Below are 81,058 nucleotides of genomic sequence, written 5' to 3'. Positions count from 1 at the left end.
TTGAGCCGGTTGAACAGGTTGGTGACGCCGATCATCAGCACGATCGCGGCCAACTGCTTCTCGTCGAAATGGGTGGCGGCCCTGTCCCAGACCTCGTCGCTCACCGCGTCGGCACGGTCGGCCAACCGCGTCGCGGCCTCGGCCAGCGCGAGCGCCGCCCGCTCCTCCTCGGTGAAGTACGGGGTCTCCCGCCAGGCGACGACCGTGGCCAGCCGCTCCTCGCTCACTCCGGCCTTACGAGCGGTCTTGGCGCCGGCGTCGATGCAGGCACTGCAGCCGTTGATCTGGCTGACCCGCAGATGCACCAGCTCCAGCGTCTGACCGTCCACCCCGCCGGCGTGCACGGCCTTGAAGAGCTCCTGAATGGGCTGCATCGCGTTGGGCAGGATCACGGCCGGGTTCTGCATACGGGACTGCATCGTGGTTCTCCTCTTTCGGATCGACGCCCCGTCCCTCGGGACGTGTCTCTATAACAGCCGGACGGGCTCGCCATGACGATGGCGGTGGGACACCGTGGGACAGCCGAAACGGCGTTGGCCTGCGGCGATTCATCCCGATAGGTTTCTTCTGCGACGGGACAGAGAAAGGCAGGACGCGGTGGTTGTGCAACAGCGGATGACGAAGGCGGCCCCCCAAGACGAACTGGCCGCCCGGCTGCGCCTGCTCCAGGAGTTGTCCGGGCGCGGCGTGCGGGCCCTCGCGCGGGACACGGGCCTCAGCTCGTCGTCGCTGTCGCGCTACCTCAGCGGCCAGTCGGTGCCGCCCTGGCCCGTGGTGATCGAACTCTGCCGCCTCGTCAAGCGTGACCCCCGCCCGCTGCGCTCCGTGTGGGAACGGGCGACGAACCCCCTGCCGGCGCCCCCGAAGACGAGCCGCCAGGTCCAGCCCCCGTCGCCGCCCGCCGGCGCCCCACGCCCGCCCCGCAACGATCTGCCGCGCGACGTGCCCGACTTCACCGGACGTGAGGCCCAGCTCGCCGCCGTCCTCGCCGCGGTGGACAGCAGCCGGGTGGTCGCCGTCGACGGCATGGCGGGCGTCGGCAAGACCTGCCTGGCGGTGCACGCCGCGCACCAGCTCGCCGCCGAATACCCGGACGCCCAGCTCTATCTGGACCTGCACGGGTTCACCGACGGGCGGGAACCGCTCGATCCCGAGCCCGCGCTGCGGACACTGCTCGCCGCGCTCGACGTCCCGTCAGAAAAGATCCCGCAGGTGGGTGGTGTCGAGCCGCTGGCCGCCTGCTGGCGGTCGGAACTGGCCGGCCGGCGGGCCGTCGTGGTCCTCGACAATGCCGCCGGCGCTGACCAGGTCCGCCTGCTGCTGCCCGGCGCAGGCCCCTCCGTCGCCCTGATCACCAGCCGCAACCGGCTGCTGGGACTGGAGGAGGTGCCCCCGGTGTCGCTGGACGTGCTGACCCCGAAGGAGAGTGCGGAACTGCTGGCCCGCGCCAGCGGCGATCCCAGCGGCCCCGACGGCCGGCTGGCCCGTGACCCGGAGTCCGTGGCCGAGGTGCTGCGGTTGTGCAGCCATCTGCCGCTGGCCCTGCGGCTGGCCGGGGCCCGGTTGCGGCACCGGCCGGGCTGGACCGTGGGCATCCTCGTCGAGCGTATGGCGGAGGGCACCAGCGAGTTCGACACCGCGTTCGCCATGTCCGTACGGCAGCTGGACCGGGCCCAGCGCCGGCTGTTCCGGTTGCTTGGCCTGCTGTCCGGGTCGTCCTTCGACGAGTACGTGGCGGCGGCACTGGCGGACGTGCCGCTGCGCAGCGCCCGGGCGATGCTGGAGGACCTGCTCGACGCGCACCTCGTCCAGCAGCCTTCGGCGGGTCGCTACACGCTGCACGACCTGGTGCACCAGCACGCGCGCCGAGCCACCGCGGAGCAGGATTCTCCGGCGGAGCGGGAGCAGGCGCTGGGCCGGGTGCTCGACTATTACGTGCACGCGGCGGCCGCCGCCGACGCCGCGATGCCGTACGTGTCCGGCAGCCGCGCGGCCTCCGTGGGCCGGGCCCCCGCCGAGCTGCCGCGGTTCACCGGCAAGCATGCGGCCCTCGGCTGGTTCGTCACGGAGTACACGAACCTGATGGGCGCCTTCGAGGTGGCGATCGCCACCGGAGCCGACACGCACGCGTGCGAGCTGCCGCGCTACATGCGGGCGTTCTTCGCACGGCGTTGCGGCACGACGCACCTCAACGTCATCTTCGAGCGGTCGCTGGCGGCCGCACAGCGCCTGGGCGATCCGCGGCAACTGGCCGAGGCGCACAGCGACCTGGGCTTCGCCCGCTATAACGCGGGCCGGATGGCGGAGGCCGACGCCGCGTACGAGGCGGCGGCACCGCTGGTATCCCAGTCCGGGGACACCCGTTCCGAGGCGGATCTGATCATGCGCCGCGGCTACCTGAGGTGGGACGAGGGCTACGTCGAGGAGCCACTCGACCTCTTCCGGCTGGCGGGGAAGCTGTACGCGGACGCCGACTGCCCGATGGGCGCGGCCCATGCGACCGCCTACGAGGCTTGGGCGATGCTGCAGCTGGGACACCGCGAGGAGGCGGCTCGGCTGGCCCGCGAAGTGCTGGGCATCACGCACGCCGACCCCGCCTGGCCGGCCGTACTGACCGCCCGGATCACCCTTGGCATGGCCATCGCCCACGAGCGACCCGACGAGGCCGCAGAGCACCTGCACCAAGCCCTGGAACTCGCCCGCGAGGACGGCCACAAACACAACGAGGCGTGGTGTCTCAACTGCCTGGGCGTCGCCCTGCGCCAGATGGGCCGCTACGAGGAGGCGCTGGCCAGCCACCGTCAGGCGTTCACACTCCTGGACGAGTTGTTCGAGGAACACTGGAAGATTCACTTCCTCAACGGCTACGGCGAGACCTGCCGACTGGCCGGCCTGCCCGACGAGGCCCTGCGCCTGCACCGTCAGGCGCTCGAACTGGCCCCGAAGGTGGGCTACCGGCACGAGGAGGCACTCGCCCACGAGGGGATCGCGGCCGTACTCGACGAGACGGACCCGGCCGCCGCCGCCGAGCACCGCGCGGCGGGACAGACCATCCGACAGGAACTCACACCCGTGAGCCTGACGTAACTGGTCGCTCCCGCGAATCATGTCTGGTCTGCCTTGTAGTCGCCCGCGGCGAATCGTGACGTCCGCCCTGCGAGCGAACGCCTACTCAACTCGCTCGCGGGTGCCTCGGACAACGCCATGGTCATCAGGGTGGAGGCGGCCTCCATGCCGCCCCAGTCGTGCTCGTCGTGCTCGTCGTGCTCGTCGGAAGCGGCAGTTCCGCGAATACCACCTTGCCGTTCCTGCGACCGTTCGCGTCGTAGGGGCGGCGATAACCCCAGTGGCGTGAAAGTGCTGCCACGATGCCGAGGCCACGTCCGCTTTCGGCGTCGAATTGCGCGCCCTCGGCCGACGGTTGAGGCAGGCGTGGATCGGAATCCCACACCTCGACGAAAAGAGCCCGCCGCGTATCAACGAGGAAGAGCCGGATCAGCGTGGAGTGATCGAGCAGTTCGCCCCATCGCACCCCGTCATGCGACCCCCGCTCGGGCCCGACGGCGTTGACGGCGTTGGTGACCAGCTCGGAGACGACCAGCTCGGCGTCGGCTACGAAATCATCGTCTCGGTAACCCCAGCCGGTGAGTGTCGCCTTGCAGTAGGCCCGACCGATCCTTACGGCATTCGGCAGCGCGACCAGAGTCAACTGTTCGGCACGAGGTATGAGCATAATGTCGCGGCTCAATTTCAGACTGTCGCACACAATCAACACTCCATTCGCTATGCGCGGAATGTCCGACTGGCACGCGCATTATCGATACCGCCGTATCTAATTCAGTCGGCACGCGACCAGATTGCCTGTAACAATGCGCTCAGCGGAGTGAGTACGGCGTGACCATAGGTGACCAGTGTTGACGCAGGATTGGTCACATCGTCACCTTGCTGCACATCGCGAGTTCAACCCGTCACACTCGCTTTTGGAGGAAGGCATGAGTCGAGATGGTGCGGCAGGCACGACGGCGGAAGCCTGTTTCGCGGCCGAGTTGTCCAGGTCACGACGGGACGCGGGCCTCTCCCAAGCCGCCCTCGGGACCCGCATCGGATGCCACCGGACCCTCATCTCGCACATCGAACGCGGCGGGAAGCGCCCCCAGCGCGTCATCGCCGAAGCCCTCGACGCGACTTTCGGGTTAACCCATAAACGCCATTTCGTCGGAATGTACGAGCGTATTCTGCGCGATCTGGGAAGTCGCGGCTGGTTCCTCCGGTGGCTGGAGGTGGAACCCCAGGCATCCTTCCTCCGCTTCTGGGATCCGCTGCTCGTGCCGGGAATCGTGCAAACAGAGGCGTACGCGAGGGCGATCTACCAGCAGGAACCGACTGTTCCCGCGACCGAGGTGGACCGCGCGGTCGGCATACGAATCGCACGTCGGTCAATTTTGGAGCGAGACACGCCGCCTCGGATGTGGATCATGATGGACGAGACCGTTCTCCATCGACCTATCGGCGGACGCGAAGTGCTTGCCGGACAGCTCAGATTTCTACGAGAGATCGCCGATCATCCAAGCGTGACCATACAGATCGTGCCCATAGACGCAGGGTGCGCTCCCGGCCTGCTGAGCGCCTTCGCGTTGGCCCGGCTTCCCGATGATGTCCAGATAGCCACAATTCAGTCATCCGGCGATGGAGTGGTTACTGGAGAGCCCACCTTACTGTCACGACTTACGCTCCGATGTGACACTATTCGCGACGACGCCTACTCGCAGAGCGAGTCATTGCGACTGATCGAGAGAGTGACGAAGCAATGGACGAAGTAAGTCTGGAAGGTGCCATCTGGCACAAGGCCAAGGCCAGCGGCGGCAACGGCGGAGAGTGCGTGGAGGTCGCCCGTAACCTGCCCGGCGTCGTCGCGGTCCGTGACAGCAAGAACCCAGCCGGTCCAGTCCTGCAATTCACCCCCGGCGAGTGGGCCGCCTTCCTCGCCGGAGCCAAGAGCGGCGAGTTCGGCTAGCAACCCGAATACCATCAAAACCGACCTGCTGAGCCTGAAGCTTGGCAGGACCTCCACTACTCTCGGTCCAACCTGCCAATGCAACGGATGGACGATCACCTGTACCTCGGCACCGAAGCCGGCACGGCCCTGGGCCGCCTCCCCCTTGGCTGAGCATGTGCCGGTCGAGACCACTCGGCGAGCGTGCGCGCTGACTGGCGGCCAGGGTTTGACCTTGACCTTAGGTCAGGGTGCACGCTGACCTGGTGCCCAACTTCAACTCCACACGGACCGGCATGCTGCCGGTCGACGACACTGCACTGGCCGTGACCGACACCGGTGGGCCCGGCCCTTGCGTGATCTACCTCAATGGCCAGTTCGCCAGTCAGGCGTACTGGCGGCGCGTCATCACCGATCTCGGCAGCGAGTACCGGCACATCACCTATGACATGCGGGCCCGCGGCCGATCGAAGCGTTCGGCCGCGGCCGCTTCGTTCGAGACGCACGTCCGTGACATCGACGCCGTCCTTGCGGCCAGGGGCGTGGACCGGGCGATTGTGGTCGGCTGGTCCTACGGCGCGGCGGTCGCGGTGCACTGGGCCGGCCGGAATCCGGACCGCGCCCTGGGGGTGGTGCCCGTGGACGGCGCCTACCCGCACGACTACCCCGACGCTCCCCCGGAACGGGTCCGGCAGTTCTGGCGCCGGATGCGCTTGCTGCTGCCAGTGCTCTCCACGATGGGCATGGCCGCGAAGATGTCCGCCGAGCAGCATGCCCAGAGCAACATCGAGCTCATCGAGATCAGCGCCGCCCTCGGCCCGATCCTGGACGGGGTGACCGTCCCGGTCCGGTACGTGGTCGCCACGGGCGCCAACCTCGGAGGCGGCCATGATGAAATGGAAAGCGCGCGCGCCACCCTCACCCCGGTGCTCGCCCGCAACCCCAACGTCAAGGTGAGCGCGAAGGTCGCCAGCAACCACAGCAAGATCGTGCGCAAGGACTTCCGCGCGATCGCAGACGCGGTTCGCGAGCTCGCCGGCACCCCACGATCACGAGGTCGGCAGAGCAGATGACGGACGGCGTGACGATCGGCCAGGCGGCGGCATTCGCCGGCGTCACGGTGAAAACCATTCGGCACTACCACCAGCACAGGCTGATCGACGAACCCCGGCGCGACAGCTCCGGCTACCGACGCTACGGATCGGCCGACCTGCTGCGACTGGTCCAGATCCGGACGCTGGCCGCCGCCGGCGTACCGCTGGCCGAGATCGGGGCGATACTCGACGCCGATCTTGACCGCTTCGCCGACGCACTCGTCGACGTCGAACGGCGCCTCACCGACCGGATCGACGATCTGATCGCGCGGCGTGGGACGCTGCGCCGACTCGCCACCGGCGACCGGGCCCTGCTGCCCGATCGCGCTCTCGCCCTCCTGGACAGGGCCCCCGATCTCGGCTTCACCCCAGACGACGTGACGATGGCCCGGGAGGGCCTGGTGCTGATCAAAGCCCTGGTGCCGGAGGGCTTCGACGACTACATCTCCCGGATCGAGCGCGGCCTCGACGACCCTCGGTACATGTCCTTGATCAAGCGCATGTGGCGTGCCGCCGAGTGGGAGCCGGACGACCCCCGCATCGACGAACTCGCCACGGCCATCGCCGACCACTTCCTCGCCCATCCCGCACTGCTGCCCATCCCGGCCGGACTCCAGGCCCGCACCGACAGTGCGATCCGGTACAGCCTGCTCACCCACCACGGACAAGAGCAGAAGCCGGCCTGGACCCGACTGACCGCGTTGATCGAAGCGCGTCTGCGCTCGGCCGGCATCGACATCGCGGACCAGACTCCCATTGCCTGAGCCCTGAAATCGCACCCCCCAGCTTCCACCGCGTAGGTCGGGCCCACCCCGACCTCCTGAGCCAGGGGCACTCTGGCGGCCCACGGCGCAGCTGTTGGCTTTCGGGTCCATGCCAGCGGCTTCTTCCTGGTCATCCGCCGGGTCATGAGCGTGATCCAAGCAACGGTCAGGTGTGTTTCGCTGTGCGTGGGGCGCTCAGACGCAGGGTGCGTGACAGCAAGAACCCAGCCGGTCCAGTCCTGCGGTTCACCCACGGCGAGTGGGCCGCCTTCCTCGACGGAGCCAAGAGCGGCGAGTTCGGTTAGTCAGCACTCCAGCCTGTCTGCCCGACCTGTTACGCCGCTGATCATGCACGCGCGAGCGGGGCGGGTCAGTCCTTGATCGCTCCGCCCAGGCCGGCGATGAGTCTGCGTTGGACGGCGATGAAGAAGATGAGCACCGGGATGGTCATCAGGGTGGAGGCGGCCATGATGCCGCCCCAGTCGTTCTCGTCGGGTTTGAAGAAGACGAGGAGGGCGGCCGGCAGGGTCTGGTTGTCCTTGGCGGAGATGATGAAGGTGCGGGCGAAGATGAAGTCGTTCCAGGCGGTGATGAAGGAGAAGACGCTGGTGGCGACGAGACCGGGGGCCACCAGGGGGAAGATCACGCGCCACAGGATGGTCGCCCGGCCGGCGCCGTCGATCATGGCGGCCTCCTCCAGCGCCTCGGGGACGGCGGCGACGAAGCCGCGCATCATCCAGATGGCGAACGGGAGCGAGAAGGCGAGGTGGACCAGGACGAGGGCGCCGAGGGTGTTGAGTCCCACGCCCGGCACCGCCGTACCCAGGTCGCGGATCAGGAAGAACAGCGGGATGGTGAGCGCCTCGACCGGGACCATCTGGGCGACCAGGAACATGATCAGGACCGTGGTGCGGAACCTGAAGGTGAAGCGGGTGACGGCGACGGCGGCGAGGAAGGCGACCAGGGCCGAGAGAACGACGACGGTCAGCGCGACGAACAGGCTGTTGAGGAAGTAGCGGCTGAAGTTCTCACCGGTGAGGACCCGCTGGAAGTGCTCGAAGGTGGGGGCCAGGGTCCACGGGCGCGCGTCGAGCGACTGGATCTCGCCCGCCGGTTTCAGCGCGGACAGGACCATCCAGTAGATCGGGAAGAAGGTGACGAAGGCGGTGACCACCGCCACGACGTCGGCGACCGGTCGCCTCACAGCTTCTCTCCCGTCCGGTGCAGCGCTCGGATGTAGAACAGGGTGACGACGAGCAGGATGAGGGTCATGACGACGCCGATCGCCGACCCGAGTCCGTACTCGGAGGAGCCGAACGCGGTCTGGTAGGCGTAGACGTTGAGGACGGAGTTCTGGCCCGCGATGCCGCCGCCGTTCGTCATCACGTAGATCTGGGTGAAGATCTTGAAGTCCCAGATGATCGACTGGATGACGACGATCGTGATCAGCGGCCGGAGCATCGGCACGATGATCCGCCAGAACGACTGCCACTCCGAGGCCCCGTCGAGGGCGGCCGCCTCGCGCACCGAGACCGGAATCGCCTGGATCCCCGCGAACAGCATCACCATGACCAGCGGGAACGAGTGCCAGACGACGGTCGCGCCGACCACCCCGAAGGTGACCCACCGGTCGTAGAACCAGTTGAAACCGTCGATCCCGAGCACCTGGTTGACCAGCCCGAGGTCGGCGTCGAACAGGAACATCCAGACCGTCGAGCCGGTCATCGCGGGCGCGGCCCAGGCGGCCATCGCCGCCAGCGACAGCAGCAGCCGGGGCCAGTGCCCGGCTCGGGTGAGCACCACGGCGAGCGCCGCGCCGACGGCCAGCGTGACGATCACCAGGACGGCGGCGAAGACCACGGTCTGGCCCAGGATCGACCAGAAGCGCGGATCGCCGAACAGCGTCGCGTAGTTGCCGAAGCCGATGAAGGTGGTCGGTTCGCCCCCGCTGACCTGGGCCTGCCGGTAGTCGAAGACCGACAGCAGGCCCAGCATGTAGATCGGGTAGCCGAACAGCGGCGCGAGCACGGCCACGGTGGGCAGGAGGTAGAGCCAAGGGGTTCGGGTGCGGCCCGCCTGCGTCATGACCGTCCGAACGCGGCGTTCACCGCCGTGGCCGCCTCGGTGGTGGCCTCCTCGACGGTCGACCGTCCGGTGGCGATCTTCTGCAGCATGGTCGGGATGACCTTCTGATTGTCGATCTTCACCCAGGCCGGGTCGATCGGCACGAACCTGGTGCCCGCCGCGACGGTGTCGAGGAACGGCTTGAGGAACGGCTCCTCGGCGGCGAGCGCGTCACGGGCGGAGGTGAGCGTCGGCAGGTTGCCCATCGCCTCGAACATCTTGGTCTGGTACGTCTTGCCGCTGAGGAGCTGGACGAACTTGACCGCGAGCGACCGGTGCGCACTGCTCTTCAGCACGCCCAGGTTGTTGCCGCCGGCGAACGCGGGGGCGATCGAGTCCTTCGCGGCCCCGGGCAGCGGCACGACCGCGTACTTCCCGGCGGCGGGGCCGGCGTCCACGGCGGACCGGCTGAAGTTGCCGAGGATGCCCATGGCCGCCTTGCCGCCCGCGAACAGCTCGACGGTCTTGCCGCCGGTCAGCGAGGCACAGGTCTGCGGCGGGCAGTTGTCGTCCTTCAGCAGGTCGGTGTAAGCCTGCACGCCCTTGCGCGACTCGGGGCTGTCCAGCTTCTCGATGTCGCCGCCGGCGTCCCAGACGAGGGGCAGCGCGCCGAAGGTGTACTCCCCGCCGACCGCTATGCCGTACATGTCGGGCTTCTTGGCTCGGATCTGGCGGGCAGTGCTGGTCAGTTCCTCGATGGAGGCGGGCGGCTTGAGGCCGAGTTCGTCGAAGACGTCGGTGCGGTAGTAGAGCGCGCGGATGCCGATGAACCAGGGCACGCCGTACAGCTTGCCGTCGACGGTGGCGGAGCCGAGCAGGTCGGCGCCGAGGTCCGCGCCCTCGGGCCACGCCCGCACGTCGGCGGTGAGGTCGGCGAAGCCACCGGCGGCGGCGTACTCGGCGAGGTCGGTGTTGCCGTACTCGGCGACGTCGGGCGCGCTGGCCGGGTCGTTGAAGGCGCCCTTGAACTTCTCGTGCCTGGCCGGGGTCGTCGGGATGTAGGACACCTCGACCTCGACGCCCGAGTTGGCGGCCGTGAACTCCTTGACCGCCTCGGCGACGACCTTCTCCTTCGGCGCCCGGTTCGGCTCCTCGTAGAGCCACACCCGCAGCGTCCCCGACTTCTCGTCACCCCCGCCGGCCTGCGGCGCGGTGGACGGCGCGCACGCCGCCAGCGCCAGTACGGCCAGGCCCGCGGCTGCCCAGTTAAGAATCTTCACTATTACCTCCAATGGGGGCAGACCCTAAGAGGGCTTCACCGGCTCGGGAAGGACCGGGGTGACTTGTTGTGCAGTGCAGAACGATGTGGTGCAGAAGCCGCCTGGTGCCCGTAGCCGCCGTAACGTCGAAAGGCAGCCATGGACGAACCCCCCAAGGCGCGCAACCAGTCGGCTTCGCTGCGGCGTGCGCTCGCCGTACTGGAGCATGTGCGCGATCACTCAGGCCACGGCCTCTCCCTCACCCGGCTCGCCGAGGCGGTCGGCCTGTCCAAGAGCACGGTGCTCCGGCTCACCGTGCCGCTGATCGAGGCGAACCTGCTGACCAGGGACAGGAAGAGCGGCGCGTACCGGCTCGGGCTCGGCGCCCTGCACCTCGGCCAGGCGTACCTGACGCGGCTCGACCTGCGGACGGTCGCCGCCGAGGAGGCGCACCGCCTGATGTCCGAGGTCCGCGAGACCGTGCACCTGGTGCTGTACGACCCGCCGCACATCGTCTACATCGACAAGGTGGAGAACGCGACGAATGTCAGGATGGCGTCGCGGATCGGCAGCCGGGCGCCCATCCACTGCACGGCCGTCGGCAAGGCGATCCTGGCGTGGCAGCCCGAGGAGGTCGTCGAGGAGGTGGTGGCGGCCGGGCTGCCGAGCGTCACCCGGCACACGATCACCGACGCGGCCGGCCTGCGCACCGAACTGGGCCGGATCAGGCAACGCGGCTACGCCGTCGACGACCGCGAGAACGAGCCGGAGGTGCGCTGTGTGGGCGCGCCCATCTTCAACCACGCGGAGACCGTGACGGCCGCCATCTCCGTCTCGGGCCTCACCTCCCGGATCACCGCCGCCCGGGTGCGCACCCTGGGCCCCCAGGTCGCCGAAACGGCACGGCGCATCTCCAGGAAACTGGGCTCCACCAAGCGCCCGCCTGAGGGTTAGTCGCGGTTGTCGTAGGCTTCGCGGGCTTCGAGCATCGCGGAGAAGTTGTCGGCGGCCCAGGCACGGCAGGCGGCGATGGGGGCGAAGAGGGTACGGCCCAGCTCGGTCAGCTCGTACTCGACCCGGGGCGGGATCTCGGCGTAGGCGGTCCGGGTGACCATGCCGTCGCGTTCGAGCGCGCGGAGGGTCTGGGTCAGGACCTTCGGCGTGACACCCCTGATCGGCACCTGGAGCTCGGAGAACCGTCTGGGACCCTCGTCCAGGCAGACGATCACCTGGGCCGACCACTTGTCACCGATCCGGATCGGCATGGCGCTGGACGGGCAGGCGGGGTCGAACATCTCGGGATCGAGTGGCTTGGTCACTTTCCAAAAGGTATCTAGCTACCTTTGAAGTAACAAGTATCTTCTGGATAGCTTCCTCGTCAGTGACCCCCAACGAGACGAGGGACAAGCGATGAGAGCTGCCAGGGTCCACGAGTTCGGCCCGCCCGAGGTGCTCCGGGTGGACGAGGTGCCCGACGCCGAACCGGCGCCGGGCGAGCTGCTGGTCCGGGTGACCGCCGCCGGGATCAGCTTCGCGGAGATCCAGATGAGGGCCGGGCTGATCCCGGGCTACACACCTCCGCTTCCCTACACGCCGGGCTTCGAGGTGGCGGGCACGGTGGTCGCCGCGGGCCGGGACGCCGACGCGGGGCTGGTCGGCAGCCGGGTGCTGGGGATGTCGGTCGCCGGCGGCGGTTACGCGGAGCTGGTCGCGCTGCCCGCCGTACGGGCCGTTCCCGCCGGGCTGAACGATCACCAGGCCGTCGCGCTGCTGGGCCAGGGCTCGGCGGCGGTGGGGGTGATCGAGACCGCGGCGATCCAGCCGGGCGAGGTCGTGCTGGTCGAGGCCGCCGCCGGCGGGGTGGGCAGCCTGCTGGTCCAGCTCGCCAAACGGGCGGGGGCCAGGGTGATCGCCGTCGCCGGCGGCGAGCGGAAGCTGACCGTCGCCGAGCGGCTCGGCGCGGACGTGGCGATCGACTACCTCCTGCCCGACTGGGGCGACCGGGTCAGGGAGGCCGCCGGCGGCGGCGTCCACGTGGTGCTCGAAACGGTCGGCGGCGCGGTGTCCGGCACCGCCTTCGACCTCCTCGCCGTCGGCGGCCGAATGATCGTCTACGGTACGGCCGGCGGCACCCCGCCCCGGTTCGAACCGGCCGACGTCCTCAACCGAGGGCTGACCGTGCGCGGCTTCGCCTCGGTGCTGCTGCCGCCCGAGGAGAGCGCCCGGCTGCTGGAGACGGCCCTGGAACTGGCCGTCTCCGGCGAGCTCACACCGTTGATCGGCGCGACCCACCCGCTGGAGGAGGCCGCCGCCGCGCACCGGGCGTTCGAGGAGCGGACCGCCATCGGGAAGACGGTTCTGCTCCCCGCCCAGAAGTGACGGGCCTGGATTTCGAGGCACTGGAAAGCAGCCTTCCGGTCCGCGTGAAAGCACCTCCCGTGCTTATTTCGAGACACCCGAAAAGCAAGCCTCGGGCGGCAATGAATTCGACCGCCAAGGTGTCGCGAGACACCCCGGAAAGCACGTTCCGACTCTTACAGCAAGGACTCGATGAGATGGGCCGCGGTCTGGGCGGGCGGAGCGGCCTCCAGCCCGGCTGCGAAGGCGACCGCGGCCGATCGGTAGACCGGCGACCCGACCACGGTGTCAACGGCCTCGCGCAGGGTCTGAGCGGTGAGCGAGCCCGGGTCGAGCGCGACGCCCAACCGTAACTCGGCACAGCGCCGCGCGATGTAGCCCTGATCGTTGACGAGTGGAAGGAGGACCAGCGGAAGTCCTCTGCGCAGTGCCCGGGACACGGTCCCCCAGCCCGCGTGGGTCACCACGGCCGAGCACCGGTCGAACACCTCGTCGTGGTCGGCCGGCTCGATCAGCCGCACGTTGGGCGGGGGGACGGGCAGCGAGGCCGGATCGGTGCCGGTCGGGAGGAACACGACGACCTCGGTCTCGGTGCCGCCGAACGCCTCGATGACGACTCGGATGTAGTGGTCCTGGGCCGGGCCGCCGGCGCGGAGCGTGCCGCGCGGGGCGCTGCTGGTGGTGACGGCGATGGTCTGACCGCCCCGCGCGAGGCCCCCGCGCGGGGCTCCGACCAGCGGCCCGGTCAGCGCGACGGGGCTGGGGAAGTCGACCGGCCCGGCGAAGCCCGGTGTCGCCGGGATGAGGTGCAGGTACGGCGAGGTGAGCGCGAGGAGGCTCTCCCGCATGCCCTCCACCTCGAAACACGGTCGCAGCGACTCCTCGATGAAGATCTTGCCCGCGTCGAGCACCGGGACCGGACTGCACGACAGCGACGCCCAGGGCAGTCCCGCGCGTTCGGCCGCCATTCCGCCGCCCGGCATGAACACGTCGCTGACCAGAAGGTCGGCGTTGCTCATCCGAAGCGCCTCCCCGATGTCGAGCGCCATGTCGGCCACCGAGCCGAAGAACAGGTGCCGGAACATGGCTCCCGCGTCGCCGCTGCGCACCACGTGGCCGGGGACCGGTCCGCCGGTGCTCCAGCGAGCGGGGTTGACCACGTCGGCGCCGATGCCGGTCAGCGGGCGCGCGTGCCGCGCCTCGACGAACACCGTGACCCTGTGCCCGCGCTCGACGAGGCAGCGCGCGAGCACAGCCATCGGAAACGTATGCCCTCGCTGCCCGAAGGGGACGAGTAATAAGCCGGCCATGCCGGACTCACCCGGCCACGGTGGAGGCCGACTCCACCTGTTCACGGACTCCATTGGCGTCGTCGTCACGGTGTGATCGCGCGATGGTGTCACCCGGCCGGAAAGCCGTTTCAGGCATGGCGGTGCGAACGATCTGATCCCCCGCGAAGGGCCTCGCCGCGTCGAACGCGTACGGCATGCCGCCTGCCTCCTCCTGGCACCGGTGGCCCAGGTTCATCCCATGCCGGTCGCCGGCCCCGGGGAACCGGCTGACCTCCCACTTGGCAAGCGAGAACGCCACGAAGACCTCGCGCGCCCCGCCCTGGCGCGGCACTTCGAGCGGGTGCTCGAAGACCGCCTTCTCGACCCCGCGCGTCACCCCGTCCGCGACGACCTCGTGGCATGCGATCGGGACCAGCGCGCTGGCCGCCCGACACTGCCACAAGCGAGTCCTCGTCCCGGCCCACCGCCGGGGTCTCTACCGTTCCGCCCATGTGACTTCTCCGTGCCGCCGGGCTTCACCGCTCTAGCCAAGAACTCACCAAACCATAAAGGTTTCGCCTAGCTACCCGCTCAAACACCACGCAAACCATTGTCCTAACAATTCGACGGGCCCGAAAGAATCGCCGGCTTGGCGCGCCCAGGCGGTCCCACGGCACTACTGCCAGGTAGGCCTGCGAATCGGTCCGATCCTCCCCGAAGGCCGGCGGGCCCGGCCCGGCGAACGCGTCGGAAGATATTGACATGTCGGATTCTTCCGACGTAACGTCTGCTCGTGCCGAACGATGACGTGTTCCTCGCCCTGGCGAACCCGGTGCGCCGCCGGTTACTCGAACTCCTGGCGGACGGCCCGCAGACCGCGGGCGGTCTGGCGGGCAAGTTCGAGCTGAGTCGTCCGGCCGTCGCCGAACATCTCCAGGTGCTGCGCCGTAACGGGCTCGTCCGTGACGAACCCATCGGCCGCGAGCGCTACTACCACCTGACGCCCGAGCCGCTCGCCGACGTCGGCGACTGGCTCCATCCCTTCGAGCGCTTCTGGCGCGACCGCCTGCGGATTCTTACCGACCTCATCGAGGAGGACCCCGTGCACGACACCGAAACCGCCACGATCTCCGTCGACCAGTTCATCGCCGCGCCCCCGGCGAAGGTCTGGCGCGCGCTGACCACCCCCGAACTGCACGCCCGCTGGTGGGCGCCCGGCGACATCGCCGCCACCCTCGGGCACCGCTTCCACCTGGAGATGCCCGGCTGGGGGTCGATTGGGTGCGAGGTCACCGAGGTCGAGCCGGAGCGCCGCTTCGTCTACACCTTCAACGAGAACTGGAAGCTGACCTGGCGCCTGGTGCCCGAAGGCGGCGGCACCCGGCTGTTCCTCGACCACTCCGGCTTCGACCTCGACGACCACCGGGGCCGGGACGCCTTCGCCCGGATGGGCCCCGGCTGGCGCGACACCGTCCTACCCCGGCTCGCCGGGCTGGTCCCGCAGCTCCCCGACTGAACGGGGGTCGGGGAAGTTCGGACCGAAAACCGCCTTCAAGTCTCGGTCGCTCCTGGTGCGGGCGCCGGAGACTGGGCCTGCCGGTGCCGGCGTGCACGCTGCTTGGTGGCCTCCCGCGCCCGCTGCGCCCGGCAATCGTCGGGTCCGCCGTTGCGGGCGACCTCCCGCATGATGGTCGAGCCGGGCCGCCCGAGACGCCGGCCGATCTCGGTGAACCCGAGCCCCTCGGCCAGCCCCGCAGCGATGTGCTGACGGTCCTCATCGGTGAGTCTGTGGTCTTGGGACTATCCGGCCGGAATTAAACGATAAGCCTCCGCCACAGGTCAGGCAGGCTTGCGAAGGGGAGTCGCCAAGGCTTGGCATGCTGCCGGATCGGCGGGCTCGAGCGGCGCTGTGGCCTCGACGAGAGTGTCCAGCGCATCGCGCGCGGTCAGGAGTTCGGCCACCGCGCGACAGTTCCGACGCTGTCAGGACCTCGCCGGGGTGCGCGGCCGCGGCGGGCCGTACGAGAGCAGTCGAAGAACCCGCGGGCCCGCGGGATGACGGCTCATCCCAGATCTGCGAGATCCACGGCATCGGCCATCGCACGGTACCCCGCATCGCTGGGGTGCAGATGGTCGCCGCTGTCGAAGGCGGGGTCGAGCTGATCCTCATCAGCGGGCGAGGCCAGCGCACGGTCGAAGTCGGCCACCGCGTCGTACTCGCCGTTTGTGCGGATCCACGCGTTGACCTCCTCGCGCTTGGCCTCGCTGAGCGGCGTGTAGTACCGCGAGCCCTTCATGGGCGGGATCGTCCCGCCGATGACACGCAGGCCCTTGGCATGGGCCCGGCGGATCACCTCGCGGTGCGCGGCGATCATCTCGGCCGCCGAGACTTCGGTATACGGTGCGGCCATGGGCTGACGCGCCACGCTCATGCCGATGTCGTTGACGCCCAGGAGGACGATTAGCGTGCTCACGCCGGGACTGCCGAGGATGTCACGATCGAACCGGGCGGTGGCCCTGTCGCCGAGCCAGGCGGAGTCGACGGTCAGCCGGTTGCCGCTGATGCCCTGGTTGAGTACGGCGCGCGGCCGGCGGGCGGCCACCAGCCGTTCGGCCAGCTCGTCGGGGTAGCGGTTGTCGACGCCGGGGGTGGAGCCGTAACCGTCGGTGAGCGAGTCTCCGAACAGCGCCACGCCGTCGCGGCCGCGTGCGGCGCCCAGGACGTCGACGCCGGACAGGTAGTACCAGGACACGCTGGATTCGGTGAAAGCCGACGAGCCCTGGTCGGCCACGTGGTTGCCCTCAGCGCGGAAGCTCGCGGCCATCGCCTGAGCGTGGTACGTCGCCGGTCCCGTCGGCTTAGCGAAGTGCAACGTGACCGTGAGTCGTTCCAGTGCCGAGACCGGCAACGCCACCGGGTCGCTGACCAGCTCCGCGCCGGCCGGGATGGTGAACTGCGCCGCGCGCCGGTACGTCAGGCGCCGCAGCGATCCCTTCTTCACGGCGGCACCGGCGAAGCTGCGGGCCACGGTGGCGGCGCTGACCGACAGCGGAGCGGTGCCGTACACGTTGGTCAGCCGGATCCGGACGGCAGCGCCGCCAACGGTGGTCCGCGCCACCTGCCGGAGGGTCTGGCCCGCGAAGCCCTGCTCGGACCAGTTGGGGGTGAAGTTGGCGCCCGGGCGCTGGGGGGCGGCTGCCCAGGCGGCTTTCCAGCCGCGCCCCGACTCCGCCGAGGCGGGCTGCTGGGCGGCCAGTGTCGTGGCGAGGACCAGCGCCACGAGGATCCTGATGAAGCGCACTAGTGATCTCCTCGCTGAGGTCGAACGGTGAGGGTGATGATCAAAACGAAGGCGACGAAGGCCGTAAGCGTGCGGACGACGTTGAACGTCTCCCACCGCTGCAGGATCTCGGCATGGTCAGCCGGGGCGGTGCCGACGGCCCACACCTTTATCTGTCCGTTGATCGGCACGTTGCCGAACCGGGTGATCAGGAACGAGAGCACGGCCAGCACACTCGCCACTCCGGCCAGGTAACGCCGCGTGAGCAGGGCCAGGGCCAGCGAGCTCAGCGCGGCCAGCGCCATGATGGTCTGCATGACGGGGCCGTTCATCCGCATCAGAGCGGAATGGAAGGTCAGCCGCACGTCGAGCGGCACCGCGTTGAACGTGGTCGCGACGTTGACGGCGCCGTAGCCGAAGGCACCCGCGAGCAGGCCGGTCGACAGCAGGGCCAGTGCGGTGACGAGACGGATCGCCCTGTCCGAGGCTCTCATGCGGCCGCAGCGCTCTCGATCGCGGCGAGCATCCGCGCCCGCTGGTCTGTGGAGATGACGCGGCCGCGGGCCACCACGGTGTGGATGCGGGTGGTGTGGCGGATGTCAGCCAGCGGATCGGCGTCCAAAACCACCAGATCGGCGGCCTTGCCGGGCGCGACCGTGCCGATCGAGTCGTCCAGCCCGAGCAGCCGCGCCGGTTCCAGGGTCGCGGCACGCAGCGCGCGCAGCGGCGACAGACCTGAGCGCACCAAGTTGACCAGTTCGTCGTGCAGACTGAATCCGGGCACGACGAACGGCACGTCGCCGCCGTCCGTTCCCGCGACCACCGGCACCCCGGCCCTCTCCATCTCGTTCACGAAGGCCTTGCGGCGCTCGAACAGTGCATATCGCTGCGCGGCGACCTCCGGCGTGCGGTTCGCCTTGATGATGTTGTCCAGCGCCCAGCGCCAGCCGTCGGCCAGCTCGGCAGGCACATACTTGAGCCGCCCGTCGTCCAGCACCTCCTCGGGCCGGTCCAGCACCTGGTAAGCCGTCAAAGTCGGCACGACCCTGGTCCGGTTGCGCGCCAGCGTGGCGAAGACCGACGCCGCCTTACCGGTGCTGTAGCCGGCGACCGCCTCCCACTCGAGCCGGTGGATCTCCTGCATCCAGCTGACGTAGTCGCTGCGCGCGAACTCCAGGCCGGCGATCTGGGAGCGCAGCTTCCGCTCCCGCGTGGAAGTGGCGTACCAGGTGGAGTAGAGATGCTCGATGCTCCGCTGGCCGAGGCTGCTGGCCGTGGTCAACGCGACCCCGTCGGGGCAGTGCCCGGCCATCGGCAGCCGGTGCCGGCGCGCCTCCTCGGCTACCACGCGGTACAGCTCGGGGGAGAGCCTGGAGTACACCTTGACGAAGTCCGCGCCCTCCCGCTTCGCCTGGCGGACCGCTTCGCGGGCTTGGGCCTCGGTCGCGACCTCGACGAACGCCGACGGGTCGCCGATGGTCGGCGCACCATCGATGATCCGGCTGCCGATGACCGAGCGCGGCCCGAGCAGATCGCCCCGGTCGATCCGCTCGCGCCACTCGTGCAGCAGTGGGGTGCCGGACATTTCGCGGACGGTGGTGACGCCGTTGACGAGGTACAGCGGCGGGGAGATGCGCTGGTCGGGGATGCTGTGCACGTGTGCGTCGCACAAGCCCGGAATGACGAACTTGCCGGGCAGGTCGATGATCTGCGTGCCCTCTGGAATTTCGGGGCGCGGTCCCACCGAGACGATCTGCTGTCCACGGATGAGCACGGTTCTGTTGCGCCGGGGCGGGCCTCCGGTGACGTCGACAACGGTCACTCCAGTGAGCGCGATCCAGCGCGCCTCAGATGCCGCCTCCGACGCCGATGCGGATGCGGATGCGGATGCGGCTTGACCCGTGCCCGCTGTGGTCCCGGCCATCACCATGAGCGCTCCTGCCTTCAGCGCGTCACGCCTCTTCATTAAGTCTGACATGGCGTCAAACATAGTGAAGGTGGCTAAGATTGACAACATGTCTGAGATAGCACCCGCCAGACGCCGACGCCGCCGCGCCGACGCCGACCGCAGCGCCAGCGAGATCCTCAGGGCGACCAAAGAGGTACTCGCCGAGCAGCCGCACGCGAGCGTCGAAGAGATCGCCGCCGCAGCCGGAGTGAGCCGCCAGACCGTCTACGCCCACTTCAAAACCAGGGAGGCGCTCATCAGCGCGGTGCTCGACGACATCACCGCGGAGGCAGCGGCCCAGATGGACGCAGCTCAGCTGGACCGCGAACCCGCCGTGGACGCGCTCCTGCGCCTGCTCGACATCAGCTGGCGCACCCTTCAGCGCTATCCGCTCCTCCTGACCGTCTCCACCCCCGCTACCCCCGACGCCGCCGACGCCGAGCGGCACGAGCCGGTCTTCGACCACCTCGAACGGATTCTCAGCCGCGGCAGGCAGTCCGGCGAATTCGCCTCCAGCCTTCCCACGCCCTGGCTCGTCACCGCCGTCGCCACCCTCGGCCACGCCGCCGGAGACGAAGTACGAGCAGGACGGATGACACCCCAGCAGGCCAGCGACGCCCTGGCCACCAGCGCCCTGCTGCTCTGCGGGGCCAACTGATCATCCCGCCCGAATGGATGGGCGAGCCAGGCCGCTGCGGCGGCCCCATGGTTATAGCCTCCATCCTCGCCACCCCCATCGACATAGGCATATCCAAGTGCAACATGCGATATAGCAGGGGGTGTACGTTATATCGGTGGGTACGATCGGGCGAGTCCGTCAAGTGACCGAGGGCATCATCCCGCCCGACGCGGCCGGATGAGCGCCGTGGCCAAGGGAGTCGCGTGAAGGCCGGTCGCGTCGCCGTCCTGCTGGCCCACGCCGCGATCACACAGGTGCTCACGTTCGTGCTCCGGCCCACCATGTCGTACCGGGCGCTGGAGCTCGACGTCCCACCGGCGTGGCTCGGCGTGCTGGGCGCGAGCTTCGCGGTGGCGCCGCTGCTGCTGGCCGTACCGGCCGGGCAGGCGGTGGACCGGCTGGGTGAGCGGCGGGTGGCGTTGAGCGGCGCCGTGCTGCTGACGCTGTCCAGCGTCGCCTTCCTGCTGGCCGGAGGGAGCATCGCGGGGTTGCTCGCCGCCAGCGTGCTGCTCGGCATCGGGCACCTGTGCTGTGTCGTGGGGCAACAGGCGCTGGTGGCCAACACCACCGCGCCGGGCCGCTTCGACACCGCGTTCGGCCACTACACCTTCGCCGCCTCGCTCGGCCAGGTCGCCGGCCCCGGCCTGATCGTGGTCTTCGGCGGCGGGAGGGCGATCCCCGACACACAGAGCATCTTCGCGTGGACCTGCGGCATCTCCATCGTCCTGATCGTTCTGTCGGCGTTCATGGCGGGCCGGCGGGGGGCGGCGCACCCGGCGGAGAGCGCCGCCGGCGGACTGCGGTCGCTGATGCGGCTGCCCGGTCTGCCGCACGCGCTGCTCACCAGTTGCGTGATCCTCGCCGTCGTCGACATCACGCTGGTCTACCTGCCCGCCCTCGGAGCCGAACTGGGGCTCGCCTCGGGCACCGTCGGGATGCTGCTGGCCGTACGCGGGGTGGCCTCGATGGGGTCGCGGCTGTTCCTCGGGCGGCTGTCGCAGTTGCTCGGCCGCCGCAGGCTGCTGGTCGCCAGCACGATCGCCGCCGCGCTCGCGCTGGCGGCCATCCCGCTTCCCGTGCCACTCTGGCTGCTCGCGCTGGCGCTGCTCGTCACCGGGTTCGGGCTGGGCGTGGGGCAGCCGCTGACGATGTCCTGGCTCGCCGAGTCGGCGCCGCCGGGGCTTCGCGGGCGGGCCATGTCGCTCCGGCTGCTGGGCAACCGCACCGGTCAGGTGCTCATCCCGAGCGCCGCCGGCCTGATGGCCGCCGGTCTGGGCGCGGGCGGCGTGCTCTGGATCGCCGCACTGGGCCTCGGCTGGGCGGGCGTGGCGGCGCGACGACTACCCGTCGACTAGAGGAACACCACTGACGTGTACGACGAGCGAGGCAGCATCACGACGCCATACGCCAAGCCAGACCACGACGCCATACGCCAAGCCAGACCACCACGTCGTACGCCAAGCCAGACCACGACGCCGTACGGCAAGCCACCCCCGAGCCACTCGCCGCAGCCGGTGACGGCCCGCGGGCCCACGGCACTCGGGCCCGCCGGCCCGCCCGCCGTCACGCCCGGCTCGCCGGAGTGAGTTCTCCGGTTTAAAACCGCCCACGGCGAAAGTAGGTTTCCGCACAATCTTGACCATTCGTCAACCGGCTCTCGACGGCATACGAGATCCGGAATACTGTATGCGAATGCCGGGTGACGCGTCTCACAGTCCGAGTTTCCTCGACCGTTCACGCATTGTGGCCTCGCCGTCATGGAGCCGCTGGCTGGTGCCGCCCGCGGCCCTCTCGGTCCATCTGGCGATCGGCCAGGCCTACGCCTGGAGCGTGTTCAAACCACCGTTGGAAGGCGCGCTGGGTCTCTCCGGCACCGCGAGTGCCCTGCCGTTCCAGCTGGGCATCGTGATGCTCGGCCTGTCCGCCGCCTTCGGCGGGACCCTGGTCGAGCGCAACGGGCCGCGCTGGGCGATGTTCGTGTCGATGACCTGCTTCTCCTCCGGCTTCCTGCTCTCCGCGCTCGGCGTCGCCACCGGGCAGTACTGGCTGGTGGTCCTCGGCTACGGCCTGGTCGGCGGGATCGGGCTCGGCATCGGCTACATCTCCCCCGTCTCCACCCTGATCAAGTGGTTCCCCGACCGGCCGGGAATGGCCACCGGGATCGCGATCATGGGTTTCGGCGGCGGCGCTCTCATCGCCTCCCCCTGGTCGGCGGGGATGCTCGCGGCCTTCGGCACCGACACGGCCGGGATAGCCAAGACGTTCCTGGTGCACGGCCTCGTCTACGCGGTCTTCATGTCGGTGGGGGTGTTCCTCGTCCGGGTTCCGCCGGAGGGCTGGCGGCCGCCGGGCTGGGAGCCCGCCGTATCGGCCGCGAGGCGGCTGGTCACCACGGCCGACGTCTCGGCACGCAACGCGATCCGCACCCCGCAGTTCTGGTGCCTGTGGATCATTCTGTGCCTGAACGTCACGGCGGGCATCGGCATCCTGGAGAAGGCCGCCCCGATGATCCGCGACTACTTCTCGGGTACGGCGACGCCGGTCGCGGTGGGAGCGGCGGCGGGCTTCGTCGCCTTGCTGTCGCTGGCCAACATGGCGGGGCGGTTCGTCTGGTCCTCGACGTCCGACGTGATCGGCCGGAAGAACGTCTACCGCGTCTACCTCGGCGCGGGGGCGCTGCTCTACCTCACCATCGCGCTGGCCGGGAACACCTCCAAGCCGCTGTTCATCGTCTGCGCGCTCGGCATCCTGTCCTTCTACGGCGGCGGGTTCGCCACCGTCCCCGCCTACCTCAAGGACCTGTTCGGCACCTACCAGGTGGGAGCCATCCACGGCAGGCTGCTGACCGCCTGGTCGACGGCAGGCATCCTGGGACCGCTGATCGTCAACGCCGTCGCCGACGCGCAGGAGAGCGCGGGCAGGACCGGGCCGGCGCTCTACACCTCGTCCCTCTACGTCATGATCGGGCTGCTGGTGGTGGGCTTCCTCGCCAACGAGCTGATCCGCCCGGTCGACGCCCGGTACCACGAACCGCCGGCCGGGGACCGCACCCCGGTGGCCACCCGAGGAGGCCGGTCGTGACCCGGCGCACCGCCCTGATGACGCTGGCCTGGCTGTGGGTCGGTCTCCCCTTCGCCTACGGCCTCTACGAACTGCTGCAGAAACTCACCCAGCTGTTCGGCGGCTGAGCGGCCCGCCCGCCCCGGCGATCGAGTCTGCGCCACGGCCGCTCACCTTCCGGGGAACCGCCATCACGGTGACCCGGCCGCCCTGCGGCCGGCCCGGCTCAACCGGCCGGCGAGCTTCCATCACGGCCCAACCTGGCCGTTGGCGGTCCGCGCGGGCGTTCAGTCCACCCGGCCGACACCGCCCAGTGCCCCGGCCTGGCCGGGGGCGACGACGGAGAGCGTCACCTCGGGGTGCCAGTCCTGCAACGCCACCACGCCGGGCTCGACCAGAGTGAGTCCGTCGAAGAAGGCGAGCACCTGGGCCGGGGAGCGCGAGGTGGCGCCCGGGGCCGACGTCCTGCTGATCACCTGCGCCCCCTCACGCTTCTGCTCCTCGCTCAACTCGCCGAGGGTGCCGTGCGAGACGACCATGTGGCTGCCCGGTCCGAGGCTCGCCTTGACCACCTCGACGATGCTCATGGCCTCGGCGTCATCGGGGATGAAGTGCAGCACGCCGAGCATCAGGATCGCGACGGGGCGAGAGAAGTCGAGGTGGGCCCGGATCTCCGGATGGTCGAGAAGCTCCTTCGGCAGGCGCATGTCCGCGCCGACGGCGATCACGTCCGCGTTCTCGGCGAGGATCGCCCGCGCGTGCACCAGCACGATGGGATCGTTGTCGACGTAGACGACCCGGGAGTCGGGCGCGAGGTCCTGGGCGACCTGGTGCACGTTGCGCTGGGTGGGCAGACCGGCGCCGATGTCGAGGAACTGCCTGATGCCCTGGTCGCTGAGGTAGGTCACCACTCGGACCAGGTAGTCGCGGTTCTCCCTGGCGATGTCGCGCACATTGGGGAGGATCTCAATGATCTTCTCCGCGGCTTCGCGATCGACCGCGAAGTTGTCCTTGCCACCGAGGTAGTAGTCGTACATTCTGGCCACGCTCGGAATGGTCGGATCGACTCCCGGTGGCGCCTTGGTCTCCTCCACGCCGCTCCCTGCTCCCCGATTGTTTGATACAGCAAGATCGTATGGGAAGCAGGGCTGATTTGTAGATCTTGTCCGGAAATTTCATGAAATCCGATTCCGGAAATCGGCTGGACATACCGACTCCCCGGCGGTTCGGGCCGGCACCTTCGACGCCCTTCAGGCGTTTCCAGGCGCGTTTCTGCGGCCCGAACCGGGGGGTGCGTCTCCTACACCTGGGTCAGGCGGTGACGCGAGGACCTCGGCGGTGGCTCGTCGGTGTGGAACGGCTCGGCCCGACGCGCGTCCGCGAGGTCGAGGCTCACCGTGAAGAGGCCGGCCAGCCCGCTGGCGGTCAGCAGGCGGCGCATGGCCACGGTCGGTGCGAGCAGGCGAAGCGTGCCGCCACCGCTGATCGCCGCGCGCCTGGCGAAGACCAGGATGCCCAGGCCGTTGGCGTCCATGAAGGTCACGCCCGACAGGTCGATGAGAATCCGGCATCCGGGCCGGTCGACGACGGCGAGCAGCTGCTCGCGGAAGGCGTTCCCGGTGAATATGTCAACGTCGCCGGTGACGCGGCAGACCGTCCAGTCAGGATACGAATGAGTTGACAGGTCCATGCGGACCTCCAATCGGTGAACGGGAGCCCGCGACTCCAGGGAATCGCGGGACCTCGTTCGTTGAGCGAAGGCCAGGCCGAGATGCGCGGGCCTCTCGCCGGGTCTTGCGACGCTCTGTATAAGTGAATCTAGAGCGGGCGAACCTGCTCAGCCTGAGGCCCCTTGGCCCCCTGGCCGGCGGTGAACTCGACCCGCTGGTTCTCCTGCAGGCTCCGGTAGCCGCTTGCGTCGATAGCCGAGAAGTGCACGAACAGATCGGCGGTGCCGTCGTCAGGAGTGATGAAGCCGAAACCCTTGTCGGCGTTGAACCACTTCACGATTCCCTGAGCCATTACTTTTCTTACTCCTCATGAAAGGCGATCTTCAGATCTGTACTTCAGGTTGCTGCGACCGATCGCCCGGTGAAAGCCTTGGCTTCGTGCGGCGAGCACCCGCTGTCATGACTCCGCAGGCGCTGCTACGCGTACAGGAACTTCGACTACAACCTATGCGTCACTCTACAGCACGGATCGCGATCACTGCGGCTAAGGCACACAGCCAGGGTTCCGGCGAACCGTATGGGCATAATGGCGTGATGCCTCCCACTCTGATCACCAAGCGACTCCTGCTACGCCCGCCCGTTGCCGAGGATTTCGCCGAACTACTGCCGATATTCACCGATCCGGAGGCGATGCGGTTCATCGGTCCGGGAGACGTCTACGACGAGGCGAAGGTCCGCGAAGGCCTCCAGCGCAGGATCAGCAGAACGGGCGAGCAGGGCCTCGTCTTCTACACCATCGTGCACCGCGAGGACGATCGGGTGATCGGCGACTGCGGGCTGCAGGTGTGGGAGAGCGGCGAGATCGAGATCGGCTGGCGGATGGCAGCGGCCTACTGGGGGCAGGGGTACGCGAGCGAGGCCGCCGCGGAGGTCTTCAGGAACGCCCGTGACGATCTCGGCCTCACCCATCTGATCTGCATGGTCCAGGAGGACAACACGGCCTCCTGGCGGATCGCCGAGCGGCTCGGTTTCCGTCTCGACCGCACCGAGACCTGGTTCGGCGACCGCCTGGTCCGCATCTACGTCTGGGACGCGCAGCCCGGCTGACGCAGGCCCGGGCCTTGCACCGGGACCACCCCCGCAGCGACGCGAGCGGCCTCTGGACGCGGAAGTCCCGCCGGGACGCTCCCGGCGGGACTCCGGAGCGCGGTGTTACGGATTGATGTTGATGGTGAACGTGGAGGTGGTGTTCTTCACGTTCGTGTGGTTGTTACTCATCCGCAGGTTGTTGAAGGTGACGGAACCGACCGCCGGACCCTGGTCGGGCTCGGGCATTTCGTTCGCCCAGATGCCGAAGCCCGACTTGGCGTCGAAGGCGTCACCGCTCTTCTGGGCACCGGTGATGGTGATGTTCGAGAAGATCGTGTCCTTGACCGGGTTCTGCGGCTGGTTCCCGACGTAGTTCGTCTGGAACATGATGCCGGAGTAGGTCGGATCGACGATGTCCACGTCGCTCACGCGGATGCCCTGGAAGACCTTCGAGGCGGAGAAGACCCAGATGCCGGGGAAGGTCTGCCCGTTCCAGAAGTGACCGCCGGCCCGGACGATCGAGATGTTCTCGAACCTGGTCGGCGGGTCGGCGCCGAAGCCGTTCATCGGGTAGCCGAAGTCGAGCGAGCTGATCGTGATGCCGGAGTAGACCAGCGTGTCGGCGATGTAGATGTTCCTGAACACGTTGTCGTAGCCGCCGTAGACCGCGACCCCGGCCGCGCGCCACGTCAGGGTGGAGGTCAGGTTCTCGTAGACGTTGCCCCTCATGTCGGCCCCGCCCGCGTCGATGGCGGAGAACAGGGCGAAGCTGTCGTCACCGGTCGCCCGGGCGTCGTTGTTGGTGACCAGGTTGTCCGTGCTGCCGTTGGTCATGTTGACGCCGTCGGCGAACATGTTGCGGATCCGCGAGTTCTTGATCGTCACCTTGTCGGTGTTCGCGCCCCAGTAGAGGCACACCATGTGCTCGTTCCAGATGTTGTCGATCACGATCTCGGAGACGTTCGAGAAGTCGAAGACCTTGCCGGGCCCGTCGATCCGGGAGGTGTAGTTGCCGAAGTAGGCGAACCCGGCGAACGAGGAGCCCTTCGCGGTCCCATCGGCCCGGAAGCCGACGTCGGTGTTGTCCTGGGTCGTCGGCGCCTGGAAGCGGGTGTACCAGGGACCGGCGCCAAGAACCTTGACGGCCTTGCCGTACACCTGGAACTTGCTCGCGGTCTGGTAGGTGCCGGGCGGGAGGTAGACGCCGACCAGGTTGCCGGTGGTGTCCATTCTGACCCGGTCCAGGGCGTTCTGGACGTCCTGGTGGGTGAAGCCGGTGGGGACGGTGTACCTGACCGGGTCGGGGTTGGCGGTGGGGGCGACCTGCTCCAGGTTGATGAAGTCGATGGCGTAGGTCGTCGAGTTGGCGGGGTCCTTCTGCAGCCTGATCTTGCTGCCGGCCGGGACCGTCGACCCGAGCATGATGTTGGCCTCGTCGTAGATGTGCCGCGCGGGGCCCGAGCCGGGTGAGTTGCCGGGGCCGGCCTCGGCGCCGTACAGCCAGGCGTACTTGGAGGTCAGGTTGATGGCCTTGTGGAAGACGCCGTCGACGTAGACGTTGAGGGTGGAGTCGATCCCGCCGCCGCCGGGGGCGTCCGGGATGGAGAACCTGGTGACCAGGGTGTTGGTGGTGGCCTTGGTGGTGAACTCGACGTAGCTGCCCGTCGTGTTCAGCGTGACCGCCTTGCGGCCGGACGCCTCGCCCGCCGGGTCGCCGATGGTCCTGTTCGGACCGACCACGGCCGCGCCGCCGCCGATGACGCCGTCCTCGGCCTCGTACATGTCGTAGGGCATGTTGGCGCCCCGGCCCACGAAGAACGGGTGCGTGCTGGTGTTGTTCGCCCGCTTGACCGGCAGCTCGTTCGCGTCGTCGGCCAGTACGACCTTGACGCTGTACTTGCCGTTGACGGCCGGCCAGGTGCCCAGGTTGACCGGGTTCGCGGTGGCCCCGGCGGCTATCGCGCCGCTGTGGGAGCCGGTCAGGGTGCGGACCACGGCGCCGGTGGCCGTGTTGGTGAGGGTCAGCGTGATGCCGTGGGCGCCGCTCGCCGAGGCCACGGTGCCCTGGTTCTTGATCGCGACCGAGAAGGTCACGTCGTTGCCCGCTCCCGGGTTGCCCGGCGTCCAGTTGACCGGCGAGGCGATCAGGTCGGAGCTGGCGACCGGCCTGACCACGAGCGGGTCCGGGCTGGTGAAGGAGTTGTTGGTGTCGTTCTGCTCGATGACGGTGTTGTCCTCGTCGACCTTGGCGCTCAGCGGGTAGCTCGCCGCGTCGCGCGGGCCCACGTTGGCGGTGACGGTCGCGGACGCCCCGGCCGCCAGCGCGCCGACCGAGGCGGTGCCCGCCTTGGCGGTGCCCAGGTAGAAGTTGACGTTCGTCGCGCCCGAGGCCGCCGTGCCGATGTTCCTGACCGTGGCCGACAACGTGATGGGATCGGTCTCCACCGGGGCGGCGGGGGTGAAGGACGTCCCGGTGATCGTCAGGTCCGGGTTCGGCGCGGGCGTGCCGATGACCTGGAACTCGGCCACCTGCCCGCCGGAGGATCCGGAGTTCGTGGTGATCCGGAGCTGGACGTCGGCGACCGAGGCGGTGACCGGGATCGTCACGGTGTTACCGGTGGCGGGGTTGAACGTGTAGACCGCGGCCGAGGACAGGTTGGTGAAGGCGGTCGCGCTCTGCTCGCGGCCGAGCACCTGGATGGTCTGGGTACGCGTCCCCCAGATGCTGTCGGGGTTGAGTTTGAGCACGATCGAGTTGACGCTCGCGTTGGCGCCCAGCTGCACGGTCAGCGTGTTGGGGTAGCTGCCCGCGTTGCCCTCCCAGTAGGTCGCCACGTTGTTGTCGTTGGCGTTGGCGGCCACGAAGGTGTGGATCGTGGAGGAGGCGCTGATCGGCTTGCCGACAGCCAGGTTCGAGCCGCCGCCCCCACTGCCGTTGCGGGTGACCGTGTTGCTCTCGCCGGACCTGTTGCCCGCCGCGTCTCTGGCCTTGACGTGGTAGGACACCGTGGCGCTGACGGGCTGGTCGTCCGTGTACGTGAGCACGTTGCCCGCGACGGTGCCGCGCAGCGTGTTGTTGGCGAAGATCTCGTAGCCGGTCACGGCCACGTTGTCGGTGGACGCGTTCCAGGTCAGCCTGATCTGCCCGGTCGCCGGCTGGGTGTAGGCCAGGTTCGCGGGGGCCGTGGGGGCCTGGGTGTCGCCCGAGGACCCGTTGCGGGTCACGGTGTTGCTGTTCGGCGACTGGTTGCCCGCGGCGTCTCTGGCCTTGACGTAGTAGGACACCGTCTCGCTGCCCGGCTGATTGTCCGTATATGTCAGGACGTTGCCCGCGACGCTGGTGCGGAGGGTGTTGTTGGCGTAGATGTCGTAGCCGGTCACGCCCACGTTGTCGGTGGACGCGTTCCAGGTCAGCCTGATCTGCCCGGTCGCCGGCTGGGTGTAGGCCAGGCTCGTGGGGGCCGTCGGAGCCTCGGTGTCACCGGTGGCCGCGCCGTACACCTCGAACTCGGAGAGCTGGCCGGCGGCCCAGCCCGTGTTGGCCGTGATGTTCAGCCGTACGTACCTGGTGGTCGTGGAGGTGAAGTTGATCGTCGCCGTGTTGCCCGTGGCGGGGTTGAAGCTGTGCCCGGCCGAGGCGACGATCGTGCTGAAGGCGGTGCCGTTCGTGCTGCCCTGCACGCTCAGGGTCTGGGTCCTGCTCTCCCAGCCGGTGGGGAGCTTCATGACGATCTTGTTGATGCCGACGGCCGCGCCGAGGTCGACCTGGATCCACTGCGGGAAGGCGCTGCCGCTGCTCTCCCAGTAGGTCGCCTGGTTGCCGTCGCCCGCGTTGCCCGGCCCGTAGGGGGCCACGGTGCTGCTCGACGTCATCGTCTTGCCCCTGGCCAGGTTCCCCGAGGAGCCGGTCGCGCCGTAGATCTCCAGCTCGGAGAGTTGCGCGGCGGCCCAGCCGGTGTTGGCCGTGATGTTCACCCTGACGTATCGGGTCGTGGTGGCGGGGAAGTTGATCGTCACCACGTTGCCGGCGGCGGGCCCGAAGGCGTGTCCCGTGGACCCGGAGATCGTGCTGAAACTCGTGCCGTCGGCACTGCCCTGTACGGCCAGCGTCTGCGTCCTGGCCTCCCAGCCGACGGGGAGCTTCAGCACGACCTGGTCGATGCTCGTGCTCGCGCCCAGGTCGACCCGGGCCCACTGCGGGAAGGCGCCGCCGGTGCCCTCCCAGTAGGTGGACTGGTCACCGTCGTTGACCGAGCCGGCCGTGTGGATCCCGTTGGAACTGCTGACCGCGGCCGTCTTCCCGGCCGCCAGGTTGGGTCCGCCCGCGGCGGCGGCCGGGGCGACCAGCCCGCACACGAGCAGGCCGGTCGCGGCGAGCGCCGCGAACAGCCGCGATAAGACGTGCTTCCTTCTCATTGCGTTCCTCTATCTCTCGTCTGGAACGACAGGACGGGGCGAGGGGGCCGCGACACCGGCCGCAGCGGGCGGCCCGGTCGGCGGCCAAGGTGGGGGGTGCACGGACACCGTGCGTCTCGGCCGAAAGTTGCGGAGGAGAGCAAGAAAGCGAACAAGGCTTTGCAAGAAATTTGCATAGCGTTGGCCAAAGGTTACATATGTGCTACAGCCGCGTCAACGGCTGACGACGAGACACCTCAGAACGGTCTGAACCGGGCTCGCCTATGATTCGGAAGGCCACGCCAGCAAGGGAGGACAGGCTGTTGAACACGTCGGCGGAGGGGTTTCCGGACGATCCGTTGGAGGAGAAGCTCACCGGCGGCGGCGTCAACCAGGTGGTCAAGGTCGGGACGACGGTCCGCCGGCCCACCGGCCCGTGGACGCCGGCGGTCCACGCGCTGCTGGATCACCTGCACGCGGCGGGGTTCGGCGGCGCTCCCCGGGCACACGGCATCGACGAGCGGAACAGGGAGATCCTCGATCACCTGCCGGGCGCGGTCGCGCACTACCCGCTGCCTGCCTACGCCTGGACCGACGCCACCCTGCTGGGCGTGGCGAGGCTGCTGCGGGACTACCACGACGCGACCACCGGCTTCGAGCCGTCCGGCGACCACACGTGGTACTTCCCCGCCCGCGAGCCCGCCGAGGTGATCTGCCACGGCGACGTCGCGCCGTACAACTGCGTGTTCCGCGACGGGCGGCCGGTCGCGTTCATCGACTTCGACACCGCGCACCCGGGGCCACGGCTGTGGGACGTCGCCTACGCGGCCTACCGGTTCGTGCCGCTGACGGCCGTGGGGAACGGCGAGGCCGTGGCGCCGGTGCCGGAGCAGGCGCGCAGGCTCCGCGTGTTCTGCGACGGCTACGGGCTGGACGACTCGGACCGGGAGGCGCTTCCCGCCATGGTGCGGACCCGGCTCGACGACCTGGTCACCCACATGCACGACCGGGCGGCCGCGGGCGATCCGGCCTTCGCCGGACACATCGCCGCCGGGCACGACACCCTCTATCTCACCGACGTCGCGCACGTCGACCGGCACGCGGACCGGCTCCTGGCCGGGTGAGACCGGGTCGTCCAGCCGGCCACGGCGACCCGCTCACCTGGTCCGGCCGCTGCGTCGACGCTCATGGGCCGGGCCAGGATGGTCGTCCGGTCCTATTCGGACGTCGCTTCGACCGTCGCGGCCTGCCGGGACCGCAGCCAGATCTCACACGCCAGCGTCCGCGCCAGCGAGGCCGGTACGCGGGCCTGGGCGGGCAGGCCGAGCAGGAAGTCGCGCAGCGCCCCGGCGTCGATCAGCCCCATGCCCGCCAGCAGCGAACCGTCGGACAACTCCAGCAGGTCACCGTGGCACTCGCGCACCGCGGCGCCGTCCACGCCCTTGGTACGGCGCGCCGGCAGCGGAGCGGGCATGATCCCTTTCATCACCGCCACCGGCAACGACCCGCGCTCGTGCACCCGGACCGAGAGGACTGCCTCGATCACCGCGTCGTCCAGGTACGGCGCGGCGTGCGGCAGGCCGGTGCGGGAGGTGGCCTGGTCGAGCCGGCGCAGCCGATCGCCGGCGGTGCGCACGGACCGGAGCGCCGCGTGCTGACCCCGCCGCGGCGACAACGGCCGCGGGGCGTCCCCGGCGATCTCGCCGAGCAGGTCGCGGGCCAGGAGCACCGCGTCCGGAGTGGCCCAGGGCGGCATCGACAGCACCGGCCCCCAGGCCGTCGACGTGGGATCGGCGGTGGCCGGACTCGCGCCGAGGCCCCCGGCGGTCGCGACCAGCCACCGTTCGAAGGAGGTGCGCTCGCAGAGGTCGCGCAGCAGCGGCCACAGCGGCCGGCGCTCCCTGACGTGCTGGGCGTGGATGTGGCGGAGCGCGGTCAGCGGCCGGCTGCGGACCAGGTCGTGCAGATAACCGGGGACCGGGGAGAACAGTTCGTCACCACCGCGGCCCGTCAGGTGCAGCCGGGAGCCCTTCGCGATCATCCGCTCGGCCAGGCCGGCCGGTATCACCCTCTCGCACATCCGGTCGCCGGGCTCCTCGATCGGCGAGGCCCCGGCCGACCAGTGCGTGACCGGGCCGGCGGTCGCCGTCAGGTGCTCGGCCGCCGGGAGCGCGGCGGCGGCGCGGCGCGCCCAGACGCCGCCGTCGCCGGGCGGGTCCATCTCCTCGACATGCGCGGTGACCAGGCGGGCCCGGCCGTTGACCGCCAGGAAGCACAGACTGGTGGAGCCGAGGCCGCCCGACAGGTCGGCGCTGATCGTGCCGCCGCCCGCGGTGCAGCTGCCGATCGCGGCCGTCAGTGCTCGTCGCACCACGGTGGAGCCCTCCGCGAGGGGCAGGGCCGGGGCCGGGGCGGTCCACCACCGGCGCGTCCGGGAACGGCCGTCGGGCTCGATGAGGAGGCAGTGATCAGGGGGCACGCCGGTGACGCCGGCCCACACACTGGCGTCCGCCAGCGGGTGGACCGAGCCGGACGGCAGCAGCCTGGTGGCCAGGACCCGCTCGTCGACACGCGGACCGATCGCCTCGGCCAGCAGGTCGGAACGGTTCGCGGCCACCGTCGCGTCGCCGACGCGGGCGGTGAAGACGCGGCGCACGGCGGAGGCGGTGCCACGCACCCGCACCCGGCCGCCGACCGAGGCGACCAGATGGAAGGAGCCCGGCAGGCCGGCGACGACCTGTTCGACGTCCTCGACCTCGCGCAGCGGGGGCAGCCGGGGCGTCAGGTCGGTGGCGGTGGCCGGGCACCGGCCGATCACCGCCACCCGGACCGCGCCCGCCACGGCGAGTTTCACGTGCTCGCGGGGCCAGCGGCCGAGCAACCACGGCCGTCCCGACGCGTGCGGGATCGCCTGGCTCGCGTGCGGGCTCAGCGCCCGCGCCGCGGCGAGACCCGCCGCACCGTCCGGCAGGACGGCGAACCACACCTCACCCGATGTCATCGCCGTCGCCCGTCAGCCTGCGAGGAACCGGAACGGCCGGTCCCGCCCGGCGGTACGTCCATCTGCATGGGGGGCACTCCTTATCAAGCGGCGACCTCGCCCGGTCACTCTCTGTAGTATCCACCAGCGATCATCACGTACAGTGGCGAATAGGTAACCTGGCGTATTCGCCCGGTGCCGCGCCGTACGGCAGACTCGGGGCCATGGAGATCACGCTGGTCCGGGGCGACATCACCGAGCAGGACGTGGACGCCGTCGTCAACGCGGCCAACTCCTCGCTGATGGGCGGCGGCGGAGTCGACGGGGCGATCCACCGGCGCGGCGGCCCGGCGATCCTCGCCGACTGCCGCAGGCTGCGCGCCTCCCACTACGGCAAGGGCCTGGCGACCGGGCAGGCCGTGGCGACCACGGCGGGCGAGTTGCCGGCGCGGTGGGTCATCCACACGGTCGGGCCCGTCCACTCCGTCACCGAGGATCGCGCCGACCTGCTGGCCTCCTGCTACCGGGAGTCGCTCAGGGTCGCCGACGAGCTGGGCGCAACCAGCGTGGCCTTCCCGGCGGTGTCCGCGGGGATCTACGGCTGGCCGCTCGACTCGGCTGCCGGCATCGCCGTCCGCACCGTGCGCGCCACCCCGACCCGGGTCTCCGACGTACGGTTCGTGCTGCTGCGTCAGGACGTCTACGCGGCCTTCGAGCGCGCTCTGGAGTCGCCCGGAAGCTGATCGTCGCCGGACGAGGCAAGCAGTGAGTCAAACCCCACCCGCCAAACTGCCCTAATACGGCAAAACGAGTCACTCAAATCCCATAATCTTGTGCACATGCCAGTTCGGGGGAAGACTCGGGCATCTGCTGGGTCGAGTGTCACACGTCTTGTCGGTGCGGGAGTAGCCGCGGGGGTGTTGGTCGCCGGGCTCGCGCTGCCCCTGCTGGGCGGTACGGGGCTCGGGATCGTGTCCGCGTCGGAGGAGTTGAACCTCAAGCCGGAGGATCTCAAGGAGCCTCCGCTGGCCGAGCGGACGATCGTCCAGGACACCGAGGGCAACCAGATCGCGCAGTTCTATGAGGAGTACCGCGAGGTGGTGCCGCTCAGCGCGATGGCCGAGGTGATGAAGACGGCGATCATCTCGATCGAGGACTACCGGTTCTACCAGCACGGCCCGATCGACGTCGAGGGCACGGTGCGGGCACTGGCGAAGAACCTGTCCTCGGGCGGAGTGAGCCAGGGCGGGTCGAGCATCACCCAGCAGTACGTGAAGCAGGTGCTGCTGACCACGGCGACCACCGACGCGGAGAGGACGAAGGCCCTGGAGGCCACCTACGCGCGCAAGCTCAACGAGTTGCGTTACGCGATGGCGGTGGAGAAGAAGTACTCCAAGGATCAGATCCTTGAGAAGTATCTGAACATCGCCTATTTCGGGGCGGGCGCGAACGGGGTGGAGGCCGCGGCGAAGCGGTTCTTCGGCCGTCCGGCGGCGAAGCTGGATCTGGCGCAGGCGGCGACGCTGGCGGCGGCGGTGCAGGACCCCAACAGCACCGACCCCAACCTGGGGCGCAAGCAGCGGGCGCGGTTGCTGGACCGGCGCAACGTGGTGCTGAACCGGATGGCCGAGCTGAACAAGATCACCCCGCAGGAGGCCGCCGAGGCCAAGAAGAAGAAGCTGGGCTACAAGGGCACCCCGCTGCCCGGCGGATGCGAGGACAGCCGCTACGCGTACTTCTGCCTGTACGTGCGCAACGAGATCCTCAAGAACACCGACTTCGGCAAGACCGCGAAGGACCGCCTGCAGTTCCTCAACCGCGGCGGTCTGACGATCAAGACCACGATCGACCCGGACATGCAGGAGGCGGCCGAAAAGGCCATCAGGCGGCGGGTGCACGCCTCCGACAAGCCGGTCGCCTCGCAGGCGCTGGTCGAACCGGGCACCGGCGGGATCAAGGCGATGGCCGCCAGCCGGAACTACGGCAACGACAAGAAGAAGAACGAGATGTCCTACAACGTCGTCGCGGACGTCGCGCACGGCGGCGGCACCGGCTTCCAGGCGGGCTCGACCTTCAAGACGTTCACCCTGCTCACCGCCTTGAAAGAAGGCATGAAGATGGGCCAGGGCTTCAACGTCGGGGCGGGCTACCGGGCACCGGCCTACTCCTCGTTCAAGAACTGCAAGGGCGACAACGTCGGCGACCCCACCTGGACCGTGACCAACGACGAGGGCTCCGGCGGCTTCAAGACGCTCCAGACGGGCACCTGGGGGTCGGTCAACACCTTCTTCATGGTGCTGGAACAGCGCGTCGGCCTGTGCGACACGGTCGAGACCGCCAAGTCGCTGGGGATCAAGCGGGCGGACGGCCTGCCCTTGCAGGAGTACGAGACCTTCACGCTCGGCATCAACGAGATGGACCCGGTGACCGTCGCCAACGCCTACGCGACCATCGGCGCGCGCGGGAAGTTCTGCGCCCCCATGGCCATCAGCCAGATCACCGACCGCGACGGCGAGGTCACCAAGTACCAGCCCAAGTGCAAGCAGGTGTTCGACCCCGAGGTCGGCGACGCCGCCGCCGAAATCCTGTCGGGCGTGTTCACCAAGGGCACCATGCGGGGCGTGGGCGGCATCGGCCGCGACGCCGCCGGCAAGACCGGCACCACCGACGCCCAGTCCACCGCGTGGTTCGCCGGTTTCACCCCGGACCTGGCCGGGGCGGTCAGCATCGGCGACCCGCGCGGCTCGGTGAAGCACAAGCTCAACGGCGTCACCATCGGCGGCCAATACTACGGAGCCGTCTTCGGGGCCACCATCCCCGGCCCGATCTGGAAGGACACCATGCTGGGCGCGCTGAAGGGCGTCGAGCGCAGCTCCTTCAAGTCGGTCGACTCCTCCCGGTTCGGCGGCTGCGGCTCGGGCTGCGCCCCCAAGAAGACCACCAAGCCCAGGGAACGCGGGCGCGACTCCCGGGACTGGAACTCCACTCCCGCCGGCACCCGGGCCGACCTCGGCTGACCTGCGCTCGGCACGCACTCCACGGCCGGCTGGCGGCGTCACGATCCCGTGACTTCGACAGTCGGCCATGGACTGTTCAATCACACGTCTGTAAGGATCCTTGCGGTCGCCATAGAGTTCGTGACCGTTACCGATCCTTTGGAAGGTGTGCGTACGACATGCGGGTCCTCCCCATATTGCTCACGACGTTGATGGCATCGGTGCTGGTAGCGCCGTCGGCTCAGGCGGCGGTCCGGCCGCCTGAACTGCCCTCGGAGGTGTACGGCGGCGCCTGGGCCGCCGGCCACGTGCAGGGCATTGCGGTCGACCAGAAGAAGGGGTTCATGTACTTCTCCTTCACCAACCTCCTTGTCAAGACCGACCTGGCGGGCAAGCCGGTGGGCTCCGTCACCGGATTCACCGGCCATCTCGGCGATCTCGACTTCAACCGCAAGGACGGCCGCGTCTACGGCTCCCTTGAGTACAAGGACGCGAAGGCGTTCTACATCGCCATCTTCGACGTGGACCGGATCACCAGCCTGGGCATGGACGCCGAGTCCACCGGTGTGGTGACCGCCGTCTATCTGAAGGACGTCGTCGACGACTACACCGCCGACATGGACGGCGACGGGAAGTTCGACGGCAACGTCGGGAACACCGCGGACCACCGCTACGGGTGCAGCGGCATCGACGGCGTCTCCTTCGGCCCCGAGTTCGGCAAGCGGAACGGCGAGCAGAAGCTGACCGTCGCCTACGGCGTGTACTCCAACGTGGGGCGCAAGGACAACGACAACCAGGTCCTCCTCCAGTACGACATCAAGCGGTGGCGCGACTACGAGCGCCCGCTCACCCAGTCGGCCCCGCACACCGAGGGCCCGGACCGCGCCGACGGCAAGTACTTCGTCCGCACCGGCAACACCACGTACGGCGTGCAGAACCTCGACTACGACGGGCACACCGGCAACTGGCTGATGGCCGCCTACAAGGGTCTCAAGCCCGAGTTCCCGAACTACTCGCTGTTCGTGATCGACGGCTCCAAGCGGGCCGTACAGGGGCCGGTCGCGGGGCAGCCGAAGCCGGAGCAAGGCGCGATCCTGTCCCTCGTGCGCAAGGGGCTGCACCACGCCGAGTCCGACGTCTGGGGCTGGGAGGCCCCGGGCCAGTACGGCCTGGCCTCGCTCGACGACGGCCGTTACTACGTGTCCAAGGACGGCAAGATCGTCGAGGACGGCGTGACCAAGCAGACCAGCCACGCCCAGCTGCACCGCTGGACGGGCCGCACGCCCACGCCGCTGGAGCGCGTCGAGTAGGACCGCGCGCGTCGAAGGCCGCCGGATCGCGAGCGAATCGCGGGACGGCGGCCTTTTATTTTGCAGTTTCATCCACGGTGATTCGGCTGAATGGATTCCCTAGAATGGTGATGGAGGCACCACTCCAATTTCACCTGATATGTCCGTGGAAACCCCGACCATGGAGCCCGCCGATGGCCGTGCAATTCACCGAACTGCGGATTCATGGGGTCGCCGGCGCTTCACCCCAATCCATACTATTTCCCGATCAGGTGCGCGCAATCACGCCTAATCATGACAAGGTTGGCTTTTATTCGCCCTATCTGGATAAAAAGGTCTCCTGGCGGCGGGAAGCTTATGTATGGGGAGATCTCACTTCAGGGCGTCCTTCGCGGGCCTTCTGGCTGCTGCTGCTCCCGTTCGCCCTGGCCAACGTCGCGTTCTACATGTCGCCCCGGCCCGCCGGGGCCCGCCGGCGCACTCCCCCGCTGCGGGTCGCGCTGGAGACGGCGCACCGGCTGTTCGCGCTGTCCCTCACCGGCACCCTGATCACCGCCGTCACCGGCGCGTCGATGGACCTCGTCGGCTGGCAGTCCGCCGGGGAGGAGTCCGCCGGCAGCGTGCTGCGCTGGCTCGCGACCGCCGGCGGCGACGACCTCGCCCGCCGCCTCGGCCTCTCCTCGCTGTTCCCGATGCTGTCGCTGGCACTGATCTGGTGGCTCGCCCGGCTCACCTGGCGCCGCCATGACCGATGCAGCATGAAGGCGGACAAGACCGACGAGGAGACCGCCGGCCTCCCGCTCGCCCAGCGCCGGATGTGGAACGGCGCCGACCCCGTCGGGCGGCTCCGCTCGCTCCACGTGGCCTTCGGCTTCGTCCTGATCGCCCTCGCCCTGACGGCCCCGTTCGCCGGCGCCCCGCCGTTCCGCGCCCTCTGGATCGCGGCCCTCGTCCTGCTCGCCGTCGTGATCGCCCTGGCGATGGTGCCGAAGGTCGCCGCCCGGTACGGCCCCGGCCCCGAACCGCTCTGGTCCCGCGCCTTCACCGTGTGCTGCTCGGCCCTCCGCCTCGCCGCCCTCCTGCTGTACGGCACGGCCTTCGGGCTCGCCGTCACGCAGGGCCCCGCGGTGAGCCCCGCGGTGGGCCCCGTGGTGAGCGTCGTGTCCGGCGGCGCGCTGCCCGGCCTCCATCCGGTGCTGACGGGCCTGTTCTGGGCCCAGGTGGCCCTGCTGGCAGCAGTCGCGGCGTGCACCGTGGGGCTCGCCGTACCGCGGGCCAGGCCGGAGCCCGAGCTGGCCTACGGCACCGCCCTGCGCGGGCTGGGCGGGCCGGCGACGCTCGTGCTGTCCTGGACCATCGCCACCGCCTTCTCGGTCGGGCTGGCCTTCGCCGTGGCCGAACTCATGGGCACCCCGTCCTTTCCCGGCGGCCCCGCCGGGAAAGGCGGCCTCATCCTGCCCGCCTCCTACTGGTGGTCCTCGCTCTCCGGGCTGGGCGCGCTGCTCGCCTCCGTGCTCGTGGCCTGCTGGCTGTGGCTGCGGTGGCGGCGGCTGGCCCGTGCGCTCGGCGGCGCGACCCGGGACCCCCGGGTCCGCGACATCTGGGCGGCGGCGCGGCTCACCGACAGCGCCGCCCTGGGGCTCGCGGTCATCGCCTGCGTGGCCACCGCCGGCCTCGTCGTCGGCGGCGTCCTGCTCACCCTGCGCCCGCAGGACGCTCCCAGCGGGCCCGTCATCGCCGTCGGGATCATCATCCTGGTGTGCTTCGCGGTCGCCCTGGTCATCGTGGGCTGGCAGGCGTACGGCAACCCGGGCCTGCGCCGTACGGTGGGCGTGCTCTGGGACATCAGCACCTTCTGGCCGCGCGCCACCCACCCGCTCGCGCCCCCCTGCTACACCGAGCGGGTGATCCCGGAGCTCGTCCAGCGGGTGGAGGACCTGACCGGGAACGGGACCGACCGGGTGGTCGTCTCCGGGCACAGCCAGGGCAGCGTCATCGCCGCCACCCTCGTCCTGCAACTCGACCCCGCCACCAGGGCCCGCACCCGGCTCCTCACCCACGGCTCCCCCCTGTGCCGCCTCTACGCGCGCTTCTTCCCCGCCTTCTTCGACCCGCCCACCTTCGCCACCCTCAGGACGCTGCTGACCGGCGCGGACCCCGCCCCGGGCGCACCCCTCGGCTGGCACAACCTCTACCGCCCCTCCGACCCCATCGGCGGCCCCATCTTCCGCGACCCCGACCTCCCCGACCTCGACGGCGATCTCGACGAGTACCTCCCCGACCCGGCCGAGACCCCCCACCCGGCCGACGACCCTCCCCCGGTGTACGGCCACAGCGACTACTACCTCGACCCCGCCTACGACACCGCCATCCGCACCTGGGTCGAGTGGGCCGACGCCGAGCCCGCCTCCTCCCCCGGCGCCCCCGTCCGACCGACGTACGGCGAGCAGCCCGCCTCCCCCGTTCGGGCGGAACCGCCGCTGTGACGGCAGGGCTACGCCGAGCGGTGTAGTTCGTGAGCCGCTCCCGGGCGGACGCCGGTCCCGCCCGGACGGGGGATGGTGGCTCTGTGCGTACAGCGGAGAGGCGAAATGTGATGGATGCCAGCGGCACGGTGCCGCGCGAGCGCGCGGCCGACGAGGCCCAGACGGGGCGTGCCGCCAGGAGGCTGCCTCCGATGCCGCCCCGGACCCGCAAACTCGTGACGACGCTCCACGTCATCTCCTCGGTCGGCTGGCTGGGGCTGAACCTGGGCGTGCTGACCCTCGCGCTCACCGGCATGAGCACCGGCGACCCGGATCTGCAGCATGCGGCCTACAGCGTGCTGGCCCTGCTGGGCGGCGTGCTCCTCATCCCGCTCAGCCTGACCGCGTTCGTCACCGGCGTGCTGCTGTCGCTCTTCACCTCGTGGGGGCTGCTGCGGTACCGCTGGGTGATCGTGAAGCTCGTGCTCACCCTGATCGCGGTGGTGCTCATCCCGTCGTCCCTGCTTCCGGGACTGAACGAGGCGGCGGAGATCGTGGCGAACACCCCGCCCGGCCGGTTCGCCGCCGTCGACCGTTCCGGCCTCGGCGCGGTGAGCGCGGGGTGTGTCTCCACGACGATGTACCTCACCTGCACGATCCTGTCGGTCTACAAACCGTGGGGCCGCACGCGTCTCGGCAGGCGCCGGCTCGCGGCGTCCCGATCGGGCAGGGAGCCGAACGGCGACCCTCAGTAGGCCCAGCCAGACCGTAGCCATCGGTGAACACTTCACGCCTCCCCGAGGAGGGGACACGTGAAGGACGGACGCGGACGTCGTGGCGGGACGCCAGGCTTGCACCAGATCCAGGGTGGTGGTGGTCGACCAGGGCGGCGTTGGCGGCGGTGCTCGCCCGCCGCCGGATCGAGGACGGCGCCGGGCCCCTGCCCGTCAGTTCAGGTAGTCGCGCAGGCTCCGGGCACGGGCGGGGTGACGTAGCTTGGCCATGGTCTTCGACTCGATCTGCCGGATCCGTTCGCGGGTCACGCCGTACACCTTGCCGATCTCGTCCAGCGTCCGGGGCCGGCCGTCCGCCAGGCCGTACCTCAGGGCCATCACCCCGGCCTCACGCTCGGACAACGCGTCCAGCACCGAGTAGAGCTGTTCACGGAGCAGGCTGAAGGCGACCGCCTCCTCCGGATCGACGGCGCTCACGTCCTCGATGAGATCCCCGAACTCGCTGTCGTTCTCGGCGCCGAGCGGGGTGTGCAGGGAGATCGGCTCGCGCGAGTAGGTCTGGATCTCGGCGACCCGCTCGGGGGTGATCTCCAGCGCGACCGCGAGCTCGTCGGGGGTCGGCTCGCGGCCCAGGTCGGCGAGCATCTGCCGCTGCAACCGGGCCAGTTTGTTGATCACTTCGATCACGTGCACCGGGATGCGGATGGTCCGCGCCTGGTCGGCCAGGGCCCTGGTGATCGCCTGCTTGATCCACCAGGTGGCGTAGGTGGAGAACTTGAAGCCCTTGGTGTAGTCGAACTTCTCGACCGCCCGGATCAGGCCCATGTTGCCCTCCTGGATCAGGTCCAGGAACGGCATGCCGCGGCCGGTGTGCCGCTTGGCCAGCGAGACCACCAGCCGGAGGTTGGCCTCCAGCAGATGGTCCCTGGCGCGCCGGCCGTCCTCGGCGATCCACTCCAGCTCGGCCTGCACGTCCGCCGGCATCGTCCGGCTCAGGTTGGCGAGTTGTTCGGCGGCGAACACGCCCGCCTCGATCCGCTGGGCGAGCTCCACCTCCTGGGCCGCGCTGAGCAGCGTGACCTTACCGATCTGCCGGAGATAATCCTTGACCGGGTCCAGCGTCGCACCGCTGACCGCGAGCAGCACGCTGGGTGGTTCTTCGGCGTCTGCGGTCGTCAGATCGTCGCCCTCGGTAACGCTCGTCACTATGGGACACCTCCGGATGACGCGTGTCGGGGATCACACTACGTCCACTGTCGACGTGCCCTGACCAGGACGTACGTACGGACCGCGAAACCCTGCCCCGTCGCTGTTCCGCGAATCCCGCCCGCGCTCCGGCCACCCGCTCCATCGACGAGAATCCAACCGGAGCCGGCAACCGGACCCGCCGATCAAGACGAGCCCGCTCGTACGGTCAACACACCACTATGTGTCGTATCATGCCGTATTCGGTGACCTCTACTGCGATATATGAGCTTACGGCTGGTCTTTGGCCGATGCGACGCCGTAGGTCTGCGAGAAGACGATCTCCTCTGCCGGAGTGCGCGACCTACGTGTGGGAAGGCCTTCCAGGGCTCCGGGAACCGATGACATCCATCCGGCGTCAGGGCTTACGGGCGGCTCCGCCGTACATCCAGATCCGGTCGAAATCGAACGGTTGGGTCTCCGGCCGCCACCGCGGAACCTGGACGACACCCGGTTCGAGCAGTTCCAGGTCTCCGAACAGGCGCTCGATTCGGCCTTGGTCCGGGGCACGGCGGGCAGGGTACGGCCGGCGAGCGCGGTGCAGGCGTCTTCGGTGGTGTTGCCGACGGCGACGTTGAGCTGTCTCGGATCGTGTTCAGGGGGCCGGGGCCGCCGAGCCACGCCGGCGAGTTCACGGCCGGTCCGGTTCCGGCGTGGACCGGCGCCTGCGATAGGCGCGCTGCTGGCAGGCACGTGAGCAGTAGGCGCGTGGCCGGCCCGCCTCCGCCCGGTCCATCCTCTTGCCGCACATCGCGCACAACCTGCTTTCATCACGCTTTTCATCACGCTCGCGGACCAGCGCCTCCACACCGTCCAGCACCCGCCGCAGGCCGAACTCGAAGGAGTCCTCCGGCTCGTCGTAGCCGCCGGCCTCCCAGATGTAGGTCAGCGTCGGATAGCGGCCGAGCTTCTCGAACAGCGACTCCCTGGCGCCCCACCACTCCTCCTCGGAGACCCCGGTGCGCCGCTCGGCCCTGGCGACCTCCGCCACCCTGGTCGCCTCGCTGTCCACGAACCGGCCGACGAGGCCCACCACGGCGATCATCTCGGCGGGCGTCAGGCCGATCCCCTTGACCGTGCTGAGCGCGTACTCGAAGTCGGCGATGGAGTTCGGGCCGGGCACGTGCCGGATGCCGCGCACCTCGGCCAGCCAGGGGTGGCGCCGGCCCAGGGCCCAGCCCCGCCTCGCCCACTCCGTCAGCGCCTCGCGCCAGCCGTACGGCGTGCCCGGCGGCGTGGTGCCGCCCGTCTCGGCCATGACCATGTCGCACATCAGGTCGATGAGCTGCGCCTTTCCCGGCACGTGCCGGTAGAGCGACATGCTGGTGAAGCCGAGCCGTTCGCCGACGCTCCGCATGGACAGTCCTTCGATCCCGGCGGCGTCGGCGATCTCGACGGCGGCGCGCACGATCGCGCCGACGCTCAGTCCCCGCCTCGGCGCGGCGTCCCCCGGCTCCCGCCACAGCAGTTCGACCGTCCGGTCCGGATCCTCCTCGACGGCCACCCGTCCTCCTCTGGCTTGACGTCCGACCCTATTGCCTGTTTATGCTGTATAGCTAAATTTACACTATAAACGAGGTGCGATCCTTGAACGAGCTCTACGTGTCCCCCTCCGGCGACGACGCCTCCCCGGGCACCCGGGAACACCCCCTCGCCACCCTCCCCCGAGCCCGTGAGCTGGCCCGTGACCAGGCCCGTGACCAGGCCGGCGACGCGGAGACCGTGGTCCATCTCCTGGCCGGGACGCACCGGCTCGCCGAAACCCTCGAACTCACCGAGGCCGACTCCGGCCTGACCTTCCGAGCCGAGGGCGAGGCCGTCGTCAGCGGTGGCCGGCGGATCACCGGCTGGCGCGAGCGGGACGGCGTCTGGCTGGCCGAGGTCGGCGACCTCGACACCCGTCAGCTCCACGTCGACGGCCGCAGGGTGGAGCGGGCCGCGATCGACGCCCTCCCCGGCACGGCGACGAGAACCGACACGGGTTACGTCACCGACAGCACGGCCCCGCAGAGCTGGGGCAACCCCGCCGACGTCGAGTTCGTCCTGCGGGGCGTCTATCCGTGGACGGAGGCCCGTTTCGGCGTCGCCTCGGTCGACGGCGACGAGCACTCGACCACCATCACCATGGCTCAGCCCGCCTTCGGCTGGGCGATCGAGCTCTACAACTCGGTCGTCCCGTGGGAGGGCGGCGGCGAGTCGTACGGTCCGGGACTGCCGACCCGGGTGGAGAACGGCGCGGGCTTCCTCACCGAGCCGGGCACCTTCGTGCTCGACCGGTCCCTGCCCGGCCGCCACGTCCTGCGTTACCGGCCGCGCCCCGGCGAGTCGCCCGAGCGTACGGAGGTCGTCGCGCCGGTGCTGGAGACGCTGGTCAAGGTGACGGGCGCGCGGGACGTCGCCTTCCACGGCATCACCTTCGCCGACGTCACCTGGCTGCGGCCGAGCCGCCCCGAGGGCTTCCTGCACTACCACGGCACCGGCTACTACGACGGCGGCCCCATCGAGAAGGTGTCGTTCGGCGAGGGCGCGTGGGTGACGGTTCCGGGAGCGTCATTGACCATCCCCGCCAACGTGGTGATCGACGGGGCCGCGGGCGTCGCGATCGAAGGCTGCCGCTTCACCCGGCTGGGCGCCACCGCCCTGCGGTTCTCCGGCGGCGCCACGGACATCCTGGTGCGGGGGAATGTGGTCGAGGGCGTCAGCGGCGGCGGGATCTCCGTCGAGGAGAGCCGCGGCGTCCGGGTCGAGAACAACTGGATCCACCACGTCGGCCTGGACTACCCCGGCTCACCCGGCATCGCGGTGACCGCGAGCCAGGACGTCGCGATCGCGCACAACCAGGTGAACGACGTCCCGCACTGCGGCATCGTGCTCGGCTCCGGCAAGAGCACCCAGGTGCTGCGCAACCTCACCTTCAACACGCTCAAAGTGCTGGCGGACGGCGGCGGCGTCTACCTGTCGGGCCCGCAGGGCGACTCCCACGACAACGGCGCGCTGATCCGGGGCAACGTCATACGCGACACGCTCACGCCGTACAACTTCGCGCTCTACACCGACTACGGCGCCGCCTGGGTCACCGTCGAGGGCAACGCCGTCCAGCGCGCGGACAACACCGCCGTCCTGCAAGTCTCGCCACCCCTGGAGAACGTCGTCTTCCGCGGCAACTTCTGGGACGCCGACCCCGTCGCCTGGGACGACCCGCCGGAAAGCGTCACCCTCGACGACAACCACACCCTGACCGACGAGCAGGACTTCGCGGCCCGTACGGCGAGCATCACCGCCCAGGCGGGCCTGGAACCCGGCTACACCCACCTGCTGAACGGGTGACCCCATCGGCCCGGTGAGGCGGTCCTCGACGACCGGCCCTCGTACCTCCACGGGAAACAGGGCACGGCGTCGCCCGCCGTCCGGTCCACGAACAGCGGCTCAGCCGACGTGGACTATGGGACGGCGGGCGGTGTCGGGCTCGGCCTGGCGCAGCACCTCACGGGTCAGCGGCGGGATGTCGCCGCCGCCGAAGACCAGGTAGCGCAGCAACGCGCCGATCGGCCTGCCCTCGGCCGCCCAGTGGAAGTACACGTTGGGCATCTTGCCGGTCTCGTCGCGCAGGTGCAGCAGCAGCGCCGCGATCGCGTTGGCGATGGTCGGGCTCTCCATGCGCAGGACGCGGAAGCCGTAGCGGTCCTCGCCGATCACCCGGAGCTCGGACGCGAACTCCGAGGCGTCCGGAACCGTCACCTCCAGGAACAGCAGCCCCTCGGCTGCGCGGAGGCGGTGCAGCTCCCACGCCTCACGGGATTTGTCGACGTACTCTCTGCAGTCACGTGCGTGGGGCTCGTTGGCGATGAGGTGGATCTCGGCGGTCTCGTTGATGTACAGCCGCGCCTGGTTGTCGAGGGTGATGCGGGTGACGCGCAGTTCGGTGGAGCGGGTGGCCCGGGAGATCAGCGAGGTGACCACGATCGCCAGGACGAAGAACAGGGCGATCACCAGGCCGTCGGGGCGTTCGATGATGTTGGCGATCGTCGCGTAGGAGACGATCAGGGAGATGACCCCGAAGGGGATCGCGGCCTTTCTGCGGCCGCCGGTCCAGGCCGACAGGGTGACCGCCACCGCGGCCGAGAGGATCAGGGCGAGCACCCCGGTGGCGTACGCGCCGCCCTGGGCCTCCACATCCGCGCCGAAGAACACGGTGATGGCGAAGGAGATCACGGTGAACACCAGGACCATCGGCCGGGCCGCACGGGACCAGTCCGGGGCCATGCCGTAACGGGGCAGATAACGCGGCACGATGTTGAGCAGCCCGGCCAGCGCGGAGGCGCCGGCGAACCACAGGATCGCGATCGTGCTGAGGTCGTAGGCGGTTCCGAACCAGTCGCCCAGATACTCGTGGGCCAGGTAGGCCAGGGCGCGTCCGTTGGCCTCGCCGCCCTCGGCGAACTCCTCGGCCGGGATCAGGATGGTGGTGGCGAAGCTGGAGGTGATCAGGAAGACGCTCATGATGAGCGCCGCGGTGGTCAGCAGTTTCTTGGCGCCCGCGACCCGGCGGGCGAGGTCGCCTTTGATCAGCGGCATCACCGCCACCCCGGTCTCGAACCCCGACAGGCCAAGGGCGAGTTTGGGCATGACGTACAGGGAGACCGCGATCATCGCGATCGGGCTGGAGTAATCGCCGACCAGGGCCGTCCGCCAGTCGGCCACCAGGCCCGGTCCGGCGAGCACGCGCTGAAGCGCGACCCCGATGACGACGATGTTCAACGACAGGTAGAGAGCGACCAGGACGACGGCGATGGAGATCGCCTCGCTGAACCCCGCCAGGAACACTCCGCCCAGGGCGGCGATCAGCACCAGCGTGACCGGCACCTTCCAGCCGCCGAGGAACGCCGGGACGAACGGGTTGTGCAGGATGTGCGCGGTGGCGTCCGCGGCCGACAGAGTGATCGTCACGATGAACGCGGTGGCGACGAAGCCGAGCAGGAACAGCACCAGCAGTTTGCCGCGCCACCCGGGCAGCAGGCGTTCCAGCATCGACAGCGAGCCCAGCCCGTTGGGGCTCTCCCTGGCCACCGCCCGGTAGGTGGGCAGGGCCCCGAACAGGGTCAGCGCGACCAGCAGCATGGTGGCGACCGGGCTCAGCGCCCCGGCGGCCAGAGCGGCGATGCCCGGCTGGTAGCCGAGGGTGGAGAAGTAGTCGACGCCGGTCAGGCACATCACCTGCCACCAGGAGTGCTGATGGTCCGGCGTCTCTTCGTGCTGCGGTCCGGTGGTCTTGGCGTCGGGGCGCCGCAGCCCCTTCAGCAGCCAGCGCTGCAGCCCTGAACCGCCCCGCGCCGGGGTCGTCGTGCTCACTCCCGGCCCTCTCCCCGGTCGGTCCGTGGCCCCGCGGGTAGCCAGCGCATCACTGCAGACCGGTCCACCTCGGCCAATCCGGCCACCCCCGCATCAAGAAGTCGTAAAGACGAAAGCACCCTACTGAGACCAAGTGATGACTTTCATGATCACGGCGTCAAGAAAACATCAATATCGCGGGCAGACATCCGATCATCCCATGATGCTATTCCGCTCCCACAACCGCGCCACACGTATATATGAGTGACCGCACTGATCAAATCGCCGTTTCCATTTGATCGGGAAACTCCGGCGGCGGGAAAGGCCGGGCCACCGGAGATCGCGGATCACAGTCCAGGCCGGGAGTGCGCAGGCCAGGGCATCGCCGGGAGGCTTTACGTAGCGAGGGTGCCAATAGTTGACCGGGTGCCGTATGGAACCTGTCAAGAGTTGCAAAACCGTACGAATCTAGGGATTTGCTGGTCTTGTGGCCGCCTGTCCGGATGGGCCAAGCCGGTAGTTCGTAATTGAGGAGCAGAGATGGCCGACGTCATCTTCGTCGTCCTGACGGTCGCGATCTTCGTGGTCTTCGGGTTCGTGGTGAAGGCGGTGGAGCGCCTGTGAGCGCGATCAACGCCACCGGTCTGGTGGTCGTCACCGGCCTGGTGATCTTCATGGTCGCGGCCCTGCTGTTCCCGGAGCGTTTCTAGATGAGCACGACAGCCGCGGGGATCGTATTCATCGCGTCCCTGATCATCGCGCTGGGCCTGGTGCACAAGCCGTTCGGCGACTACATGCACCGGGTCTACAGCGGCGTCAGGCACACCATGGCCGAACGCGCCGTCTACCGCCTGCTGGGCGTCCAGCCGGACACCCAGCAGCGGTGGACCGTCTACGCCCGCGGCGTGCTGGCCTTCTCGGTCGTCTCCATCCTGTTCGTGTACGGCATGCAGCGCCTGCAGGACAAGCTGGTCCTGAGCCTCGGATTCCCCCCGGTGACCGACCACGTCGCGTGGAACACCGCGGTCAGCTTCGTGACCAACACCAACTGGCAGGCGTACTCGGGCGAGTCCACGATGGGCCACCTGGTGCAGATGGCGGCCCTCGCCGTACAGAACTTCGTGTCCGCCTCGGTCGGCATGGCCGTCGCGATCGCGCTGGTCCGGGGCTTCGCCAGGAACCGCTCCGACACGCTCGGCAACTTCTGGGTGGACCTGGTCAGGGGCACGATCCGGATCCTGTTGCCGATCGCGTTCGTCGGCGCGCTGGTCCTGGTGGCCGGCGGTCTGGTGCAGAACTTCGTCGGCCCGCACGAGGTGACCACCCTCACCGGCGACGTGCAGAACATGACCGGTGGCCCGGTGGCCAGCCAGGAGGTCATCAAGGAACTCGGCACCAACGGCGGCGGCTTCTACAACACCAACTCCGCCCACCCGTTCGAGAACGCCACCACCTGGACCAACTGGTTCGAGATCGTCCTCATCCTGCTGATCCCGTTCGCCCTGCCGCGCACCTTCGGCAAGATGGTCGGCCAGGTCAGGCAGGGCTACGCGATCCTCGCCGTGATGGCTGCCATCGCCGTCGCCGGTGTCGTGCTGACCAACGTCTTCGAACTGTCGGGCCACGCCACCGTGCCGCAGGCCGTGGGCGCCTCCATGGAGGGCAAGGACGTGCGGTTCGGCGTCGCCAACTCGGCGACCTTCGCCGCCGCCACCACGCTGACCAGCACCGGCGCGGTGAACTCCGCCCACGACTCCTACACCCCGCTGGGCGGCATGATGACGCTGGTCAACATGATGCTGGGCGAGGTCGCGCCGGGCGGGGTCGGCTCCGGCCTGTACGGCATGCTGGTGCTCGCCGTGATCACCGTCTTCGTGGCGGGGCTGATGGTCGGCCGTACGCCGGAGTACCTGGGCAAGCGGATCGGCGCCAGGGAGATCAAGCTGGCCTCGATGTACTTCCTGGTCACCCCGCTCCTGGTGCTCACCGGCACGGCGGTGGCGATGGGCAACGAGGCCGGCCGGGCGGCGATGCTGAACACCGGGCCGCACGGGTTCTCCGAGATCCTGTACGCGTTCACCAGCGCGTCGAACAACAACGGCTCGGCGTTCGCCGGGGTCACCGTCAACACACCGTGGTACGACGTGGCACTCGGCCTGTGCATGGCCTTCGGCCGGTTCCTGCCGATCATCTTCGTGCTCGCCCTCGCCGGTTCCCTGGCCGGTCAGGCACCGGCGCCCGAGTCGGCCGGCACCCTTCCCACCCACCGGCCGCAGTTCGTCGGCATGGTCATCGGCGTGACGATCATCCTGGTCGCGCTGACCTTCCTGCCCGCACTCGCGCTCGGCCCACTCGCAGAAGGACTCTCCTGATATGTCCGCCCCCGTGCCGGGACGCTCTCCCGAGGCGCGAAACGACAACAGGGTCGGCGGCGGGCTCCTCGACCCCAGGCAACTGATCACGTCGCTGCCCGAGGCGATCAAGAAGCTCAACCCGGTCACGTTGTGGCGCAACCCGGTCATGCTCATCGTCGAGATCGGCGCGCTGGCCACCACCGTCCTGGCCGCGACCAGCGAGCCCTCGTTCTTCGCCTGGGCCGTCGTGGTCTGGCTGTGGCTCACCGTCGTGTTCGCCAACCTCGCCGAGGCGGTCGCCGAAGGACGGGGCAAGGCCCAGGCCGCGACGCTGCGCGCGGCCAAGCGCGACGCCACCGCCCGCCGCCTGCGCCCCAGGGCCGACACGCCCGCCAGGGCCGGCACACCCGCCTGGGACGCATCCGCCTGGGACACGGTCGCCGCCGCCGAGCTGAGGCAGGGCGACTTCGTGGTCGTCGAGGCCGGCGAGATCGTCCCCGGCGACGGTGACGTGGTCGAGGGCATCGCCAGCGTGGACGAGTCGGCCATCACCGGAGAGTCGGCCCCGGTCATCAGGGAGTCGGGCGGCGACCGTTCGGCGGTGACCGGGGGCACGAAGGTGCTCAGCGACCGGATCGTCGTGCAGATCACCCAGCGGCCGGGCGAGAGCTTCATCGACCGCATGATCGCCCTGGTCGAGGGCGCGGACCGGCAGAAGACGCCGAACGAGATCGCGCTCAACATCCTGCTCGCCGCCCTGACCGTCATCTTCCTGGTCGCCACCGCCACCATGCAGCCACTGGCGATCTACGCCAAGGAGCAGAACCCCGGCGTGCCCGACTCGCTCGCGCTCACCGCGGACGGGGTCACCGGGGTGGTGCTGGTCTCGCTGCTGGTCTGCCTCATCCCGACCACGATCGGGGCGTTGCTGTCGGCGATCGGCATCGCCGGCATGGACCGGCTCGTGCAGCGCAACGTGCTGGCGATGAGCGGCCGCGCGGTCGAGGCCGCCGGGGACGTCAGCACCCTGCTGCTGGACAAGACCGGCACGATCACCCTGGGCAACCGGCAGGCCACCGAGTTCGCCGCGGTCCCGGGGGTTCCCGTGCTGGAACTGGCCCGCGCGGCGCAACTGGCGAGCCTCGCCGACGCGACCCCGGAGGGCCGCTCGATCGTGGTCTACGCCAAGCAGGCGTACGGCCTGCGTGAACGGGAGCCCGGCGAGCTGGCCGGCGCCGGCTGGGTGCCGTTCACCGCCCAGACCCGGATGTCAGGCGTCGACCTGGATGGCCGCGAGGTTCGGAAGGGGGCCGCGACCGCCGTCATGAAGTGGGTGCGCGAGGCCGGCGGTCATCCCACCGCCGACGTCGGCGCCCTGGTGGACGGCATCTCCGCGTCCGGCGGTACCCCGCTTGTGGTCGGCGAGATCCGCGACGGCACGGCTCGCGTCCTCGGGGTCGTCCATCTCAAGGACGTCGTCAAGCAGGGCATGCGGGAACGGTTCGACGAGATGCGCCGGATGGGCATCAGAACCGTGATGATCACCGGTGACAACCCGATGACCGCCAAGGCCATCGCCACCGAGGCGGGTGTGGACGACTTCCTCGCCGAGGCCACGCCCGAGGACAAGCTCACCCTGATCAGGAAGGAGCAGCAGGGCGGCCGGCTGGTCGCGATGACCGGCGACGGCACCAACGACGCCCCCGCGCTCGCCCAGGCGGACGTCGGCGTGGCCATGAACACCGGGACCAGCGCCGCCAAGGAGGCCGGCAACATGGTCGACCTCGACTCCAACCCCACCAAGCTCATCGAGATCGTGGAGATCGGCAAGCAGCTCCTGATCACCCGCGGCGCGCTGACCACCTTCTCCATCGCCAACGACGTCGCCAAGTACTTCGCGATCATCCCGGCGATGTTCGCGGCGGTGTACCCGGGCCTGGACGCGCTCAACATCATGCGCCTGACCAGCCCGCAGTCGGCGATCCTGGCGGCGGTCGTCTTCAACGCGATCATCATCGTGGCGCTGATCCCGCTCGCCCTGCGCGGGGTCCGCTACCGGCCCGCCGGCGCCGCCAAGCTGCTCAGCCGCAACCTGTACGTCTACGGCCTGGGCGGCATCGTCGCCCCCTTCATCGGCATCAAACTCATCGACCTTCTCATCCAGTTCCTGCCGGGGATGTCATAAATGGAACGCCTGCCAAGCTGGATCCGTCAGCATCTCGCCGCGATCCGCGCCCTCGTCGTCCTGACCCTCGTCCTCGGCGGGCTCTACCCCCTCGCCGTGACCGGCGTCGCCCAGGTCGTCTTCAACGACAACGCCGGCGGCTCCGTGCTGCGGAAGGACGGCCGGGCCGTCGGCAGCGCCCTCATCGGCCAGAACTTCACCGGCAAGGACGGCGCCCCCGTCCGGACGTACTTCCAGAGCCGCCCCTCCGTGGCCGGCGACGGATACGACATGCTCTCCACCGCGGCCAGCAACCTCGGCCCCGAGGACGTCCTGGACACGCTGCCCGTGCCCGGCAAGACGGATGACGAGGGCGAACCCGAGGAGGGCAGGCAGTCGCTGCTCACCCAGGTGTGCGCCCGGTCCGAGGCCGTCGGCGAACGGGAGGGCGTCTCCGGTGCCAGGCCGTACTGCACCGCGGACGGCGTCGGCGCGGTGCTGAAGGTCTTCCCGGCCGTCGGCGCCCCGACCAGGGCGGTGAGCGTCAACCAGGCGTGCCCGGCCACCCCGTTCATCACCGCATACCAGGGGATCAAGGTCGAATGCGGCAGGCCGGGCGAGGACTACGCCGCCGGCCGTACCGTGCCCGTCCGCGGCGACGTCACCGAGGTGCCGGTGCCCCCGGACGCGGTCACCGCCAGCGGCTCCGGCCTCGACCCGCACATCTCGGTCGCGTACGCCGCCCTGCAGGCCCCCCGGGTGGCCAGGGAACGCGGCCTCGACCTCGGCGTCGTGCGGACGCTCATCGACGCCAACACCACCGGCCGCGCACTCGGCTTCATGGGCCAACCGGCGGTCAACGTGCTGGAACTCAACCTGGCCCTCGACAGGGAGTGATCGACGTGCCACGCGGGCGGCTACGGGTCTACCTGGGGGCGGCGCCCGGGGTCGGCAAGACCTTCGCGATGCTCGGCGAGGGACGCCGGGCGATGGGGCGGGGCAGAGACGTGGTCGTGGGTCTGGTCGAGACCCACGGCCGCCCCCGCACCGCCGAACTGCTCGCCGACATGGAGATCATCCCGCGCCGGACCCTGACCTACCGGGGGGTCGACTTCACCGAGCTCGACACCGAGGCGGTCATCGCGCGCAGGCCCAGGATCGCCCTGATCGACGAGCTGGCGCACACCAACGTGCCCGGCTCCCGCAACACCAAGCGCTGGCAGGACATCGAGGAGATCCTCGACGCCGGCATCGACGTCATCTCCACCGTCAACATCCAGCACCTGGAGTCCGTCAACGACGTCGTGGAGCAGATCACCGAAGTCCCCCAGCGCGAGACCGTGCCGGACGAGGTCGTACGGCGGGCCGCCCAGATCGAGCTGGTGGACATGTCACCCGAGGCGCTGCGCCGCCGGCTCGCCCACGGCAACGTCTACGCGCCGGGCAAGGTCGACGCCGCGCTGTCGAACTACTTCCGCGAAGGCAACCTGACCGCGCTGCGCGAACTCGCGCTGCTCTGGGTCGCGGGAAAGGTCGACGACCAGCTCGACCGCTACCGGGCCGAGCACGGGATCGCCACGACCTGGGAGACCCGCGAGCGGGTCGTGGTCGCCCTGACCGGCGGCCCCGAAGGCGACACCCTGGTACGGCGGGCGGCGCGCATCGCCGCCCGGAGCAAGGGGGCCGACCTGCTGGCGGTCCACGTCACCCGGGCCGACGGGCTCACCGGCGGCGACCCGGTCAACCTGACCCGCCATCGGGCGCTGGTGGAGAGCCTGGGCGGCACCTACCACCAGGTCGTCGGCGACGACATCCCGCGCGCGCTGCTCGACTTCGCCCGCGGCGTCAACGCCACCCAGCTGGTCCTCGGCGCCTCCCGGCGCGGCCGGTTCGCCCAGACGCTCTTCCGCGGGGTGGGGGTCACCACCACGGCGCTGTCCGGTTCGATCGACGTCCACATGATCACCCATGCGGAGGTGAGCAGGGGACTCAGCCGCCCCGCGCAGTCACGGGCGGCGTTGGCTCCCGCGCGCAGGCTCGCCGGCTGGGTGGGCGCGGTCGCCGGACTGCCGCTGCTCACCGCCGTCCTGGTCCCGTTCCGGGAATCCCTGGGGCTGCCCAGCGAGATCCTGCTCTTCCTGCTCATGGTCGTCGGCGTCGCGCTCGTCGGCGGCATGTGGCCCGCCCTCACCGCGGCCGTCGGCGGCTCTCTCCTGCTCAACTACTACTTCACGCCCCCCATCCACACCCTGACGATCGCCGACCCGGAGCACCTCTTCGCCCTCGGCGTCTTCATCCTCGTCGCGGCCGTGGTGAGCGCGACGGTCGACCTGGCGGCCCGCCGTTCCAGGGAGGCCGCACGCGCCGGCGCGGACGCCGAGGTGCTGTCCACGCTGGCGGGCCACGTCCTGCGCGGGGACGCCGCGCTGCCGTCGCTGCTGGCGCGGGTGCGCGAGACGTTCGCGCTGGCCTCGGTCACCCTCCTCGAACGGACCAGGCCGCCCAGCCCCGACGATCGGTCGGAACCCGACGCGTGGCGGATCGTCGCCACCTCCGGCGGGCCGCCCTCCTCCTGCCCCGGCGTCGCCGACACCGACGTCGTCATCGACGAGCAGCTGGTCCTCGCCGCACACGGGCGGCTGCTGGCGGCCTCCGACCGGAGGGTGCTGGAGGCGTTCGCCGCCGAGGCCGCGGTCGCCCTGCGGCAGGAACGGCTGGCGGAGGAGGCCGAGCAGGCCAGGCCGCTGGCCGAGGCCGACAGGATGCGCACCGCGCTCCTCGCCGCCGTCAGCCACGACCTGCGCACGCCGCTCGCCTCGGCCAAGGCCGCCGTGGAGAGCCTGCGCGACACCGGCATCGACTGGTCCGCGGAGGATCGCGCGGAACTGCTCGCGACCGCCTGGGAATCGCTGGCCAAACTGGACCGGCTGGTCGCGAACCTGCTGGACATGAGCCGCCTGCAGGCCGGAGTACTGGGGCCGGCCCTCCAGCCCGTGGCCGTGGAGGAGATCCTGCCGCGGGCGATCGACGGCCTCGGCCCGCTCGGCGACGTCGTCGAAGACGTCATCCCCGAGGAGCTCCCCCCGGTCGTCGCCGACCCGGACCTCCTCGAACGGGTGCTGGCCAACCTGATGTCCAACGCGGTCCGCCACAACCCGGCCGGCGAACACGTCCTGGTCACCGCCAGCCGGCACGGCGAGCACGTCGAGGTCCGGATCATCGACCGCGGTCCCGGCATCCCGCCCGAGGCCCACAATCAGGTCTTCCTGCCGTTCCAGCGCCTCGGCGACCGTGACACCCACTCCGGGGTCGGCCTCGGCCTCGCGCTCTCCCGCGGCCTGGCCGAGGCGATGGGCGGCACCCTCGTCCCGGACGAGACGCCGGGCGGAGGTCTCACCATGATCCTCAGTCTGCCCATCGCCACCCCCTCGTGACACGCGCGTCCTGGTCACCACGGCTCGCCGTCGCCTCGCGCGCCGGATCGCCTTCGGCAACCGCGGCCGGCTCGACACCATACGGCCTGAGCGGTGCGCCAGACCGGCCCTGTACGCCGGGCCTGTGCGCCGGGCCGTACGGCGTGATCCACCGGACGGGCGCTACGCGCGGCGGGCGATCAGCGCCTCGATGCCGTCGAGCAGGAGGTCGAGGCCGAAGCGGAAGTCGGCGTCGTCGGTCCAGTTCTCGGCTCCCCGGAAGACGCCGGACCGCACCGCCGCCGACAGGGCGGGATAGCCCTCGGGGTCGAGGACCTCGGCGAGCATCTCGCCGTAGTCGCCGGCTCCCTGGATCCCTGCCTCGTCGAAGCGGGCGTTCCCGAGGCTCATCCCGTGTACGAGCGTGGCGTCGGTCAGCGCGTAGCCGGTGAGGGCGGTCGCGGCGTTGAACTTCTCGCCCTCGTCAAGCGTCGTGTCGGCGAGCGCGGCGAGGGCGCGATCCAGCCAGTACATCCGCCGCGGGCCCATCGGGGGGACGAGACGGTCTACGGAGAGCAGCCACGATCGTTCGAGCAGGAAGTCGCGGTTGGCCCGGGTCCACGTGGCGAGGTAGTCGCGCCAGGACAGGCCGCCCCGCTCGGGCGGCTCGGGGATGGCGGCGTCGACCATGGCGTCCAGCAACTCATCCTTGCTGCCGACATAGCGGTACAGCGCCATCGTCGTCACGCCCACCCGGGAGGCGACGCTGCCCATCGAGACCCCGGCGAGCCCTTCCGCGTCGGCGATCTCGATGGCGCCGGCGGTGATCTTCGCCAGGTCCAGTCGCGGCTGCGGTCCCCGGCGCGACGTCGGCTCGCGCCCCCACATCCGGGCCACGGCGGGGGGCAGGCGGCGCTGCTCTGCCATCGAACTCCTCCAGGTTGGGACCGGATGTCGCCTGCCAGTCTGCCCGCTCCCGGCCGTCCACCGCCCTTCGGACTGTGTACGTGATATATCTTAATCTGTGTAGCTCATACACTGTACCTTGCACACAGAAAGGAAAGACATGCACGACGTTGCGATCCGCGCCCGTGGTCTGAGCAAGTCCTTCGGCGGCACACCGGTGCTCACCGGCGTAGATCTGACCGTGCCGGCAGGCTCGCTGCTGGCCCTCCTCGGACCGAACGGCTCCGGAAAGACGACGACGGTCCGGATTCTCACCACGTTGCTCGCGGCGGACGGCGGCACCGCCACGGTGGGCGGCCACGACGTCGCACGGGAGAGCGTCGCCGTACGTCGGACGATCGGCCTGACGGCCCAGCAGGCCACCGTGGACGACCTGCTCACCGGGCGGGAGAACCTGGAGCTGTTCGGCGGCCTGTACCACCTGGGCGGGCGGGCGGCTCGACGACGGGCAGGCGAGCTTCTCGACCGCTTCGATCTCAGCGCCGCCGCGAACCGCCGCGTCGCGACCTACTCCGGCGGGATGCGCCGCCGTCTGGATCTCGCGGCGAGCATGGTAGCCGCGCCGCGGATTCTCTTCTTGGACGAGCCCACCACCGGCCTCGACCCGCGCAGCCGGGCGGAGCTGTGGACCGTGATCCGCGAACTGCTCGCCGCCGGCACCACCATTCTGCTGACCACCCAGTATCTGGAGGAGGCCGACCAGCTCGCCGACCGCATCGCGGTGATCGACAACGGCCGCGTCGCCGCCGACGACACACCGGCCGCCCTGAAACGCCAGGTGGGCTCCGAGCGCCTGGCACTGCGCCTGGCACGGGCCGAGGACGTCCCCCGGGCCGGCGCCGCCCTGTCCGCCGGCCCGGGAGACGCCGCCGGACTGCGTCTCGACGCGGACGCGCGGGAGGTCACCCTGGCTGGCCAGGGCCCTGACCACCTGCGCCGCACGCTCGACGTACTGCACCGGGCGGGCATCCCCGTCGAGCACGTCGACCTGCGGACCCCCACGTTGGACGACGTCTTCTTCGAGCTCACGGCGGCGGCATGAGCGCCGTCGGCACCGCGGCCCGCACCGGGACCGACCGGGAGCCGGGCACCTCCCGCTGGACCTCGGCGGGCGATCTGCGCCGTCTCGTCGTCCGTGCCCTGCGCCACGAGGCGCGAACGCCCGACGCCCTCATCGTGAACATCGCCCTGCCGGTGCTGATCATGGTCGTCTTCGTCTACGTCTTCGGCGGCGCGATCACCACCGGGTCCAGCGGCCTGACCTACATCGACTTCGTCGTCCCCGCCGTGCTGCTCATGTCAGGCGGGTACGGCGCGGCCCTGACCGCCGCGAACATCGCCACCGACATGACCGGCGGAATGATCGACCGCTTCCGGACGCTGCCCGTCAGCAGCTGGGTGGTTCCCGCCGGCCACGTCATCGCCTCGGTGATCCGTAACGTGGTGGCCACCGTGATCGCGCTGATCGCGGCGATCGCCCTGGGTTTCCGGTCCGGCGCCACGGTCACCGAGTGGGCGCTGGTGCTGGCACTCGTCGTCGGATACGTCCTGGCGCTGTCGGCGATCGCGGCACTCTGGGGGTTGTTCGTCAAGTCCGTCCAGGCGGCCGGCGCGCTCAGCTTCATCGTGCTCTTCCTCCCCTACCTCTCCGACGGCGTGGTCCCGGCGGAGACCATGCCGAGCGTGCTGCGCGCCTTCGCCGAGAACCAGCCGATCACGCCGATGGTGGAGACGCTGCGCGCGCTGCTCCTCGGCCTGCCCATGGGCGACGCCGGATGGCTCACCGCCCTCTGGCTCACCGCCGGAGTGGTGATCAGCGTCCCCGTCGCGGCGGTGCTGTTCCGGCGCCGGACCTCGGCCTGAAGAGGGCTCGCGTACGGCGAGGGCCTCAGGGCCTCGCGGGTGGGCGAGCGGTGACGGCGATCGAGTACATCGCCCAGCCCTCGGCGGCGGCCCGGCCCCGCCACGCGGCGAGGACGGCGGCGCTGGCCGGGAAGAGGGGGCCCGGCAGCGAGTCCGGCTGGACCCAGATCCAGCGCTCGAAGACGTGCGGTTCCGGGGTCGTGGCGACGGCGTCCTGCGCGCTCAGTCTCGCCACCACCCCGGCGGTCACCGTCGCCGTGTCCGACAACGCGACCGTGAAGACGCGGGGGGAGGTCACCTCGCGAATGCCGGTCTCCTCGGCGATCTCGCGCAGCGCGGCGGATTCGAAGGACTCGCCGGGTTCCACATGGCCGCCGGGGAGACACCAGGAATGGGGCGCGCCCGCCTTGATCCGGTAGCCGATCAGCAGTGCGCCGTCCGCACGCAGCAGGATCGCGCCGACGCCGATGCTCATCCGAGCCCTTCCAGTTCACGTAGCGCGGAGTCCGCCGCGTAGTGGCCGCTGATCATCGCAGCTACTATGCCCCGAAACAGCCCGCACGCGTCACCGGCGACCCAGGCGGGAATGTCGAGGAGCCGGAGGTCGCCGTCGACCTCCGGGTACCAGCCGACGCCTTCGAGCGTGGGACCGATCAGCCGGGTTCCGCCATCGCGCAGCGCCGGGTAGGCGTCGGCGAGCCGGGTCAGGCCACGCAGCATGATCTCGCGCAGCTCGGGCCCGTACACGCGGTCGAAGGTCTCCACCGTCTCCTCGCGTGCCGCCATGGGCAGGTCGAAGAAGGAGTCCTCGTCCGCCATGGCGGCCAGCGCGGGTGCGATGGCCTGCGCCGCCACGGCCTCGTCCAGGATGCGCGTGTTGAACCCGACGTTGGAGCGTCCGGTCGGCGGGCAGTCGGAGCGCCCGGAGACGGTCCACAGGCCCTGGGTCTCGGTGAGCGCGGTCTCGCCGTCGCGACAGGCGCAGAACGTGCGCCATTCCACGCCGCCGTCCCCCTCGCGGAAGCGGAGCTTGGGGTCGAGCTGCTTCATATCGCGGAAGAACGCCCGGCCGGCCGGTTGCTCGATGCGGAATCCGACCTCCAGGCGGCGGAAGGAACGCTCCCAGCTCAGGCCGAGCGGGCCGAGCGGGCCGAATCTGCCTCCGGCCAGGAGCAGCCTGCGTGCTGCCAGCTCGGAGTCGCCCAGGGTCAGCGTGAACGTGTCGGTGGCGCGCTGGTACTCGGCCTTCACCACCTCGGTCTCGGTGAGGAGGGTGGCGTCCGTGGCCGCGACCATGTCGCCGGTGAGCTTCAGGCGCGCGCTCAGGGAGAGGTAGTCGGAGGGGTAGTCCTTGAGCACCCACTCACCCGTGCCGACCGTGTACGCGGTGGGGTCGTCGGGGAAGGGCGGGGTGTCCAGGCCGTAGGAGCGCAGCAGCTCACAGGTCCAGACGTAGGCGGCACGCAGATCCGAGTCGCGCGGCAACGTCCACAGCTCGCTCGCCGACGGAAAGAAGGAGAATTTCCCGTCCGAAAACAATCCGGCGCCGCCGTGGCCACGTGTCATGTCGGCCGGGGCGTCGCGGTCGCGCTCGGCGACGAATTTCCCGCCGTCTATGAGCGCGACGCCGTATCCTTTTCCGGCGAATCTTCCTGCTGCCGCGAGTCCCGCGGGCCCGGCGCCGATAATGGCCAAGTCGAAGGCGTCCACAATTCTCCCATGGGTTAAAGTGACGGCATGCCAGAGACCATATTCCCCGAACAATTCATCGCCACGATCCGGGCACATCTGAAATTGCTCTCCGCGGACGTCACCATCACCCCGGATCTCGACCTAGTGGCGGCCGGGCTCGACTCGCTGGCCATGGTCAGCCTGCTGATGGACCTGGAAGAGAGCCTTGAAATAACCATTCCCGACAGCAAGTTGAACTGGGAGACGTTCAGAACTCCTCAGTCTCTCTGGGCGACCGTCACGGAACTCAAAGCGGCCTAGAAACTTAAGGCGACCTGATGCTTAAGGCGACCTGAGACTTGAGGCGACCTGAGACTTGAGCGGCCTAGAACCACATCGCCGGGTGCCGATCCGACCATGGGCTGTCCGCCTCCAGGGCCGACGCGACGGCCAGCACGGTGGCGTCGGCCCCCGGCTGCCCGGCGAGCATGACCCCGATCGGGAGCCCGTCGTGGCTCCACCCCATGGGCAGCGACACCGCCGGCTGGCCCGTCAGGTTGTACGGAGAGCAGAACGGCGAGAACTCCCGCTGCCGTTCCAGCTGGTCAGCGGGATCGTCGGGCGTCGTGAAGTAGCCGATCGGCGCCGACACGCGCGCCAGCGTAGGCGTCAGCACGAGATCGACGTCGGCCAGCGCGCGCATCGCCGACCTGGCCGCGTTCTGCAACTGCCCCAGCATGCCGAGCACGGTCCAGGCGGAGACCGAAGACGCGCGCTCGCGCACGAAACGGGTGAGCGGGTGCAGCAGCTTCTCCCGTTCCGGTGACAGCGGGTTGGCCGCCAGCACCCCGAAGACCTGGTCCAGCAGCGGCCCCACCGAAGGGTCGAACGGCGGGTCGATGTCGATCACCTCGTGCCCGAGCGCGTCGAGCAGCTTGCTCGTCTCCTCCCAGACCCGCAGCACCTCGGGGTCCACGATGGACTCCGCCACCAGCGGCTGAGCGTGCCTGCCCACCCGCAGCGGCCGCATCGGGCGGCCGAGCGCGGCCAGGAACGACCCTTCCGGCGGGGGCGGGGGCGGCAGGTGCGGCTCGCCCGGCATCGGCACGGCCATCGCGTCGAGCAGGGCGGCCACATCGGCGACGGTACGGCCGAGCGGCCCGTTGATCGGCAGCCCGAACATCCCGGAATGCAGCGGGCCATGGCTGACGACGCCCCTGGTCGGCTTCATCCCCACCAGCCCGCAGAGCGCGGCGGGCACGCGCAGCGAACCGCCGCCGTCCGACCCCTGGGCGGCCGGCGCCAACCCCGCGGCCACGGCGGCGCCCGCCCCGCCTGACGAACCGCCGGCGCTGAGGCTGGTACGCCATGGATTACGGGTCGGCGGCCCCAGGGTCTCGCACGACAGCAGGACACCGAACTCACTGGTCGCCGTCTTGCCCAGGCCGATCGTCCCCGCCCGGCGCAGCAGCGTGACGACGTCGGCGTCGAAGGTCGGCACGTTGCCGGCCAGCACCTTGGAGCCGAACATCGTGCGTACCCCCGCTGTCGCGGTGAGGTCCTTGAAACACATCGGCACGCCGTGCAGCGGCGGCAGATCGTCCGCGTCTGATCGCATGACGAGCTTTTCCGCGTCGCGGGCGGCGGCGCGCGCGGAATCCTCGGTAACGGTCACGAAAGCGGCTATCTGCTTGTCGGCAACACTTATCCGGGAAAGGTAATGCTCGACGAGTTCCACCGGCGAGACGGTTCGCTCGCGAACGGCCGCCGATTGTTCGAGCATCGTTAAATCGTGAAGTTCGCTCATGCCGGCATCGTAGCGCGCGTCATCGCCACATATACCGAACGCGGACCCGAATAACTGTCCCGCCCGTGCATGGTCGCCTGATTATCGAGCACCACGAGATCTCCGGCCTGCCATGGCTCCGCATGGGCGATATTCCGCGAAACCCGGGAAATCTCCCTGATGAATTCGCCGGGCACCGGAGTGCCGTCGCCATAGGTGACGTCGTGCGGCAGCTTTCCGTTGTACATCTTTTCGAGCACGGCTCTGGCCCGGGGCGATCCCACGTTCGACGGGTGCCATTGATCCGCCTGATTGAACCAGATTCGCCGGTCCCCGAGCGGATGCCGGCGCGTCGCCGTACGCTCGCGGACCAGGACGAGCACGTCGTCGGGCTCCCAGGAATGACTCAGGTCGCGCCCCGCCAGCCGTTCCTCGCAGGTGTCGCGGTCGTCGGTCTCGAACGTCTCCCGCCAGGTCCTGCCCAGGCCGCCCGCCCGCGCCAGCCGCTGGACGTAACGCAGGCCGCGTGCCTCGAACTCGGCCACGATCTCCGGTGGCAGGCTCGCGAGCAGCTCGCCCGCGTCGCACAGCGGCGTGGCCCCGCCCTCGCGAGCAGGCCTGCCGCACAGGAAGAACAGCAGGTCGGGCACTTCGCGTTCGTACGACAGCTCCTGGTGCAAGGTGATGGCGGCGGACGGCGGGAACTCCGTGGAGGTGTAGACGTTGCCGCCGAGCTGGGTCCGCGGTGAGTTGCCGCCGAGGTAGGACATCGGCTCCAGCCCCAGCAGTTCGAACAGCTCGGCCAGGTCGTGGTCCCGACCGAGGTCGAAGCCGCGCAGGAGGACCGGGGCCTCCGCCAGCCCGCGCCTGTCCGCCAGGACCTTCTCGAGCTCGGCGGCGCAGCCGTCCATCGACGTGTCCGACGACGGCTGGATCTTCCGTGGGATCATGTGTCCTCTTCCTGTCCCGCCGGCGGGACGACCAGCGAGCGGTAGGCGTCGTACAGCTCGCGGCCCGCTTCGGCCCACGTGTAGAGCTCGGGCCTGCCCGCCGGCTGCTGAATGTCGAAGGCCCGTTCCAGGACCGCGGGCCGCATCCCGCCCTCGTAGGTGTGCACCCACGCGCCGCCCACGGTGTCGAGCAGGTCGACGGCGACGCCACGGTGCGGCATGAGAACGGGACGGTCGAAGGAAAGGCTCAGCAGCACGCTCGCCGAATTGAGTGCGAACGACGTGCCGAGAACAAAGCAGTTTCCGGCCCGAATGTAATGCTGTATCCCCTCCTCCGGGACGAACGCGAGGTCCGCGCGTGCGCGCGGCGTTCTTCCGCACTCCAGGCGAATCCGGCGGTCCAGCTCCTCATTCGCGGGATTTCCCGCGACCAGCAGGAAGGTGTCGTCCCTGCGGCCGGCCACCTCTCGATAACATCGCAGGAGCTGGGGAATGTTCTTGTACGGCCGGACCGCCCCCAAGACGACGGCGACACGCGCATTCTCGGGCAGATTCAGCACCTCCCTCGACTCGGCCATCGACAGTTCGTCGTCGGGATAGACCCCGCGATAGCAGCCGGTCGGCACGACCCGCAGATCGGCGTCGTTGATCGCCGGATATTCGAGCAGGAACTGGCCGAGCGAGGTGTACGACGGGGAGATCACCTGGTCGACCAGGCGGCTGAACTGCGTGACGAATCCGGTGACCACGCCGAAGCGGTCGACCTCGTGCGGGCGGATGTTGTTGGCCGTCCACACGATTTTCGCGCCGTGCCCCTTGGCGAGCTTCAACTCGGCCAGCACCCGGGCGCAGTCCGCAACGGTCCTGGCGATATGGCAGTCTCGTCGGATGAGCCACTCAGGCCAGTAGACATGAACAATGTCCCATTTCTCGCGCAGCAACGCCGCCGTCGAATACGGCTCGACCTCGATCGGCCCGGCCCGGCCGATGGCTTCATACATGAGCGGCAGGTCGGGATTTCCACCGGCCTCGCTTGAAAGGTGCGCTGCGAGGATTCGCAAAGGGCGTGACGGCATATGTACATCCTTTCCCGGGAGTTCCAATGATTATCGCGGAGAATCTCGTCAAGGAGTTTTCCCGGCCTGCCCGCTCGACCGGGCCCTTCGGCGGGATCAGGTCGCTTTTCACGACCCGGCGGGTGGTCACCCGGGCGGTGGACGGTGTCAGCCTGACCGTCGAGGCCGGCGAGATGGTGGGCTACATCGGCCCCAACGGCGCGGGCAAATCCACCACCATCAAGATGCTCACGGGTGTGCTGGTGCCGACCTCAGGCAGGATCGAGGTCAACGGGCTGGTCCCCTGGCGTCACCGCCAGGCCAACGCACGGACCATCGGCGCGGTCTTCGGGCAGCGTACGCAGTTGTGGCAGGACCTGCCGCTCCGCGACTCGTTCGAGTTGATCGCCAAGCTCTACGGCATGGAGCGCCCGCACTACCGGTCGAGGCTGGCCAGGTTCACCGAACTGCTCGACCTCGGGAGCTTCATCGACACTCCGGTGCGTTCGCTCTCCCTGGGCCAGCGCATGCGCGGCGACCTCGTCGCGGCCATGCTGTACGAACCGCCGCTGCTCTACCTGGACGAGCCGACCGTCGGCCTGGACGTGGTGGCCAAGGCGAGAATCCGGGACTTCATCTCCTTTCTCAACGCGGAGACCGGCACCACCGTCCTGCTCACCACGCACGACATCGCCGACGTGGAACGGCTGTGCCACCGGGTGGTCGTCATCGACGGCGGCTCGGTGGTCTATGACGGCGACCTTGAGGCGCTCAGGCAGCGGCATCTCCCCTACCGGGAGCTCACCGTCACCGTGCAGCTCCCGTTCCCCGAGTGGGACGTCCCGGGCATCCAGCTCGTGGACACCGCCGTCCACGACGGGCAGGCGACCATCAGCGTGCGTTACGACCCCCTGCGGATCAGCACTCCCGAGGCCATCAGCCGGATCACCGCGCAGCTCTCCGTGGTCGACCTGACCGTCCAGGAACCCGACCTGGAGCAGGTCATCCACCAGATCTACACGGCCCGATGAGGGTGGCCGTGGTCATGCTGGGCGCGAAGTCGGTGCTGATCTACCGGTCGGACGTCTTCATCGGCGTCATCGGCCTCGCCTTGCGCGTCGTCCTGGTCTACCTCGTCTGGCGCGCGCTCTACGACACCGAGACCAGCGTGTCCGGGGTCTCGCTCAACGACGCGGTCGGTTACGCCATCCTGGGCGCGATCTTCAACGTGACGTTCCAGCCGTGGCATTTCTCCAGCCTGATGAGCCGCGTGTACGACGGCAACGTGGTCTTCGACCTCATCAGGCCGGTCGGCCTGCTCACCCTGTCGCTGGGTCAGCAGCTCGGCGCCACGCTGGCCGGATTCCCCCGGGCCTTGATCGGCATCGCGGTCGGGCTGACGATCCAGGCCGTGCCGCCGCCCGCCGGGGTGGTCACGACGCTGGCGTTCGTCGTCAGCTCCCTGCTCGGCATGGCCGTCGCCCTGCTGTGCAACCTGCTCGTCTCCTTGACGGCGTTCTGGACCACGGAGATCTACGGAGCGATCATGGTCTACCACATGGCCGCCGCGTTCTGCTCGGGCGCGCTGATCCCGCTGTGGTTCATGCCGGACGCGCTGGGCGCCGTGCTGCGGTACCTGCCCTTCAGCGCGCAGGTGTTCACGCCGCTGTCGATCTACTTCGACCCATCCCCCGGGCCGCACACGCTGGCCGCGATCGGAGTCCAGGTGGCCTGGGTGGTCCTCCTGGCGTACCTGAGCCGGCTGGTGTGGAAACGCGCCCTGCGTCGGGTGGTCATCAACGGTGGCTAGACCGATCTCCCCGCTCAGGGCTTATCTCGTGCTGCAACGCGCCGCGTGGAAGGCGAGCTTCGCCTACCGCGGCAACACCGCCAACATGATCATCGGCGTGGCGGCCGTCCAGGGCGTGCAACTGCTGTTCATCGGCGTGCTGCTGGACCGGTTCGGCGCCATCGCCGGCTGGTCGACCCCCGAGATCGCGCTGCTGTACGGCATGCGGCTGACCGCGCACGGCGTGTGCACCACGTGCTTCGGTCAGCACGCCGCCGTCTCCATCATGCTCAGGGAGGGGTACTACGACCGCTTCCTGCTCCGGCCGGTGAACCCGTTCGTCCAGGTGCTGACCGCTCGCTTCAACCTCGGCACACTCGGCGACCTGGGACTCGGGCTGACGATTCTCATCGTCGCGGCGCAGGTGGCGCCGGTGCGCTGGACGCCGGTCTCGGTCCTGTTCTTGACCGCCGCGATGATCGGTGGTGGGCTGGTCGAAGCCGGCGTGCAGATCGCGCTCTCCGGGCTGAGCTTCCGGTTGCCCATGCTCAGCGCCAAGGCGTCGGTCAACACCATGCTCACCGACTTCGGGACCTACCCGATGCCGGTCTTCGGGCGCGCGGGCGCCTACGCACTGACCTTCGTGCTCCCTCTGGCGTTCGTCGCCTATCTGCCCTGCACGGTCCTTCTCGGGCGCACGGGTGAGCTGTTCGTGCCGGTCTGGCTGGCCTACGGGGCGCCTCTGGCCGGCCCCGCGCTGCTCTACGCCGGCTATCGGTTCTTCGCCTACCAGTCGCGCCACTACGTCAGCACCGGAAACTGAAGGAGCCAGCATGATCGCCTTCTTGGTCAGAATCGGCGAACCCGTCGCCGCGGACAAGCAGGACCTCGACGCCTGGGTGCGCCGCTATCCGCTCCTGGCGGACCGGCCGGTCCGCCGGTGGGCGTCCGAGGACGGCCGCGCCTCCTGCCACTGGGTCTCACACGATGAGGACCAGCTCGGCGGGGTCACCTACACGGCCGCGGCTCAGGGGGCCTTCGCCCTGTTCGGGGGCCGTCCCGTCCGATGGCGGAACGGCGAGGCCGACGGCCGCGACAGCATCGACGCCCGCGGCTACCTGGCGGACCCGGCCGAGTGGGCGGCCGAGCTCGACGGGCGATACTGCGTGGTCCGCGCCGACGTCCGGGCCGTCCAGGTGCTGAGCGACGCGGTCGGGCTCCAGCCGCTGTACCGGTCGGAGCGTGACGGCTCGGTCCTGATCAGCAATATGGCGAGCCTGGTCACCCCTCCCAACGCCGGCCAGGGCGTGCGGCCGTTGGCCTGTCTGCTGGCCACCGGATGGGGCATGACCGGCGAGCCGCTGGCCGAGGGGGTGGACCGGATCCCGCCGGGCGCGCTGGTCACCTTCGCGCGGGACGGCTCACACACCGTCAAGACGTACGGCCCCGCCTACCGTGAGATCTTCGCCGCCAAGCCCGACTACGACGAGGCCGCTCGCCTGATGGTCTCGCTGGCGCGCGCGTTCGCGGATTGGCCGGGGCGGCCGCGGCTGCTCGCGCTGAGCGGCGGTCGCGACTCGCGGGTGATCGCGGCGGCGCTGCGCCGCGCGGAGGTCACCCCGTCGGCGATCACCGTGGCGTTCTCCGGCCAGATGGGCTACCCGGCCACCGGAGACGTGCTGCTCGGCAACAGGATCGCCGGGCAGCTCGGCCTGGAGCACACGATACGCACGGTCGGGGTCAACGCCGCTCTCTACAGCAGGCTTCCGTCCGTCCTCGACGTCCTGCGCCTCACCTCGCCGGGAACCACGGCGCTGAACGACATCATGGACATCAAGCTTGAGAAGGTCCACGGCCCGCTGCCCCTGATGTTCGACGGCGTGGCGGGCGAGATCGCCAGAGGCGGGTTCGAGTCCTACCTCGAAGGTGACCCGCTGCGCGGGACGACCGTGGACGAGATGACCGACGCGATCCTCGGCATGGTCGTCATGGGGAACCCGGCGCCGCTGGTGAACGCGGAGGCGATGGCGTTGCTGCGCGCCTGGGTGCACGAGTTCGTCAGCACCCAGGTCGACGAGGGCGTCAAGCTGGAGGACGTCCCCGACGCGCTGCACCTGCACCGGCAGGCGACCTGGCATGGGCCGAACGTCACCAACCGCGAGCACCGCGAGGACGCCGTCTCCATGATGCTCTCGCCGAAGTTGTGGCCGCACATGCTGGGCACACCGGCCCGCGACCGCACCTCCGGCGTCTTCCACCGCGAACTGCTCGATCTTCTCGGCCCCGAACTGGCGGTGTTCCCCTACCAGACGGCCGCGGCCTCCTGGATACCTGAGCAGGGGTTCCAGGACCTCTCCGACCCCATCGAGCCGATCCTCGACGCGACCCGTGGCGCGGTCGCGAGCCACTCCGGCCACGCCGCCTGGGCGGTCCTGGACCGCGAGCGCGTGGGGCGGCTCCTCGGCACCCCCGCGCAGGAGATCCGCGGCCCGGCCCGCTTCCAGCTGTGGAACCTGGCCACGCTCTTCTGCGACGCGGCGGCATAGGACGTCACGGACGCGAGCGGCCCTGACCGGAGGCCAGGGCCGCCAGGACATCCGCTCGCGTCTTGCCGTTCTGGGTGCGGCGCAGCGAGTCCACAAAACGCCATCTCCTCGGTACGGCAGGCACCGGCAGCGACCTCAGGCAGTGCGCGACGAGCTCCTTGGCCGACGGTTCCGCCCCCTCGCGGGCGACGACCAGCCCGACCAGCCGCCTGCCGAAGTCCTCGTCCGCGACCGCCACGACCGCGGCGTCGGCCACCTGAGGATGGCCGGCGATCGCGGTGGTGACGTCGTTGAGATACACGTTCTCGCCGCCGACCAGGACCATGTCGTCGGATCGTCCGGCCAGGTAGAGGTAGCCGTCGGCGTCCATCCAGCCGAGGTCGCCGACGGTGCGGAAGGACGGCGGAGCGCCTCGCGCGCCGTGCCGGCTCGGCAGGGTGCGCAGGTGCACGGTCCCGACCGTGCCGGTGGGCGCGAGCCTGCCCAGGTCGTCGAGGATCCTGACGTGGCAGCAGAAGCCCTTGCCCACGGTGCCGGGCCGGGCGAGCCACTCGTCGCCTCGGCACAGGGTCACGCCGATCCCCTCCGTGGCCGCGTACATCTCGTAGATCCGCTCGGCCCCCAGCGCCTCGATCCAGGCCCGTTTGGTGTCCGGCGGGCACGGCCCGCCGGTGTGCAGCGCCGCTTGGAGACCGGACCAGGTCGCGGACCGGCCCAGGTGCGGCTGGAGCAGACGCATGTGCGTGGGCGTGAGCTGCGTCCAGCCGATCCGTTCCGTACCGATGATCTCCGCCACGGCCTTCGGGTCGAAGACCTCGGTCAGGATCGCCGTGCCGGCGTCGGCGAGCGCGGACACCAGGCACGTGAAGGCCGCCGAATGCGTCAGCGTGCCCGCGATGAAGGAACGCTGGCCGGTCCGCCAGCCGCAGCGGGTGTACATCAGCGGCGGCGGTCCCGCGCCCTGGAACGGGAAGCGGACCAGCTTGGGCGCGCCTGTCGTGCCTCCGGTGGGCAGCAGATACGCCGGGGCGGCGCGTCCGCCCGGCCCCCGCCCGGCGACGGTGACCGCCTCGCCCTCGACCACCCAGCGCACCGGATGGCTCGGCTCCGTCCTGCTCGGCCAGCCCTGGTGCCGCTCGACAGGCAGGACGTCGGCGCCCAGCGCCGAGGCGGCGAGCAGCGAGATCACGTGCGTGAGGCCGCGCCCCAGCTCGACGATGACCAGGTCAGGCGAGCCGTGGCGGCTCAGCAGTGCCACGCGCGCTTCGACGTCGGCGTGGAGCTCACGCCAGGTGCGCCTGGCGACCGCTCCGCCGGCCTGGTAGAGGACGAGGGCCTCGCGGTCCGGGATCCGCGCCGCGTGCGTCCGTATGATCGTGTGCAGGCCCGTGCTCATCCCGCCGAACCCACGCTCATGTGGACGTCGCCGCATGACGCGGCCAGGTCGATCAGCGCGCGAACCTGCGCGGAGGTGTCCCCCGTCCGAGGCCAGGAGACGCCGTCCACGACGAGCGTCAGGGCGCCGGAGGACTCCTTGACGTCGAACTGCGTCCGATAGACGTCGGGGAACCCGTCGAGGTTCGTGGTCTCCTGCCGAGGCTCGGCGTTCCAGTCGAACAGGTCGGGAATGACGTGGTAGTTCAGGTAGACCAGGCCGTTGACCCTGGTGCCGCCCAGGGACTCGGCCACGTCGCGCTGCATCCGGTCGAAGGACGACGGGTCATAGACGCACCTGCGGTAGGAGCTCACGCAGGACGCCCAGCTCTCCTTCATGAAGCGTTCCATGGTCCAGCCGGGGTCCACCCGGACGGGGGTGACCGTGGCCAGGGTGTTGGTCGCGATGTACGTGGCGCCGCGCACCGGGGTCGGCATCCGGAACAGCGTCCTGACCAGGACGGTGCCGAAGCCGTACGCGCGTGCGACGAGCAAGGTGATCAGCGCGGTCAGCACGCCGCCCTTGGGCGTGTCGTAGAGCTGGGAGAGGCGGTCGACGCACGCTTTGAGCGTGGCCGACCTGGCCGTGGTCCGGGTGGCCGGGGACCCGGGCTCGCGCACGACCTGCCATGGCTCGGCCCCGGTCAGGTCGGCCCGCATGTGCGCGAGGTTGCGTGCGCTCAGCTCCTGCCTGCGCGGGCTCGCCTCGAGCTCGGCGACCGCCAGCGGGGCGACCGCCGGTGGCAGGGCGGTCGGCGGCGCGCCGCCGACCAGCGCCTGGTACTCCTCGGCCAGGCGGGCGACCCCGTAACCGTCGACGACCAGGTGAGAGGTGACGAGCAGGGATCCCCAGCGCTCGTCGGGACGCCGGTAGAGCAGGCAGATCGGCGGGTCGGATTCGGGGACGAGGGTGGCACGCCCGGTCAGGTAGCGACTGTGGATCCTGAGGAGGTTGGCCGCCGGCGCCACCGGTGCGGACGCCTGCCTGATGTCGAGGCCCGCGTCGTCGTCCACCGTCTGCCCGGCCTGGCCGTCCAGCGAGAATCTGGTCCGCAGGATCGCGTGCCGCGCCTCCAGCGTGCGGAGCGCGGACGTCGCGACGGCCGCGCTCTCCGCTCCGCCCGCGGGACCCAGGTCCCTGATCATGACCAGGTGCGCCAGGTCGCCGCCGATCGCGGCGACCCAGTTGACCAGATCGGCCTGCCCCCAGGTGAGCGCGCCCGACGTGGTGGTCAACTCGCCACCTGCCGATCACCCATCCGATCGAGCATCGACTCCAGCGCGTCGGCCACCTGGGCCGACCCCGCGTAGCCGCCCGCGAAGCGGCGGATCGCGGCGTCCTGCGCGGCGTGCAGCCGCCCGCTGTCGCGCCGTACCAGGCGCATGGCCCCGGCGACCTCCGACACCATGCGCGACCAGACCTCGCTGCGCGTGCGGAAGTGGTGGCTCAGCCGCTCGGCGACCGCCAGCGTCTGCGTCAGGATGTCGCCGTCCCCCGGCGCTTCCCCGTCGGGGTCGACCAGCGCGTGCGGGAACGCGCCCGCCACCGCGCACCGTGCGATCTCGCGGTAGTTGGCCAGATGGCCGTAGTGCTGCTCGGGCAGCAGGATCAGGGGCGCGCCGTAGGCGGCGCACTCCAGCGCGGTCGTCAGGCCGGGCGGCGCGAGGCAGGCCAGCGACGTGTTCATGGCGCCCAGGATCGCGCCGTGGTCCAGCGGGGTGAGCTGGATCCTGCCTGGCACGACGGCCTTGTCGAGGATGACGGGGTTGCCGGCCAGCACGATCGGCTCGTCGGCGCCGGCGGCCCGCGCCGCCTCCGCCAGCAGGGCGCCGACCACCTCGACCCAGACGAGCGCCGATTCCACCGGGAGCAGCGGATTGACCATGCCGCTCGTGGTCGCCAGCCACTGGTTCCTGGGGGCGGGGGCGCGGTGTGAGACGTCGACGATCGCGTCGACCAGCCGTACGCATCGCAGCCCGGGCAGGCTGGTGAGCCGTGGCCCCGCCTGGGGTGCGCGCTGCGCGCACGTCAGGTCGCTCAGGTAGTGCGCGATGTACTGGCTGTCGTGCAGCGGCACCGACCTCAGGGCGTCGAGCCCGCCCGACGAGAGCAGGTAGGCGGCGGTCTTCTGCAGGTCGGCCTCCTGCTCGGGAGCCCACTGCCAGAACCAGTAGAGGCTGTCCACGTACATGCAGGGGACGTCGTTCAGGCGCGCCCACAGCGGCAGGAAGGGGTCCATCACGCTGACGGCCGCGTCGAACCCGTCACGCGCGATCGAGGAGAGCCCGGCCATCGAGTCGACCTCGGTGATCGAGGCGAACGTGCCCGCGTTGACCTTGGCGAAGGTGAGCGCGGACTTCTCGCCCGCGAAGTGGCACTCGACCCCTCGACCGGCCAGTTCCACGCAGACGGCGTGCAGCTTGGACGCCGGGCCGAAGCCGAACGCCTCGGCGGTGACGAGCACCTTGGTCATGTCCGTGCGCTCTCTGCCGCGCCGTAGATCTGTTCGAGGAGCTCGATCATGCCGAGCGCCGTACGCGCGTCGGCCACCAGCGGCGCTCCGGTCTCGACGGCGGCGGCGAAGTTGGCGATCTGGCGGCGGTGCGAGATGCCGTAGTAGTCGATGCCGGGGGCGGGCCCGGTCTGGTCGGCGGTCTGCTCTTCAGCGTGCTCGGCCGATGCGACGCCCTCCGTGGCACGATGCAGCGTGCTGGGGTGGTCGAGGTCGAAGCAGACGGCCCCCTCGCTGCCGGTCAGCTCCAGCCGGGTACGCCAGAGGGTGTCGCTCGCGACGGTGACGTTGAGCGTGACCGGTGTGGGGCCCGCCAGCAGGAGGGCGCTCAGCGTGTCCTCCGTCTCGATCACGTCCGCCAGCCGGCGGCGCCCCGCGATCGCCGCCTTGACCTCCAGTTCGCCGAGCAGGAACCGGGTCACGTCCAGGCAGTGGTAACCCTGGTTCACCAGGGCCGAGCCGCCTTCGCCCGCCCAGGTGCCGCGCCAGTAGCTGTCGGCGTAGTAGTCGGCCGGCCGGGACGCCTCAAGTGACACCTGGGCGAACAGCAGCGTGCCGAGCCGCCCCTCGCGCAGCCAGCGGGCGACCGAGACGACCAGCGGGTCGTAGCGGTGCTGTGACACGACCGAAAGCACCAGACCGCGCTGTTCCGCCAGTTTGACCAGGCGCTCGCCGTCCTGCCTCGACAGCGCCAGCGGTTTCTCCACCAGGACGTGCTTGCCGGCCAGCAGCGCCTGTTCGGTCAGGACGTGGTGCTGCGCGTGGTCGACGGCGACCGAGACGCTCGTCACGGCGGGGTCGGCGAGCACCTCCTCGACGGCGGCCGTCGCCCTGCCCAGGCCGAACTCGGCGGCGAAGCCGGCGGCCCTGCCGGGGTCGCGGTCGCACGCCCACGCCACGTCCCAGCCGGGCAGGGCGCGGAAGCCGTCGACGTGGTTGGGCGCCACGCGGCCGCAGCCGATGATCGCGTGGATGGTCATCGGTAGTCCTTCATGTACTCGAGGAACTGCGGCAGCGCGATCTCCGGCTCGGCGAGCTCGGGGTTCCAGTACTTCTCCCACTCCAGGGAGACCCAGCCATCGAAATCTCTCCCGCCCAGCCAGCTCAGCACGTCAGGGATCGGCAGCTCTCCTTCGCCCATGAGAACGTAGGACCACCTGCCGTTCTTCTTGATCATGTCCTTGACCTGCAGGTAGAACAGCCAGGGACGGATGTTCCGCCACGTGGTCGCCGCGTCCTCGTCCTCCAGGTACGGGTTGCCGAGGTCCCACTGCACCCCTGCTTCGGGGAAGTCGACGCCGCTGAGCGCCTCGGCCACGAATCGGCTGCACGACTTTCCGCGGATGCCGGGTGCGTCCCGCGAGTCGTGCAACTCCATCGCCAGCCGTACGCCGGTCTCGCGCAGGTCGGGGCGCAGGCTCCGCAGGGCCTCCCGCAACCACTCGGCGGCGCCGGCTTCGGGTGCGAAGGCTCCGGGGAACACGCGCAGGTACGTCGCGCCGAACGCCTCGGCCAGGCGCAGCATGGCGCGGGTCTCGGCCAGCACCCGGTCGCGGTCCGGGCCGGGCCGCGCCGCGAGGTCGATGCTGCTGTCCAGGGCCGGTACGGCCAGCCCGGCCGCGGCGCACGCCCGGCCGATCCGCGTGGCCTGATCGCGCGGGAAGGCCGGGTCGATGATGCGGCCGTCGACCAGCCGCCACTCGATGCCGTCGAAGCCGTACCGTGCCGCGGCCTCGACCGCCTGGCTCCAGGTCCAGCCGGGGCTGCCCAGCGTGCTGAATGCGAGCTTCACGCGACACTCCTTATCGCTCCGCGGCACCGTTCCAGGACGGCGATCTGCCGCCTGACGCTCTCGGGGGTGATGTCCGGCGGCCGGCCGTCCCGGAGGGTGGCGTGCAGACTCCGGTACAGCCGCACGTGACTCGACACGTACGTCTCGGCGGGTAGCCGGCACTCCTCCTCGACCCACGGCAGGTCCTCGGTGTTGTAGCCGCGATCCTCGGGCGGCTCGCTGCTGACCTTGCGGGCGTCGAGCAGCTCGGGGTCGAGGTAGCGCCAGCGCAGGTGGTTCGCGCCGCCGGTGAGGCTGCCGCGCGTCCCCATCACCAGCCACTGGTCCTGCGGGTAGGCGCAGGCATTGGTGAACTCCAGGTCGACCAGCGGGCGTCCCTCGGCGGAAAGGAGGATCTTGGCGTGGTCCTCGGCGTCGCCGAGGCTGAGCGGCGTGCGCGCCAGCGAGCAGGTGACCTCCACGTCCGCCTCGCCCAGCAGCAGCAGCGCCTGGTCGACGATGTGGCTGGCGTCGTTGTGCAGCATGCCGCCGCCGAACTCGGTCAGCGTCTGCCAGTCCCAGCGCCGCCTGAAGGCGTGCCGCCGGATGTCGATCTGGATGATCTCGCCGAGCTTTCCCGAGGCGACGACCTCGCGGACCTTGACGAAGTCGGCCGTGTACCTGAGGTTCTGGGCGGCGGTCAGCAGCCGGTCCGCCCGCCTGGCCGCGGCGAACATGTCATCGGCCTCGGCGAGCGAAAGCGAGAAGGGCTTCTCCACCAGCACGTGTCTGCCGTGCTCCAGCGCCTGGACGGCGTGCGCCGCGTGCAGATGGCTGGGCGACGCCACCACGACCAGTTCGACATCGTCGTCGGCGACCAGGCCCGCGGGCGAGGAATAGGCGGCGCAGCCGAACTCGTCGGCCGCCTGTTCGGCCCGTTCTTTGATCGGGTCGGTCGCGGCGACGATCTGAAACTGCGCCGGGAGTCTGGCCATTGCCGTCGCATGCAGACCCCAGCCGGAACGGCCCAAGCCTATGACACCTACTTTAATCAAGACAGCACGCCCTTCTGAAAACGTGGCGGACAACCTAAACCATGCGAGACTCAACGCTGTTCTCGTCAAGGAGTGGAAATGAACAACGACGATGTCGTAAACGCCCTTCGCACCTTCCTGGTGGAGGAAATCCTCGAGGATCAGGGGGCCGAGTTGGCCGCCGATACTCCGCTTCTCGAATGGGGCGTCCTCACCTCGCTGTCCACCATACGACTGGTCAGTTTCATCGCTCAGCGATTCGGCGTCGCCGTACCGACGGAAAACGTGGTCGGCGCCAATTTCCGGGACCTGGCGAGTATCGCCCGGCTGGTCACCGCATTGCGGGCGGAATCGGCCGCCTGACGCCCGCGTGTCCCGCCGGCGGGACGTCGACGCGCACCTTCGGCGGGAGGACGAAGCGCTGTACGGCGGCGCGCTCGGCGCAGTGGGCCTCCAGCTCACCCGGCTCGACCCGGCCGCGCGTGCGAACCACCGCCTCGACCCGGGCGGTGTCGCTCACCTCCACCCGCGCCGCCGCCACGAGGGGGTGGGCCAGCAGCAGTTCTCTCGTCGCGCGGAGGTCGGCGAACACGGCCTCGGTCTGGCCGACCCGGGTGAGGCCCTGCGGATTCTCCCCCGCCGAGCACTGGGCGTCGGCGTCGTCGATCCGCTGGGCCAGCCGCCGCATGATGGACGCGGTCGCGGCTGGGGAGAAGCGGCTTCTGCCGAAGGCGATGCCGATCGAGACTCTGTCGGCCGCGTCCTCGATGTGCAGCGAGACGCCGAGCGAACTCGAGACCGGCGGGTCGTAGGCGCCGGGGGTGAGCTCGACGTCCAGGGACGGTGAGAGGTCGCGGTAGCCCTTGCCGTGCCGGAGGTTTGCCGCCACCGTGACGCTCGGCTCGATGTCCCACCGGCCGGCCAGTTCCCGGCCGGCGCCCGCGAGCGTGTCGCGGTCGACGTAGGCGTGGCGCAGCGCGTCCATCAGCGTCCTGCGCACCTGGACCGGAGTGCTTTCGCCCGTCCTGACCACGGTCATCGGCAGCACGAGGGTGAACATCCCGACGACGTCGCCGTCCGCGGCGCCCCTAGTGTCCACCGGGACGTTGATGGTGAGACGGTCCTGGGGCGTGAAGTCGAGCAGCGTCGCGACCACGGCGGCCAGCAGCCACTGGAAGCGCGTGCAGCGCTGCTTGCGGCAGTCCCGCGTGATCTTCATCAGCGTACGGCCGGACACTTTGAGCGCCTGGTACTCACACCCCTCCTCCGCCGCGTCGGGCGGCGAGATGTGACTGGACTGGTAGACGGGCGACGAGGAGGTGATACTCCGCCGCCAGTACGCACGGTTGGCGGCTGCCGCGGGGGCGCCCAGCGCGGCACGCTGGGCGCGGGCGGCGGCGAGAAGACTGGGCGGCCGCGTGCCGGTCGACTTCGCGTAGTGCCGCCACAGCTGCGCCACCAGCAGGTCACGGCCGAGGCCGTCGATCACCAGGTGGGGGAAGACCGCCAGGAAGGCGTGCAAGGTCGGCGAGTTGCGCAGCAGGACGAACGCGAAGGGCTGGTCGCGCGCCGGATCCCAGGCGCTCAGCAGCAGCTTTCTGTTGAGTCCGCGCGCGTACCGGTCGAACTGCTCCGCGGAGTTGCTGCGGACGTCCTGGCACCGCACCAGTTCCACGTCCGACGGCTCAAGCGTTCGCTGCCGCAGCCGCCCGCCGGGTCCCTCGTCGATGACGACGCGCAGCGCCTCGTTGTCCCGCACGACCGTGTCGAGGGCTTCGACGAAAGCGCTAGGGTCGAACGCGCCGCGCAGCCGATAGTTGAAGTACACGGGCGTGCGCACCTGCGGGTTCTCCCGGTCGGCGTGATAAATCTGCTCCTGCGCGAACGTCAGCGGCGCATTCATGTCTGCCTCCGTCTGTTTTGGGCCGAGGTTTTTCGGCGGAAATTTTGGCCGAGGTTTGGACTGAGAAAGACCGGTCACTTCCCCGCGGATTCACACGATATTGCCATTGACGAATTTTGTTCCTAAGCTGTCCCGGGAAATCGACACCGCAGGGAGGTGATTTTAAATGTTCGAATCAATCGACATCCGTGCGCTGCCGGACGAGGAGCTCGACGACATGGTCGGCGGCTCCGAGGTGAGCATCATCGCCGCCAAGCACAGCTAGTCGCGATGGCGGTGTGTTACTCCGCGGTGGGGGGGGCGCCCGCGCCCCGCCCCCCCGTTTGCAGCAGGGGGGGGTGGGTCGCCCGCCGGGGGGGGGGGGGGGGGGCCCCCCGGGGCGCCGCCCCCCCCCCCCCCCCCCCCCCGCTTTTCCATCGAGTCGAGATAGGGACCGTTATGAACGGAGTGGACGACGAGCTCTCCGGGGCGGATATCGCCGGTCGATTTCGCCGGCAGGCCCTCGCGCAGCGCGGAAATGCGCGTGAATTCGGCACCGTGCTTGACCGTGCTTTCGCGCTGCCCGCGCTGAGCGGCAGGTTTCGCCTACCCCTGCAAAGATTCCGCCGCCCGCGGGTCCCCGTGCGCCATCAGGCGCAGCGCAGCGACTGCGGTGCCGCTGCCCTGTCCATGACGCTGGCCTACCACGGCATCGACGTCGACGTGGCCGAGTTGCGGCGCGCGACGAACACCGGCCGCGACGGCGTGTCCGCCCGATCCCTTCTCGAGGTGGGCCGGCGACACGGCATCCAGGGCCGCGGGGTGCGCACGTCGCTACAGGCGCTCGAAGGGCTGCCGCCCGGCACGATCCTGTTCTGGCGATTCCAGCACTTCGTCGTCCTGGAACGGGCGGGCGGCGGATACGTCGACATCGTCGATCCCGCACTGGGCCGCAGGCGGATCACCACGCAGGCGGCCGGCGAGGCCTTCACCGGGGTGGCCCTCGAATTCCAGCCGCCGTTGGCGCGGGGCGGCGCGCGCGTGCGTTCCCAGTCGCGCAGCCCTTGGCGTTATCTGACCTTCTTCCTGCCGCGTAACCGGGCCTGGGTGCCGCTGGCGATGGCCTCGACGCTGCTGCTGGCGTTCAATCTGGTCATTCCCGTGGCCACCGCGTTGTTCGTGGAGTACGTGCGGCCGGGGGCCGATGCCGTCGAGCCCTGGGCGGTCGCCGCGGTGGCGCTGGCCGTACTCGGCTTGTTCGCCGCCCTGCAGCTCATCCGCTCCATGTCGGTGCTGGCGCTGCAGGTGATCGCCGACAAGCGGGTCACCATCGGGACGCTGTGGCACCTGCTGTCGCTCCCCTTCGACTTCCACACCAGCCGGAGCCCGGGCGACCTGGCGCTGCGCGTGCGGACGAGCGCCAGCGTGCAGCGCGTACTGACCGACTCCACGCTCGCGGCCGTCTTCGACGGCATCCTCATCCTCGTCTACATGGCGTTGCTGCTGATCTCCGATGTGTTCCTGGCCTCGCTCGTGATCGCGTTGGCCATCATGCAGGTCAGCATCCTGCTGTTCGGCTGGCGCAAGCAGGAGCGCCTCACGGCGGACATGCTGGAGATGCACTCCCAGTCGCAGAGCGAACTGGTGGAGATGCTCGACGGCATGCCGACGCTGAAGGCGGCGGGCGCGGAGACCGTGGCCGGTGAGCGATGGACGCATTCGCTGGCCGAGGAGATCAACGCCCAGGTCCGCAGCAGGCGGCACCTCCAGCTATGGGGCACCGCGAGCCGGACACTGCAGTTCGCCGCCCCCATCATCGTGCTCATCCTCGGCGCGTTCCTGGTCATGTACGGCACGCTGCCGGTGGGCACGGCGCTCGGCTTCGCCACGCTGGCGATGGGACTGTTCGTGCCCGTCTCGAACCTCGTCACCGCCGGGCTGCAGGTGTCGGGGCTCGGCGCCTCCCTCGCCCGGCTGCGCGACATCCTGGAGACCGAGCCGGAGGGCGGCGACCGGCGTCTGCAGGTCGTCGAGCAGGTACGCGGGGAACTCGAAGTGCGTGACGTGTCGTTCAGCTACGCCGGCGGGCACACCGTGCTCGACGGAGTCAGCTTCTCCGTCAGGCCGGGCAGCTTCGTCGCGCTCCTCGGCCCTTCCGGCAGCGGCAAGTCCACCCTGGCGTTGCTGCTCGCCGGGCTGCATCTCCCATCGCGCGGGCAGGTGCTGATCGACGGCCTGGACACCGCGAGCATCGACCGGGCCTCGCTGCGCCGCCAGATCAGCTTCGTCAACCAGGACGCCCGGCTGTTCGCCGGTTCCATCGCCGAGAACATCTCGTGGAGCCGGGCCGACGCCTCCGACCAGGACATCAGGGCCGCCGCCGAGCTGGCGGGGATCTCCGCCGAGATCGAGGCGATGCCGATGAAGTATCAGACGCTGCTCGGCCCGGGAGGCTCGGGCATCTCGGGCGGCCAGCGCCAGCGGATCTCGCTGGCGCGGGCGCTGCTGCGCGAACCCAAGTTGTTGATCCTCGACGAGGCGACCAGCGGGCTGGATCCCGAGCTGGAAATGCGGATCTTCCGGAGGCTGCTGGCCCTGGACCTGACGCTCGTCGTCATCGCCCATCGGCTCACGGTGGCCGAGGAGGCCGACGAGGTCATCCGCTTCGGCGCCGGCCGGGTGATCAGCGAGAGCGTCACTCCGCGAGCTGATCGGGCGAGCGGGTGAACGAGATCGACCGCGCCGCCGCCGAGTCGAGCACCGCCGTGATCCACGCGTCCATCGGCTGGTTGGCCGACACGGCCGCGCTCTTCCACACCTGCTCCTTCTCCACGGGCACCTTCAGCACGATGGAGAAGGTGGGCAGCGCCTCCTTCCCCTGCGCTCCGCGCGCCGACCGCAGCTCGCCGCGAAGCCGATTGCGCGACCAGTTGCCCTGCTCGGCCCGATCCAGCCACAGGTCCTGCTCGTGCGGCGGCAGCGAGGCGACCTCGGCGTGGTGCTGGAAACTCAGCTTGTCGCGCCTCCGGCTGATGGGTATTCTCCGCGCCACCCATGCATAATTGCGAAGGGTCTGGTATTCGAGAGATGTTTTCTCGATCGCTTTCTTGTAGCGTCCAGGAAAGGACTCCTCGCCGAACACCAGCCAGTCGCCGAGCCACCAGACAGAAGACTCCGCGATGAGGTTGATCTGTTTTCCGAGCGCCTGCCAGGCGTCGAACGGGAATCTCTCCGGAAGAGTCAGTCCGAGGCGGCGCGGCTTCGCCCGGGCATCCAGGCCGAGTCCCGTCTGCATCGAGTTCGGCCGGACCTGCGGCCGCGGGCCGTCCTCCCTGACGGCCTGCGCCGCCGCGATCTGCCCGTTCACCTGCCGGAACCTGTCCGATGACATCGTGACCTTCCTTTCCCGGATCGCCCCCGAAAGAGCAGGTGGTGAGTATCGGGTCACGACACACCCCCGGCGTGACCGTGCGGCCGACGCTAGGAAACCCGCCTTTCGATCCGCTTAATTACCGCTGTTGTCCCGCCGGCGGGACAATTTCAGATCGTTTCCAGAAAGGTATGGCGTGGATTTCACCTGGCCCGCGGAGACAGCAGAGACATTCGCCCGCATAGCGACCGCCACCCGGAGTTGGCCAGCCGACGAAACACTCTCACCCGGCCGCGAGCGATGGCGGGCATGTGGGGAACTCGGTCTGCTCGGCCTGTCCGTTCCGCAGAAGTACGGCGGACAGGGTCACGGCTTCGTCACCACCGCACGCGCCGCCGAGGCGTTCGGCCTGGGCTACCCGGATTTCGGGCTGGTCTTCTCGGCCATGGCGCACCTGCTGGCGTGTGCCATGCCCATCGCCGAGTACGCCGACCCCGCCGTATGTGAGCACGTCCTGCCCAAGCTCTGCTCGGGGCGATGGCGAGGAGCCAACGCGATCACCGAGGACACCGCGGGCTCCGACGCCACCGCCGTGCGGACCTCGGCCGTGCGTGACGGTGACGGGTACCGGATCAGCGGGACGAAGACGTTCGTCAGCAACGGCCCCGACGCCGACGTGTTCGTGGTCTATGCGCGCACCGACCCGGCGCTCGGCCATCTGGGGCTCACCGCGTTCGTCGTGGAACGCGGCGTCGAGGGGCTCACGGTGGGCGAGCCGTTCGGCAAGCTCGGGTTGGAGAGCTGCCCGGCGAGCAGCCTGACCCTGGCGGACTGCTGGGTGCCGGGCCGGGCCCGCCTGGGCCGCGAAGGCCAGGGCGCGGCCGTGTTCCAGGGCTCCATGCGCTGGGAGCGCACCTGCCTGTTCGCCGCCTACCTCGGGCAGCTGACCCGAGTGCTCGACCGGTGTGTACGGCACGCCAGGCAGCGCAGGCAGTTCGGCAGGCGGATCGGCGCCAACCAGGCTGTGTCCCACCGCCTGGCGGAGCTGCACCTGCGCCTGGAGGCGGCCAGGCTGCTGCTGTATCGCGCGTGCTGGCGGCTGGACCAAGGCGAGCAGGCCACGTCGGAGGTCGCCATGGCGAAGCTGGCCGTCAGCCAGAGCGCGGTGGAGATCACGCTGGCCGCCGTACACCTGTTCGGCGGCGAGGGCGTGCGCTGTGACGGCGGGATCGAACGCGAGCTGAGGAACGCGGTCCCCAGCACGATCTTCTCGGGCACCTCCGAGATGCAGCTTGAGCAGATCGCGGCGGGACTCGGGCTGTGAGACGACTCTCCGACCTCGTACGCGCCGGCGCGCGGCGCATGCCCGGCGCACTCGCGGTCCGCGCACCGGACGGCGACCTCACCTACGGCGAGCTCGACGGGCTGGCCGACCAGATCGGCCGCGCGCTGGCGGCGCGCGGGGTGCGCGGCGGCGACCGGGTGGCGATCTGGCTGGACAAATCCGCGCGGATGGTCGCCACGATGCAGGGCGT

70 protein-coding genes and 2 pseudogenes (1 of these 72 running past the window's edge) are annotated in these 81,058 nt (G+C 69.8%); 37 read left to right on the top strand and 35 right to left on the bottom strand.

Annotated features, from left to right (window positions below; all coding sequences use genetic code 11):
- Positions 1-419: carboxymuconolactone decarboxylase family protein (locus MBA17_RS15580; protein ID WP_238497163.1), on the bottom strand; the 419-nt coding region annotated here is incomplete at its 3' end.
- 196 nt (positions 420-615) lie between these two features.
- On the opposite strand from MBA17_RS15580, the gene MBA17_RS15575 reads away from it, so the two are divergent.
- Complete coding sequence (locus MBA17_RS15575) at positions 616-3,087, top strand: tetratricopeptide repeat protein (protein ID WP_238497162.1); 2,472 nt, start codon at positions 616-618, stop codon at positions 3,085-3,087.
- Positions 3,088-3,211: 124 nt separating this feature from the next.
- Here MBA17_RS15575 and MBA17_RS15570 read toward each other — a convergent pair whose 3' ends face one another.
- Positions 3,212-3,748 (bottom strand): ATP-binding protein, encoded by a 537-nt coding sequence (locus MBA17_RS15570; RefSeq protein WP_238497161.1) that lies wholly within the window; start codon positions 3,746-3,748, stop codon positions 3,212-3,214.
- Positions 3,749-3,992: 244 nt separating this feature from the next.
- Between MBA17_RS15570 and MBA17_RS15565 the strand changes: the two genes are divergently transcribed.
- The 5 genes from MBA17_RS15565 to MBA17_RS50425 all read left to right on the top strand — a co-directional run bounded on the left by MBA17_RS15565 (position 3,993) and on the right by MBA17_RS50425 (position 7,156).
- On the top strand, positions 3,993-4,820 hold the full coding sequence (locus tag MBA17_RS15565; protein WP_238497160.1) for a helix-turn-helix domain-containing protein: 828 nt from the start codon (positions 3,993-3,995) through the stop codon (positions 4,818-4,820).
- Positions 4,808-5,014: a DUF397 domain-containing protein gene (locus MBA17_RS15560; protein WP_238497159.1), complete on the top strand. Its 207-nt coding sequence runs from the start codon at positions 4,808-4,810 to the stop codon at positions 5,012-5,014. Before MBA17_RS15565 ends, MBA17_RS15560 begins: the two co-directional genes overlap by 13 nt.
- 230 nt (positions 5,015-5,244) lie before the next feature.
- Positions 5,245-6,066, top strand: a complete 822-nt coding sequence (locus MBA17_RS15555) for an alpha/beta fold hydrolase (RefSeq protein WP_238497158.1) — start codon at positions 5,245-5,247, stop codon at positions 6,064-6,066.
- The gene (locus MBA17_RS15550; protein WP_238497157.1) at positions 6,063-6,851 is read left to right on the top strand and encodes a MerR family transcriptional regulator; all 789 of its coding nucleotides are present in this window, start codon (positions 6,063-6,065) and stop codon (positions 6,849-6,851) included. Before MBA17_RS15555 ends, MBA17_RS15550 begins: the two co-directional genes overlap by 4 nt.
- Before the next feature lie 170 nt (positions 6,852-7,021).
- A complete protein-coding gene (locus MBA17_RS50425) occupies positions 7,022-7,156 on the top strand; it encodes a DUF397 domain-containing protein (protein WP_455432770.1) in 135 nt (44 codons plus the stop codon).
- Between the two features lie 65 nt (positions 7,157-7,221).
- On the opposite strand, the gene MBA17_RS15540 is transcribed toward MBA17_RS50425, so the two are convergent.
- Genes MBA17_RS15540 through MBA17_RS15530 form a run of 3 tightly spaced genes read right to left on the bottom strand, consistent with a single transcriptional unit; the run spans position 7,222 to position 10,195 of the window.
- Positions 7,222-8,055, bottom strand: coding sequence for a carbohydrate ABC transporter permease (locus tag MBA17_RS15540; protein ID WP_238497156.1), 834 nt, complete (start codon positions 8,053-8,055; stop codon positions 7,222-7,224).
- A complete protein-coding gene (locus MBA17_RS15535; protein WP_238497155.1) occupies positions 8,052-8,936 on the bottom strand; it encodes a carbohydrate ABC transporter permease in 885 nt (294 codons plus the stop codon). The genes MBA17_RS15540 and MBA17_RS15535 overlap by 4 nt, the downstream gene beginning before the upstream one ends.
- Entirely contained in the window at positions 8,933-10,195 is a 1,263-nt protein-coding gene (locus tag MBA17_RS15530) for an extracellular solute-binding protein (protein WP_238497154.1), read from the bottom strand. The genes MBA17_RS15535 and MBA17_RS15530 overlap by 4 nt, the downstream gene beginning before the upstream one ends.
- 138 nt (positions 10,196-10,333) lie before the next feature.
- Between MBA17_RS15530 and MBA17_RS15525 the strand changes: the two genes are divergently transcribed.
- A complete protein-coding gene (locus MBA17_RS15525) occupies positions 10,334-11,128 on the top strand; it encodes an IclR family transcriptional regulator (RefSeq protein WP_238497153.1) in 795 nt (264 codons plus the stop codon).
- Here the strand turns inward: MBA17_RS15525 and MBA17_RS15520 are convergent.
- On the bottom strand, positions 11,125-11,493 hold the full coding sequence (locus MBA17_RS15520; protein ID WP_238497152.1) for a winged helix-turn-helix transcriptional regulator: 369 nt from the start codon (positions 11,491-11,493) through the stop codon (positions 11,125-11,127). The genes MBA17_RS15525 and MBA17_RS15520 overlap by 4 nt on opposite strands.
- Positions 11,494-11,584: 91 nt before the next feature.
- On the opposite strand from MBA17_RS15520, the gene MBA17_RS15515 reads away from it, so the two are divergent.
- The gene (locus MBA17_RS15515) at positions 11,585-12,553 is read left to right on the top strand and encodes a quinone oxidoreductase family protein (protein ID WP_238497151.1); all 969 of its coding nucleotides are present in this window, start codon (positions 11,585-11,587) and stop codon (positions 12,551-12,553) included.
- Between the two features lie 155 nt (positions 12,554-12,708).
- On the opposite strand, the gene MBA17_RS15510 is transcribed toward MBA17_RS15515, so the two are convergent.
- Entirely contained in the window at positions 12,709-13,791 is a 1,083-nt protein-coding gene (locus tag MBA17_RS15510; RefSeq protein WP_238497150.1) for a glycosyltransferase, read from the bottom strand.
- A 58-nt stretch (positions 13,792-13,849) separates the two neighbouring features.
- Positions 13,850-14,266 carry a glycosyltransferase family protein gene (locus tag MBA17_RS15505; RefSeq protein ID WP_238497149.1) on the bottom strand — a complete coding sequence of 139 codons (417 nt, stop codon included), beginning with the start codon at positions 14,264-14,266 and terminating at the stop codon, positions 13,850-13,852.
- A gap of 330 nt (positions 14,267-14,596) precedes the next feature.
- Here MBA17_RS15505 and MBA17_RS15500 point away from each other — a divergent pair, with 330 nt between their 5' ends.
- On the top strand, positions 14,597-15,319 hold the full coding sequence (locus tag MBA17_RS15500) for a metalloregulator ArsR/SmtB family transcription factor (RefSeq protein WP_238497148.1): 723 nt from the start codon (positions 14,597-14,599) through the stop codon (positions 15,317-15,319).
- Positions 15,320-15,354: 35 nt separating this feature from the next.
- Here MBA17_RS15500 and MBA17_RS15495 read toward each other — a convergent pair.
- From MBA17_RS15495 to MBA17_RS15480, 4 genes and pseudogenes are all read right to left on the bottom strand, one after another.
- Positions 15,355-15,582: pseudogene (locus tag MBA17_RS15495) on the bottom strand (helix-turn-helix domain-containing protein); the annotation flags it as partial.
- Positions 15,583-15,866: 284 nt separating this feature from the next.
- Positions 15,867-17,105 carry an SGNH/GDSL hydrolase family protein gene (locus tag MBA17_RS15490; RefSeq protein ID WP_238497147.1) on the bottom strand — a complete coding sequence of 413 codons (1,239 nt, stop codon included), beginning with the start codon at positions 17,103-17,105 and terminating at the stop codon, positions 15,867-15,869.
- Positions 17,105-17,578 (bottom strand): anthrone oxygenase family protein, encoded by a 474-nt coding sequence (locus tag MBA17_RS15485; protein ID WP_238497146.1) that lies wholly within the window; start codon positions 17,576-17,578, stop codon positions 17,105-17,107. The genes MBA17_RS15490 and MBA17_RS15485 overlap by 1 nt, the downstream gene beginning before the upstream one ends.
- Entirely contained in the window at positions 17,575-18,906 is a 1,332-nt protein-coding gene (locus tag MBA17_RS15480; protein WP_238497145.1) for an amidohydrolase family protein, read from the bottom strand. Before MBA17_RS15480 ends, MBA17_RS15485 begins: the two co-directional genes overlap by 4 nt.
- Positions 18,907-19,099: 193 nt before the next feature.
- Between MBA17_RS15480 and MBA17_RS15475 the strand changes: the two genes are divergently transcribed.
- The 4 genes from MBA17_RS15475 to MBA17_RS50420 all read left to right on the top strand — a co-directional run bounded on the left by MBA17_RS15475 (position 19,100) and on the right by MBA17_RS50420 (position 22,899).
- Complete coding sequence (locus MBA17_RS15475) at positions 19,100-19,690, top strand: TetR/AcrR family transcriptional regulator (protein ID WP_238497144.1); 591 nt, start codon at positions 19,100-19,102, stop codon at positions 19,688-19,690.
- A 224-nt stretch (positions 19,691-19,914) separates the two neighbouring features.
- Positions 19,915-21,066 carry an MFS transporter gene (locus tag MBA17_RS15470; RefSeq protein ID WP_238497143.1) on the top strand — a complete coding sequence of 384 codons (1,152 nt, stop codon included), beginning with the start codon at positions 19,915-19,917 and terminating at the stop codon, positions 21,064-21,066.
- A 418-nt stretch (positions 21,067-21,484) separates the two neighbouring features.
- Positions 21,485-22,792, top strand: coding sequence for an OFA family MFS transporter (locus MBA17_RS15465; protein ID WP_455432769.1), 1,308 nt, complete (start codon positions 21,485-21,487; stop codon positions 22,790-22,792).
- Entirely contained in the window at positions 22,789-22,899 is a 111-nt protein-coding gene (locus MBA17_RS50420; RefSeq protein ID WP_455432768.1) for an MFS transporter small subunit, read from the top strand. The genes MBA17_RS15465 and MBA17_RS50420 overlap by 4 nt, the downstream gene beginning before the upstream one ends.
- 159 nt (positions 22,900-23,058) lie before the next feature.
- On the opposite strand, the gene MBA17_RS15460 is transcribed toward MBA17_RS50420, so the two are convergent.
- The 3 genes from MBA17_RS15460 to MBA17_RS15450 form a co-directional block, all read right to left on the bottom strand.
- Positions 23,059-23,865, bottom strand: coding sequence for an SAM-dependent methyltransferase (locus MBA17_RS15460; protein WP_238497141.1), 807 nt, complete (start codon positions 23,863-23,865; stop codon positions 23,059-23,061).
- A gap of 206 nt (positions 23,866-24,071) precedes the next feature.
- Positions 24,072-24,461: an STAS domain-containing protein gene (locus MBA17_RS15455; protein ID WP_238497140.1), complete on the bottom strand. Its 390-nt coding sequence runs from the start codon at positions 24,459-24,461 to the stop codon at positions 24,072-24,074.
- A 128-nt stretch (positions 24,462-24,589) separates the two neighbouring features.
- Entirely contained in the window at positions 24,590-24,793 is a 204-nt protein-coding gene (locus tag MBA17_RS15450) for a cold-shock protein (protein ID WP_238497139.1), read from the bottom strand.
- A 242-nt stretch (positions 24,794-25,035) separates the two neighbouring features.
- On the opposite strand from MBA17_RS15450, the gene MBA17_RS15445 reads away from it, so the two are divergent.
- Positions 25,036-25,548, top strand: coding sequence for a GNAT family N-acetyltransferase (locus MBA17_RS15445; protein WP_238497138.1), 513 nt, complete (start codon positions 25,036-25,038; stop codon positions 25,546-25,548).
- A gap of 105 nt (positions 25,549-25,653) precedes the next feature.
- Here MBA17_RS15445 and MBA17_RS15440 read toward each other — a convergent pair whose 3' ends face one another.
- Complete coding sequence (locus MBA17_RS15440) at positions 25,654-29,946, bottom strand: discoidin domain-containing protein (protein WP_238497137.1); 4,293 nt, start codon at positions 29,944-29,946, stop codon at positions 25,654-25,656.
- A gap of 302 nt (positions 29,947-30,248) precedes the next feature.
- Here MBA17_RS15440 and MBA17_RS15435 point away from each other — a divergent pair, with 302 nt between their 5' ends.
- Positions 30,249-31,049, top strand: coding sequence for a phosphotransferase enzyme family protein (locus MBA17_RS15435; RefSeq protein ID WP_238497136.1), 801 nt, complete (start codon positions 30,249-30,251; stop codon positions 31,047-31,049).
- 92 nt (positions 31,050-31,141) lie between these two features.
- Here MBA17_RS15435 and MBA17_RS15430 read toward each other — a convergent pair whose 3' ends face one another.
- Positions 31,142-32,926, bottom strand: a complete 1,785-nt coding sequence (locus tag MBA17_RS15430) for an asparagine synthase-related protein (protein ID WP_238497135.1) — start codon at positions 32,924-32,926, stop codon at positions 31,142-31,144.
- Positions 32,927-33,129: 203 nt separating this feature from the next.
- Between MBA17_RS15430 and MBA17_RS15425 the strand changes: the two genes are divergently transcribed.
- The 5 genes from MBA17_RS15425 (at position 33,130) to MBA17_RS15405 (ending at position 40,410) form a co-directional block, all read left to right on the top strand.
- Positions 33,130-33,648 (top strand): O-acetyl-ADP-ribose deacetylase, encoded by a 519-nt coding sequence (locus tag MBA17_RS15425; protein WP_238497134.1) that lies wholly within the window; start codon positions 33,130-33,132, stop codon positions 33,646-33,648.
- A gap of 174 nt (positions 33,649-33,822) precedes the next feature.
- Positions 33,823-35,922, top strand: coding sequence for a transglycosylase domain-containing protein (locus tag MBA17_RS15420; RefSeq protein WP_238497133.1), 2,100 nt, complete (start codon positions 33,823-33,825; stop codon positions 35,920-35,922).
- Positions 35,923-36,080: 158 nt separating this feature from the next.
- On the top strand, positions 36,081-37,211 hold the full coding sequence (locus MBA17_RS15415) for a hypothetical protein (protein ID WP_238497132.1): 1,131 nt from the start codon (positions 36,081-36,083) through the stop codon (positions 37,209-37,211).
- A gap of 251 nt (positions 37,212-37,462) precedes the next feature.
- Positions 37,463-39,676, top strand: a complete 2,214-nt coding sequence (locus tag MBA17_RS15410) for a hypothetical protein (protein ID WP_238497131.1) — start codon at positions 37,463-37,465, stop codon at positions 39,674-39,676.
- Between the two features lie 110 nt (positions 39,677-39,786).
- Entirely contained in the window at positions 39,787-40,410 is a 624-nt protein-coding gene (locus MBA17_RS15405) for a DUF2269 family protein (RefSeq protein ID WP_238497130.1), read from the top strand.
- Between the two features lie 192 nt (positions 40,411-40,602).
- Here MBA17_RS15405 and MBA17_RS15400 read toward each other — a convergent pair whose 3' ends face one another.
- From MBA17_RS15400 to MBA17_RS15390, 3 genes and pseudogenes are all read right to left on the bottom strand, one after another.
- A complete protein-coding gene (locus MBA17_RS15400) occupies positions 40,603-41,595 on the bottom strand; it encodes an RNA polymerase sigma factor (RefSeq protein WP_455432767.1) in 993 nt (330 codons plus the stop codon).
- A 397-nt stretch (positions 41,596-41,992) separates the two neighbouring features.
- Positions 41,993-42,184 (bottom strand): annotated as a pseudogene (locus MBA17_RS15395) (SAM-dependent methyltransferase); the annotation flags it as partial.
- A gap of 81 nt (positions 42,185-42,265) precedes the next feature.
- A complete protein-coding gene (locus tag MBA17_RS15390) occupies positions 42,266-43,138 on the bottom strand; it encodes a TetR/AcrR family transcriptional regulator (protein ID WP_238497129.1) in 873 nt (290 codons plus the stop codon).
- Positions 43,139-43,221: 83 nt separating this feature from the next.
- Here MBA17_RS15390 and MBA17_RS15385 point away from each other — a divergent pair, with 83 nt between their 5' ends.
- On the top strand, positions 43,222-44,961 hold the full coding sequence (locus MBA17_RS15385) for a right-handed parallel beta-helix repeat-containing protein (RefSeq protein WP_238497128.1): 1,740 nt from the start codon (positions 43,222-43,224) through the stop codon (positions 44,959-44,961).
- A gap of 99 nt (positions 44,962-45,060) precedes the next feature.
- Here the strand turns inward: MBA17_RS15385 and MBA17_RS15380 are convergent, their stop codons facing one another.
- Positions 45,061-46,983, bottom strand: coding sequence for an APC family permease (locus MBA17_RS15380; RefSeq protein ID WP_238497127.1), 1,923 nt, complete (start codon positions 46,981-46,983; stop codon positions 45,061-45,063).
- A gap of 599 nt (positions 46,984-47,582) precedes the next feature.
- Here MBA17_RS15380 and kdpF point away from each other — a divergent pair.
- Genes kdpF through MBA17_RS15355 form a run of 5 tightly spaced genes read left to right on the top strand, consistent with a single transcriptional unit; the run spans position 47,583 to position 54,914 of the window.
- On the top strand, positions 47,583-47,672 hold the full coding sequence (gene kdpF / locus MBA17_RS50415) for a K(+)-transporting ATPase subunit F (RefSeq protein ID WP_238497126.1): 90 nt from the start codon (positions 47,583-47,585) through the stop codon (positions 47,670-47,672).
- Positions 47,673-49,334, top strand: coding sequence for a potassium-transporting ATPase subunit KdpA (gene kdpA, locus MBA17_RS15370; RefSeq protein WP_238497125.1), 1,662 nt, complete (start codon positions 47,673-47,675; stop codon positions 49,332-49,334). It abuts the gene before it with no gap.
- Between the two features lies 1 nt (position 49,335).
- Positions 49,336-51,501 carry a potassium-transporting ATPase subunit KdpB gene (gene kdpB, locus MBA17_RS15365; protein WP_238497124.1) on the top strand — a complete coding sequence of 722 codons (2,166 nt, stop codon included), beginning with the start codon at positions 49,336-49,338 and terminating at the stop codon, positions 51,499-51,501.
- Positions 51,502-52,377: a potassium-transporting ATPase subunit C gene (locus MBA17_RS15360; RefSeq protein WP_238497123.1), complete on the top strand. Its 876-nt coding sequence runs from the start codon at positions 51,502-51,504 to the stop codon at positions 52,375-52,377. It begins immediately after the preceding gene.
- Between the two features lie 5 nt (positions 52,378-52,382).
- Entirely contained in the window at positions 52,383-54,914 is a 2,532-nt protein-coding gene (locus MBA17_RS15355) for a sensor histidine kinase (protein WP_238497122.1), read from the top strand.
- A gap of 162 nt (positions 54,915-55,076) precedes the next feature.
- Here MBA17_RS15355 and MBA17_RS15350 read toward each other — a convergent pair whose 3' ends face one another.
- Positions 55,077-55,820 (bottom strand): TetR/AcrR family transcriptional regulator, encoded by a 744-nt coding sequence (locus MBA17_RS15350; protein WP_238497121.1) that lies wholly within the window; start codon positions 55,818-55,820, stop codon positions 55,077-55,079.
- A gap of 139 nt (positions 55,821-55,959) precedes the next feature.
- Here MBA17_RS15350 and MBA17_RS15345 point away from each other — a divergent pair, with 139 nt between their 5' ends.
- Together MBA17_RS15345 and MBA17_RS15340 are read left to right on the top strand one after the other, a co-directional pair.
- A complete protein-coding gene (locus tag MBA17_RS15345) occupies positions 55,960-56,901 on the top strand; it encodes an ATP-binding cassette domain-containing protein (protein WP_238497120.1) in 942 nt (313 codons plus the stop codon).
- The gene (locus MBA17_RS15340) at positions 56,898-57,722 is read left to right on the top strand and encodes an ABC transporter permease (RefSeq protein WP_238497119.1); all 825 of its coding nucleotides are present in this window, start codon (positions 56,898-56,900) and stop codon (positions 57,720-57,722) included. Before MBA17_RS15345 ends, MBA17_RS15340 begins: the two co-directional genes overlap by 4 nt.
- A 25-nt stretch (positions 57,723-57,747) precedes the next feature.
- Here MBA17_RS15340 and MBA17_RS15335 read toward each other — a convergent pair whose 3' ends face one another.
- Both MBA17_RS15335 and MBA17_RS15330 read right to left on the bottom strand, forming a co-directional pair.
- The gene (locus MBA17_RS15335) at positions 57,748-58,197 is read right to left on the bottom strand and encodes a nucleotide triphosphate diphosphatase NUDT15 (RefSeq protein ID WP_238497118.1); all 450 of its coding nucleotides are present in this window, start codon (positions 58,195-58,197) and stop codon (positions 57,748-57,750) included.
- A complete protein-coding gene (locus tag MBA17_RS15330) occupies positions 58,194-59,432 on the bottom strand; it encodes a hypothetical protein (protein ID WP_238497117.1) in 1,239 nt (412 codons plus the stop codon). The genes MBA17_RS15335 and MBA17_RS15330 overlap by 4 nt, the downstream gene beginning before the upstream one ends.
- 27 nt (positions 59,433-59,459) lie before the next feature.
- Here MBA17_RS15330 and MBA17_RS15325 point away from each other — a divergent pair, with 27 nt between their 5' ends.
- Entirely contained in the window at positions 59,460-59,714 is a 255-nt protein-coding gene (locus MBA17_RS15325; protein ID WP_238497116.1) for a phosphopantetheine-binding protein, read from the top strand.
- A 64-nt stretch (positions 59,715-59,778) separates the two neighbouring features.
- On the opposite strand, the gene MBA17_RS15320 is transcribed toward MBA17_RS15325, so the two are convergent.
- The 3 genes from MBA17_RS15320 to MBA17_RS15310 are packed head-to-tail and all read right to left on the bottom strand — an operon-like array spanning position 59,779 to position 63,232.
- Entirely contained in the window at positions 59,779-61,176 is a 1,398-nt protein-coding gene (locus tag MBA17_RS15320) for an amidase (protein WP_238497115.1), read from the bottom strand.
- A gap of 20 nt (positions 61,177-61,196) precedes the next feature.
- Entirely contained in the window at positions 61,197-62,129 is a 933-nt protein-coding gene (locus MBA17_RS15315) for a TauD/TfdA family dioxygenase (protein WP_238497114.1), read from the bottom strand.
- Positions 62,126-63,232 carry a glycosyltransferase family protein gene (locus MBA17_RS15310; protein ID WP_238497113.1) on the bottom strand — a complete coding sequence of 369 codons (1,107 nt, stop codon included), beginning with the start codon at positions 63,230-63,232 and terminating at the stop codon, positions 62,126-62,128. The genes MBA17_RS15315 and MBA17_RS15310 overlap by 4 nt, the downstream gene beginning before the upstream one ends.
- Here MBA17_RS15310 and MBA17_RS15305 point away from each other — a divergent pair.
- The 4 genes from MBA17_RS15305 to MBA17_RS15290 are packed head-to-tail and all read left to right on the top strand — an operon-like array spanning position 63,232 to position 67,519.
- Positions 63,232-64,215, top strand: coding sequence for an ABC transporter ATP-binding protein (locus tag MBA17_RS15305; protein WP_238497112.1), 984 nt, complete (start codon positions 63,232-63,234; stop codon positions 64,213-64,215). The genes MBA17_RS15310 and MBA17_RS15305 overlap by 1 nt on opposite strands.
- Entirely contained in the window at positions 64,212-64,994 is a 783-nt protein-coding gene (locus tag MBA17_RS15300) for an ABC transporter permease (RefSeq protein WP_238497111.1), read from the top strand. Before MBA17_RS15305 ends, MBA17_RS15300 begins: the two co-directional genes overlap by 4 nt.
- The gene (locus MBA17_RS15295; RefSeq protein WP_238497110.1) at positions 64,987-65,796 is read left to right on the top strand and encodes an ABC transporter permease; all 810 of its coding nucleotides are present in this window, start codon (positions 64,987-64,989) and stop codon (positions 65,794-65,796) included. Before MBA17_RS15300 ends, MBA17_RS15295 begins: the two co-directional genes overlap by 8 nt.
- A 10-nt stretch (positions 65,797-65,806) precedes the next feature.
- Positions 65,807-67,519, top strand: coding sequence for an asparagine synthetase B family protein (locus MBA17_RS15290; RefSeq protein ID WP_238497109.1), 1,713 nt, complete (start codon positions 65,807-65,809; stop codon positions 67,517-67,519).
- Between the two features lie 4 nt (positions 67,520-67,523).
- Here MBA17_RS15290 and MBA17_RS15285 read toward each other — a convergent pair whose 3' ends face one another.
- The 6 genes from MBA17_RS15285 to MBA17_RS15260 are packed head-to-tail and all read right to left on the bottom strand — an operon-like array spanning position 67,524 to position 74,292.
- A complete protein-coding gene (locus MBA17_RS15285) occupies positions 67,524-68,915 on the bottom strand; it encodes a class I adenylate-forming enzyme family protein (protein WP_238497108.1) in 1,392 nt (463 codons plus the stop codon).
- Positions 68,912-70,189 (bottom strand): non-ribosomal peptide synthetase domain-containing protein, encoded by a 1,278-nt coding sequence (locus tag MBA17_RS15280; protein ID WP_238497107.1) that lies wholly within the window; start codon positions 70,187-70,189, stop codon positions 68,912-68,914. Before MBA17_RS15280 ends, MBA17_RS15285 begins: the two co-directional genes overlap by 4 nt.
- Entirely contained in the window at positions 70,186-71,427 is a 1,242-nt protein-coding gene (locus MBA17_RS15275) for a hypothetical protein (protein WP_238497106.1), read from the bottom strand. Before MBA17_RS15275 ends, MBA17_RS15280 begins: the two co-directional genes overlap by 4 nt.
- Positions 71,424-72,446 (bottom strand): Gfo/Idh/MocA family protein, encoded by a 1,023-nt coding sequence (locus MBA17_RS15270; RefSeq protein WP_238497105.1) that lies wholly within the window; start codon positions 72,444-72,446, stop codon positions 71,424-71,426. Before MBA17_RS15270 ends, MBA17_RS15275 begins: the two co-directional genes overlap by 4 nt.
- Positions 72,443-73,258 (bottom strand): sugar phosphate isomerase/epimerase family protein, encoded by an 816-nt coding sequence (locus MBA17_RS15265; protein WP_238497104.1) that lies wholly within the window; start codon positions 73,256-73,258, stop codon positions 72,443-72,445. The genes MBA17_RS15270 and MBA17_RS15265 overlap by 4 nt, the downstream gene beginning before the upstream one ends.
- Positions 73,255-74,292 (bottom strand): Gfo/Idh/MocA family protein, encoded by a 1,038-nt coding sequence (locus MBA17_RS15260; protein WP_274385417.1) that lies wholly within the window; start codon positions 74,290-74,292, stop codon positions 73,255-73,257. The genes MBA17_RS15265 and MBA17_RS15260 overlap by 4 nt, the downstream gene beginning before the upstream one ends.
- A 78-nt stretch (positions 74,293-74,370) precedes the next feature.
- Between MBA17_RS15260 and MBA17_RS15255 the strand changes: the two genes are divergently transcribed.
- A complete protein-coding gene (locus MBA17_RS15255) occupies positions 74,371-74,634 on the top strand; it encodes an acyl carrier protein (protein ID WP_238497102.1) in 264 nt (87 codons plus the stop codon).
- On the opposite strand, the gene MBA17_RS15250 is transcribed toward MBA17_RS15255, so the two are convergent.
- Positions 74,603-76,174: a condensation domain-containing protein gene (locus tag MBA17_RS15250; protein ID WP_238497101.1), complete on the bottom strand. Its 1,572-nt coding sequence runs from the start codon at positions 76,172-76,174 to the stop codon at positions 74,603-74,605. The two genes, MBA17_RS15255 and MBA17_RS15250, sit on opposite strands and share 32 nt — an antisense overlap.
- A 537-nt stretch (positions 76,175-76,711) precedes the next feature.
- Between MBA17_RS15250 and MBA17_RS15245 the strand changes: the two genes are divergently transcribed.
- Positions 76,712-78,880 (top strand): peptidase domain-containing ABC transporter, encoded by a 2,169-nt coding sequence (locus MBA17_RS15245; protein ID WP_238497100.1) that lies wholly within the window; start codon positions 76,712-76,714, stop codon positions 78,878-78,880.
- Here MBA17_RS15245 and MBA17_RS15240 read toward each other — a convergent pair.
- A complete protein-coding gene (locus MBA17_RS15240) occupies positions 78,849-79,544 on the bottom strand; it encodes an LmbU family transcriptional regulator (protein ID WP_238497099.1) in 696 nt (231 codons plus the stop codon). The genes MBA17_RS15245 and MBA17_RS15240 overlap by 32 nt on opposite strands.
- A 175-nt stretch (positions 79,545-79,719) precedes the next feature.
- Here MBA17_RS15240 and MBA17_RS15235 point away from each other — a divergent pair, with 175 nt between their 5' ends.
- Both MBA17_RS15235 and MBA17_RS15230 read left to right on the top strand, forming a co-directional pair.
- The gene (locus tag MBA17_RS15235; RefSeq protein ID WP_238497098.1) at positions 79,720-80,847 is read left to right on the top strand and encodes an acyl-CoA dehydrogenase family protein; all 1,128 of its coding nucleotides are present in this window, start codon (positions 79,720-79,722) and stop codon (positions 80,845-80,847) included.
- On the top strand, positions 80,844-81,058 hold the 5' portion of the coding sequence (locus MBA17_RS15230; RefSeq protein ID WP_238497097.1) for an amino acid adenylation domain-containing protein. It continues 1,255 nt past the right edge of the window; 215 of the gene's 1,470 nt are visible here — the first part of the coding sequence; the start codon lies at positions 80,844-80,846; the stop codon falls past the right edge of the window. The genes MBA17_RS15235 and MBA17_RS15230 overlap by 4 nt, the downstream gene beginning before the upstream one ends.

Source organism: Dolomitihabitans soli (assembly GCF_022213955.1).
Lineage (GTDB): Bacteria > Actinomycetota > Actinomycetes > Streptosporangiales > Streptosporangiaceae > Streptosporangium_A > Streptosporangium_A soli.
The sequence above is the reverse complement of the archived record's forward strand: the minus strand, read 5'-3'. Positions and strand labels throughout refer to the sequence as shown.

What these genes read in the sequence shown, in the direction of transcription:
- MBA17_RS15440 (WP_238497137.1), bottom strand. Translation starts at nt 29,946, where the DNA reads ATGAGAAGGAAGCACGTCTTATCGCGGCTGTTCGCGGCGCTCGCCGCG.
- MBA17_RS15360 (WP_238497123.1), top strand. Translation starts at nt 51,502, where the DNA reads ATGGAACGCCTGCCAAGCTGGATCCGTCAGCATCTCGCCGCGATCCGC.
- MBA17_RS15350 (WP_238497121.1), bottom strand. Translation starts at nt 55,820, where the DNA reads ATGGCAGAGCAGCGCCGCCTGCCCCCCGCCGTGGCCCGGATGTGGGGG.
- MBA17_RS15425 (WP_238497134.1), top strand. Translation starts at nt 33,130, where the DNA reads ATGGAGATCACGCTGGTCCGGGGCGACATCACCGAGCAGGACGTGGAC.
- kdpB (WP_238497124.1), top strand. Translation starts at nt 49,336, where the DNA reads ATGTCCGCCCCCGTGCCGGGACGCTCTCCCGAGGCGCGAAACGACAAC.
- MBA17_RS15565 (WP_238497160.1), top strand. Translation starts at nt 3,993, where the DNA reads ATGAGTCGAGATGGTGCGGCAGGCACGACGGCGGAAGCCTGTTTCGCG.
- MBA17_RS15525 (WP_238497153.1), top strand. Translation starts at nt 10,334, where the DNA reads ATGGACGAACCCCCCAAGGCGCGCAACCAGTCGGCTTCGCTGCGGCGT.
- MBA17_RS15475 (WP_238497144.1), top strand. Translation starts at nt 19,100, where the DNA reads ATGTCTGAGATAGCACCCGCCAGACGCCGACGCCGCCGCGCCGACGCC.
- MBA17_RS15325 (WP_238497116.1), top strand. Translation starts at nt 59,460, where the DNA reads ATGCCAGAGACCATATTCCCCGAACAATTCATCGCCACGATCCGGGCA.
- MBA17_RS15320 (WP_238497115.1), bottom strand. Translation starts at nt 61,176, where the DNA reads ATGCTCGAACAATCGGCGGCCGTTCGCGAGCGAACCGTCTCGCCGGTG.
- MBA17_RS15340 (WP_238497119.1), top strand. Translation starts at nt 56,898, where the DNA reads ATGAGCGCCGTCGGCACCGCGGCCCGCACCGGGACCGACCGGGAGCCG.
- MBA17_RS15285 (WP_238497108.1), bottom strand. Translation starts at nt 68,915, where the DNA reads ATGAGCACGGGCCTGCACACGATCATACGGACGCACGCGGCGCGGATC.
- MBA17_RS15270 (WP_238497105.1), bottom strand. Translation starts at nt 72,446, where the DNA reads ATGACCATCCACGCGATCATCGGCTGCGGCCGCGTGGCGCCCAACCAC.
- MBA17_RS15240 (WP_238497099.1), bottom strand. Translation starts at nt 79,544, where the DNA reads ATGTCATCGGACAGGTTCCGGCAGGTGAACGGGCAGATCGCGGCGGCG.
- MBA17_RS15575 (WP_238497162.1), top strand. Translation starts at nt 616, where the DNA reads ATGACGAAGGCGGCCCCCCAAGACGAACTGGCCGCCCGGCTGCGCCTG.
- MBA17_RS15250 (WP_238497101.1), bottom strand. Translation starts at nt 76,174, where the DNA reads ATGAATGCGCCGCTGACGTTCGCGCAGGAGCAGATTTATCACGCCGAC.
- MBA17_RS15315 (WP_238497114.1), bottom strand. Translation starts at nt 62,129, where the DNA reads ATGATCCCACGGAAGATCCAGCCGTCGTCGGACACGTCGATGGACGGC.
- MBA17_RS15450 (WP_238497139.1), bottom strand. Translation starts at nt 24,793, where the DNA reads ATGGCTCAGGGAATCGTGAAGTGGTTCAACGCCGACAAGGGTTTCGGC.
- MBA17_RS15255 (WP_238497102.1), top strand. Translation starts at nt 74,371, where the DNA reads ATGAACAACGACGATGTCGTAAACGCCCTTCGCACCTTCCTGGTGGAG.
- MBA17_RS15430 (WP_238497135.1), bottom strand. Translation starts at nt 32,926, where the DNA reads ATGACATCGGGTGAGGTGTGGTTCGCCGTCCTGCCGGACGGTGCGGCG.
- kdpA (WP_238497125.1), top strand. Translation starts at nt 47,673, where the DNA reads ATGAGCACGACAGCCGCGGGGATCGTATTCATCGCGTCCCTGATCATC.
- MBA17_RS15445 (WP_238497138.1), top strand. Translation starts at nt 25,036, where the DNA reads ATGCCTCCCACTCTGATCACCAAGCGACTCCTGCTACGCCCGCCCGTT.
- MBA17_RS15345 (WP_238497120.1), top strand. Translation starts at nt 55,960, where the DNA reads ATGCACGACGTTGCGATCCGCGCCCGTGGTCTGAGCAAGTCCTTCGGC.
- MBA17_RS15290 (WP_238497109.1), top strand. Translation starts at nt 65,807, where the DNA reads ATGATCGCCTTCTTGGTCAGAATCGGCGAACCCGTCGCCGCGGACAAG.
- MBA17_RS15455 (WP_238497140.1), bottom strand. Translation starts at nt 24,461, where the DNA reads ATGGACCTGTCAACTCATTCGTATCCTGACTGGACGGTCTGCCGCGTC.
- MBA17_RS15275 (WP_238497106.1), bottom strand. Translation starts at nt 71,427, where the DNA reads ATGACCAAGGTGCTCGTCACCGCCGAGGCGTTCGGCTTCGGCCCGGCG.
- MBA17_RS15550 (WP_238497157.1), top strand. Translation starts at nt 6,063, where the DNA reads ATGACGGACGGCGTGACGATCGGCCAGGCGGCGGCATTCGCCGGCGTC.
- MBA17_RS15485 (WP_238497146.1), bottom strand. Translation starts at nt 17,578, where the DNA reads ATGAGAGCCTCGGACAGGGCGATCCGTCTCGTCACCGCACTGGCCCTG.
- MBA17_RS15515 (WP_238497151.1), top strand. Translation starts at nt 11,585, where the DNA reads ATGAGAGCTGCCAGGGTCCACGAGTTCGGCCCGCCCGAGGTGCTCCGG.
- MBA17_RS15560 (WP_238497159.1), top strand. Translation starts at nt 4,808, where the DNA reads ATGGACGAAGTAAGTCTGGAAGGTGCCATCTGGCACAAGGCCAAGGCC.
- MBA17_RS15535 (WP_238497155.1), bottom strand. Translation starts at nt 8,936, where the DNA reads ATGACGCAGGCGGGCCGCACCCGAACCCCTTGGCTCTACCTCCTGCCC.
- MBA17_RS15405 (WP_238497130.1), top strand. Translation starts at nt 39,787, where the DNA reads ATGGATGCCAGCGGCACGGTGCCGCGCGAGCGCGCGGCCGACGAGGCC.
- MBA17_RS15415 (WP_238497132.1), top strand. Translation starts at nt 36,081, where the DNA reads ATGCGGGTCCTCCCCATATTGCTCACGACGTTGATGGCATCGGTGCTG.
- MBA17_RS15335 (WP_238497118.1), bottom strand. Translation starts at nt 58,197, where the DNA reads ATGAGCATCGGCGTCGGCGCGATCCTGCTGCGTGCGGACGGCGCACTG.
- MBA17_RS15305 (WP_238497112.1), top strand. Translation starts at nt 63,232, where the DNA reads ATGATTATCGCGGAGAATCTCGTCAAGGAGTTTTCCCGGCCTGCCCGC.
- MBA17_RS15300 (WP_238497111.1), top strand. Translation starts at nt 64,212, where the DNA reads ATGAGGGTGGCCGTGGTCATGCTGGGCGCGAAGTCGGTGCTGATCTAC.
- MBA17_RS15510 (WP_238497150.1), bottom strand. Translation starts at nt 13,791, where the DNA reads ATGGCTGTGCTCGCGCGCTGCCTCGTCGAGCGCGGGCACAGGGTCACG.